The sequence below is a fragment of the Sandaracinomonas limnophila genome (assembly GCF_004005965.1).
Classification (GTDB): Bacteria; Bacteroidota; Bacteroidia; order Cytophagales; family Spirosomataceae; genus Sandaracinomonas; species Sandaracinomonas limnophila.
On the sequence record NZ_SACY01000001.1, the window covers coordinates 634,387 to 749,729 of the forward strand.

Below are 115,343 nucleotides of genomic sequence, written 5' to 3' on the forward strand. Positions count from 1 at the left end.
ATCGCCTTCTTTGACTTCGTTTAATAAACGTTCGTTTTGCTTTCCTTTGAAGTCGAAAGAAAAAGTATCTGTTTCGCAAATATTTCCTACGACACGGTATTCTTCTTGCTTAGCCTCATCGGTATTCGATGCATTGAATATGTAATGATAAGAACCGTACATCATTGGTCGGATTAAATGGTTTAATCCGGAATTGATACCAAGGAATGTCTTTACAGGATCTCTTTTAACAACCGTTGCTTGGGTTAAAAATGTACCTGATTCTGAAACTAAAAACTTGCCTGGCTCCACCCAAAGAGTTAATTTCTTGCCATATTTTTGACAAAATTCTTGAAAGGCGTTCGACATCGCAGCACCCACTTCTTCCATATTTACACCCGGATCATTCGGTGCATAAGGCACTTTAAAGCCACCTCCTAAATCGATTATTTCTAGATCCTTAAAATCCTTTGCAAACTCAAAAACAGCCTCAGCTGCATCAATAAAGGTTTTTCCGTCTTTAATATCAGAACCGGTATGTTGGTGAAGACCAATGATTTTAATCCCGTATTTATTAACCAAATCCAAAATTTCAGCCTTTTGGTGAATAGAAATTCCAAATTTAGATTCTGGATGAGCGGTCATGATCTTCTCATTCCCACCACCAAAAATATGAGGTTTAATACGAATTAAGCAACCTTTGCTCGTACCATACTTTTGTCCAAATTTTTCCAAAACTGACAAATTATCCAAATTCACAATGGCTCCTTTTGAAACGGCAAATTCAATCTCAGAAAAATCTACTCCAGAAGGTGTAAAAGTAACTTGAGAACCATTATAACCAGCCAACAAAGCCAATTCTAATTCCTGAGGAGAAACAACATCAATTTCAACTTCTTCGGCACGCATTAAGCGTAAAATCGACAAATTTGTGTTTGCCTTACATGCATATTTAATTTTCAAATCAATATTCGAAAAACAGCTCTTTAAAACCGAGATTTTTTCCCTAATTTTGTCTGCATTGTACACATATAAAGGGGTACCAAATTGCTTTGCTAAATCTGTTAATTGAATACCTTGAATTGAATAATAAGCCATTACTTTTGAATTAAGCTACAAAGATACACAAATTGAAAAATATGAACCGTAAATTTTACACAAAAAGCACCCTAATCTTACTTTTTGCTTTATTTTTATCCGCTTCAATTTCTGCTCAGATTAAAAGTGGACCCATGTTGGGATACTCTGAAATGAAAGAAGTTTTGGTTTGGGTTCAAACCGAAAAAGCTGCAAAGGTAGAAATCAAATATTGGGATAAAGAGTCTGATGGAAAAACCAAATTCACTTCCGATGCAGTATTAACTGAAAAAAAATCGGGTTTCATTGCCAAAATAATTGCTGATCAAGTTTCTATGAGTAAAAAATACACCTATGAAGTTTGGTTGGATGGCAAAAAAATAAATTTTGATTATCCTTTAGAATTTCAAACCCAAAAACTTTGGCAATTCAGAACCGATCCACCTTCTTTTTCTTTCGTATTTGGTTCTTGTAATTACATCAATGAAGAGGCAACTGATCGTCCGGGAAGACCCTATGGCGGAGCAGATGAAATCTACAAAACGATTTATGATGCCAAACCAGATTTTATGTTGTGGGGTGGTGATAACTTTTATTATCGCGAGGCCGATTGGAACACTAGAACAGGCATGATGCACCGCAATACGCATTCACGCTCTGTAAAATCTATTCAACCATTATTAGCAAATACGCATCATTATGCCATTTGGGATGACCATGATTATGGTCCTAACGACTCTGATCGCTCTTGGGTAAATAAACATACAACCTTGGAAATGTTCAAATTGTTTTGGGGCAATCCAAATTTCACCTTTCCGAATGAAGCAATGACTGGTCAATTCCAATGGGGAGATGTAGAATTTTTCTTAATGGATGACAGGTGGTTTAAGGCTCCAAATGGTTTAGAAGACGCAACTAAAGATTATTGGGGACAAAAGCAAATGAATTGGCTTTTAGATGCTTTAACTACTAGCAAGGCTCCATTCAAAATTGTAGTGAATGGTGGACAAGTATTAAATCCAGCAAAGATTTTTGAAAATATGTCGAACTATGAGGCTGAAAGAAATCAATTATTAGCTGAATTACAAAAAAGAAAAATTGGCGGAGTAATCTTTTTATCAGGCGACAGACATACTTCAAGTTTTTGGAAATTAGACAGACCGGGGACATATCCCCTCTACGATTTAACGGTATCTCCTTTTACAGCCGGTCCAGCAGATGTACATGCTTTGGATAAAAATTCGGTTTTAGTTCCTGGAACTATGACTGCAAAAAGAGCGTTTTCTAAGTTATCTGTTAGTGGAGATGCAAAAAATAGAGAGTTGAAAATTCAATTATTTGATCATACAGGTGTAGAACTTTGGAATCAAATACTTAAAGCAAACGATTTAAAATAATGGAAGTACTATTAAAAAGAGTGGACGATGCCTTCCATTTTGAGGCAGTGGGTGGATCTGGCATTCCTGTTCAATTAGATGCTGCTGAAACGATTGGCGGACACAATGCTGGTGCCAGACCCATGGAATTATTGTTAATGGGATTAGGAGGTTGTACAGCAATTGATGTTATTTTGATATTAAAAAAACAAAGACAAATTGTAGAGGATTTTCAAATAAGATTATCAGGTGATCGGGTAAAAATAGAAGGTACAGAAAAAACTCCCTTTAGAGCCATCAACATTCAATTTGAATTGAAAGGCGAAGTGGATCCTCAAAAAGCCCAAAAGGCTATTACACTTTCCATGGAAAAGTATTGTTCGGCAACAGCACAATTGGAAAGTAGTGCAAACATCACTCACTCTTTAATGATTAACGGAGAAATTATAGCAGCATAAATGAAAGCATATTTAGATTTATTACGTCATATCAAAACCAACGGAACTTTTAAATCCGATCGTACGGGAACAGGAACAACAAGTGTTTTCGGTTACCAAATGCGTTTCAATTTGGAAGAGGGCTTTCCGCTTGTTACCACCAAAAAAACGCATTTAAAATCGATCATTTATGAATTATTATGGTTTTTAAAAGGTGAAACAAATATTGCTTATTTAAAAGAAAATGGAGTAAGTATTTGGGATGAATGGGCTGACGAAAATGGCAACTTAGGACCTGTCTATGGAAAACAGTGGCGTTCCTGGGAAGGTGCTAATGGCGAGGTTATTGACCAAATCAAAGAAGTAATACATACTCTAAAAACCAATCCTGATTCTAGAAGAATTATTGTAAGTGCATGGAATGTAGCCGAGTTACCCAAAATGGCCTTAATGCCTTGTCATTCTTTGTTTCAGTTTTATGTGGCAAATGGGAAACTTTCTTGTCAATTATACCAACGCTCAGCAGATGTATTTTTAGGGGTGCCATTCAACATAGCATCCTATGCTCTTCTAACGATGATGTTGGCCCAGGTTTGCGATTTAGGACTTGGGGATTTTGTTTGGACAGGTGGCGATACTCACTTATATTCCAATCACATGGAGCAAGTGGAGACTCAGTTAAGCAGAGAACCTAGAGCTTTACCTAAAATGAAATTAAATCCAGATGTTAAGGATATATTCGATTTCAAATTCGAAGATTTCACTTTAGAGGGCTATGATCCTTATCCGGGTATTAAAGCACCAGTTGCGGTGTAAGATGTATGAGGTAAGAGGTATGATGTATGAGGTAAAATGAAATTTTAAATTTGATTCCATCCTAAAATCTTAATTTTATAAATTTGTTGTTAGGAAATTCAAATGTTTTTTTGTTGGGGAAAACACTCCCCTTACCCCCTGCAATTTACAAGTTTTAAATAAAAAAAACTGATATTTTTTTTCCCAAGGTCTAAAAAATATAACCTCTTACCTCTTACCTCTGATTGGGTGCTGCTTTCAGAATATCACAATCTTTATACTCCTCATCTACAAAGATAAATACATCTTCTTTGGCCTTTAAGAACCATTCATCGATAGCAGTGTTTCTTTTACGACTTAGGGCAATACTTGAAATTTTCTGGTAATCATCCTTAAGATTTGCAAAGTGAGGTGCATGTTTTGCTTTAAAATAGATAATTCGCATTGCAGAACGGCCATCATCTGTACGGTAAGATTGTGGCACAGAAATTGTTCCTACTTTCATTGAATCAAGCGAGAAATATAAAGCAGGATCCATTGTGCTATCAAAAGCCATTTTTAATCCTCTAGTTTCAGGATCAATCATCATACCACCGGCATCTTGGGTAGCTTTATCCTCGGAAAACTCCTTCGCTGCCTTTTCAAATTTTAGGGTATCTCGTTGAATCAATACACGAATACTATCCAAAAACCTAGTAGGTTCGGTTAGATCTAATTTTTGGTAATCTGGTCGCAATAAAATATGACGAGCATGATACTCTTGACCTCTTTGTTCCAACATTTGAATTAAGTGAAATCCAAACTCAGATTCAACCACATCAGACATTTGATTCGGTTTTAATTTCACGGCAGCAGCCTCAAAAGGTGGAACCATTTGTCCACGTTTAGCAAATCCTAAATCGCCACCACGTTTACCTGAACCTAAATCTTCTGAAAAAACTTTCGCTAATTCTTCAAAGCTTTCGCCTTTTTCTACTCGTTTTTTAATGTCATTTAACTTGGTAACTAATTCCTGCTTTTGCTCTTTATTTGGCTGGGCTAAACGAACAATTTGCCCAACTTCCACTTCTGATGGTAAATATGGCAATGAATCGGTAGGAATTGAATTGAAGAATTGTTTAACTTCTTTGGGAGTTATCTTAATTGCTTCAGTAATCTTATCTTGCATTTTTCTACCAACCAATTGCTCTTTAATCGAACCACGTAAATCGTCCTTTAAAGTTGCAATAGATTTACCAAAAGCTTCAACTATTGCTTTTGAAGAACCATATTGATTTTCCATTTGCTCCATTCTAGAATTCAATTCTTGTTCAATACGCTTATCCTCTACCGTTACTGAATCTATTTCAGATTTAGCTAATAAAAGTTTATTGATAATTAAACCCTCCAATAATTGACAACGAGTTGGTGTATTAACAGGATCCGATGCCAAATAACGCTGGTATTGTAATTCTAAGTCAGATTTAAGGACAAAATAATTATCAACTTTGCCAATTATTTTATCCAACACTTCACCCTGCTTTTCGGCTTGTTTTTCTTCTTGGGCAAAAGCACTAAACAATGAAAAACACAACAAAAACAGGAAAATACTCTTAATTTTATTCATTTTAATATTATTTCATTAATCCATCTAATTCACTGTATTGAATTTGTGCAGGATAGTTAGCTTTAACTTTTGTCATCCAATCTTTTTCCAATTCAATTTGCAAATTCTTAATTATTGAGACTCTTGCCTCATCAAAACTTTTAACTCTTTCTGGTTCTTTTTTAGTTATTTCAATATAGATTTTACGAGTTCCGTCTTCTAAAATTTTACTTCCCAAATCAGGACTGCTATCAATAAATTTATTTTCACCTTCCAAAAAATACCCTTCTTTAACTTCCAATGCATTAGGCTTAACAGCATTGAAACGTTTTACAACATCTTCAAAAGAATAAGACATCAATTTAAAAGTTAATCGAGCATTCTTTGCTTTATCAGATTTTGATAAATTTACTAAAGCTGCTTCATCTTTCTCTATTAAATGAGTTGATAAAATACCTTTCGATTTCAAAGAATGAACCAAATAATTAATTCTCCCTTGGCTTAAAGTATCTTTTTCGGAAGCATCTTGGTGCCCCGATATTTCCAAGATATAGTCCTTATTTTTCGCCATCAAATTGGCTAAATCGCTTACCAACTTAGTTCCATTTGCCGTCATCTCAAGGCTTCCCAATTTGAAATTTATATCTGGATACCTCTTATTCATTGGATACGGAGCCTTTTTCAATAAAGCTAAAGCCTCATCTAATGTTTTTTGAGAATCTGCAGAAATATATTTTCCTAAAGTTCTAGAAGGCAATTTAAAATCTGCCAAATGTGCCTGATAATATTTAATTTGATTTAATGAATCCAAAGAAGGCTCATAAACCTCTTTATCTGTAATTTTAGAAAATAAAGTACCTTCCAGAAATTCCTGCATTTGTTCCTTAAAAGCTGGGTATTTAACCTCAAGATTTTGTTCCTCTGCCGCAAGTGTCAAATTTTCAACAAATTCATTGAAATAAATAGTTTCAGAAACACTTGGCAAATAACCTAAAGATTTCAATTTTCGCTTTTGTTGTGCTTGAATAAATTGATAAAAATCTTGAATTTGGTATTCCTTATTTCCAATAGAAAACAATTTAAATTTCAAATAATCTTCATCTCCAATTCGATCTCTTGAAAAACGTTCAAAAGCTACTTTTTTGTTTACGTCGTCAATTTTTAAATGATTTTCAGCAAATACTTTTTTCATAAAGGATTGGCGAATAATCTCTCCCCTTTCTTCATCACTCATCACCTTTTGTCGTATAAATTCTGCCATTTCTTCATAGGACAACAAAGGTTTTTTATCCAACAACTTAAATACTTGCCAGCCTAAATTGGTACGAATTGGTGCAGAAATATCTCCCAAACGCTGTAAACCGAATAATTTATCCTGCAATTCCTCACTTAAATCGGATGAAAAATACCATCTTCTTAATTCTCCACCTCGCCCTCTCGAATATGGATCATCTGAATAGGTTTTACAAATTTCTTCAAACGAATCTCCCTTTTTTAAATATTCTTCTACTTGTTCAATCTTTTTCTTGGCTTCAACTTGGATATTAGTAGCAGCATCTACTGCTGCTGAAGAAAGAATATGAGCCAAACGTATTTTACCAGAATTGGGTCTACTTTTCAATAATTTAATGATATGATAGCCGGTTTTCGTTCGAAAAGGCTTTGAAAATTCTCCTAAACCTAAAGAATAAACCATTGTCTCGAAAGGATATTGGGTTTGTAAAGCACTTATATAACCCAACATGCCTCCTTTAGGAGCAGTTTGTGAATCTTCCGAATATTTAGCAGCCATTTGAGAAAAATCCTCTCCCATTTTCAACTTTTTGTAAATATTCTCAATTTTTTGAAAAGCGATTAAAGTATCTCCAGGACTAGGATTAATCCCCAATTTCACTAAAATATGTGAAACTTGCTTTTCATCTTTCATGCGTTGGTAAGCTTCACGAACTAAAAACTCAACCTTATCATTATCAATCAAATAAGGACTTGCCAACTCTTTGCGAAAACTTTGATATTCTTCTTGAAAACCAGGAGATTGCATCAAACCAGATTGCTCAGCAGATAATATTTTATATTGATAATCTAGATAATCATTTAAGAATTTTGCCTTATTGTCTGGACGTATTGAATCACTTTCCACTAAACGTTTGTAATCTGAAGAAAAACGCTCCGCTGAAATCTTTTTAGGTCCTAATTGAATGGGATACTGCCCAAAAACTTGTAAGCCACTCAACATTAGTCCTAAAACGAATATCAAATGAACTATTTTATTAATCATATTAAAATCTTTCTCCTGTACCATTATCAAAATCCCTCAAAAATACGAAATTAAACTCACCTAATTACCTCTTTACTGATAATTTGATAATTTAAAACATAGTTAAAATTCGTTAATCCCTTTTTCAAATTGACAAAAATATCCTTTTTACTTCTTGTAAAATTAAATTTGGGCATGTCATTTTCTTTCCATTGAATTTCTGAAACACCAATTAAATCATTTCTATCATTTTTAGACAACCAATTTAACCCAAATCCTCCCACTCGAACACCCCACATAAACCAACCCAATGGATTTGAAACAGAACTCCATTCCATTAAGGTGATTGGTACCTGTACTAAAGTTACCACTTGATTGATTTGAGTTACCTTTTCATTAATCTTGGAATAATCATCCACTTCCCAAACAGAAATTTGTACACCCAAAAGTTGATTTTTCTTCACTTCCACTTCAGGAAATGACAAACTATCCAAATGTATCAAATCTCCTTTTTTTACCTCAATTAAAAATTTAGATTTATTGATTGTCCGAATCAATTTTCCTTTTTCAAAAACAGATATTGATGCATTAATTAACAATTCATCCCGAAAATTCAACTTTTCCTGAATTTCATTCACCTGCAAATCTCCTAATTTCAATTGAACTTTTTTTAAATACTCTGGTTCGCGATATAAACCAACATCCTGATTTTTCTTTAAAAAAACAACTTGGTTCAATTGTTTCTTTTGACAGGAAATGAAAGAAAACATAACTAAAATACTTAAAAAAATATTTTTCATTTTTGATTTAAAAATTGAACATTAGTTCAACAAATAGTACGTACTCAGTAGAGCTGAGCGCAATAATTAACAATTAACAATTAACAATTAACAATTAACAATTAACAATTAAATATCTGGTTCCTGCTGCGTCAAACAATGAAAACTCCCCTGCCCCCAGATAATTTGTTTGGCAGAAAGTCCTACAACAGGCCTATCGGTAAATAAACCCCTTAAAATATTCAGTGCGATTTCATCTTGCGGACAATCAAATATAGGAACCAAAACCCCTGCATTACAGATATAAAAATTGGCATAGGAACCTGGTGCTCTAAAATCGTCAATTACTACTGCATCGGGCATAGGTAATTCAACAATATTTAATGACTTACCGTTCAATAATTTCATTTCCTTTAATTCAGAAAGGTTTTTTTGTAGAACTTTGTAATTGTCATCACTCGGATTATTTTCAACAACTGCCACAACTGTATCTTCATTTACAAAACGAACCGTATCATCAATGTGTCCATCTGTATCATCCCCCACGATTCCATCTGAAACCCATAAAACCTGCTCAACTCCATAAAAATCTTTTAAATATTGCTCAATTTGAGCTTGATTTAAATGTGGATTTCTGTTAGGATTTAATAAACAAGACCTACTAGTTAAAACAGTGCCTTTTCCATTAAACTCAACCGAGCCACCTTCCATGACAATACCAGGACTCACCGAAGGCAATTTCAGAAATTGAGCAATTGCATTGGGTAAATCATTGTCATCATTGTACGGCGGATATTTACCTCCCCAAGCATTGTAACCCCAATCAACAATCAATTTTTCTTTATTCTCTCGGTCAATTAGGAATGCTGGCCCATGGTCTCTACACCAAGCATCGTTCGTTTTATGTCGATGAAATATAATTTGATTAGCATCTATCTCGTATTTGGTCAATTGAGATTGAATAAAAATCTCTAATTCTTCCGAATTAACATTAATGCATACCTTTTCACCTTTCGAAATCTCACGAATCAAAGCAAAATATTCTGGATACATTCCTTGCAATTTATCCCCTTGCCAAGAATGATCATTATGTGGAAAAGTAATCCAAGTGGCTTTATGTGGATGCCATTCTGCTGGAAAATAAAATTTTTTATTCGCTTGATTCATTACTTAGGTGTTCTACAATTAGGCGAAGGCCCTCAATTGTTATGTTCATATTTACTTCGTCAAAATATTCTTGTAAAGGTGTTAGAATGGAGGAAAGTCCACCCGTTGCAATGACCTTTAAATTTTGACCTTTTACTTCTTTCACTCGAAAAATCATTTCCTTGACCATCCCCACATAACCCCATAAAATACCCGATTGAATAGCTGAAACGGTATCTGTACCTAAAACCAATTCAGGCATTTCTAAGGGTACCTCGGGTAATTGTGCAGTTTGAGAAAACAAGGATTTAACAGCTGTTTTTAGTCCTGGTGCAATTGAAACTCCTTCAATTTCACCTTTTTCATTGACTAATGTAAATGTTAAAGCTGTTCCAAAATCTACAACTAAGACATTGGATTTGTACCTTAAATAACCGTAAACAGCATTTGCCACTAAATCGGTTCCTATTTCATCCTGGGCTATTAATTGGATCGGCAATCGCCTAAAATTATCATTACCAAGAATTATAATTTTTGTACCTAACCAATTTTCAATTCCTTTTTGTACTTGGGGTAAAATACCAGGCACCACCGAGGACAAAATCACCTTTTTAGGCATTTCATATCCTCTTTCTGCCCAACCTTTGGCTACCCAATCTTCAACCTTTTTGGCTGACCAAGGCTGATGGGTTCGAGTTCGAAATGTTTCAATCCAATCCGAATTTTTATAGACACCCAAAACAATGTCTGTGTTACCAATATCAATTACTAAGACCATTTTATGGTTTTTGGGGTAAATCTTTTGCTAAACCAGCTGATAAAATTGGAAATCTCAACCACGATTTCGGGTCTAAACTATAATCATCTACATGAAAACCAGGAGCATAACGCTCCCGTTTCCACTGATTTCTTGACCAAAGTTTAAAATATCGATCGGCAAATTCCCACAATTTAGTTACAGAAAATTTATCTGAATAAGCTACTTTCAATTCATCAAATACAATTTCAGGAGAATTTTTGTTCCTAAATGCTGATTTCTCAATGAAATTAAGAATTGGATAAGGCATTAAATCTTCTTCATCTACCTGTTTGGTATCTAATGGTCTCAATTCTGCGCTAGGTTCTAATGCATTTACAAATTTGAGAGAAGGCAACTTTAAATCTAAACCAAGTCCCTCCTTTTCCATCCATTTTAGCCATTCTCTAATAAAACTTTTATCAATTCCAGCTATAGGTGAAATTGAACCAGAGGTATCTCCATCCATCGTCGCATAACCAACACTTGCCTCAGAACGATTAGAAGTTGCCAATAAAAGCCCATTCTGAATATTTGCCAACATCCATGCAGACGGGGCTCGAACGCGCGCCTGAACATTTTGCAAGGTAATATCGTCTTGTTGCCAAGTTAATTCTCTACCAATTGCACTTTCAATTAACATTCTATACTGCGCAACAATTTCATCAATTTCTATCTCAAAATGTGTACTTCCTACATTAGCGGCTAATTGTTTTGCTGAATTCCGCGTATTTGCTGAAGAATTTTTAGTCCCTTGATAAACCGTAGTTAAGGCCTTTTGAAGTACTTCGTTCGTATTTTGACAAGTTTGAATACCCGTAAAATAGCCCAAAGATTTTTTCAAACCGTCTAAACCCAAATCCCTTTCTGCCAGTTTTATAGCCAAATAACATAAAGACGCAATGGCTGAACTATCAGCACCACCCGATAACGACAAAACCCAGCCATTGGAATAGGATTTTCGCATATAATCCCAAAGTCCTAAGGCGATTACTTTGGCAAATTCTTCCTGTTTCTGTAATTCCTCAGTATCCGTATTTGTTTCAACTGGTGAAAATTTGTTTAAGTTAAAATCGATAGAAAGTACACCATCACACTCCAAATTATATGAAGATGATATTTGAAATTGTTGAGAAATAATGGCAAATTCCTGAAACGAAAACCGTCTCATTTCTTTCAAAACCCTCCCATTTTGACACAAATAAGCATCTCCGTCAAAAATAGTTCTTCCAGATTCATTGCCTAAAAGATTGGAGAATACATAAATCCCTTGTACAATTTCTGAACCTTTACGCGAAATTTCCCTTCTAATACTATTTTTTCCAAAACTGAAATGAGAGGCAGACCCATTGCAGACTATTTGTACTCCTCGTTTAGCTAATTGATAAGCCGGACGATTTTCCTCCTCCCATGCATCTTGACAAATTTCAATACCCAGGCGGATCCCAGAAAAATCAACTACATAATCTCCAAAAGGAACCGAAGTCCCACCTAAATCAACAAAATCCCGTATTCCTGAAGGCCATGGTGTAAACCAACGAGCTTCATAATGCACACCATCATTGGCTAAAAATTGTTTGGGTATAAGGGCTAAAATTTCTTTTTGAAATAATATGGCTGTTGCATTGAATAATTTTCCTTTCCACCATATAGGCAAACCCACTAAAACCAATTGATTTTGAACTTGCTCCTTTAACTTTAACAAAGATTCAATGGATTTTTCAGAAACAAAAGTTCCTAAAAACTGATCTTCACAACCATATCCACTTAAACAAAGTTCTGGAAAATTAACAATATCGTGTGATTCTATTTCCTTTAAGGCTTTTTGAATACGCAATAGATTTCCATCCCAATCCAAAGGGATTTGGTTTAAAGTAACAGCAGCAATGGAAACAAAAGACATTTTATCTTGGTTTTGAAGCAGGTTTACTTGGCTTTTTAAATTTATACCAAGGATTTTTCACAGCTGGCTGATTAGGACCAGCAGCAATTGGACTTTTGCGAATGTGTTTGTAACGAGGAGTATACATCCAAGAAAACGCTGCTCTAGGTCTAAAGTACTGCTCACCATGCCGATGCTCTACTTGAACTCGACAAGATTCTCGTGGACAACGAGCTGACCAACAAGATGTGATTCCAAAAAGGAAAACAACCAAAAAACCTAAATTAAAAATTCTGTTTTTCAAAACCTGAAACAAATCAAATTAAATTACAAGAATCTAAACGAATTCTTCCTTTTTATATTTCGTACAAAGGGTTAATTTTGCAAAAAATCAATTTGTGGAAAAAACCTTCAAAGATATAAAAATCCCTTCAGAAACCTTTGCAATTACCTATCCCTTGATGGAATCTTTTTACACAATACAGGGAGAAGGCCAGTTTCAAGGACATGCTGCGTATTTTTTACGTTTAGGAGGTTGTGATGTGGGTTGCCATTGGTGCGACGTTAAAGAAAGTTGGCCCATAGATACCCATCCACAAGTTACCATTCATCAAATGTTGGAGGACATCAAAAACACTCCGACCCAAATTGTTGTGATAACCGGAGGAGAACCTCTTATGCACAATTTAGATCCATTAACTGAAGTTTTACAAGCTGCAGGTTACAGAACACATATTGAAACATCGGGAGTTGGTGAATTTACAGGGTATTGGGATTGGATTTGTTTCTCCCCTAAAAAATTCAAAAAACCAAACTCTGAAATTTTCCCTAAAGTCGATGAATTAAAATTAGTAGTTTTTCATCCTTCTGACATTGAATGGGTACAGCAATTTGTAAGTCAAATGCCAACAAATTGTAAATTATTAGTACAGCCAGAATGGTCAAAAAGAGATGACATAAGTCCAATTCTAGTGGATTTCGTTAAAAATAATCCACAATGGAATATTTCCATTCAAACCCACAAATACTTACAAATTCCGTAAAATGATAAAACTTTTCATTCTTGGAAGTTTTTTTTCATTTAGCGATTCAACAAAAATCGCACAAAAAACAGACATTACATCCTTAAACACATTCCACTCACAATATTTCCCACAATATAATAAAGCAAAAAACGAAATTTACTTTACGCTTCGAAAAAACAAGGGAGATCGCGAAGATTTATTTGTTTCTAAAGTTGTGCAAGGCGTCGCCTTGCAGGCATCTCCAGTCGAACAAATAAATACAAATTTTTTAAACGAAGGCACCTGTTCCTTTAGTGATAATGGAAATACGATGATTTTTTCAGCATGTGATTATCCAAACTCTAAAGGAGGATGTGATTTATATGAAAGTAATTGGGTCAATAATCAATGGACACCTGCCAAAAACCTTGGATTTTTCATTAATTCAAGAGAATGGGATGGGCAACCTCATTTGACCAATCAAGGCAAAACCATTTATTTTTCTTCTGAAAGAGAAGGTGGATTTGGCAATCGAGATCTTTGGGTTAGTGAAAAGGACGCAAATGGAGCTTGGGGTTTACCTAAAAACCTCGGACCCGAAATCAACACCAAATTAAATGAAATAGGCCCCTATTTTTTAGCTTCAAAAAACATTTTACTTTTTTCAAGTGATCGGAAAGAAGGAAAAGGCAAACTCGATTTTTACCAAAGTTTAAGGGAAAATGGAAAATGGTCTAATTCAAAGAATTTAAAATTAATTAATTCCAAAGAAGATAATGCAGGAATTTGTGAAGGAGTTTTACCCAATGAGTTTTTTATAACAGAAAGTAATTCTTTCAATAACCCATCTGAGAGTATTTATTCAATTATTTTACCAGATTCTCTTTGGTTGCAATCCGAACAAAAATCAATTTTAGAATCACCTAAACCTGAAAAAGTTCAATTTAAAGACCTTTCCTTTTCCGATGTATTATTTGCAAATAATAGATGGGAATTACCTCTTCCGATACCTAAAAGTTTAAAACTTTTGTCTCAATTCCTTCATGAAAATCCTGAAATAAAAATAACTATTGAAGGACATTCCGATGAAACAGGAAATGCCAAAAACAATCTAATTCTTTCTCAAAAAAGAGCTGATGAAGTAAAATGGTATTTATTAAAACAAGGTCATTCTACGAATAAAATATCAACCATTGGTTTTGGTAATATGAAACCAAAATCGAAAAACCACAAGGAAAACAGGAGAATTGAGATTAGAATTGAAAATTAAGAATTAAAAATTTATCAGATTACTTTTATATAATTCTAGTAAATTACAGGGGGCCACCCTGGCGGGGTAAGGGGAATGCATTTCCCCAACAAAAAAAATATTAAAATTACTATCAACAAATTGATAAAAACACTTACTAATAACAATTTATAACTTTCCAGTTTTAATTAGATAATTTTTCAATGAATCCGTCATATCCTCTTTATATATCGGACGTATGAGTACCTCAGAAATTCCATGGCGTAAAATACCTAATTCTTTGGCTGCAGCGTAAGATATATCAATCATACGTGAACGTTTATGTGGACCACGATCATTAATACGAACAAAAGTAATACGATCTGTTTTGGTAGATTTTACCTCAACCCATGTTCCCATAGCCAAGGTTCTGTGTGCGGCGGTAAAGGCCCTAGGATTGTGCTTTTCTCCACTAGAGGTTCTCCTTCCCTTTAGTTTTTTACTATAATAAGATGCCTTACCAGAATGCCAATGAAGATCTGATTTTGATTCAAAAACACTTAAAGTAAGTGAAAGAAATACAAGTAGAAACCAGAAAAAATACTTTTTTGTTAAAAACATAAGGGCAAAGGTAGCCCTATTTTTTCAAAAAAAGACAATTTTAGTTGAAAGGTAAAAGGTATGAAGTATAAAAGATTGCTTTAAAAACACACCTTACACCTTACACCTTATACCTTATACCTTATACCTTATACCTATCTATTCGCAATCTCCACAAATGCTCTCTCAGTAGCACCCGTATAGATTTGACGAGGACGTCCGATTGGCTCTTTATTAGCTCTCATTTCCTTCCACTGAGCAATCCAACCTGGTAAACGACCAATGGCAAACATTACAGTAAACATATTGGTTGGGATACCTAAAGCACGATAAATGATTCCTGAATAAAAGTCAACGTTAGGATACAACTTACGAGCAACAAAATACTCATCATTCAAGGCTGCTTGCTCCAAATGAGAAGCAATTCCTAACACTGGATCATTAACGCCTAAAGCAGATAATACATCATCTGCAGCTTTTTTAATGATTTTAGCACGAGGATCAAAGTTTTTGTACACACGGTGTCCAAATCCCATCAAACGGAAGCCAGAGTTTTTATCCTTTGCCATCGCGATGTATTTTTCAGTATCACCACCATCTGCCTTAATCGCCTCTAACATTTCAATAACCTCTTGGTTAGCACCACCATGTAATGGTCCCCAAAGTGCATTGATACCTGCAGAAATAGAAGCATACAAACTAGCATGCGAAGAACCTACCAAACGAACTGTTGAGGTAGAACAGTTTTGCTCGTGGTCGGCATGTAAGATTAATAATTTATTTAAAGCTTTAGAAACGATTGGATCTACTTGATAAGAAGAACCAGGAGTTTTGAACATTAATTGCAAGAAATCAGAACAATAATCTAAAGAAGTATCTGCTTGATTGATACCTTCTCCAATTGATTTTTTATACCACCATGTTGCCATAATAGGCAATTGGGCAATTAAGCGCAGAATGCTTTTCTCAGGATCTTCGTTGCCATCTACATCATAAAATGCCGACATAGAACCCACCAATGCTGCGATTTCGCACATAGGATGACCTTCTTTGGGGAATGCATTGGATACCTTCACAATGGAATCATTTACAACTGCCTCCGCTTTGATAGCATTAGCAAATGAATCTAATTGAATTTGTGTAGGCAATTCACCATTGATTAATAAATAGGCAACTTCTAAAAAGGTAGCTTTGTCTGCTAATTCCTCGATTGAATAACCTCTGTAACGCAAAATACCCTCCTCTCCATCTAGGAAAGTTATGGCACTTTTGGTTGCCCCAGTGTTTTTAAAACCTGGATCATACGTTACATATCCTGATAAGTCACGAAGTTTTGCAATGTCAATTGCTTTTTCGTTTTCAGAACCTGATAATGTAGGAAGTTCAAATGTTTTACCATCTACATTAATAATTGCGTTTTGCGACATAATTGTTTAAATTATACTTAATCGAAACTATGATTTTGTATAAACAGTTTGGCACTGTTTTCAAAATTCAATCTACTAAGATACTACGGAATTTTGAAACCTTGCTTACCTTTATGAATCCAAAATAAAATAATTTAATATTTTCAACTTTTTCTAAAAAAAGTTCAATAAAATTTGGCTAAATGAACAACTTAAAGCAAAAAATTTCTACTTACTCCTATACTTCCAAAGATAGATTTCTACGTTATGTCCAAATTGATACGCAATCGGACCCAAATGCATCTTGTTTTCCGAGTACCGAAAAACAAAAGAATCTAGGTCGAATTTTAGTTGAAGAATTGCAAGCCCTAGGAATTGCAAATGCCCACATGGATGAGTTTGGATATGTTTACGCTTTTTTGCCATCAAATCAATCAAAAAAAATCCCCGGTATCTTTTTTTGTTCTCACATGGACACCTCACCTGATTGCTCTGGGGAAGGAGTAAAACCCATCGTACATCTAAATTACCAGGGTCAAGACCTTGTCTTACCCGATGATCCTACGGTCATTATTAAATTAGCTGAACATTCGGATTTAGCAGAACAGATAGGTAATGACATCATTACAGCATCAGGAAAAACACTTCTAGGAGCAGACAACAAAGCTGGACTTGCGGAAATTATGGATGCCGTGGCTTTTTGGCAGCAACATCCTGAGGTACCACATGGAGACATAACCGTAGTATTTACTCCTGATGAAGAAGTAGGTAGAGGAACAGAGCATATTAATTTATCCAATATCAAAGCTGAATTTGGATATACTTTAGATGGTGAAAAACGTGGCCACTTAGAAAATGAAACATTTTCTGCCGATGGAGCAGTTTTGACAATTCATGGTGTTTCTCAGCATCCTGGATTTGCTAAAAACCGTATGGAATCTGCTATCAAAATTGCAGCAGATATCGTTGCTAATCTTCCAAAGAATTATCTTTCGCCTGAATCAACAGAAGAAATGGAAGGATTTATCCACCCTGTTGAAATTTCCGGTTCCGTGGAAGAAGCCAAAATAGAATTTATCTTACGCGATTTTGATAAAAATCAATTAATTAAACAAGGTGAATTGATTCAAGAAATAACTCAAAAAGTATTGAAAAGCTATCCAAAATCAAGTTTTACCTATGTTCAAACTGAGCAATATCGAAACATGAATGAGGTTTTAAAAGATCGACCAGAAATCACCCAACTGGCTTTAGATGCTATGAAAATAGCTGGATTAAACCCTGAACTAAAAAGCATTCGCGGAGGAACAGACGGCTCTCGATTGACCTTCATGGGACTTCCCTGCCCCAACATCTTCGCCGGAGAACATGCCTTTCATTCCAAACAAGAATGGGTAAGTGTGCAGGATATGGAAAAGGCGGTAGAGGTTATATTGAGAATTGCAATTCAATGTGTTAGTTGAAAATTGAAAGTGGAAAGTTGAAAGTTACATTTATTTATTCACATTTTTCAACTTTCCACTTTCAATTTTCAACTTAAATCTACTCCCACTCTATCGTAGCTGGTGGCTTCGATGAAATATCATACACCACACGGTTCACGCCTTTCACTTTATTAATAATTTCGTTGGAGATTTTACCTAAGAAATCATAAGGTAAATGACACCAGTCGGCTGTCATGCCGTCTAAGGAAGTTACAGCACGCAATGCTACGACTTTTTCGTAGGTACGCTCATCACCCATTACACCAACAGATTGTACTGGTAAAAGAATTGCACCAGCTTGCCAAACTTGGTCATAAAGTCCTTCCGATTTTAAACCATTGATAAAAATAGCATCCACTTTTTGTAAAATATCAACTTTTTCAGCCGTAATATCACCTAAAATACGGATAGCTAATCCTGGTCCTGGAAATGGATGACGACCCAATATCTTTTGATCAATACCTAATGTCTTTCCAACCAAACGAACTTCGTCTTTAAACAAAGTATTTAATGGTTCAACCACTTTCAATTTCATAAAATCTGGCAATCCACCCACGTTGTGGTGCGATTTAATTGTTGCCGAAGGCCCTTTTACAGATACCGATTCAATCACATCCGGATAAATCGTTCCTTGTCCTAACCACTTCACTCCTTCAATCAAATGTGCTTCGTGATCAAACACATCAATAAAGGTTTTTCCAATTGCCTTACGCTTTGATTCTGGATCAGATAAACCAGCCAAGGCATCATAAAAACGTTTTTTAGAATCAACCCCTTTCACATTCAAACCCATACTCTTGTAGGATTCTAAAACCTCCTCAAATTCGCCTTTTCGCAATAAACCATTGTCAACAAAAATACAATAAAGATTTTGACCTATGGCCTTGTGTAATAAAACTGCAGCCACAGAACTATCCACTCCACCGGAAAGTCCCAACACAACTTTATCATTTCCAATTTTCTTTTTCAAATCGGCAACTGTCGTTTCAACAAATGAATCAGAAGTCCAAGAAGCTGAACATCCACACACACCAACCACAAAGTTTTTCAAAATCTGCTTTCCTTCTGTGCTATGCGTTACTTCGGGGTGAAATTGAATACCAAAAACGGGTTTAGAAGGATTGGCAAAAGCCGCCACACGAACTGATTCAGTTGATCCAATTACTTCATATTCAGCAGGCAATTCCATAATGGTATCACCATGCGACATCCAAACCTGAGAATTTGCGGAAACGTCTTGAAATAAAATACTATTTCTGACACTCTTTAAATGGGCGCGACCATATTCCCTATGCTGGGAAGCCTCCACGGATCCACCACCTAAATAGGCCAATAATTGAGCACCGTAACAAATACCTAAAATAGGCAAATCCCCAAAAGCAGCTAAATTAATTCGTGGAGAATCCTCTTCACGAACAGAACAAGGAGAACCCGAAAGGATTATTCCCTTTACCGACTCATCAATTTCTGGAATATGATTGTAAGGATGAATTTCACAATATACTTGCAATTCACGTACGCGACGTGCTATTAATTGAGTTACTTGAGAACCGAAATCGAGAATAATAATTTTTTCTGCCATTGTAGCTTTTGTCAAAAATAAACGGCAAAGGTCGTAAATTTCAGGCAATTTTTATCAAAAAAATCCAAAAAACTATTTGTAAAGTAGGTATTTTTTTCTCAATACCAAATAGGATTTCAAATCTTTCTCCCAAGAGGCTTCAATCTCCTTTTCTGAAATATTTTGTAATAATTGTAAGCGCAATTGATCTGTTCCAGCCAATTTATCAAAAAATGATGGTGAGGTAAAAAACTTGTCGCCTTGATTAATTTTATTAAAAAACTCAATTAAATATTTCAAGGAAAATCCTTCTTGGAGTGCTAAATCATTTCTAAAATCATAGCCATAGCACAATTGGTTCTTCATCACAGGATCCATGGCACCCGGTTTAGGCAGAGGCGTAAATTCATAATTTCCAATTTTAGTAGCTGGAGTTCCTATAACCTGAAAAGGCAATTCGGTTCCCCTGCCAACGCTCACTAAAGTTGGTTCAAACAAACAAATAGAGGGATACAAGGCGATGGAAACATCATTTGGCAAATTTGGTGAAGGAGCAACTTCAAGATGAACCTTACTTTTTCGTTTATAATTTGAGACAGGAATTACCGTCAATTGACATTTCATACCATTATTTAACCAACCTTCCCCATTAATCATTTGAGCTAATTCTCCGGAAGTACATCCATAAATTAAAGGAATAGGATTCATACCCACAAAGGAAGAAAATTTACGATTCAAGACAGGACCTGCTACTTCGTTTGCATGTGGGTTTGCCCGATCCAAAACCAATAATGGGATCTTATTTTCAGCACAGGCCTCCATCACCAAATGTAAAGTTGAGCTATAGGTATAAAATCGAACTCCAATATCTTGTATATCAAAAATTAGGTAATCCAAACCAGCTAAATCCTCTTTACTAGGCTTATTATGTTTTCCGTATAATGAAATGATAGGCAGTTTTGTAGATGCATCTATTTCATTTTCCAAATGACTCCCAGCATCTGCCTTTCCACGAAATCCATGTTCTGGTCCAAATATTTTTGTAACCTGTACACCACGAGAAAGTAGCGTATCTAACAAATGTTTTTTGCCAACCATAGAAGTTTGATTGACCACCAAACCTACTTTTTTATCCTTAATAATAGGCAAATAGCTTTCAAAATGAGCGGCAGCCGGCAAAAAAGTCTTATATTTTTGGGCAAAAATTGCTGTAGATAATCCGAGGAAAATCACAATCATTTGGAGGTATCGAAGCATCCTATTTACTTTGCGGTTTAGAGTAAGATTTCAAATATCGGGTATTTTCAGATTTTCTCCACAGTCTTATGAACTTTTCTTTGTTTGTAGCCAAAAAAATTCGCCATACGGAACAGGCCTCCTTTTCTCGAACGGTGACTTATGTTGGAATAGGAACAATAGGCTTAGGAGTTTCAATTATTTTAATATCATTTGCCATTTTATTTGGTTTCAAACAAGCAATCATTGACAAGATTAGTGGATTTTATGGAGATTATAAAATCTCAAAAGTATCTGAAAATCATAGCCAAAGTGCCTCCTTTATACAAGTTCCCCCAAATTGGGAATCTAGTATTTTACAAAATCAAGAAATTAAATTTCTGCATAAAATTGTCCAAACTCCGGGATTGGTAGTTGGTAAAAAATCGCTTAGTGGTATTATCATCAAAGGAACTCAATCAAAAGAATTTTTGAGCACCATTTTACCACAACATTTGTTAGGTGGAAGGTCCAAATTTTTAACAAAATCTTCTATAATTATATCAAAGACAATTGCAGAAAAATGTCAAGTCAAAGTTGGCGACAAATTGATTTTATATTATTTACAGGCAGCCAATCGACCCCGAAAAGTTACCGTTCAGGCCATTTTTGAAACGGGCTTAGAGGAAATAGACCAATACACTGTCTTTTGTGATATAGGTTGGGTGAAGGAAATGATTCAAGTCCCAGCAAATTTATATACATCTGTTGAAGTGCATACTAAGGAGCACCAAACAGACATTTACCAAAAATTAGAAAAATCATTACCAGAAACCGTCAAAGTTGAAAGCATTCAAGAATTGGACCCTGCCATTTTTGATTGGCTAGGAATGCTCGACAGAAACATTGTAATTTTAATCACATTGCTTTTGGTTGTAGCTGGATTCAACATCATTGCAACCTTATGGGTATTGATTATGGAACGTATTCCGATGATTGGCCTACTCAAGTCCATGGGTGCCAGCAATACACAAATAAGACGAATATTTTGGTGGAATGGCATGTTCATTCTTATCTGGGGACTTATTATTGGTAATTTATTTGCACTCGTATTTTGTTATTTACAAGGCGAATATCATTTGATTCCCTTAGATCCAAGTACTTATTACATGAATTCCGTACCAATTGCTTGGTCCTCCCAATCGTGGCTTCTTACAAACATAGGCACTATCGCCTTAGTGGCTGTATTTTTAAGTATTCCTACGCTTTATATTCAAAAGATTAGTCCGCTGGAGGCGATTAGGTTTAGGGAGTAAATTAGTGAGCAAGTGAGCCTGTGAGCCAGTGAGCAGAGTGACCCAGTGTTCCTATGATTTAATTAGAAAAATTGTCACAAAAAGTTTACAAATCAAAAGCAATAATTTTACATAATTATTATGACAATTTTTACTAAAAAATTTAGTCTCCTTCTTTTTGAAGGGGGGGGAGGTGAAGGTAAAATATCACATCACAAAATCATCTATCATTGGGAAATAATTCGTTGGAACAAACATTATTGTTAGAAAAAGCAACGGAATTTATCAAAGACACTCATAAATCACTGGCTCACTTTGCTCACTGGCTCACTTTGCTCATTGGCTCACTTTGCTCACTCACATACTAGCTAACTGTCTCCCCAGCTTCCACCACAGCAATAGCCACCATATTCACAATTTCTCTTACTGAAGCACCTAATTGCAATACGTGTACTGGTTTTTTGAGTCCGAGTAAAATCGGACCAATGTATTCAATATTGGCAGCTTCTTTCAATAAATTATAGGCAATATTAGCGGCCGATAAATTAGGAAATATCAAAGTATTAGCCGTTTCATTACCTAATTGAGCAAACGGATAATTCTGTTGTCTTAATTCTTTATCAAATGCCAAATGCGCCTGCATCTCTCCTTCTATTAACCAATTAGGAAATTTCTCTTGCAAAATTCGTGTGGCTTCACGCATTTTAACTGAGTCTTCCCCATCGGCAGAGCCAAAATTGGAATAACTTAATAAGGCAATGCGTGGTTTAATGTTAAATTGTTCCACCGACTTCGCCGTCAATTCGGTAATTTCTACAATATCCTCAACACTTGGATCAAAATTGATGGTAGTATCAGAAAAGAACAAGGGACCTTTATCACTTAACAACAAATACATTCCGGCTACTTTTTTGACGCCGGGTTTCTTTCCGATGATTTGCAGTGCAGGACGAATCGCGTCCGGATAATTTTTGGTCAAACCAGAAATAACACCATCCGCCATTTTGGTTTCAAGCATCATCGAGGCAAAATAATTGCTTTTACGCACTTCCTTGTCTGCTTCCCAACGCGTGGTGCCCCTACGCTTCCTTTTCTCGTAATACAATTCACCAAATTTCTTCAATAAGTCAGCGTTTTCAGGGGCACGCAAATCCATAATCTGCGCGCCTGTTAAATCAATATGATGCTCGTCTGCAATAGCTTCAATATTGGCTCTTCTTCCCAATAAAATAGGTTTGGCAATCCCTTCATCCATTACCTCACGTACGGCCTTCAACACTTTCAAATTCTCGGCATCAGCAAACACAATCCGTTTGGGATTACTTTTCGCACGTTTCATGATGAATTTCATCACTTGATTGTCTAATCCCAATCGTTTTGCTAATTGCAATTCATACGCCTCCCAATTTTTAATGGGTGCTGCTGCAACTCCAGAATCCATGGCTGCTTTGGCAACTGCCATCGAAACGGTAGTTATTAATCGCGGATCCATGGGTTTTGGAATGATGTATTCTGGACCAAAACTTAAATTCTTTTCATTATAGGCCAAATTCACAATATCAGGAACTGGCTTTTTTGCCAACTCTGCTAAGGCTTTTGCAGCAGCCAATTTCATAGCTTCGTTAATTTCCCTCGCACGAACATCCAAGGCACCTCTAAAAATAAATGGAAAGCCCAATACATTATTCACTTGGTTCGGGTAATCGGATCTACCCGTGGCCATAATTATATCCTCACGCACTGAAACTGCCACATCATAGGCAATTTCAGGGGTTGGATTAGCCATTGCAAAAACAATTGGATGCGCTGCCATAGAGGCAATCATTTCTTTAGATAATATATTACCAACTGATAAACCCAAAAACACATCGGCTCCAACCATCGCTTCAGCAAGCGTTGATTTTTTAGTTGCCACACAAGCGAGAGGTTTTAGGTATGGATTTAAATCAGTTCGAGCTTCGGAAACCAAACCATCTTTATCAAAAATGGTAAAATTTTCAATCTTTGCACCTAACTGTAGATATAATTTGATACAAGAAATGGCCGCCGCTCCCGCGCCGGATATCACAAATTTGACCTTGGTAATATCCTTTTTGACTAGCTCCAAGGCATTAATCAAAGCAGCAGAGGAAATAATTGCTGTACCATGCTGGTCATCGTGCATGATTGGTATTTTCAATCTTTGCTTCAATTTTTCTTCAATTTCAAAGCATTCGGGTGATTTGATATCTTCCAAATTAATACCGCCAAAAGTAGGCTCTAAACGAACCACCGTTTCTACAAATGAATCTGGGTCGGTACAGTTCAATTCTAAATCAAATACATCAATATCTGCAAAAATCTTAAACAAGACTCCTTTGCCCTCCATCACAGGCTTACTTGCCTCAGCACCAATATTTCCTAATCCTAAAACAGCTGTGCCATTTGAAATAACACCTACTAAATTACCCTTAGCAGTGTAATCATATACCTTCTCTACATTTTCGGCAATTTCAAGACATGGTTCGGCAACTCCTGGAGAATAAGCTAAAGATAAATCTCGTTGTGTAGCAGTAGATTTGGTGGGTTTAACTTCAATTTTACCTGGTTTTCCAGACGAATGATATTCTAATGCATCTTGTTTTAATATGTTAGATACGGACATTTTTTATAATTTGTTGATGTTTATTCTTTCTTAAATTCATTTTCGTGTTTTGCCAACCATACGGTTGCCACTCCATTTCCAATAATATTAGTAATGGCTCTAGCTTCCGACATAAAACGATCTACACCCAAAAGTAAAGCCAATCCTTCCATCGGAATGACCTGTAAGGCTGAAATAGTAGATGCCAAGACCACAAAACCACTTCCTGTAACTCCTGCAGCCCCTTTTGAGGTTATCATTAAAACGCCCAAAATAGTTACCATTTGTCCCATGGTCAAATCAATTCCATACACCTGCGCCAAAAACAAGATGGCCATGGACAAATAAATACTTGTGCCATCTAAGTTAAAAGAATATCCGGCAGGAACCACCAAACCAACAACTGATTTTGAGCATCCCATTTTTTCCAATTTATGCATAAGGGAAGGTAATCCAGCTTCGGAAGAGGAAGTCCCCAATACAATCAATATTTCTGCTTTGATGTAATTCAAAAAACTAGAAATACGTTCTCCACAAGTACGTAAAATAAGTCCCAAGACCACGAAAACAAAAATTCCCATGGTTGCATAAACTGAAATCATCAATTTACCGAGCGGAATCAATGAATGGATGCCAAATTTTCCAATCGTGAATGCCATTCCCCCCAAAGCACCTAGGGGTGCTAAAATCATAACCCCATGCAATCCTTTAAAAATCCATTGTAAGGCCTGATTCATTCCCGCCACCATACGTGCTTTTGCTCTTACCTGATTTAAAAATATGCCAAAAAAGATTGAAAAAAATAAGACTTGAATGGTGAAATTTTCTTTGAAAAATCCTAACCAATTAAAACTTGCAGCTTTTGCTGTGTATTTTGAAATATCTCCACCTGCTACTTCTGAACGGATGACTCCAACTCCAGGTTCTAAGATATGCGAAACTAAAATCCCAATCAATAAAGCAAAAGTGGTCACTATTTCAAAATATAAAACAGCTTTGCCTCCCACTCTTCCAACTTTCTTTAAATTGCCCATGTTAACAATCCCAAGGCTGATCGTCAAGAAAATAATTGGGTTGATAAATAATTTCACTAAACTGATAAAAACACCTGAAAAAACTTCCGAAACGCTTGGTCCAACCGCTAACTCCGCCCCTAAAAATGAATAAGTGAATTTTTCTTCAAACACTTTAAAAAGTGCCCAATCCTTATGAAAATGACCTATAAATACCCCAATAACAACACATAATAGTACATAAAATGTCAGATTGTGTGTAATATTTAGTTTTTTCATACGTTAATGTTAGATTGTTTAAAACAAATGTACAGATTAAATCCTGATTTTAGGTTTGGGAAAGTAGGAAGATTTACCGAATTTTGTAGGCTGTGGAACTGAATACAGTTTGGTTCTGTTAAAGATTAGGAACAAAATTAAAAAATGGCAGAAAAAATAAAATGCTTGATTATCGGCTCTGGTCCTGCGGGATTCACAGCTGCAATTTATGCTTCAAGAGCAGGTTTAGAACCTATTTTATATCAAGGTGCACAACCGGGTGGACAATTAACAACAACTACAGAAGTTGATAATTTCCCTGGCTATCCGCATGGAGTTGATGGTCCAACGATGATGGTTGATTTAGAAAATCAGGCCAAAAGATTTGGAACTGATGTAAGAACAGGAATGGCTACCAAGGTAGATTTTACGAGTTCTCCCAAAAAAGTTTGGATTGACGAATCCTATGAAATAGAAGCCGATGCAGTAATTATTGCTACCGGTGCTTCAGCCAAATGGTTGGGCTTAGAAGGAGAAAAAACTTTTAATGGTTTAGGAGTTTCAGCTTGTGCAGTTTGTGATGGTTTCTTTTATCGCAACCAAACAGTAGCAGTTGTAGGCGCTGGGGATACTGCTGCTGAAGAGGCCTCTTATTTGGCCAATTTATGTGAAAAAGTACATTTAATTGTTCGCAGAGATGAAATGCGTGCCTCATTGATCATGCAGGAGCGTGTAAAAAATAATCCCAAAATTGAAATTCATTGGAACACTGAAACCGAAGAAATTTTGGGTGATGCAAGTGGAGTTACAGGCATTCGAATCAAAAATAATAAATCAGGCGAAACAAGCGAATTAGCCTTAACTGGATTTTTCGTTGCCATTGGTCACCAACCAAACACCGCTATTTTCAGAGGACAATTGGAAATGGATGCTCAAGAGTATTTAATCACTGAAAAAGGTAGTTCAAAAACAAATGTAGAAGGAGTATTCGCTTGTGGGGATGTTCAAGATACAATTTATAGACAAGCAATTACTGCTGCAGGTAGTGGTTGTATGGCAGCTTTAGATGCAGAAAGATGGTTGGCTGCAACAGGATTACATTAAAAATTTATGAAATATATAATTTTATTTTTTAGCATTTTTTCAATCCTATTCGCAAACAATTCCTTTGCGCAGGAGAAAAATTTGTTCAAAAAAAGCACAAAAATTGAAAGCAAACCCAATACCCCCTCTGTAAATAAACGGGAGGAATTAGATGAGCTACCACCTCTACAGTTTAGAAATGAGACAACTGAAACCTCAGGAAAAATTGCTGGATCTGAAATGGAGGAAAGAAAATTTGAACCCATAAAAATTGTCAATAATTCTATCAGTAATTTTGATACAACTTCAATTGATGAAGGCGAGAATTTAGTCGTAGAAATTGAAGAAGAAGCTGCCCCAGAAGGTACTGAAGAATTTGTAACTGTTGCCTCCTATTATTCAATTTGGGATACTAAAAATATTGACCCCTACGATATTGATGCAAAGGATTTTGACGAACCAGTGGATATTGAATTATACAATATTCCTGCTGGCAAAAATTGGGCAAATCCTTTGGCAAACGTAAAATTGACTAGTCCTTTTGGTCCACGTTGGGGCCGTTTACATGCGGGTGTAGACCTGGATTTAGAAACGGGTTATCCTGTTTATTCCACCTTTGATGGAATAGTTCGAGTCAATGGATTTGATTACGGTGGATATGGAAATTACATGGTTGTAAGACATTATAACGGACTAGAAACCCTTTATGGCCATCTATCCAAAAAAAGTTTGGAATCTGGAGCTATAGTAAAAGCTGGAGATGAAATTGGTTTAGGTGGAAATACGGGTAGAAGTACAGGATCTCACTTACATTATGAAACTCGATTTGAAGGAAATCCATTCAATCCAATGTATGTATTTGATTTTGGCAAAGCAGAACCTGTTTCTGATCATATTGTATTAACAGCAAGAACGTTTGATCGCCGTTCTTTGGGACTTCGTAACGAGTTTGGTGCATCTGGTGAAAAAATCAAAAGTCGTAGAAAATATTGGTACAAAGTTCGCTCTGGTGATTCCCTGTACACAATTGCCCAAAAAGCTGGAATTTCTGCAAGTAGATTAGCTAGAATAAATGGATTAAAACTTAGTTCCACCATTCGATCGGGCAGAAGATTAAGATTAAGATAATATGAAACTAGATGTTTTAGTGATGGCCGCCCACCCCGATGATGCTGAATTAGCCTGTTCGGGTACAATTTTAGCTTTGATCGCTCAAGGTAAAAAAGTGGGAATCGTAGATTTCACCAGAGGCGAACTAGGAACAAGGGGTACCCCTGAAATTCGATTAGCTGAATCTGCGGAAGCAACTAAAATATTAGGTATTCATGCAAGAGAAAATCTGGAAATCAGAGATGGCTTTTTTCAAAACGATGAAGCAACACAATTGAAATTGGTACAGGTAATACGTAAATACCAACCAGATGTGGTATTAGCCAATGCCTTGGAAGATCGACATCCTGACCATGGAAAAGGTGCCAAATTAGCTATCGATGCTTGTTTTTTAGCTGGATTGCGACAAATTAAAACCGAAGTAAACGGTGAAGAACAAGTTGCTTGGCGACCAAGAAATGTCTATCACTACATCCAAGATCGTTACCTAGAACCCGATTTTGTTTTCGATATAACTCCTTTTTGGGACACCAAAGAAGCCTCCATTCGTGCCTTTAAAAGTCAATTCTTTGATCCAAATTCCAAAGAACCAGCTTCATACATTTCCTCTCCAGAATTCTTAAACTTTATCAAAGCCCGTGCCATGGAAATGGGACATAAAATAGGAGTTGTTTATGGAGAAGGATTTCAGACGCAAAAAACCTTGCAGGTGTTTGAATTTTAAATTGTTAATGGTAAATGGTTAATGGTTAATTGTTAATGGTTGATTATTGTAATTTTATTTTTCTAATTAACAATTTACAATTAACCATTAACAATTTTTTATGGCGCTAGACGCCCAATCTCCCACTTCCCATCTATTAACTGATAAATTACCCGGTCATGTAAACGAGACGGTCGGCCTTGCCAGAATTCAAAATAAGTCGGAATTAATTCATATCCACCCCAATAATCAGGTTTAGGTACTTCTTTCCCTTCAAATTCTTTTACCAATTGATTAAATCTTTCTTCTAAAAATTCACGTGAATCTATGCGAGAACTTTGTTTGGATACCCAAGCTCCTAATTGGGATTCACGCGGTCGAACTTTAAAATATTCATCTGAATCTTGTTTGGATAATTTTCTCACTTCGCCTTCAATTCGAATTTGTTGTTGTAATTCTACCCAAAAAAAGGTAATGGCTGCATTTGAATAAATGGCTAAATCATCTCCCTTGTGTGATAAATAATTGGTGTAAAATGAAAAGCCCTCTCCTACACTTTTTAATAAGACAATTCTACCTGAAATTCGCCCGGATTTACTTAAAGTACTCAAATGCATTGCATTGGGTTCTGGTACCTGAGCCGATTGGGCTTGTTTGAACCAAATTTTAAACTGCTCCAATGGATTCGGGTCCACCATCGACTCCAACAATTCACCCTTTTGATAATTTTCTCTTAACTCAGCTAAATTCATTTTTACAGCTTTAAATTCTTTATCTTTACATCTTGTTGCTTTGGCAATCAAAATCTAATATAAATTTATGAAAAAATTGTTCCTTTTCGATGCAATGGCATTAATTTATCGTGCACATTTTGCATTCGCTAAAACTCCGAGAATTTCTTCCAAAGGTTTAAATACCAGTGCGGTATTTGGATTTGCCAATACAATTCTCGAAGTCATCCAAAAGGAAAAACCTGATTACTTGGGAGTTGCCTTTGACACACCTGCTCCTACGTTTCGACACGTTGACTTTCCTGCCTACAAAGCACAGCGACAAGAACAACCTGAAGATATAACCGTTGCCATTCCCTATGTAAAGAAATTAGTTGAGGCAATGGATATTCCATTACTTATATTAGATGGTTATGAAGCAGATGATATCATTGGAACGATTGCAAAAAAAGCAGTTCAGGCCAATCCTGAAATTGTGGTTTATATGATGACTCCAGATAAAGATTATGGACAATTAGTAGAAGAACGCATCAAAATGTACAAACCTGCCTTTATGGGTAAAGGAGTTGAAGTTTTAGGACCAAAGGAGGTTTGTGAAAAATGGGACATCCAAAACGTTGACCAAGTAATTGACATGTTGAGTTTGATGGGAGATGCTGTAGATAACATTCCAGGAATTCCAGGAGTTGGGGAAAAAACCGCACAAAAATTAATTGCCGAATACGGTTCTTTAGAAAATTTATTAGCCAATACAGCCGATTTAAAAGGAAAACTCAAAGAAAATCTTGAAAACTATGCTGAACAAGGTCGGATGTCGAAACATTTGGCACGCATTTTATGTGAAGTACCCATTGACTACCAAGAAGAACGCCTACTTGCAACACCGGCAAAAAGGGATTTATTAGAGCCCCTTTTGGAAGAGTTAGAATTTAGAACACTAAAAAAACGAATCCTAGGAGAAGAATCCCCAGTTGTAGTTACTAAATCTAAGGCCCCTAAAGTTGCAAGTAACCAAATTGACTTATTTGCATCTTCAATTGAGGAGGAAACAGGCCCAGAACCTAGTTTCACTAATCACAAAAATCTTCAAAGTACGGCTCACCAATACCATTTGGTTCAAGGACTTGCTGCTGTTAAGCAATTAATTCAATACCTTACCCGACAAACTTCAGTTTGTTTCGACACCGAAACTACAAGTTTATTAGCAGTTGAGGCAGAATTGGTTGGTATATCATTTGCCTATCGCACAGGAGAAGCATTTTACATTCCCTTTCCAGCTGACCAAACGGAAGCAAAAGAACTTCTTGAGCCTTTAAAAGAGGTTTTTGAAAATGAGAAAATTCAAAAAATTGCCCAAAATATCAAATATGATATGAGTGTTTTGGCCAATTACGGAATTGAAATTAAGGGAGAAATTTATGACACCATGTTGGCTCATTATTTGATAGAGCCTGAAAAACGTCATAATATGGATGCATTATCCTTGGCCTATTTAAATTACGAGCCCCTTTCTATTGAAGAGTTAATAGGTAAAAAAGGAGCAAAACAAGGCAATATGAGGGATGTAGAATTAAACCTCATCAAAGAATATGCCGCAGAAGATGCGGATATCACCTTGCAACTGAAACCGCATTTAGATAAGGTTTTGGACAAAAATCCAAAAGGAAAAACACTTCTTCATGAGCTTGAAATGCCCTTAACTAGAGTTTTATCAGCCATTGAACGCGAAGGTGTAAATTTGGACATCCCCTTCTTAAAAGAAATGTCTAACACCTTGGAATCTGATGTCAAGATTGTACAGGAACGAATATATGAACTAGCAGGTAAACAATTCAATATCGCGTCCCCTAAGCAATTGGGTGAAATTTTGTTTGAAAAGTTAAAACTAGACCCAAAGGCTAAAAAGACCAAAACGGGTCAATATATGACTGGGGAGGAAATCCTATCAAAAATGGATGCGGAGCATGAAATTGCTTCCAAAATTTTAGATTTCAGAGAACTACAGAAGCTAAAATCGACTTACGTAGATGCTTTACCTCAATTGATTTGTGCCAAAACGGGAAGGATACATACCTCATTTATGCAAGCAGTAACTGCAACGGGCCGATTATCTTCTAAAGACCCAAATCTTCAAAACATACCTATCCGGACAGCGAGAGGTCGAGAAATTAGAAAAGCATTTATCCCAAGAAATGAAGATTACCAAATTCTTTCTGCAGATTATTCGCAAATTGAACTGCGTATAATGGCTGCTTTTTCTCAAGATGATTCCATGTTAGATGCCTTTAACAAGGGTCAAGATGTACATAAAGCAACTGCCGCTAAAGTTTTTGGAGTTGCCTTAGAAGATGTGGATTCCGACATGAGAAGAAAAGCGAAAACTGTAAATTTTGGTATTATTTACGGAGTTTCAGCTTTTGGATTAGCAGAACAAATTGGTATTTCAAGAACAGAAGCCAAAGAAATTATCGAGCAATACTTTGTACAATTTCCGAAGGTCAAGCAATTTATGGACCAATCTATACATCAAGCTCGAGAAAACGGATATGTGGAAACTGTGATGGGTAGAAGGCGCTATTTACGTGATATATTGTCTGCCAACATGAATGAACGTGGATTTGCTGAGCGAAATGCCATCAATGCCCCTATTCAGGGTTCAGCGGCTGACATGATTAAAGTAGCTATGATTCAAGTTCATGACTTTTTGGTAAAAGAAAAATTAAAAACCAAAATGATTTTAACCGTACATGACGAATTGGTTTTTGATGCACATAAGGATGAAATTTCATTTGTAAAAGACAAAATCGATCACATCATGTGCAATGCCTTAGACCTTGGCATTAAAATTGAAACCGGAATTGGATTAGGGAATAACTGGCTAGAAGCGCATTAGAAGTGGAAAGTGGAAAGTGGAAAGTGGAAAGTGGAAAGTTAAAATTACCAAACAACTTTTAAAAAAATAATTTAAATTGCAGGGGATAAGGGGCGGCATTTCCCCAAACTTAAAATAAATTGAAAATCCTAACTAGAAACTGATAAAGATTTCCACTTTCCACTTTCCACTTTCCACTTTCCACTTTCAACTTTCAACTTTCAATTTTCAACTTTCAATTTTTTAGTCTTCAAAACGCTTAGTAATGGCGCCATACGAATCAATTCGTCTATCTCGAAAAAACGGCCAGGTTCTGCGATAATATTCTGCGGAATCCATATCAACTCCAATTACGGAAATTTCCTCTTTGTGGTGTGAACCTTGGAAAATAACCCGTCCGAATGCGTTGGAAACAAAGCTCCCTCCCCAAAACTGTTGTCCATTTTCTACCCCTACCCGATTCACTGAAACCACTGGAATTCCGTTGGCTACTGCATGTGAGCGTTGAATAGTTTGCCAAGCTTGATATTGCTCACGATTTATTTCTCCATCCTTTTCTTCTAAATCCCAACCTATTGCCGTTGGATAAACTAACACTTCAGCCCCCTTCAAAGCCGTTAATCGAGCCGCTTCCGGGTACCATTGGTCCCAACAGATTAAGACACCAATTTTGGCATATTGTGTTTCAAAAACTTTGTAACCTAAATCTCCAGGTGTAAAATAGTATTTTTCATAGTATCCAGGATCATCTGGGATATGCATTTTACGATATTTCCCCAAATAAGTACCATCTGCGTCAATCACAGCTGTGGTGTTGTGGTACAATCCAGCCGCTCTTTTTTCAAACATTGAAGCTACAATAACCACTTTCAATTCTTTGGCAAGTTCCCCTAAAATGTCAGTATTTTTTCCTGGAATTGGTTCAGCTAATTCAAAGTGGTTTTGACTTTCTTCGAAACAGAAATATACCGATTGAAATAATTCTTGCAAACAAATTACCTGAGCACCTTTGGTAGCAGCTTCACGTATGGAAGTAATAGTTTTATCCCAATTTTCAGTAGGGTTTTCAGAACAAGTTAATTGCAGCAAGGCAAATTGTACATTTCTCATAATTATTCAAAGATAGGGTCTAAATCCAATTTCATCCCACAATCAAAATGAAATAAGGGACAAACGTCTGTTTCAATTTTTTGACAAGGTTTACAGGTTAATCCTAGTAGTTCAATCGGCTTAATTTGTGCCCCTTTCAGTAAAAATCCATCTGTAGGAGCAGTATTTGTATATAAAACTACAGGTTGTTTGCCTAATAATACAGACAAATGCAGCATAGCCGAATTGTGAGTAATTACCTTTTCAGCTTTATTTATAATAGTTGCTGATTGCTCTAAAGTTGTTTTTTTACACAAATTTATCACTTTTTCAGGAAACAAAATCTCTAAGCGGTCTCCAAAATTCTTATCCCATTCATCACCAATTAACACCAAAATTCCTTCCCATCTATCTACTAATTCAATCATTTTAGGATAGGAAATCACGCGAACCACACGCCTTGCCCCTAAAGCAAAAACCGAATATTTGGAAGGAAGTGAAAACTCATTTATTGATTCTTCCTCACATTTTATCAGTTGATCATTTATCTGTATTGGAAAATCAAAAGGATTTATGGCCTTTCGTCTTTGAAATAAACAAAAACAAATAGCTTTTGACTGAAAGGAATTGCTAAAGTCGATAATTTCATCAAATTTTTCTTTCCACAAACTACTTACTGTGGCAAAAAAATTATCCTTAAAATAATGCCATTGATCAACTTGAGAAACAATTGATTCCAATTGCTGATGAGAAGATTTCGTCAAAAAATGAACTTCAAGGTTTGGAATAGAGCTTTTTATAGCAGAAAGAGCCGGCAGGGAGACTAAGACATCGCCCAGATTTTCCAAAGAAATACACAAAATCTTCTTCATTGATTAAAATTTCCTTGCAAAATTAGAAAAAAAGGCAATTTACCCTAAATCTTTCCTATTTTTCGGTAAATTGCACTCTAATACAGTAAAATTACAAATGGAAAACAAAAAGCAAGATACCGCCTCTGCCTTAAAAGATATTATTTCCCACGCTAAAGAATACGGATTTGTATTCCCCTCTTCAGAAATTTATGATGGTTTACAAGCTGTTTACGATTACGGACAAAACGGTGTTGAGCTTAAAAATAATTTAAAAACAGTTTGGTGGAAAGCTATGACCATGTTGAACGACAACGTGGTAGGTATTGATGCAGCCATTTTTATGCATCCATTAACTTGGAAAGCATCTGGTCACGTTGATTCGTTCAACGACCCAATGATCGACAATAAGGATTCTAAAAAAAGATACCGTGCTGATACTTTATTAGAGGATCGAGCTGCACAATATGATGCTGAAGGTAATGAAACTAAGGGAAAAGCTCTTTTACAACAAATGGCAAAATGCTTAGATGCAGGAGATTTGGAAGGAGTTCGTCAGATTATTATTGATGAAAATATTACTTGTCCTGTGTCTGGAACTGCTAATTGGACCGAAGTTCGACAGTTTAATTTGATGTTTTCTACCCAAGTTGGTGCCGTTTCAGAAGATGCAAGTTTGATTTATCTTCGTCCAGAAACTGCACAAGGAATTTTTGTAAACTTTTTAAATGTTCAAAAAACGGGGAGAATGAAAGTTCCATTTGGTATTGCACAAATTGGAAAAGCCTTCCGTAATGAGATTGTCGCAAGAAACTTTATTTTTAGAATGCGTGAATTTGAACAAATGGAAATGCAATTCTTTGTTCGTCCGGGTTCTGAAATGGAATGGTATGCCACATGGAAAAACACACGCATGAAATTTCACCAAGCAATTGGATTACCGGCAGCAAAGTTAAAATTCCATGACCATGAAAAATTAGCCCATTACGCAAATGCGGCTGTTGATATTGAATTTGAATTCCCATTTGGCTTTAAAGAAATTGAAGGAATTCACTCAAGAACGGACTTTGATTTAAAAGCACACCAAGAGTTATCGAAGAAAAAGCAACAATATTTTGATCCTGAAATCAACGAAAGTTACATACCTTATGTAGTTGAAACCTCAGTTGGTGCCGATCGCTTATTTTTGGCAACACTTTGTAATGCCTACACAGAAGAAACAGTTGGCGAAGGAGAAAATCAAAAACAAAGAGTCTTTTTAAATCTACACCCTGCAATTGCACCAGTTAAAGTTGCAGTTTTACCATTGGTTAAAAAAGATGGTTTGGCAGAAAAGGGACAAGAAATCTACAATTCACTTAAACATGCCTTTAACACAACTTACGATGAAAGTGGTGCAATTGGCAAACGATATACTCGACAAGACTTAATAGGTACTCCTTATTGTGTAGTTGTCGATTATCAAACCATGGAAGACCAAACAGTTACTGTCCGCGACAGAAACTCTATGGAACAAGAGCGCATTTCTATAGCTGACCTAAAAGAAAAATTAGGACATGCTGTATCGATGGAGCGTATTTTTGAAAAATTAGTTTAATTTAAAAACGCAAACAACGATGAGTACGATGACCGAAGAATCGACAAGTTTACCAGCAGAAAACCAAGAGCAAACTCAAATTACGGAGAATTTTGCTACGGAAGAAAAAATCGTAGAGATTCCAAGTCTTGACCTTCCTGCCAATAAATCTGACTTGTTAGGATTTTTTGAAAAAATCAAATCCATAGCTTCTGAAAGTAAGACTGCAGCAGATTTCAAGAAAATTGAAGAAGCAATAAAAGATGCAAGACAATTGTTTGTCAATCTTCGTTCAGAGGAAAAAACAGCAGCTTTAGCAAAATTCAAAGAGGAAAATGAAAATGCTGAAGAAGGATTTAATTTTAAAGGAGATGAAATTGATCAAAAAATAGAAAACGTTTTAGGTTCAATTCGTGAGATTCGTCAAAGCTTCTTTCAAACTTTAGAAAAACAAAAAGAAAAAGTTTTAGAAGGTAAAACTCGTTTGTTAGATGAATTAAGGAAATTAGTTGATGCTGATGAAAATTCAGATCCTGCTCATGTAAATGCAAGTTTCAAAGCATTTAAAAAGATTCAGGAAGAATGGAAGTCATTGGGAAATATTTTAGGTCCCCAAAATCAAACCTTTTGGGAAAGTTACCATGCATTGGTGGATCGATTCTTTAGCAATAGAAGTATCTTTTTTGAATTATTGGAGTTGGATCGTAAGAAAAATTTACAAGCTAAAGATATCATTGCAAGTAAATTAGAAGCTTTAGCTAAAAAAGTAAACGAAGGTCCTTTACCTAAATTATTAAAAGAAGCAGAGGAATTATTTGAAGAATATAAGCACATTGGTCCAGCACACAAAGAAATTAATGAAGCACTTTGGCTAAGAGTTAAAAAGGCATTAGACGTACTTTTTGCTGAAAAAAGACAAATACAAGAAGCACAAAAAGCTGTTTTTGAAGAGAACTTAAAAATCAAAAAAGAATTAAACGATTTGATGGCCCACCATGCTAGGTTTGTTTCTAGCAGCATTTCTGAATGGAATCAAGCATCTAAAGCCGTTTTAGCCCTACAAGAACAGTGGGGTAAATTAAAAGGTGGAGTGCCACGTGAGGCCGGAAAAGATGTTAGCCACCAATTCTGGGCTAATTTAAAGACCTTCTTCAAAAACAAAAGTGAATTCTTTAACAAAATAGATGCTGAAAGAAAAGCAAATTTAGCTGCAAAACAAGGTTTAATTGATCAGGTAAAAACTTTAACAGAATCTGAAAATGCAGCTGATAACACACAAGCTGTAATTGAATTGCAGAAAAAGTGGAAAGACATTGGACATGTTCCAGAAAAACAGAAAGATTCAATCTATAAGCAATTTAAAGAAGCTTGTGATGTATTTTTCAATCAAATTCGAGAAAAGAGTAAGGGTGCAAAAGATGCGGAGTTTGAGGGCAATTTAACTGCGAAGAAAGGAATTATTGAAGAATTAAAGTCGATGCTAAGTGACCCGAGTTTATTGGCAAGTTTAAAAGCAAAAAAAGAAGCCTGGGATGCTATTGGTTTTGTACCGAAAAAGAATTTAAAGGAAATTCAAGACGAATTCAGAAATACTTGGAATCAGGTCATTGATTTGGCCAAGACTCAACCTAAAGAACAATTAGCTGCTTGGGGATTTGAGTTAAAAGGTTTACCCTCTGAATCTAAACAGGAAGAAAGAAAACCTGTATCAGGAGATGCTCGTAAAAAAATTCAGACCTTGGAAAATGAAATAGCTACTTTACGTAACAACTTAGAATTCTTCGCAAAATCAAAAAATGCTGATAAGTTAATTGCAGAGGTAGAAAAGAAGATTGCCAGTGCAGAGAAAGAGTTGGGGAAGTTGAGGGGTTAATTGTTAATTGTTAATTGTTAATTGTTAATTGTTAATTGTTAATTGTTAATTATTAATTGTTAATTAAAATTTTCAATCATAAAATATTGAGAATCAAATCATTTACAATTAACAATTAACAATTAATAATTATTTCAAAAATTTATTTGCAAATTCCCCCTAATTTACTAATTTTGCATCACCAAATCGCCTCCTTAGCTCAGCTGGTAGAGCAACTGACTTGTAATCAGTAGGTCATTGGTTCGATCCCGATAGGAGGCTCAGAAAGCTCAACAGTAATGTTGAGCTTTTTTGTTTAAATCTACTCCAATCTAATTTACATAATCTGCATTTAAATGCCCTATTCAGCATTTTTTAAAAAAAATAATAGAGCAATTGATTACAATTAGATCCAATGACACATAATCAATCAACTACAATTTAATAAAAATATTGTCATTAAAATTCACCAATTTTGCTGGTAAATTTATCATTTTTATGTAATTTGACTTTATTAATTAATCACTAATAAAAATTAACCACTTTAAATCAAATTGTTCTTTTCAATAAATATATCGTTTCCTTTACTCCAAAGTAATAATAAATAAACTTTGAAATAATTTCACTATGGAACATCTCTTTCAGAAGGCTATTTTTTTATATATGATCAATTGGATATTATTTAGCTTTATATATCTTGAATACAAGCGAATAAATGCAGGATTTGGCGGTATTTTACTTTCATCTGGATATGGTTTTTTATTAATAAAAACTTATACTAAATTAACTATCCCGATACAACTTTTCGGTTTGTATTTAGTCAATAAAAAAATTGACCTAAATTGGCAGGAGAATATATTAATTTTTCTGACTGGCTGGATAGGTTTTTACTCTATAATTGGACAAATTTTGGCATATAAAATTCTAGGTCCAATTACATTGTTTTTCATTTATTTAGGATTAATTTTAATTCCTATTATATGTTTCTATCTATAATTAACCAACATATTAACCTAATAAGCAAAAATTTAAGTAACAAGAATATTTTAACTTAAAAAATCACTAACATAAAATATGACACACAAAATCCCTTATAAAAAATTCAGTTTTTATAAACCCAATCAATTGGAAAAACATCAATACATGCTAATAAAACAAAACTTAAAATTAAACTCAAAATTCAAAATCAAACCAAGCTTCAATTACAAAGCAACTTTTAAATTTGAATTGTCTATATTAAAGATAGTTGGATGCTGTATTATTGCTTTTTTAATCTTAAATTCAATAAGTTCATTTTTTGAAATTAAAATATTAAATGAAATTTCAATTATTCCATTATTTATAGGATTTATGATATTTCTTCTATTTTCGTTTTTTAGTTTAATTCCAACCCTGATATCGTTATTAGATTATAAATTAGATGAAAATAATTATTATAAGAAACTTAATATTGATATATTAAAATCAATTAATTATTTGGATTTTTTAGAACTTCAAAATAATCTTAAAAAATAAACTGATTAACAAAAACAAAATATAATTTAAAAACAAAAATTCGACATAATTAACTTTAATATTATACCTTATTATTTTCTAAAATTAAAATTCATGATAAAAAAAACAATAATGTTAGTTTTTTTACTAATATCAAGTTCTTTTTACTGTTATTCTCAATCACAAATTATTTCAGAGAAGGAATTAATAAAACAAATTTCTTTTACATTTTCTTACTTGGGAGTTGGTGGTGATGATTTTGATAAACTCACTGAATGTTTGTTAAAAAAAATTAAAAATAAATATCCAAATTTCCCTAAAAGAATAAAAAATTCGCAATTAAAGGAGATAGAATCGCTTTCAAAATTATATTCTAATCAATGTATAAACATTGATGGGTTGAATTTATCTTTCAGGTGGACACCTTTTTTAGAAAATATGTTATTTTCAAAATTATATGATATTGAAGAACTTAAATCAATTGATTCACAAAAAAGAAAAAACTTTAGTGAATGTGTTATTGAAGGATTAAAAAACCAATATCCTCAAGGTATAAAATTGGTTAATGGCCTATTAAACCGAGATCCCAATAATAGTCCAGTATATAAATGTAAAAATATTTTATTAGATTAAACTTAGTATTAATCATAAAAATTAAGCTTTAGTATAAAAAATTAAAGTAAAATCACTTTATTTTTTAACTAGTAATTCAAAAAGAATGACAAAAACTACATTAAAAATTATTTTTATCTTTTCTATCTTTATAATTAGCTGCAAGAAATCAAATGAAGAAATAGCGAAAGAATCAATTCGTAATTATTTGAACGAAAACTTGGATGATATTTCTACTTATGAACCTGTAAAATTTGGAAAATTAGACACTATTTTTTCTTTTCAAGGAAATATAATAAAAATAAAAAATCTAAATGAGCCATTGATATTTGTTTCTAATGAAAGCAATAAAAAATTAGGTTTTTTTAACAAACAAACGTATGATATTTTGCTTTTTGATTTTTCATTTCATAGTTTGTTGTGGTATAAAAATAAAATTATACTATTTGATAATAATTCAAGAAATTTTTATTGGGTAGCCTATGATTCACCTACAAAAAACAGAAAGATTAATTCAAATAATCTGCCAGATATTTCTAGTGAAAACAAAATAATTCAATTTTCTAAATTAGACGCATTAGAATTTGAAATGTTTCATTCTTTTCGGCTAATAAATAATCAAAATAAAAGATTTCTCACAAAAAAATATTTTAAATTAAATAATGATTTAGTTGTGATCTCTTCTTTGGATTATACTTTAATCGGTCAAAATAAAAATATTTATAACAATTCTATTAATGATGCTGATACAGCTGTTGCTGATACAATGGCTGTTATGTCGTACTAATGAAGGACCTAATATAATTTTATAAATCCGTAAAATAATTCTTATATTTTTATAAATTCATCCTTTTGATTTTTACAATAATAAACAGTAATAAATAATTAACACAAAGGTTAAATTCTTAAAAAGAGCAGGAAATTCCTGCTCTTTTTTTATTCAAAAATGGTTCAGTTTATCACCAAAGGTTGGACGGTAAATATTTATACATTTGTAAACAAAAATGTTTATATTTGCTATATGAAATCTTACATTGAAAAATTTAAAGGTATACATCCGGGAATTATCTTAGATAGGGAATTAAAAAAAAGAGCCCTTTCTCAGAGACCCTTTGCTCTTTCTATCGGGGAGCATCCACAAACACTAAATGCCATTACCAAGGGTAAACGTAATTTAAACACATCCATTGCTTTAAAAATTGAAAGAAAATTAGGATTAGATGAAGGCACTTTAGCGATTTTGCAAACTTACTTTGATATCAATGAAGAGAAGAAAAAGCTACCGCAAAACACTCCTAACCTTTCCATTATAAGGAGCTCATTATTTTGGGATACAGACATTAATAAAATAGACTGGATTAAGCAATCTAAAGCGGTAATTCAACGAGTATTTGAAAGAGGAAATGAGCTTGAAATCAATGAAATTAAACATTTCTATGGTACGGCCACCATCAATGAGGCAATGAAAAAGATTGTAGTAGAACCATATACAGTTTATTCAAAAACCGAAAAAAAGAATGCTGTATTATAACACAATTAACGAGCTTTTAAAAAATAGCCTGTACATTTTAATGAATTCTGCTATTTTTAAACCTTTTAGATTAGTAGGTGGTACGGCACTTAGTTTGCAAATAGGCCATAGAGAATCAGTTGATATAGATTTATTTAGCGACCAGGAGTACAAATCCATTAATTTTGAAGAAATTGACAATTTTCTTAAACAAAATTTCAAGTATGTATCAACGAATCAGCTACCACCAGCATTAGGCAAAGCTTACATCATTGGAGCGGATGAAAAAAATACAATCAAATTAGATATTTACTATACAGAACCAATTAGCTATCCATGTGTAGAAATTGAAAATATTAGAATGGCTTCTTGTACCAACCCCTATTTACTACTTACACAGTTTATGGGATAGTGCCATACACAGTACAAACCTAAACCTAGGAAAGCATTTCATTAAGACAACGTATGCTCTAATCTTTCTTTCCATTTTTTCCAGTCGGGAATAATTCTTTCTTGCAGTTCGTAGAATGCTTTATTATGATTATGATGTATTAAATGACATAGTTCGTGAATGACCACATATTCGATACTAGCCTTTGGGGCTTTGACTAATTCAGTATTTAGGATTACTTTTCCCGATTTAGTACAACTACCCCAACGTTTTTCCATTTGGCGAATTTCAATTTCGGGTTTTTCTAGGTTGTATTTTGTGAATTTTTCTAATGCCTTTATTACTAACTCTTCAAATAATATAAAGGCTTTTTCCTTATACCATTCGTTGAGTTTTTTTTCTAAATATTCTGGGTTGATTTTTTTTGTCGTAATTATCATTTTTCCTCTGTATAGCTTAATTTCATTGAAATTATCTTTACAGATTTCCATTTTATACTGTCTTCCTAGATACAAATGTGTTTCTCCGCTAACAAATTGACGTTTTTGCGTTTTTGGCAAGTAACTATAAAAAAATGCTTGTTGCTTTATTATCCAATTGGCTTTGGATTTAACTTTTTTATTGATTTCTGCAATGCTTGCTTCATTTGGAGCCACAACAGTTACCAAGCCATCGGGTAAAACTTTTATTCCTAATGACTTTCTTGCTGCAAAAGACAATTTATACTGAATACTTTTGCTACCGTAGTTTACTTGTTGGATTGAATGTAACATTAAACGTATTTAAGTTTAGCAATCTTGATAACTTCTTCTATCAACTCATCTATCTTATCAAAAGAGAATTGAGTATCGTACTGCTGTTGTTTCTCAAAAAGCAAATCATCTAAATTGTTTTTCAATTCCTTTTCAATTTCTGTATTGGTTTGCCAATCAATTATGAGTGTTTCGTTTTCGTAAATTATACTTTTTATGCACTCCTCAATTTCTATTGCAGTAATGGCTTGTACTTCTTTTGGTTCGGGCGTATTACTAAAACTATTCTCTAAAACCGCATTTATCAAGTTATAAAACGCTACTGCATTCGGCTTTTCCTCGATGGATTTTGGGACATTATTTTGCTTTCCGGTAAGAAATTGGTTTTCGTATTCTTTTGCTCTTTGTAAATACAAAGCCTCATCTATTCGATGCTGATGATAATCGTTAATTGCCTCTTTGATTAAAGTTGATAAATTTTTGTAGAAGATAGGGTCTTCATTCATTTTGACATTAATTGCTTTAATCGTCCTAGTGGCTATATGGTCAGCTTTTGCAGCTTTACTTGTAATCTTTTCTACTTCTGCTTCTCTTTTGTCTTTATCAAAAATATTAACCAGTTCAGTTATTTTTAAAACTTCACCATGCGTAGTAATGTGTTTGTCAATTAGCTTCTGAACTTGAGGCTCGTATGCTGCATAATCTAAATCATCAAAATATCGTCGTTTTACATCTACTCGCAATTGCAAGAAAAACTTACTGTCTTTTTTATACTTGTCAATTACTTTCTCGTTTTTAATATCATTAAACTGTAATGATGCCATTGCCAGTTTAAACAAACGAATAAAAGCAGATAACTTTTCATAAAATGGATGTCTGATACTTACATCATTTAATAATTCGGAATAAGCTTCAGCATCATATTTATTCTTTATGGATTTAAAAATATCCCATAACTCACTATGTGCTTGGGGTAATTTTTCTATTTCAGCATTAATATTGGTTATTGTTCCTGATAGTTCTTCGTTATCAAAATCACTCAATCCACCATAGGTATTAAGTGCATTGTCAAGATTTTCTAAATTACCGTAATAGTCAATAATAAAACCATATTCTTTTCCCGGAGCAACTCTGTTTACCCTTGCTATCGCTTGCAATAAGGTATGTTCTTTTAAACTTCGTGTTATGTAGAGTACTTGATTGTTTGGTGCATCAAAACCAGTTAACAGTTTATCTACTACAATAATGAGTTCGGGTTGTTCTTGTTTTTTGAATGCGCTGATTACTGATTTTTCATAGTTTTCCTGTTTACCATATTTACTCATCATGGCTTTATAGAATTTTAGTACTACATCTTCATTTTCTTCAAAAGCATCATCATAATTTTCTCTTGTATCCGGTGCAGAAATTAAAACTTCACAACTCACTTTTCCTATTTCCTTGATATTCTCTCGGTATTTAATAGCAGTTGTTTTATTTGGAGCTACCAACTGACCTTTGAAACCAGTACCTTGTATGTTAGCTTCAAAATGTTCACTTATATCCCATGCTCTAGCATAAATTACTTGGTCGGCTTTGTTTAGTTGATTGGCAGTACTGTATTTTCTTTTTAATGCAGTTTTACCATAAGGAGTTAACGGTTCAGAAACCTTATCAAAAAAAGTATCTAATGGCTTTTCGTTAACTTCAATTAAATTATGCCGTCCTTCATATAATAATGGCACTACTGCTTTGTCTTCGACTGCATCAGTAATAGAATAAACGTCTATCAAACCACCAAATTTATTGGCTGTGCTTTTTTCTTTTTTCATCAAAGGAGTTCCGGTAAAAGCAACAAAACAAGCATTTGGAAAAACCTTTTGCATTTTTACATTAAATGTTCCGTATTGGCTGCGGTGTCCTTCATCAATTAACACAAAAATATTGGGTGATGTAAATCCTTCTTTAGATTGGTTTATAGCTGCTTCAAACTTGTGAATTAGCGTTGTTATTACCGCATCTTTTGGGCTGTTTATTAACTCTACTAAATGTTTTCCTGTTTGTGCTTCTTCAACATCAACATGGCATTTTTGAAATGTTTCTGTAATTTGAGTGTTTAAATCTATCCTATCTGTAACCAGTATAATTTTTGGGTTTTTAATACTTTTTTCGGTTGCTATAAGCTGTGCCAACATTACCATAGTAAGCGATTTTCCACTTCCTTGTGTATGCCATATTACACCACCTTTGCGTTTTCCATTCACATCGGGAACACTAATTTTTTTAAGTGTTTCTTTTATGGCAAAATACTGTTGGTATCGTGTTATTTTTTTTATTCCATCATCATAGACAATGTAATTGAAAATTAAGTCTAAAAGTCGCTTTTTTTGACATAAACTAAATACTAGTTTGTCTTGTTCGGTAACGATTACCTCTTCTTTTTCAAGTTGGTTGAAATAATGCAATACATTTTTGAAACGTTGATTGAAAATTGCTGTTCGCTCGGTGTTGGGTAATTCACTATTTTTCAGTTGACGGATGGCATCAGCATATTGGATACCCTCTTCTTTAGTTCTGAATACTTCTTTCCAAACGCTCCAAAACTCTTTTTGAGTAGCTGTAGTGGCATATCTTGCTTCATTGACAGCTAATGACATTACCAAATTAGAATATTGATATAAACCTCTTATTCCATCTTCTTGTTGATTACGCAAGTGTTGAGAAATCGCTTCGTTAATTGGGTCTTTTATAACGTTGCTTTTGCATTCAATTACGACCATTGGAATACCATTGATGAACAACACAATATCGGGACGATAAGTATCATTTCTTTCGCTTCGCAATACAGTATATTCTTCTGTAACATGAAAGCTATTGTTTTCTATATTCTCCCAATCAATGTATTGAAAAGAGAAGCTTTTTTTATCGTTTAAAATGTTTTGTTCTAAACTTTTGCCCAAAGTAATTAAATCAAAAAATGCCTGATTTGCTTTGGTAAAACCATCTTGTATTGGAAGCTCCCGTAAAGCAATAACAGCCAAATTGATATTACTTTCTGAAAAAGAAAACTCTTTGCCTTTGTATTGAATACTATTTATTTTTTCGAGTTGCTTTTTTAAAATTGGTTCCAATAACACGTTACTGGTTCTAACGCCTCGTAGTTCCATAGCTTCCTCTGGCGACAAGTATTGGTAGCCCATTTTTATCAATAATTGCAATGCCGGAATTTGACTTATATGGTCTTCTATGTAGGATGGTGTGTTCATTTAGAAAATTGTTATTTACAAAAAAATGTTAATAAGTATGCTAAAAATCAAATATGTTTATATATTTGCAGTGCCTATTTCACATAAAGGTCGGCTCCATGCCGTTGAAGGGTATCCTTCTTAGTGTGAAGATGGGCTTTTTTTATGCCTTTATTTTTTATTTTCTTCATTAGTATAAAGGTTTATTACAGAATTGATTTTCGTATCTAAAAAATCAACATATCTATTTTCGCCTCTCTCTATTTTACGTTGCAATGCCCATAAAAAATAATCGGCAATATTAATGATTGGTTCAGTAGTTGGCTTTTGCACATTAAATACCATTTCACAGCAATTACAGGCTTCCGGATATTTGTGTTTTGCAATGGCAACGGCTTTTTGCAATCCCTTTTCGAGATTGGTGTGGGTTGTACATCGACTGCGATGCGCAATGTTTAGTACCAATTTATCAAATCCATTTATACTCGTGTGTAACAGATGCGAAAGCATATCGGCATAAAATTCTGCCTGATTACCGTTATGTTTCTTTTCATAAACATTATAGTCTTTCCTTCCTACGACTGCATCGAAATGACAATCAATTGATTTAATCAATTCAAATCCTAGCTTTCTAACCTCCGGCACATCGTCTTTGGCATGAAGAAAATATCCCATCTTTGATTTCTTTTTCTGAATACTGGGAACCTCCAATAAATAAGGGTCGTTTGCTATGGTAGTTTGTAACTGAATTATTTTTTCTCTAACCTCATGAATAGGTTCATTGATGGTAAGCATACCTAAAATAAAATAGTTAGAAACGCCATCAGCACCAATTAAAGGGGTTTTACCTTTGCCATAAAAAGTGGTATCACCTGCCTCGTCTAAAAAGCAGTGGTACTGAAACGTTGGCACTTTTATTATTTTTGTATCACTATCCATAAATTATTAAATTTTCACTTTAGTATAAAAAGTGTTGTGATTTTTTTGCATCCGCAATGTCAGAACATCATATTGTTGCGGTCTTTAATATAAACTTGGGTTCATAACTAAATACTTTCATCTTACATTAATAATTTAAATATTGGCAAAGCAAAAACAGAAACCAGAATTCCTATTAGGAATAGAAAAGCTCCGATTTTAAAAAATTTATATTTTAATGAAGTAATTCTTGAATTATAAAGTATTTGAGTAACTAATTCTCTTTCATAAGTAGTAAATTCGTCTTTTGAACCTGTTTTTTTAAGAAACTCTTTTTCAAATTTTTCTTCTTTTAAGTCTTTTAAATATCCATAAAAATGAATATTCTCAAATGATTTATCTTTATCTATTTTATTACTTAGATAATTAATAAACTTCATAGAATTTCTTACTTCTCCCTTTTTATTTTTACTTTCAATTTTCGTTACAATTGGGAAAAGAGAAATTAAGCAAGGAATAAATGATAGAATTGAAAATGGCACAAAAACACAAAACGCAACCATCTTAATAACGCTGTCATTGCTAAACGTAATTTGTGTTAGTCCAAATACTATTGCTGCATTTAAAGTCAATAGACCAAAATTTTTTGCCTCTGCAAATTTCAACCAATCATTCTCATTATTAAAAATTTTGTAAAGCTGTTCTTCGTAATTTAACTTATTCATATTTGTTTTTATTTTAATTTATAGTCCAATGTACATTGCCACCAAATAATTTGCCCTTATAGTTTTTTATTTGATGTGCTTTTTCTTTCCAATAATTTTTTACTATGTCATTTCTAGTTAGATTATTGCTTTTAAAACCATTATAAACAGCTTCTGTCATTAGAATTGGAGGATAATCATATACTCTTTCTTTTTTTGCGAAACTTATAAAGTTACCACCTGACATTCCTAATTCTCCTACTCTATAACTGGTTATGCTATTTGCAAATTCTTCTGCTGACATTTCTACTGTTTCAACTTTATTTGAATATAATGGTTGATTATCCGGAACTGGGTTTGAAAATGGAGTTAAACTCAATCCACCAAAAATTGATAAATAATTTAGTGGGTTTCTTTTTACTTCAAAATAAGTCTCCTTAATCACCTTATTTGCACTGTCAGTAAGACGAGAAGCAATATTTGCCGGATAACCAGCCCAAACAAGACCTTTGTTTTCAGCATTTTCATTACCATTCCTTTGAATACCAACTTTGATTGTTCTTAAATCTCCATAATCAATACCGATACCACATTTGAAATCAACATTTTTGAATTGATTGTTTATAATATATTGAGCAATATGATTTATTGAAATTGCACAATCAACCGCATTTGTAAAACAATCTTTTACAGGAAACACAATCATTACTCTATCTCCGATGATATTACGAACATGCCCATTATGATGTCTTGCAACTTTCAAAACTGCTTTAGTAAAAGCAGAATAAATTTTACCCATAGTGATATTATGATGCTTCTCTGTTAAACCAACAGAGTTTCTAATATCTACATATAAAACACACGTTTTTATAACTTTTCCCTTCTTTTGAATGCCACTTTCAAAAGTTAGTTGGGCATCATTTCTTTGAGGAACTTCTGTAGCTATGTAATAAACAAAATCAGTATTGATGACATCAATTACATCATTCTCAATTTCTTGGAGTTTTGTTTTTATTGGCATATTAATCTATGTAATATTTTTAAACGTCATATACTTAATTTCATTAAAATCAATACCCTGTAAATTATTAGCTTCAAAACCTCTACAAGTAACTATCTTATCATCAAAAATGCTATACAACCAACCTAAACGGTCATAGGTTGAACCAGTATAAAAATTAATTGCATTTGGCTTTGAAACACTTTCTAATCTATATAAATCAGTTATTGGCTGACCAATAATCGTATATTCTCCATAGTGTTCTCCGGGTACCTTATAATAATTAATTAAGCCTTTGTGGATAGCTACTTTTACATGTTTATCCGAACCATAAAACTCTTTAATCACAGCTTCTGCGCATTTTTCTGCTTTGTAAACATAATGTGGGTTTTCTAAATCTAAAAAAGGTCTGCCAAAAACACAGATTATACCGTCTCCCATTAATTTTTCAATTTCTCCCCCATGCTCATAAATAATTGGAATAACTTTTTGATAGTAATCATCCAAATAGGTTTTTATCCTTGCATTAGAATAACCCTGAATAGTTTTAGAAAAGGAATTAATATCAATGAAAAGCAAAGCAACATCTTCTTCTTTACTATTGTCAAAGTATTCTACAATTTCAGGTTTTTGAACGTTTAAACTTTCGGTTAACATTGAAAACATTCGTGATTCACTAGCGCTTTCATTTAGATTACCTGAATTAAATGCTTTTCTAATTACATCTTTAGCTTCGGTATTATCTAAATACTCTTTGACTTTTAAGTCTGCCCTATTAAGACTGAAGTATTGCTTTTTTAATTCATAAATTTGATTAAGGTTTGGCATAGTTTCTCCGTATGTTAAATTCTTACTCTAGTTTTCCCGGTTAATAACTGCTGCATCAATCCTTTTTTTTGCAACTGCAAAGTTTCCAGTTTTTGTTGATATTGGTTGAGTTCTTTGATGGCAGTATCTATTACTTTTACAATTTGCTTTTGCTCTTCTATATCCGGCATTAATAGAGGACATTCTAAGACTTCATCTTTTTTAAGATTGGTTTGACTAACACCATTATTGAAGGCTAAATAATAGCTGTTTCTATTGAGTAAATGAAACAAGAACTTACTCTCAGTCCCTTTTTTTGCTGTTAATGCACAAATTCGTTGATTTAGCGTGTATTTATAATTAGCATCGATGTAAAAACATTTTGCCAATGCTTTACCGTTAGGAATATCACTCATAACCATAACAATTTCGTTCTTGTAAAGCGGACACAAATTTTCGCTTGAAGCTTTAGAAATCTTAGCATCAGTTGAAATGAATTTTGAATTGACTACTATATAATCACCCTCTACATCAATAGAATTCTCATGCGCTTTACCATTTTTAAAAATTGCCACTTCTTCTAGTGATTTTAAATGCCATTGCGATTTTTCATAACCATTTAACCGAGTTTTGCCAGAAAGTAGTTGTTGTACTATCCCAATATTTCTATTTTTCAAACTATCAACAATTTGCTTTGAAATGTTTATGGCTTCGTCAAGACTACCTAGTATTTCTGCTATTTTTTGTTGCTCTTGAATGGGAGGAATCGGAATTAGTATTGAATTAATAATATTTAAATTCAACCCTCCTCTTCCGCCATCACCTGTCGAGAGTTGTCTTAATTCATTATATCTAAAATCTAAATTATAATACAGATATTCTTCATTAAATTCATTCGAGGGCAAAATCGCTGCCACTGATTGATTTGTGCATAGTTCAATTAAATTCATCGCTACTGTCCCTCTTGTTTTACCTTGACCGGCTAACCCGATTAATACACATTTCGCAGGAATTAATTTAGTGCTTGAGTTCTTTAAACCAGATTCTGTTATTCTGCCTTCAACATCAAATATTTTTTTTAAATTTAGGTCACCTGAACTCATCCACTTAATATTTCCTCCCCAGTATTCTTTTTTTTGAGTTGAAGGTGTACCACCTGCTGTAGTTTTTGCAATTTTACCAAGTTTCTTAATTTCCCAATCAATAGGAATTAAACCAATTGCAGTTTGTTTGTATGTAGTAGTGTTACTCATTGTATTTTATTCAGCAGTTAATTGAAACGCTTTTACTAATCGGTTAAAAATGGCTCCCATATCTTGATTTCCAAACCCGTTTGCTGCAAAAATTTCTGGGCTTGGCAATTCGTTTTTGACAGTATCAATAAACTTCTGCATATCCGCTTTTATGGTTTGTGGTAAATCAAACTGACTGTTTTCGGTAAGCATCATTACCATCCTGAATACATCGTATTTATGTTTTTTTATATCCACCGAACGTACATTTTGTCCTGCAGCCTTTCTTTCGGTATTGTTTAAAAAAGCAAATGCCTTTAGACAAATTAAAGTGTGTGGCGCAGCAAAATGTACTCCTTCTTTTATATCGCTATTCTCAATAGTGTATTTGTAATAGGTCTCGTCTAACAAGATTGCTGACAAACTTGACAAGCCCTCTTCTACCGGAATAGGTGTTAGGTGCGCTCCTTCATTGGCATCAATAACATCCGGAACTTTTGAAAATAATTCTAACTGTTTTGGATAATCCGGATTTTCCGGAGCTGCAAAACGATAACAGTTTCTTTCCTCTTGGTTCTTTTGTTGTATGGTATATTTTCCTTGTTTGATAAACTCCCAAAACTTAGCCACAAACTCGGGCGACAAAGCTTCAACAATTAATATCATATCAATATCATCGGTAGCACGAGGCGTAAAACCTGCTTCCTCAATAATAATATCACAAGCTGTACCGCCAATAATTATATAGCTATCTTGAAAATCTTTGAAATGTGCGCTAAAAGTGTCTAATCCTACTACCATATATATTTTTCTATTATTTGTTCTAAGCCCATTTCTATACGTTCATCAAGGCTATCTTTTAGAGATAGATATAATGACAATGGGTCAACTACTGCATTGTCATTTCCCATATCTTCCGCTAAAGCTTCTGGGTTGTATTTCCATACTTCTATGGCATATTGTCCTTCTCGGTCATTTGCATTTACTAAACCGTTATTTTTTTGCAAGAAATAAAATGCGTTTTTTTCAATGGCATAATATTGTTGTTTGCTTGGGTTCAAGCTAGTATATTCGGGCAATGCCGAAGCATTGGCTTTTAGCATAAAAACATTGCTAGGCAACACATCAACATATACCGTTTTTAGTACCGGACTTGACAAGAGTTTTTGTTCTTGAGCCGTGTACCATAATTCGCTTCTTTCTAAATTGAACTTGATGTACTTTTCTTTTTCTCCGTAAACTTCAATTAGCTCTCTCTGTTTTAATTCCTCTACAGCATAAGTAATTGCCATTGGTGTATATTTCAGTTTTTGGGCAATTCCTTTGAATGGATGCTCTTCAAGTTTCCAGTTTTGGTATCTGTGAATGATATGGTATAGTAACAAAAACTGCGCTGACGGCATTAAGACTTCGTTGCGCTGTTTAGGTTTTGGTTGCGTAAAGCTTTCATTTAAATGGATTAAGAGTTCCGGCAAGAAAATTTGTTTGCCCGGCACAATAAAGTTTATTCCTTTTTCTATTAGTCGTTTTCTGTTATACGATTGCAAATTATCCAATACTAATACAACTATTCTATTGAAAGTGTTTCTAAGCAATTGCAAGTGTTTGTCTGCTTGTAAAATACTCAAATCATCTTCATTTTTTAATTCTACCAACACTATGTCTTTGAAAAAAATCCTAGCCTCATATAGTTTATATGCTTGGGAAATATATATAGGTAAATTGCCAAAATCCCTATTGTGAATTGGGATTTCTACAGCATTTGTGCCCAATGTTTCGTTGATGTAATTAATAGCTTTTCTCATAACTTATATCTTAATAAAGTTGAAAATTTTCAATAAAGCGATTAACTTTATTGTGCAAATATAACTTTATTATATTGAAAATCATATATTAAAACACTTTTCTATATTAAACCTCCCATTTTCATTCCGTTGTACATAGCCTAATTGATTTGTTAGCATTTGTGTATTGCCAATTTTAAAATCGGAAGTATTGTGATGGCTATGCCCATAAATCCAATAATCTACATTAGACGCTTCAATTGCATCAAAAAGCTCTACGGCAAAAGCTTCATTTAATGTACTGTTTTTATATATTTTAGGATACTTCTTGAATGTAGGGACATGATGCGTTACCACTACATTTTTAGCCACCTTATCTACTTGTAATTCTTGATTGAGAAAATTGATACAGTCAGTGTGCAACTGATTATAAGCTTCCGCAGTAAATCTATTACCGTTGTATTTGATAACATGAAAATCACTTAGCCCTCGTTCTATATTCCATTGATTAGCAAGGCTAATTTTAGACCATAAAGTAGAAAATATCAACTTGGTATCTTGGTACTGTACGACTGAATTGTTTAACAAAATTACATTGCTTCTGATTTTTTCAAAAAATGTTCCTGTTCTATTAATCGCATCAAAGTAATAATATTCGTGATTACCCGGAATCCAGTAGGTCATTTCAAAATTATCTGCCAAATAATTAAAAATATCTTCGTGTTTATCCATGACAGCAAAAGGCACAATATCACCTGCCAATATCAATATATCCCCATTTGGAATTAAAGGATTGGCTTTAAAGAATTTCTTATTTTCAGGAAATTCTAAATGAAGGTCGGATGCATATTGTATTTTGCTTACGTGCATAGTTTAAATTGTTACCTTTTAACTTCTTGTTTTTAAATTAAATTTAACTCTTTTAAGTAGTTTTCCATTTGGATTTCTACTTCGGAAAGTTGTTTTTTTAGCTCTGTAATATTTTGATGAGTTGCTTTAATATCTACTTCTTCCTCTTCTTCAAAAGTATCTACATAACGAGGAATGTTTAAATTATAGTCGTTTTCAATAATATCAGCAATCGTAGCACGGTAACTGTATTTATCTTCTATAACAGCTCCTTTTTTAGTTGTTAGCGGTGCTGCCTCTTTGAATGCCTTAAACGAACTTACTATATGCTCAATGTCAATATCTCTAAATTTATTTTGGTTTTTACCACTCTCAAATTCTCTACTGGCATCCACAAATAGAATGTCTTTATTTGCACCTTTACCTCTGTTGAAAATTAATATTGCTGCCGGAATTCCTGTGCCAAAAAACAAATTAGCTGGCAAACCAATAACAGCTTCCAATAAGTTTTCATCAATTAATTTTTTACGGATTTGTCCTTCGCTACTACTGCGAAACAATACACCGTGAGGTACAATTACACCAACTTTACCAACGTCTTCATAAGTAGTTTCAATCATGTGGCTGATAAAAGCATAATCCCCTTTACTTTTTGGCGGAATACCTCTATGGAAACGGTTGAATTGGTCTGCTGTAGCTGTATCCGCTCCCCATTTGTCTAAACTAAAAGGAGGATTGGCTACAACAATATGAAACTTCATAAGACTGTCTTTCTCCAATAGTTTTGGATTGTTGATTGTGTCTCCCCATTCAATTGTTGCGCTATCCTGCTCATGCAAAAACATGTTCATTCGGCATAATGCCCAAGTACTTCCATTATTTTCTTGACCATACAAGGAGTAGTTTTTACCTTCAACTTCATTGGCTACTTTTATAAGTAATGAACCTGAACCACAAGTAGGGTCGCATATTCTGTTTCCGGGTTGCGGGTCAACTAATTTTGCTAACAAAGTACTTATTTCACTAGGCGTGTAAAACTCACCAGACTTCTTACCACTTTCCCCAGCAAATTTTGAAATTAGAAACTCGTAACTATCACCTATAATATCATTGCCTTCTAAATGCGATGGTTGTAAATCTAAAGCTGAAAAATCTACCAATAAATTTTTCATAATGGCATTACGCTGCTTTGTTTGACCAAATACTGTTTCGGAATTGAAAGAAATGCTTCGGAATACCATTGCTAATTTTGAGCGATTTGCATCCTCCAAAGCTGTTAAACCAATATCTATAATTTCGCCAATATTGGCTTCATTACGATTTTGAAAGAGGTAATCAAAATTACTTATTCCGGGTAATATGAAACGCTCTCTTTGCAATTGCCGTTTTACCATTTCTTCATTATCCGGGTACTTAATGCGATATTGCTCCACTTTGTCTTTCCAAACATCGGATAGGTATTTTATAAACAACAATGTTAGTATGTAATCTTTATATTGCTCACTTCCCATAACTGGGCGCAACGTATCACAAGCTTTCCAAACAATATTATTAATATCTCTTTGTGTAATTTTATTTTCTACCATAACTTATAATTGTTTTTACTTGTCCGTTTTTTTGTCTTTAATTAAATCATTCAAAGAAGCAATATTATTCTTTTCTAAATAGGTTCCTAAGTGCATATCACTTCTAACCCCTAAATCAATATCATACTTTTTTTCGATGGTTCCGATGTGCGTATCACTTCTCTTTTGTCTTAATTGCCCATCATCGTTTCTACTTCTGTCTCCTCTCATTCCGGGAGCATCATTATTCTTTTTCGCCATGACTGTGTTATTTTATGATTTTTGAAATTGTTGTTTGAAAAAGCTTTTGCTTTTCATTGATTAAGTTCTCTGTTAGTCTCATATCTTTAAGATGTAGTTCTTGCAATTGTACTACATTTTGTTGTTGCTCTAATGACAACAAATTAAATGTAAAGTCTGCTAATTCATTTTTACGAATTGATGGTATTGAACTTCCCGCTCCCGATTGTTGAAAATGTAGTATGTTTTTTGGAAGGTTTAAAACAGAAACTAAATAAGCCGGAATAACTCTTGTTTTGTTAGGTCTCAAAATAAAGAAAATAGAAGAGGCAATTGCCTTTCCAAACTCTTCTTTATATAATGTAGCAAAAAAACGAAACCCTTTTGCAACAAATAAAACATCTCCATCCTGCAAAAGACTTCCAATAGCTTTTGAATCTTCCTTTAAAAAGGTATCATTATCTCCAATAAATTGACCAAATTCATTAAAATGTTTAGCTTGTAAATACGAAATAGTACCGTCTTTACTAGGCTGACCATAGTAGCCAAATTGAATATTTGCAATTTCCTTTACTTTTACTTGCATAATATATTTTTGTAATATTATTCATTATAAATTCAAATATACAAAAAAAATCAAATATTAAAATTTATTTTATTGTACAATTATTCAAAAATAAATAATTGTACAATAAATATCCAATTAAACTATTTTACAAAAACCGTAATTATTCTATATTAAGAAATGGAAAATAAGCCCTCAAAACCCCAAATAAACCTCTTCATCATCTGCCTCACTAAATTCAGCTCTTAGTTCATCGGTATCTTCCAAACCACTGTCTTCTAAATATCGGTCATATTCAAGGTCATTTCGAACAATCTGGTAAGAACTTTGAGACCGTTCATAGCTCCGCAGAATATCCTCTTTCATGTCTTCTAACCACTCAAATAAACTCATTGGCTCTGCTCTTTCAGACTTTTCCTGATTCCCATCTTCATCTTCCTCCTCTTCTTCGTATTCCTCTTCTAGTTCATCTATTTCTTCTTGATAGCTTTCATACTGATCCCAATAACCTGAGATATACTCTGGGGCCCATTGACCTAACCCTTTTTTCTTTCTCCAATCGGGAATATGTGTATCGAAATATTTTGCAATTTTCTCATAGGTACCATCCCCTCCTCTTTCCTTTCATATAATTCAATCAGGTCTTCATTTTCAAAGAAAAAATCACCCATATCTGCAAACATATTATCCATAGTTATCTTAATTTAAATTGTTTTGGTTTTCTAATTTGTTCTTCTTCTGTGATGATGGGGGCTTTGTAGGTTTGTTGAACTTTTGGCTCCACCTTTTTTATTTCTTTCCTTGCTATAATTCTTTGTTCTAAATTCATCAAGGAATAATTTCTGCCTAATTTTGAACCTTTGAAGGTTACCCCCTTTCCCTCTATCATGAAAGATATTCCTCTTCCTAACTGCATCTTAATTTACCGTTTCTTTAATTCGGCCTTCAATTCCATTAAATCATCCGATATCATGAGGGCTTCATCTATCGAGGTTCTTAAATTGTCAGCTAAGTCACTTTCAGAAATGGATGCCACATTTTTGTTCTTTTTTAAAATATGCATCTGTGGTGCAATGGAAAATTCTAAATGAAGTTCTAACTTTCTAGATTATTCTTTGACGTGATAATGGATAAAAAATTAGTGGTGAAATTGAAATGACGGATATTTTTTAAAAAACCATAAAATAAAATTTGAAAAAAATCATACTTCTTTCAGCACCCTCTCCCATACGGGATTTACAGCCCTGAAAAATCTTTGCATTGCATCTATGTACCAATTAAATAAATCACCCCAATATATTTCATCATTAAACTTTCCTTCTAATTTATTTAAAAGTTCATTGGGCATATCAAATCTAACTCTTGAGGCTTTTTTCGTATCTAATCGTTCCCAAGTTATAATTCCATCAAAACTACTCTCAACTTCAGATTTGTGTCGAAATATTGCATCAAAATATATTTTGTTAGTGTCATTAGGTATATATAATTCTACTCTAAAATTCGTTTTACCTAAACAAAATGCGAATTTACTAGGCCCTTTCCAAAACCCTATACTATATTCTGTTTTTGAAGCTACGCGATCTAAGTAATCAATTTTTTGTTCTGTTAATTTACTTTTAAATTGACTCCAAAATTTAACTAAGCGTTGTTCTGACTCTTGGATATTCTTACTTTTATCTTGAACTTCTTTTTCTTTTTCCTGAGCATCAATCATAAACTCTTTGGTTTCTGGCAAAGGAATAATTTGTTCCACTTGCAAAAAAACATCATCTGACATTGAATAAGGAGTTGCTCTGAAACATTGAACTTGAATATTATGTCTGAGTAGCCATAATACAGTTGAAGTAACCTCTTTTCTGTAATTATTAGCAACAAAAATAATTCTTTGATCATTTTTATTTAACAACAATTCATCATCATTCTTTTCTAAAAAATCTAACAAATTTTGTTTGGCATCCTCATTATTTGACCATTTATCTAAATACGATTGAAAAATCTTTATTATTTGAGAAGTTGTTAAAGTGGAACAATAAGAGGCGTATTTTAATGCTTGCCAAACAACATCTCTACCAGTATCGTCCAATTTATTTTCAATGATAACTAAACCACCATTTTTATCAATTGCCAACAAATCCAATCGCTCATTTGTATCGTTAAATCCATCAAATTCCTTTTGAATGATAAGCAAATCTTCACCTAACATCTCTGGATTCTTTGCAATCCACTCTTGTAAATGCTGCCTTTCTCTTATATTTAAATCTCTAAATAGGCGTTGCTCTAATTTTTCAACATTATTTGATAATTTGTTTATTTTGTACATAGTAGGTGAAAATAATAGTAATTAGGACTTTTAGTAAAACAAAACTATTAAATATTGTTTAATAGAATTATTATTAAACATTTTATTGACATTTTATTATGACAAAATTTACTCAATTCAAGATTTTAAAAATTCTAATCTAAACCCAACATTTTATTTCAAATAATTATAAAATTCAACAACTTTTAAGATAACATTTTAACACATACATTATCACTATTTCAATATTCTCAAAGCTGCTAGAATGAATAAAAAACATAAAACGAGTTAAAATTATAAAAATTACTAATTCCTCAAATATTGATAATTTATATTTTAGCACCTTAAAAAGTGCATTTAACTTAATAATTAAGGCTTTTAATTTTTCAAGTCGTTAACAATACAATGAAAAAATTTTCTTTAATTTGCATTACAACTAAAGAACATTTTAAGTAATCCTATTATAAATAGTTATACAGTAAATTGAATTATTTCAATATTTAAAAAACAAGAAAGTGATGTACAAAGTGATGTACAAAGTGATGTGTATAAACCCAAAAACAAGTAAAAATTGAGTAATTTATAAAATATAAACAATTGACTATCAGCAATTTAAATAATATATCATTTTTGAAGCTACTCGCTTGTAATCAGTAGGTCATTGGTTCGATCCCGATAGGAGGCTCAGAAAGCTCAACAGAAATGTTGGGCTTTTTTGTTGATGGCATTAGTATTTTTTTTTGTAAATTAAACTAATTAATATTTGCATTTGATACTCTTTAGCCTAAAATATACACTTTCAAGGAGATTTCTCATTATTGGATTTATGCTGGTTTCAATTGGGACTTGGGCTCAGGAAAGGTATACCTATATGGGGAAAATAATGGATTCAAAAACAAAAGAGGTTATTCCTTTTGCCCATATATTTTTCAACAATACTTCGTATGGAACACAAGCAAATGAATCTGGTGAATTTAGTATTTCAAAAATTTATCCCGGACAATACCAGGTTCATGTTTCAAGTATCGGGTACGAAAACAAAATTTATTCTCTAAAAATTGAAGAAAATCACACGAATCTACTTCTATTTTTAAACGAAAGTTCAAAAGACTTAATTGAAGTTAAGGTTAGTGCTGGAAAAGATGTTAACTGGGAACGGAGTATGAAAATCTTTGAAAGGGAATTGTTGGGTAGAGGGTATTCTAAAAAAGAAATAAATATTCGAAATAGAGAAATTGTTGAATTTGAAAACAATGGAAACCTTAAAAGAAATTTTAAAGCAAAGGCAAAAGATGCTTTATTGATTGAAAACAATGTTTTGGGGTATTTATACAAGGGATTTTTAACGGAATTTGAAATCACCAATAAACAAACGCGCTATACACTTTCTGGTTATTTCGAACCGATGGAGCCAAAAGATTTAAAAGAGTTGGTTCGTTGGATTCGAAAAAGAAGATTTGCCTATGAAGGATCTTTACGACATTTTTTAAAAGCTTTTGTCGCAAATAATTTGGAGGAACAAGGGTTTTATGCAACGATAAACATTAGCGGAAAAAATGTAGGCTTCAACCCTATTCAATTCATTCATTCCACAACAGACACTTCGATAGTAATGCTGGATTTTCCGGGACTCATCAACTGCTATTACAGAAACTCAAAATTAAGTTCTATTTTAAAACCTCAATCAATCATTTATTGTACCCAAAGTGGACTCCTATTAAATCCTCTTTCCATGGAAACTAATGGCAAAATGGCAGATTTCAGAATGGCTGAAGAACTACCCACAGATTATATTTATCAAACTACTTTCCAAAAAGAAAAATCAATTGAGGAAAAGCTTTATTATTTACAAGGAAAAATTCCTTTAATGCGGTAAGTCTAAAAAATAATTAGAGTAACTTATTTTAAAAATAAGAACAAAATTATCCTATTATATCTGTTTTAGGTCAAATTTGACCTTGCTAAGCATTACAATAATTATGAATTTGTGGCATGATTATTGAAAAGGCGGATTTTGCTAAGAAAGTTGGAACTAATATTAGGAATATTAGACAATCTACAGGAAAAAGTATCGAACAATTAGCTCATGAGGCTAACATGGATCCCAAACAATTAAGGAGAATTGAATTAGGACAAATAAATACGAGTATTTATCACATTTACCTGATTGCAAATACATTAAAGATTAATATATCTGAAATATTTACAAATATTTTTTAAGATTACAATTTAGAAAACGGAGTATTGAAAACGCAGAAAGAATCTTACTGCGTTTTTTCATTTAAATAATTTAATTTTTACTAATCGGATTAACTCCTTCATACCAAAATTTTTAACTACAAAAAGAACATCAGAAATCTTGCGCAAAAAGTTTGGATAAAAAATATGATTATTTATTAGATATAATTTTTTATAAGATCGCACTAAATTAGGTTGGATACCGTTATAAGTGGTACTCTCAATATTACCATTTCGCATATTTTTCAGGCTTGTTCTCATTGCCCATTCGCCAGTTAATGTATTGGAATTCATAGGCGTGTAATACAAGCAATCTTTAAAAAAATAATGAGTAACTTGAGAATATCTTGAAGTACCTTCTTTTAAGACAGGCGAACCTCCGTGTATAATATTTGAAGACCAAATAAGTGCATCACCTTTTTTTGCCATGAAAACATTTTTCTTGAAATCAGTAACACTTAAATAATCTTCAATAAAATCTTCATATTGAGTATAATTATCATAGGAACTATCCAACATATCACTACGAAAATCATTAAAATTAAATTCTGGTGTTTTATGAGATCCAGGGTAATAAAATAAAGGTCCATTCTCTTCTGTAATATCCTCTAGGGCCACCCATACACCGCACATAAATCTAGGTGGTAAGCTACTGAAATGAATTGTGTCTGAATGTGCCCTTTGTTGGGAACCAAATTTAAAATTTAAGGTTTGAAAAGGGACTACTTCGCGATCATACAGTTTTTCTAAAACTGATAATATAGAAGGCTTACAAGACATTTGTCGGACTGGTTCTGAATACATCCAAAGGTCTTGACTTCTGCGCTCATCGCGCATATTTTCATAATTAAATTGGGGATTAAATGCCTTTTCATCCATTTCTTTTTTTACGGCATTTATCTCCTCATCAGAATATGCATTTTTTATAACTGCAAAACCATTCTGGTTAAAATCCCTAACAAGTTTTAATTCATCTTCTGAGAAATCTTTTGTCTGTAATATTCTTTCAAAAAATGGGGATTCAACCCAAGGTAAATTCATTTCCATCACTTTCTCAATTTAAACAAAATCAATTTCTAAAGGTAATTTACGCAACCTCTTACCGGTAGCGGCAAAAATTGCATTAGCTAAGGCTGGTGCCAATGGAGGAAGTCCTGGCTCACCTACCCCTTTCATTCTTCCACCTTCTTGTGTTAAAATGTGAATTTCTACTGCTGGCATTTCGTTGATTCGAATAACGGGATTATCATGAAAATTACTTTGCTCAGCTTTACCTCCAGCAAATGTAATCCCATTTTTTATAGCTGCTGTAATTCCCATTGCTACTGCACCTTCCATTTGTGCTTTCACTGTATCTGGATTGACAACTACCCCCAAATCAACTACCACATACACTTTATCTATTTTAATAGCATTGTTTATGCTTGAAACTTCTACCACTTGACCTGCTAATCCAGCAAAAAACTCATATTGCGCAACACCTCGTCCCTTTCCTTTTGGTAAGGGTTTCGACCAATTAGAAACTTCTTTTAATTTTTCCATCACTCGCTTGGTATCTGTTGGTTTGTTCAACATTCCCAAACGAAATTCCATTGGATCTTTACCTGCTTTTGCTGCTAATTCATCGATAAAACACTCATGCGCAAATGCAAGCGTAGATGAAGTAACAGATCGCCAATAACCAAATGGAATATGAACATCCGAATAAACATACATATTCTTCATATTCGGAATTTCATATTTTTGCTCACTGATTCCTTCAACCATTGTGGTATCCACTTTCGATTTGTCTTGCAAAGGCACGATAGTTGGTGAAATAACTTTATGCTGAAAAGTATCAATTTTACCATCCATAACTGTACCTTTCATGGCTGAGAAGGTAGGCGGACGGAAAGGTCCTAATTGGGTATCATCTTCCCTAGTCCAAACTAATTTTACGGGTTTTTTGATTGCTTTAGATAAATTAACGGCTTCCACAATAAAATCAGTTGCTAATCTACGTCCAAATCCACCACCATTGAAGCATACATTCAAATTGATATCGTCTTCCTTTAATCCAAATCGGTTGGTCAAATCACCTATAACCCAGGAAGGAACCTGAGTAGAAGCCCAAATTTCCAAGGTATTATTTTCCTTCCAATGTGCGGTGCAATTCATTGCTTCCATGGGAGAATGAGAAATAATAGGTGTTTCATATAAAGACTCCACTTGATCTTTTGATTCAGCAAATACTTTGTCAAAATCGCCATTGGAATGTTGTACTACACCCTCCGTTTTAGCTAAATCACGCAAGGATTGATTGTAATCTTTAGAATTAAATTTATTATTACCCCTATAATCCCAAGTAACATTTAAAGCTTTTCGCCCTTTCAAAGCCGACCAATAATTGGTTGCGACAACGGCAATTCCCGGATATTTATAAGCTCCTAAATCTCTTTCAATTTCTACAACTTGCAAAACTCCAGTTATTTTTTCCGTGGCAGATTTATCTACTTTTACCAAAGCTGCACCAAAAACAGGTGAACGTTCAACCGATGCATAAACCATATTAGGCAATACAGCATCAATTCCAAAAACTGCTGTTCCGTTCACTTTTGTAGGAATATCTTGGCGCTTAACTTCCTTTCCAATAATTTTAAAATCTTTTGGATTTTTTAGACTTGGACTTTTGGGTACTTCTAATGTAGAAGCAGTTTCTACTAAATCACTATAAGGCAAAGATTTTCCACTTGGACGATGGTAAACTTTTGCACGGTCTGCATAGCAATCTGTTATGGAACAATTCCATGCCTTTGCTGCTGCAGAAAGCAACATTTCCTTGGCTGAGGCACCCACTTTACGCATTTCATCGTAACTATTGCGAACAGAAAAACTACCTCCAGCAAATTGCGCATTGCCGTGTTTTTTTTGTCCACCTGATTGCTTAATCACATACTGATCTGGTCCAAGCTCTAATTCTTCCGCAATTAATGCCGTAATAGATTGCTGCGTCCCTTGACCCATTTCTGGCTTATTATTAATAAGGGTTATTTTTCCCGATTTTTCAATAATAACGTATGGACTCAAATTAAAAGATTGTCCAACTAAAGCACTCAAATTTTCAATTTTGGAAGCTCCATGTGCACTTGAAAAACCCAAAACCAAGGCTACTCCAGAAAGTCCAGAATACCTTATAAAATCACGGCGATTAACAGTTGAATTATTTGACATGACTTTAAGATTTTGAAGTTGATTTAGATGATTTATTTATGCTGGCCGTTTTTGCTGCGCGATGAATCGCCTTTCTAATACGATTATATGTTCCGCAACGACATATATTACCACTCATATATTGCTCAATTTGCTCATCCGTTGGATTCGGATTTTCCTTCAATAAGGCAACTGCCGACATGATTTGTCCTGATTGACAATATCCACATTGAGGAACTTGTTCTTCAATCCATGCCTCTTGAACAACCTTATTTAAACTAGCAACTCCCTCAATTGTTACAATTTTAGAGCTTGCTTTAACTGTACTTATAGGTGTTTGACAAGAACGAATAGCCATTCCATCTAAATGGACGGTACAAGCACCACACAAACCCATTCCACAACCAAATTTCGTCCCTTTTAATCCAACTAAATCACGAATAACCCATAATAAAGGGGTATCTGCCTCTGCTTCAACCTGGGTAATTTTTCCATTAATATTGAGTGAATACTTTGCCATTTAAATAGTTTTTAGGTCATTAAATAAATCATACAAATATAACATCAATTTAAATTATTGAATTAAACAAATAAAACAAATATCAATTAACTTTATAGAAAATATCCAAAATTTAAAACTTATGAAAAATACATTTCTTTTACTTCTGTTTTCTACATCCCTTTGGGCACAAAAAAATGCTATTAAAGTAAATTTAAGCTCTCTTTTACTAAAAAATTATAGTGTGAGTTATGAGCATTATTTATCAAAACATTCCACACTATTGTTAAATGCCCGAATCATGCCCAATGGCCAAATTCCTTTTGCAAGTCAATTACAAAATATGAAAGGTAATAGTACCAATGGCCCCGATTTTAATCAATTTAATCTGGGAAACACCGCCTTTACCGCTGAATTCAGATATTATCTTGGGAAAAAACCTCAAAACGGGTTTTATTTCGCTCCTTATATTAGAAAGGCTCAATATGATTTTTCAGTGCCCCTTAATTTGGATTTAGAAGATCCAAATACAAAAATCACACAAAGTATCAAGGCTAATTTTTCTGGAAATTATGCTGCTATTTCGGGTGGACTTCTATTAGGTGTTCAAAAACATTTATCTAAAACATTTATTTTAGATATATGGATAGTGGGCGGACAAGTTGGGAATGCAACTGCAAATGTATTAGCAACGTTAAATCCATACCTAAATACAATTTACCAAAGAGAATTAAGCAACCAATTGGAACAAGCGAGTAACGACTCTCCTGTCCCATTTACCTATACCGTTTCACAAGACAAGGTAAACATCTCTGCGAACTCCTTGGCACCAGGTTTAAGAGGATTAGGTTTTAACCTAGGATTTCAATTTTAAAAAATGACAAATAGAAGAATATTTTTGAAAAATTCTGGTCTTATTTTGGGCCTTTCTACATTTTCCGTTAAATCTTTATTCAATGAAGATCCACAATTTGAACAGTTCAAATTTTCGCCTATTACATTAGATGAACGTAAAGTTCGTATTCAAAAGGCTCAACAAATAATGCAAAAGGAATTTGTTCAAGCAGTAGTTTTAGATGCGGGAACAAGTATGGAATATTTTACGGGTCTTCGTTGGTACCCGAGTGAACGCTCTTTGCTCGCCATTATTCCTTCAAAAGGTGATATCTTTTACGTTTGTCCGGCTTTTGAAGAAGATAGATTAGTAGAATTAAACAAGGTTGCTGGAGATATTTTTACCTGGGAGGAACACGAAAATCCATTTGAATTAACTTTAAAAAAACTGAAAGAAAAAGGATTCAAAAAGGGTAAAATTGCCATTGAAGATAAAGCTCGATTTTTTATCAGCGAAGGTTTGAAAAAAATAGGCAAAGAATATAATTTTGTTTTAGGTGATGAAATCATTGTTCCTTGTCGCTCGATAAAATCTGCACATGAAATTGAACTGATGAAAATCGCTTCAAATATTACCCTCAATGCAATCGATTATGCAATTACATTTTTGAAAGAAGGTGTTACATCGGCCCAAATTGCAGAAAAAATAGCCTTTGCCCATCAAAAAATGGGAGCGCAACACGATTTTGCAGATGTGAATTTTGGCATTGCAAGCTCCTTCCCTCATGGAAGTTCCAAACGTGCACCCTTGAAAATTGGAGATACCGTAATGGTAGATGTCGGTTGCAGAGTGGGTGGATATTGCTCAGATATTACTAGAACCTTTGTCTTTGGAAAGGCTAGTGATGAACAAAAACATATTTGGAATTTAGAAAAGAAAGCACAGGAGGCAGGATTTGCGGCAGCAAAATTAGGTTCACCTTGCGAAAATGTAGATTTTGCAGCGAGAAAAGTAGTTACAGATGCTGGCTTAGGTCCTGATTATAAATTACCCGGCGTACCCCACCGAACCGGCCATGGAATTGGAATGAATGGGCATGAATGGCCTTACATGGTAAAAAACAACAAAACACTGTTAGAACCTGGCATGTGTTTTAGCATTGAACCCACCATTGCCCTTCCAGGAAAATTCGGAGTACGTTTAGAGGATTGTGTTTACATGACCGAAAATGGTCCTCAATGGTTCTCAAAACCAGCTGAGCAATTAATTGAAATTTAGTATGGATTGAACTAAGTGGGTTAAAAAATCAAAGGTATAATTCTTTCCTTTATGGTTTGAATAATCTGTCAATTTAGGCAAATGATGAGCAAAATACGTTTGATGATGCGCGGTTTCAATCATGGTACTTGCCAATGAATGCGGATATGCATAATTTGGCTTTATTTCCATAATCAATTGCGCAATTGTTGAACACAATTCTTTATAAGGTTTAAAGGCCTCCTCATTATTTATTTCCTTAATATCCTTAACCAAATAGGCTTTACTGCTTTCTTTGATAACTATTTGAACTAATTTTTTCTTTTCAAAATCAACTTCACCATAACCAATTGGCAATGGTTCTGATAAAATTTCCAATACTTTAATTAATCTATCTTTCGGGCTTTTAATTCCTTGTAAATGGACTAAAAATAAATATTCTACATACGACCAATACCAATTTAAAATATACAATAACAATCGATGTTTATTCTCAAAATATCGATACACAGAGGCTTCTGTGGTACCTATTTCTAAAGCCAATTTTTTAAAGGTAAATTGTTCAAATCCTAATTCATCGATTAAATCAATCGAACGACGAACAATCTGTTTCCCAAGAATTGATGATTCGGGATCTCTTAAATAAAGGTTGCTATTGACCTTAAACTGTAATAATAAATCCATGCTAATATAATTCTTTGCAAAATTACTTATATTTTAAACACAAAAGCAATAATATATTAAATAAAATTTTTACATTAATTTATAATAGTATTACTATTATTTAAAAAAGTTTTAATAACTTGCAAAAAAATCAAAAATGAAGATGAAAAATTATTTTGATCCCTTGTCAGAATTTGTTTTAAAATACAAAAAGGAAATCAAGGGTATCTACGTTTTTTCGATATTGAGCGGAATTGTTGAATTGTCCTTACCTCTGGGCGTGCAAACCATCATTGGCTTGGTCATGGGAGCACAAATGATTACTTCTATTTATGTTTTAATAGGTTTAGTAACCTTAGGTGTATTTTTTTCTGGGAAAATTCAGATAAACCAAATGAAATTAATTGAGAAGGTACAGCAAAAAATATTTACCGACATTGCCTTTGAATTTGGAAGTAAAATTCCTCAATTCGATTTAAAGAAAATGGATAAATCGTATTTACCTGAAAAGGTAAATCGATTTTTCGATACCTTAAACATACAAAAGGGAATGTCGAAAATTTTGTTGGATATTCCTATTGCAAGTATTCAAATCATCTTAGGTTTGTTACTATTAGCCTTGTATCATCCAATTTTCATGGCTTTGGGACTTCTATTGCTTATCATTTTATTTTTAATTTTTCGCATAACTTTTCAAAGTGGCATTTCAACCTCTTTAGAGGAAAGTAATTACAAATACCAAGTGGTGGCTTGGTTTGAGGAAGTTGCAAGAACCATAAAATCCTTCAAATTGGGTAAAATCAATGAAATTAGCTTAGCTAAAACGGACCAACAGGTAGAGAAATATTTAGAAGCAAGAACCAAGCATTTTGAGATATTATTAATTCAGTTTAAAAGTTTAATTAGCTCAAAGGTGATCATTACCTTTTCCATGTTAAGCATTGGTTCTTACTTATTATTGAGCCAACAATTAAATATTGGAGAATTTATAGCCTCAGAAATCGTTATTTTAATGGTTATAGGAGCTGTTTCAAAGTTAATAAGCTCATTAGACAGCTTATATGATGTTATCACAGGTATTGAAAAAATTCGATTAATAACTGATTCGCCCTTGGAGCATACCGGTAGTATTCCCTTAGAAAAAAACAACCAAGGACATCAATTGGAGGTTAAAAATTTGGATTTTGGATTTGATGATAACAACCTTATTTTAAATGATCTTTCATTTAAAGTAGAATCTAATCAAAAAATATGCATTTCTGGTGGAGATGGAAGTGGAAAATCGACTTTAATTCGGGTATTAAGTGGAAATTATTCAGATTTTCAGGGAAACATTTTAATCAATAATATTCCCATCCAAAATTACAATATAATGAGTCTACGGGAGCAAATAGGAGTCCTATTGAAACAGCAAGATATCTTCCAAGGTACTTTATGGGAAAATATAGAATTGGGTAGAAAAGGAATTCAACCTAAGGATGTTATTGAATTAGCGCAAAAATTGGGTTTTGAAAATTTCCTTGAACATTTTCCCAATGGCTTTGATACGCAATTGGATCCTACCGGCAAAAAGATACCTTTTACGCATACTAAAAAGATTTTATTGCTTCGTGCATTGATCAATTCACCTAAATTACTGCTAATGGAAGAACCTTGGAATGACCTTGGAAAGGATTTGAAAGAAAAAGTAATGACTTATTTTTTAACATTAAAAAATACGACTTGCATCATCATTTCAAATGACGCTGATTTTGCTTTGAAATGTGACAAGCAATTGAATTTAATCAATGGAAGAATTTAAAAAAAACGATCCAATGGAATTTAAATCGTATCAAAAAATTTACCAAATAGAAAACAACCAAGTCATTAAACCATGGATTTATGGTCTTTTACTTGGTTTGGTAGTTGTATTGTTTCTACCCTGGACACAGAATATTAAATCGAAAGGTATTGTAACGACCATCAAACAAGAAAATCGATCCCAAGAAATAAACTCTCCAATTGCTGGGAAAATCGGCAAATGGTGGGTTAAAGAAGGTGACTTTGTAGAAGCTGGAGATACTATAGCCTTAATTTCTGAGGTTAAAACCGAATATTTAGACCCACAATTGGTGCAACGAACCAAACGACAATTAGATGTAAAACAACAAACCATCGATTTTTATCACCAAAAAGCTGGTGCAAGTCAAAATCAAGTGGATGCAATCAATCGTGCCAAAAACATCAAATTAATTCAAACAAAAAATAAATTACAACAAGCTGAAAATAAATTGGCTGGGGATAAAGCTGAATTAATTGCTATTGACAATGAATTTCAATTGGCAAAGGATCAGTTGGAACGCCAAGAAAAAATGTACCAACAAGGATTAGTTTCACAAACCCAATACCAACAGCGTTTAGCAAGTTTCAGAAATTCACAGGCGAAGAAAACTGTGATTGAAAATAAAATTAAGGTAAGTCTTCAAGAAATTGAAAACGTAAAACTTGACCTGAAGGGCATTGAACAAGAATACCAAGATAAGGTTAATAAGGCGATTGGTGACAAATTAAGTGCCTTGAGTATGGAGTCGTCTGCTGAAGGAGATTTAGCAAAAATTGAAAATCAATTAAGCAATTACAGCATTCGTCAAGGTCTTTACTACATTATTGCTCCTCAACAAGGACAAATTGTGCAAGCGAAAAAATCGGGAATTGGGGAAATCCTAAAAGAAGGCGAATCGATTGCTGAAATTGTACCTAAGCAAAATGATTTAGCAGTTGAAATGTTTGTGAGACCAATGGACCTCCCCTTATTGTCGAAAGGCCAAAAGGTTCGCTTTACTTTTGATGGATTTCCGGCAATTGTTTTCTCGGGTTGGCCACAAACAAGCTATGGAACATTTGGAGGAAAGGTTTTTGCCATCGAATCATCAGTGAGTAACAATGGGATGTACCGAGTTTTAGTGGCACCTGATCCCAAGGATAGACCTTGGCCCAAGGAACTCACATTGGGCATGGGAGCGCAAGGAATTGCTTTGCTAAAAGATGTGATGATAGGTTATGAGCTATGGCGAAATATTAACGGTTTTCCACCTGATTATTACCAAACAGAAGAAACCACATTAAAGAAAAATAAATAAAATGAAAAAATACAGCTTACTTCTTTTCAATTTATTGTTGGCTGCCTTCCTTTATGGTGAAACCAAAAATCTTTCAATTATTCAATACTTGGAAATTGTTAAGAAATACCATCCGATTTACAAGCAAAGCAATTTAACCGTCAGAAGGTCTGAGGAAGAAATTCGGTCCTCTAGGGGTGCTTTCGACCCTATTTTCACCCATTACTATTCAAAGAAATCATTTGATGGAAAAGTTTATTATGCATATAGCTCCCCTGAATTAACTATTCCAACTTGGTTTGGAACTGAGTTTTCTATTGGAACTGAAAATTACGAAGGTTTAAAAGTAGATCCAACAAAGACCTTCGGAGCCAGTAGCTTTATTGGTGTTAGTATACCTCTAGCTAAAGATTTCTTAATTGATAAAAGGAGAGCTGCCCTGAATCAGGCTAAAATGATGAATAAAATGAGTCTTCAGGAGCAAAAAATCGTATTGAACAATTTACTTTTTGAGGCTTCAAATGCTTATTGGGAATGGCTAAAGGCTTTTCAAATAACTGAAACCATTCAACAAACATTACAAATCAGTGAAAATAGATTTCAATTGGTCAAGAAATCTTTTGAGTTGGGCGAACGTCCTGCTATTGATACGTTGGAGGCCTTTACTCAAGTTCAGTTTTACCAAAATTACAAGCAAGGTGCAGTATTAAATTTTCAAAAAAATCAGATTTTATTATCAAGTTTTTTATGGAATGAAAGAGGTGAAAACATTTTATTAGAAGAAAATATTATTCCGGAAACGGATATAAATAATCAAAAAGCCTGGCAAGGCTTTGATATCAATTTACCTTTTTTGATTGAAAAAGCGGAAGAATTGCATCCAGAAATCAGGTCCTATGATTTTAAATTAGGCTCTTTACAAATCGAAAAGCAATTGAAATTTCAGAATTTATTGCCTAAAATAAATTTAGATTATCAACAACTCAATCCTGGCAATCAGTTTACCAATATCTTCAATGAAAACTCCTTAGGAAAAAATTACATAGCGGGATTAAAACTTGAATTACCTATTCCTTTTCGATTTGGAAGAGCTGAATATAGCAAGACAAAACTTAAAATAGAAGAGGAGCAAATAAACCAAACACTGAAGAAAAACAGTATTCAAGTTAAAATCAAGCAATACCATGCCGAATTTGAAAATTTAAAAAGGCAAGTTTCAATTCAACAAAATTTGGTTGAAAATTATAGAAAATTGACCAAATCAGAAGAATTACGTCTAGAAAATGGTGAAGGCTCCTTGTTTATGATCAATTCTCGAGAATTAAAAACCTTGGAAAGTTTAGAAAAAATGATCGATACAAAGGCAAAATTTTTTAAAAGTATTTATGCTACCCAATGGGCTGCAGGTTTGCTGGCGCAAGAGTAAGTTCTTTTGTTTGTTTTACACAAGAAGGAATATCACTAACATAATGGCTTACATAAATTAAGGTTGTATCGGAGTGCTCTACTAGATAGTTGAGCACTTTTTTAATGTGCTCAATTTGTCCAACGTCTAAACCCTGACAAGGTTCATCTAAAATCAATAAAGGTGGATTTTTAACCAATGCTCTGGCTAAAAGTACCATACGTTGCTCTCCTTGGGAAATTTTATAAAACTCTTTATCCGCCAAATGATTAATCCCTAAAACACTCAACCAAAGCATAGAACGATGTTTTTGTTCTTCAGTTAAAGGCTTAAATAATCCCAAAGTATCCAACAAACCAGAACCAACAACAGATAAACATTTTCCAGTATTTTTAAAATACAGATGCAACTCAGGACTCACGAAACCTATTCGTTTTTTGATTTCCCATATACTCTCCCCTGTTCCTCGACGTCGATCAAACAACCATAATTTCTGACTATAGCTTTGCGGATTATCCGCCGTAATCATACTGATCATGGTAGATTTACCCGCGCCATTAGGTCCTTTTAAGGCCCAAGCATCACCATTATTGATTTCCCAATTCTGATGACTCAAAATTGTTTTGTTGCCATATTTGATTTGTACATCTTCCATTTTTACAGCTTGTACAAAATCAGCAAATGCAGAACGCGTTTGAATTAATTCATCCAAATGCTTTTCAAAACCTTCAAAATTATGTTGGGTAAATTGTTCCCCTTTATAATCCTCAGCTGGTCCCGACCAAACCATTTTTCCGCCTTGCAAAACCATCACATGCGTAATAATTGCAGGTAATTCAATGGGGGAATTGATCAATAAAAAAGGGATTCCTTGTTGTTGGATGACCTCCAAGGCTTCATTGAGTAATTTTCTACCATCGGTATCTAATCCTAAAAAGGGATTATCAAATAACAAAAAGTCAGGCTTTTTCAAAAGTGCTTTCACCATTTGCAAGCGCTTATTTTCTCCGTTTGATAATTGCAAAATCGGTTTATCCCAATGAGATTCCATGGAAAATAATTGCATCCAGCGCTGAGCTTCTTGCTGATTTTCATTAGCTAATTCTTCACGAATGGTATAGGAGTCTTCTGAGTCAGATGAATTAAATCGTTGTTGCAAATAAAATTCATTGACATTAGATCGATTTTTAAATTGATGTTGCTGTTCAACTAGATAAACATTGACATGTTTATCTGAACCAAAATAATTGACAGTGCCGGTTCGAAATAATCTACCGCATAATGCCTTTGCTAAGGTACTTTTGCCAGAGCCCATAGCTCCTACCACTGCCCAATTTTCTCCATTTTTTATGGAAAAATTAATGCTCGAAAGAATTTTTTCTGCTCCATAACCTACCCCTAAACCTGATACTTTTAATAACATTAATTGTTAATTGTTAATTGTTAATTGTTAATTGTTAATTAAAAATTCATAATTTCCCGGCGCTTGCGCACCGGGCTATGTAAGTAAAGCCCTTCGGGCTTTGTAATTGCCACGCCTTCGAGTTTCTTCGCTCAGCCTTATACCTCATACCTCATAACTTTTACCTCATCCCTCATCCCTTTTCCCTCATCCCTTTTCCCTCATACCTCATCCCTCATACCTTATCCCTCATCCCTCATACCTCATCCCTCACACCTCCTTATGTGTTCATAACTCTTCAAAATCAATTCCTCTTCTGTGGTATAATTCTTCCTCCAAATACACGCTGCCGGAAGTAATGGGGTAAATGCCTCTACAACCAACCAACCTTGGTAATTCATTTCTTTTAATCCTTCAAATACGTTGTCCCAATGAACTTGTCCTTCGCCTAAGGTTGCTCTTGTGCTTTCAGATAATTGAACATGAACAATTTCATCGGCAATTCGTACCATCGCTTTTCCTGTATTAAATTCTTCAATATGGGCATGAAAGGTATCAAACATAATTTTGACACGGGGGTGATTGATTGCCTTCACCAAACTATATAATTGATCTGCAGAACTTACCACATAGTTTTCGAAGCGATTCAAATATTCCAATCCGAGTGTAACATTCATTTTATCGGCATGATCAGCAACAGCTAACATACTTTCCTTTGACCAATCTAATTCTTGTTGAGTTGGTGCAGCACCTGAAAATACACCAAGCGCTGAATGATAGGGCCCTGACAAAAAACTAGCTCCTAAATAGGCTGTAACATCGACTGCCTTTTTCAAGAAATCAATTCCATTTTGCCTAATTGCCGGATCTGAAGAAATTGTATTTTTATCAGCCCCTAAAAAAGTTACCGTAAACACAGTTAAACCCAAACGGTCTATCTCCTTTTTCCATGGCTCCCAATAGGCCAAATCGGTTTCAAAAATTGGAATTTCTACGCCCTCATACCCAACTTCCTTAATATAAGCCAAATGTTTAATGATTGACTCGTTCATATCTGGTCCGTAAACCAGCGTATTCATTGCTAATTTATATTTCATCGTCTTCTATTTAGAATTTACCATTCCTCTGTAAGGAACATTAATATTTAAATTACCTTTCCATTTTTTAGGTACTTCTTTGCCCAATTCCCAATGGATTGCATTGACAATTAAACGTTGAAAAGGTTCTACGGAGAAATCTTCTGGATGTCCCATTGTGGTAAAAAACACCTTTCCTTTGTATTCATTTTCCCAGGTCCAAGCCACTGGCTGATCTACAGCAACCTTATCTGGATTTACCGCCTTACCCATCAACAGCCATTCTGTACCTTTCTTTGGATAGTCCGGTAATACTCGATACAACCAAGAACGAACATGGAAATCAGGTGATACTCCAGTTAAAATTGGATGTTTAGCTTTTTCAGGAATTATCCGAACATCTGTACTGGCATTATGTCCATAATGGGTATGCTGGGCTATACCACCCCAACCCGGAGGAGCCCCAAAAGCACGCTCTGCAAATCCGTTATAAGATTCTAAGGGGTCCCCTTTCGGATAATTAAACGAATGGGTACTTGTACGAAATCCCATAATAGGCTTTCCAGATGTTAAATAAGCCTCAATGGGAGTTATTTGATCTGCAGGTAACAAACGCCAACGAAGAAAAAATACAGCCAAGTCGGCATCTTTTAAGATTTCCAATCCAGGAATATTTTTTTCTGCATTTTGATCTGGAAAAGATTTTAAAATTTTTGTCTCAAATCCATATTCCTTTTCTAAAAAATTTGCCAGCAAAGGTAATGTCTGCTCACCACTGTATTCATGGTCACCACAGACAAAAACAATTAAAGGCTTTTTCGTTTTTTTTTGTGCATTAGCCAATGGGGCAATACTCAGAAAAAACACACCTAAAAGTACGTAGATAAAATTTCTCATTTAATTTTCAAATGGGTGAAGTTTTAACAATTCTGAAACGTTATAAAAATCTTTCTTTTCTGAAATTGAGGCTCTAACCGCCTTAACTTTTTCAGCTTTAATGGCAGAAGCTTTATTTCCGAAAGAATTACGAACATAAGTCAATACCGAGGCAATTTCTTTATCAGACATTAAACCACCGTATGGAGTCATGGGTACTTGTCCGGGATACTTAACTCCATTTACCTCTATAGGCCCCATTAAACCTTTTAAGACTAATTTAATCAATCGATCTTCATTACCTGTAACCCAATTGGATTTTGCCAAAGGAGGAAAACCTGAATTGGTTAAACCTTTTCCATTGGTTTGGTGACAGGTATTGCAATATCCATCTTTGGCATATAATTTTTGACCTTCTTTAAATTGAATCAAATCAGCCTCCTGCAAATCAGTTTCAACTTTTTCGGTATTTTTTCGAACTACATTAAGTCCCGATGCATGAGCAAGTGCTATTTCATAGGGTTCTTTCATCCAATCATCCATTGGATATTTTTTTGCAATGGCTAAAATAGGTAATGCCTTTTCCTTAGGCAACCAAGAAGCCGCCACAAATGCCTCCATTCGGACACGTCCATGAGGATCTTGTACTGCTTTTGCTAATAATTGTGCTTGATTGACTACTTGATGTCCTGTATATCTTAAAACTCGAACAGCGGCTGCTCTAACGTGATAATCCTTTGCATTTAATAATTCGTTCAACAATTTTTGATCTACTTTATTTAATCCCCAACTTACCCAAAGTGCCTCCAATACATGATGTTCGTAATTAGGGTCCGATTTATTTAAATTGGCAACCCAAGCTGTAATTTTAGGTAAAACATCAGATGCTTTTCTCCCTCTCAATTCTCTTCTCACTCGATATCTTGTTCTGTATTCAGGTAATTTTAAATGATCCAATAATTCATCAATCGAGGCGCCATATACCTTCACAGGTTTAAGTAAGGGTCTAGATGGGTAGGTAACTCGATAAACTCTACCATGCGTATGATCTCTCAAAGGGTCACGTGCATTGTGTTGCATGTGTCCAATTAAGATATTATGCCAATCAATCACATATAAAGAACCATCTGGGGCAAATTCCATATCCACGGGTCTGAAATTTCGATCTTCTCCAACGATTAAATCTTGTCTGTGTTTGGATTTATAACCTGTTCCCTCATCTGTTAAAATATGCTGTTTCATGCCTAAAAAACCGATGGTATTATTGATCAAAAAATCACCCTGAACCTCGTCTGGAAAATGTCTACTATAAACAAATTCCAAACCAGATGTTGGTCTGACCAAATGTTTTTCTTCGATCAAGGTAAATGATTTGTGGCCATATTGTCCATACCTATTTTTAGTGGTTCCGGGCATCATCCAGCGAACATCTGGACCAGAAGTTTCAGCAAAGAAATTTTGTCCCCATTTATCAAATGCAATTCCCCAAGGATTTGGGATGGAAAGTTGAGCTACCCTTTCAAGATGTTTTCTAGCAGGATTGTATCGCATAAAACCTCCATTCGTTGCACGAACGGTACCATAAGGAGTTTCAACGTTTGTATGTAAAAATACACCTTCTCCCATATAAATTGCACCTGATTCATCTGTAACGAAGGCACTAATTTCATGGTGTGTATCATGGTCATCAAAACCGCTTAAAATTATTTCTTTGGTATCCGCATGGTCATCCCCATTGGTATCTCGCAATTTTACAAGATTGGTACCTTGTGATACATAGACTCCATCATGGGCTATTTCCATTCCAACCGGCACGTGTAAACCTTCAGCAAAAATGGTTTCCTTGTCAGCTTTTCCATCATTATTAGTATCTTCTAAAATAATAATTTTATCATTTGGTTTAGGATCACCTGGTTTGTAATGTGGATAAGATGGCATACAAACAACCCAAAGTCGACCCTTATTATCAAAAGTCATTTGAACAGGTTTGGCCAAATTGGGAAACTCTTGTTCAGAGGCAAATAATTCAATTTTATAACCAGGGGCCACTTTTATGGCTTTAAGGGCATCTTGTCCATATAAATAGGTCAAACTTCCATTTTTATCTGGATTAAAATTTGTTTTTACTGGTTCTAGTTTTCTTGTTTTTGCGTCGGCCCCTGCCAAATCAAATATCTTTCCCTGTAACACCGCTTGAATAGCATTCTCCCGATTTTCAGTCATTTGACGAATCTTTTCGATCTCTGCAGGATAATTATCAGGACCAAAGGGATTATACCTTCTACCATACACATGCACTCCATTAGGGATTTTAAAATCGGTATGCCACATCCAATTTTTTTCTGCCACGGCATCAAAAACTTGTTTTCTTTTAGATTCAATTGTAGAACTTTTTTCTCCAAATATTTGATTAATCAACATTTGAGATAATTTCTGATACCCTAAATCATTCAATTGAAATCCGTCGATTGTCAAATTTTCTTTGGTTTCATTAAACCATTTTTTGGAAGGATTAAATGCATCTACGAAATAAACCTTTTGGGCAGCGCACACCTCTTTCATTGCTTCGGTATATAGTTCCAAATTTGTATTTTGAACCTTTCCATTGGGAAGATCAAATTGAGCAGATAAATCTTCAAAGGCAATGGGGGAAACTAAAACTAATTTAGGTGCCGTTGCTCCGTTATATTTTTGAGAAAGGGTATGTTTAATAAATGCAGTTAGCTCTGCCTTAAATTTTGGAACTTTTGCTTTTCCTTCATACGATTCACTGTATCCAAAGAAACCAATCACAATATCAGTTTTTAAACGGGTCAGCCATTGGTCATGCGTTTCCAAATGTCCCTCACTTTCCGAAGGGTTTGCAAATTCATCTTGAAATTTTCCGGCCCCTGGAAAAGCCCAAGGTTGATTCCGAGCAGAATGTGGCCTAAATCCAGGAGTATCACCCCCATCACACAGGTTGCGAACACGTAAATTACTTTCCGGATATCGAAGATGTAGTTCCGTTTCAAAATGATCAAAATTGATCATTCGAGATCCCAAATTTCCGCCAATTAAGGCAATATGTGTATTGGATTCAATGGGTAACAAAAAAGAGGATTTCGGTTGAAAAAATCCTAAAACACAAAGCGATGTAAGGACTATGACAAGTCCAATCTGAATCTTCTTTGACATTCTTTTTTAATTAAATAGGTTTTAACAAACAAATTAAAAATAAAAAACCAATTTATTTAAAAAGGATCTTTAAATTTAAATTCTAAACCTTTAAATATGAAAAAAATCTTTCTCTTATCACTTTTCACTCTTCACTTATCACTTTTCACTTCTTTTGCTCAATCCTTACCTCGTTCTACTCCTGAGGAAGAGGGTGTTTCAAGTAAGGCTATTAGAGATTGGATAAAAAGTTATGATACTCCTAAACATGAATTGCATTCTATCATGGTCTTACGACATGGAAAAGTAATTGCAGAAGGTTGGGCGAAACCTTATGCAGCTAATGAAAAGCATACCATGTACTCGGTCAGTAAAAGCTGGACCTCCACGGCCATTGGATTTTTAGTGGATGAAGGTAAATTAAAAGTAACAGACAAGGTCATTGATATTTTTCCGGAGTATAAGGATATTCAAACAAATAAGTATTTAAATGACATAAGCGTTAAAGATTTATTAACAATGTCGGTTGGTCATAAAATTGAACCCTTAAGAAGTGTTGTAAGTTCTAAAAACGATTGGAAAAGAACTTTTTTAGCAGCACAAATTGATAATCAACCAGGTAGTAAATTTTTATATAACACAGGTGCCACATACATGTTAAGTGCAATCGTACAAAAAATATCTGGTAAAAAAACCTTAGATTATTTAAATGACAAATTGTTAAAACCTCTTGAAATTTCAGAGATTGACTGGGAAACTGATCCTGATGGTATTAATACTGGAGGATGGGGAATTCGAGTTAAAACTGAAGATATGGCTAAATTGGGACAATTGTATTTGCAAAAAGGCAAATGGAAAGGAAAACAGATTTTGTCTACATCCTGGATAAATGAAGCTACCAGTAAGCAAATTGAACAAGATCCATCCGCTACACAAGCACGAAAAGATTCTTCAGATTGGTTACAAGGATATGGATATCAATTTTGGAGATGCAGAAATGGTGCGTTTAGAGCTGATGGAGCTTTTGGACAATACATAGTTGTTTTCCCAGAAAAAGATGCAGTGGTAATTATCACCTCTGAATCAATGGATTTGGCGGAGGATTTAAACAATATTTGGCAACACCTATTACCAGCTTTCTTAGACAATAAATTAGCAAAAAACGAATTAGAATTAGGACTATTGACCAATGATTTAAAAAATTTGAAATTATCCTCTCCTATTTCAACTGGAAATGAAAACAAAGCAAATTTACATTTAGGTAATGAAATCCATTTGAATTCAAATGATTTGCAATTGGAAACATTGAAATTAGAAGAAACTAAAATGGGATACAATCTTATCTTAAAAGACACAAACCAAAATAGTTTCAGCATTCCTCTACAAAATGGAAAATTTGAATATTCTGAAACAAATTTCAAAGGACCCTACCTATTGCGTTCAGCTCAACATGCATTAGAAGGAATAAATCCTTATAAGGTTGGTGGTTCATATTACTGGAATGCAGATGGGACACTTGGAATTACTTTGAGGTACTACCAAAGTCCACACCATTGGGATTGGGTAATTCGACCTTTCGATGCGGGTTTTGAATTAAAAGTCATAAATTCTTTTGATAAAATACATCCAATATTGATTAAAGGAGCCTGATTGTGGACAAGTTTTAGGATTTTGTCGCAAAAGGACAAAAAACTAAAATTTTATCCGTAAACTTAAAGATTGAATCTAAACTATTTATTATATGAAATCAAAAATTCAGGAATCGAGAAGATCCTTTTTACAAAAAAGTTCTTTCGCAACTTTGGGATTATTGACCCTTGGAAAAGACTTTAATTTCTTGGCAGCCAAACCTAATTCAAAATTTGCTGGTGTGCAAATGGGAACTATTACCTATTCATTTAGAAGTTTACCTGGAAGCCTAGAGCAAGTAATTCAATATTGTGTGGATTCAGGAGTTAATGCTATTGAATTAATGGGCGATGCAGTTGAAGAATTTGCAGGTAAGCCTAAAAATCCAGTTCAGTTCAGATTTGTACCCGGACAACGTCCAACATTTACAGACGAACAAAGAGCACAAATGGCACAATACCAAAAAGATTCTGCTGCTTGGAGAGAATCAGTAGGTATGGAGAAATTCCAAGAAGCCCGTAAGATGTTAGACAAAGCTGGCATTTCAGTATATGCTTTCAAACCAAATGCTTTTGGACCAAATAACTCAGATGCTGAAGTTGAATGGGGCTTAAAAGTTGCCAAAATTTTAGGTGCAAATTCGGTAACAGTTGAGTTACCTACTGATCCAAAACAAACTCAGCGTTTGGGTGATTTAGGTGCAAAACATAAGGTATATTTTGGTTATCATGCCCATTTACAGGCAACTGATACGGCTTGGGACACTGCATTGGCACAATCGCCTTATAATTCTTTGAATTTAGATTGCGGTCACTACATTGCTGCAGGTGGTCCGAATACAGTAGATACTTTGTTAAAATTAATCGAAAACAAGCACGATAGAATCACTTCCATGCACATGAAAGACCGTCAAAATAAAGAACATGGCGGAGCTAATTTGGCATGGGGAAAAGGTGATACACCAATTGAAAAAATTTTACATTTGGTGCGTGACAAAAAATACAAATTCCCTGTAACTGTCGAATTGGAATACGATGTACCAAAAGATTCTGATCCAGTGAAAGAAGTTAAGATTTGTATCGATTACGCAAAGAAATTATTACTTTCATAAAATAAAAAAGCTCGGAAAATTTTCCGAGCTTTTTTGCTTCCGCTCAGCTCCGCTGAGTGGAAAATATAAAATTCAGCTCTGCTGAATGATAAGGTAAAATCGGCAGAGCCGAGTATCATTGTCCACACTCAGCAGAGCTGAGCGTGAGTTTAAAGTTCAAATCCTTTTAACTTTTCAATCAAGTCACTCGCAATCACACTAGATTTGGATTGCTCTTCCAAACAAATTTCTGCCAATTTTCCATGTACAAAAACACTTAAACTAGCTGCTTGAATTGGGTCGTATTTTTTACCCAGAAAAGATGTAATAATTCCTGTTAAAACATCCCCACTTCCAGCAGTGGCTAAGGCATCGTTTCCAGAGGTATTTTGATACACAATTCCTTCTGAAGAGATTATTTTTGAATTAGGGCCTTTTAAAATTAAGGTACAAGGGTATTTTTGCACAAATTCTAATCCCAATTGAACAGCATTAGAATCACTTACCTTTTTACCAAACAATCTACTTGCCTCTCCATAATGTGGAGTTAGAACATGTTGAGGTTTTAGGAAGCCTTTTAAGTTTTCAGTTGTTGAAATAATATTCAAAGCGTCGGCATCCAATACCATAGGACCTTCATATTTTCTCATTAATTCCTTCAAATGATGCTTAGTAGCATCATCAAGTCCAATTCCCGGCCCTATCCCAATTGCATCATAGGATAGAATTTTGGATAAATTCCATTCCCTCAAATGCATTACCTCAGGACAAAAAGACAAAAAGGACTCTTCATAATCTTCGGAAACTATTGCGGTAACTAATCCTGAACCTGCTCGAAGTGCCGCTTTAGAGGCAAGCAAAGAGGCTCCCCATTTTCCTGTGGAGCCTGCTATGATAATAATATTTCCGAACGAGTATTTATTTCCTATTTCATTTCTTGGATGAATATGTTGTTGAAAATAAAAATCGTCAATTAAATGAACCATTTAGACCAATCCTAAATTTCTCAAAAAGTCGTTCGTCCACTTATTTGTTGGATCCATTTCTTTTCTTAATTGTTTGAAATCATTCCATTTTGGATAGGTTTTAGCCAAATCTTCTTTCTTGATCGTTGAAATTTTACCCCAATGCGGTTTACCTCCAAATGGTTTTAATTTTGCCTCAATTTTTGGCAAAATCTTCATTACACCATCCTTTATAGGTTTCCAGGTAAAGTGAATGGCAATCATATCCTGTCCGTAAGCCGTACTCATCCAAAATTTATCTGCAGCAATACTGCGCAATTCGGTTACAAACAAGAGTGGATAAATTTCCTTATGCATTGATTCTATTGCCATAATTGCTTGGTATGCATGTTTTCTCGGAACAAAAAATTCCGATTGCAGTTCTGCTCCATTACTAGGCGTAAATTCCATTTTAAAATGAGGCAAACGCTCATACCAAGGTCCAGGCACCCCCATTTGGTCAGTACAGCTAACAGCAGAATTTGCCTTAATCGGATGTAAATTGGTGGTTGCAGGAATTGCACCAAAGAATTTTGCGGGTAAAGCCTCATAGTTTTGATCCGTTCTTCTCTTTATCCAAACTTGATTGATATTTTTATCCAACCAATGCGTAAATAAACTAACCGAATATCCCGCACCAAAAATTTTATCAAAATTATCCTTTAGGGCCGACATCGGTAATCCTTCATACACATGTTGAGTCGCATCAAATCGTTTTTGAATTTTTAGTGCAACTTTGTAAACAACACCTAAGGCTCCTAAACTTACAACAGCTCCATAAAATTTTGGATTACTCTCATCCAATAAAACGGCGGTTCCATCTGCTTTGATTAGCTCAATAGCAGCAACTGCGGTAGATAGGTTTCCATTTTTATCTCCCGAACCATGGGTTGCTGTAGATGAGGCTCCCATTACTGAAATATGAGGCAAAGAAGCTAAATTATGAATAGCATATCCCCTTGCATCCAACCATTTACCTAATGTACCATAACGAATACCTGATTCAACCCACACCAATCCATTCTTCTCATCCAATTCCAAAACCTTATTCAAATAAACTAAAGAAATATGCGATTCCGTAGTGTCGGCAACCGTATTGAAAGAATGTTTAGATCCTAAGGCCTTTCCGTTTTTAATCTTTTTCACCACATCCATTAACTCGGCTCGAGTTTTAGGGGCAAACAATTCTTTGCGATGGTAAGTTAAATTTCCTGCCCAATTGGATTCTAATTCTGCTTGAGCCATGGCAGGCCATTTGAAAACTCCTAGGGCTAATAAACTTAAACCAGTTTTTTTAATAAATTCGTTTCTTTTCATTGTTATTTATAGGCTGTGATGGTTTGAATTGTACCATCTGTATTATACTTTAATTCAGTTACTTTAATATTTCTCAAATGTGTTTTACCCGACATCTGCACATCGTGGTAATACAAATACCATTTTCCATTTTGCTCAATGATTGAATGATGGTTGGTCCACCCTTGTACTGGATTTAAAATTACACCTTGGTAGGTAAATGGACCTTTGGGTGAATCCCCCGTGGCATAGGCAATGAAATGAGTATCTCCTGTTGAATACGAAAAATAATATTTTCCATTGTAAAAATGCACAAATGGAGCCTCAAAAAATCTTCTATTGTGGTCTCCAGAAAGTAATAGTTTGCCTTCCTTGTCCAAAATTTGAACATTCTGTAGAGGTGACTCAATACTTTTCATATCAGCACTTAATTTTGCCATTTTAGGCATTAAGGCAGGTTGGTTATCAGCTGGTTGTTTTTCATCAAATTCATGTTTTCCTGATTTCCAATGTTGTAATTGTCCACCCCAAATACCCCCAATATAGATGTAATAACTTCCATCTTTATCTTTAAAAACAGCCGGATCGATACTGTAAGTACCCTTCATGTAGCTTGGTTCAGCATTAAATGGCCCCTCAGGTTTTATGGCAGAGGCAACTCCAATTCTAAAAATTCCTTCTTTATCTTTTGCAGGAAAATACAAATAATACTTTCCATTTTTTTCTGCTGCATCTGGTGCCCAGAGCATTTTTCCGGCCCAAGGGATATCTTCTAGTTTTAAAGCAACCCCATGATCTGTAATAGCTGCAGAAGGATTTTCTTGCGAAAACACATGATAATCACGCATACCAAAATGACTTCCTAAATCATCTTCTTTAATCCCAGCATCAATATCATGAGAAGGATAAATATAAATTTTTCCTTTAAAAAGATGCGCACTTGGATCCGCCGAATATTGGTCAGTAATTAAAGGTTGTGATATAGGTTCCTTTTTAACTTGAGAAAAAGCTGCAAAAGAAAGCATAGAAAAACAGATAAAAAGTCTTTTCATTCTAAATAGGTTTGTATTAAGCATATTAATTCTCTTAAATTTACCGAAATATCTGAATATGGAAAAAATTAAAGTAGCTCTTTTATCATTTGGCATGTCGGGTCGAGTATTTCATGCCCCATTTTTACACTTACATCCTGGATTCGAATTGATCGGCTCTTGGGAAAGAAGCACAAAAAATATACAAAAAGCTTATCCGGAAACAGAAAGTTTTTCGAGAATGGAATCCATTTTGGAACGAGCAGATATACCATTAGTGGTAGTAAATACCCCTGTTTACACCCATTTTGAATATGCAAAAAAATGTTTAGAGGCAGGTAAACATGTAATCGTTGAAAAGGCATTTACCAACACTTCAGAGGAGGCCAAAATTTTAGAAAAAATAGCTAAAGAAAGAAATTTAAACATTTTTGTATTTCAAAATCGCCGCTGGGATTCTGATTTTTTAACGGTAAAAAAAGTGGTTGAATCTGGTAAATTGGGTGAAATTGTTGAGGCAGAATTTCATTTTGACAGATACAATCCAGTCCTTTCTCCCAAAGTTCATAAGGAAGAAGTCAATGCTGGTTCGGGGATTTTACGAGATTTAGGTCCTCATATTTTGGATCAAGCTTTATCGCTTTTTGGAATGCCCACAAGTATTTTTGCGGATCTAAGATTTATGAGAGAAAATACACTTGTAGAAGATTATTTTGAGCTGATTTTATTTTATAAAAAACTCAGAGTCCGATTAAAGGCTGGGTATTTTTACAAAGAATTGGTTCCCTCCTTTCAAGTTTTTGGAACTGAAGGAAGCTTTTTAAAATCAAGGGCAGATAAACAAGAACCTGAATTAGTGGCTGGACTTATTCCTCAAGGAGAAAATTGGGGAACTGAACCCGAATCTGAATTTGGTTTATTGCATACAAATAATGAAAAAGTAAGAATTCCTTCAGAAAAAGGGAATTACATGCACTTTTTTGAAAACGTTTATCAAACCCTTTGTGGAACTCAAAAGGCTATTGTGGATGTTTATGCTGGAATAAACAGTATGTCTATAATTGACGCGGCATTTGTTAGTCACCAACAAGGTAAAAAAATAGAATTATGAGTCCCAAAGAAGTAGCCAAAGATCTTTTCAAGCAATTTGAACCTGAATTACAGAAGAAATTGCAGCAAGTTGGACAGGTAAGAAAGTTTAAGGAAGATGAGTATTTGATGTACACTGGTCAGCCCATTCGCTCAGCAGTTTTGGTGGTAGATGGCATTATAAAAGTGTTTAGAGAGGATGATGAAGGCAACGAAATCTTTATGTACAATTTACATCCGGGGGAAGCTTGTGCTATTTCCATGACTTGTGCGGCTAAAAATTTAAATAGTCAGGTTATGGCAAAAGCTTTAGTTGATACCACAGTAATTGCAATTCCCATGGAGTTAATGGATGAGTGGGCAAGTAAATACAAATCTTGGTATCAATTTGTATTAGGTACTTACAGAAATCGTTTTGAAGAATTATTGGAAATGTTGGATCAAATTGCGTTCAAAAATTTGGATGAGCGATTACTTTGGTATTTGAGGCAACATCAAAAAAGTTTACATTCCAATGTTTTAAAAATTCCTTTTACTCAAATTGCACTTGAATTAAATTCTTCAAGAGAAGTTATTTCAAGATTAATGAAAAAATTGGCTGATAAAGGACAAGTTAAATTGCATAAGAATCAGATAGAGATTATTCAATTACCTATTTAATTGATAATTGTTAATTGTTAATTGTTAATTGTTAATTAAATGCAACATAATTCATAACTCATAACCCATAACTCATAAATATTTCCCCTTGTGATTTTTATCACGAATTTGCACTAAATCTTTTCAGACCTTTGTAATGAAATTAATGCAAATGATAGAAATAATTGGTTACGTCGCATCCTTATTTATAGGAGTTTCTTTAGGACTAATTGGTGGAGGAGGCTCCATTCTTACTGTTCCCGTTTTAGTGTACTTGTTTGGAGTTGATCCAGTTTTGGCTACGGCCTATTCTCTTTTTGTGGTGGGAACCAGTAGCTTGGTAGGCGCTTGGCCAAAATACAAACAAGGATTGGTGAATGTAAAAACGGGAATCATTTTTGGAATTCCATCGATCATCGCTGTTTATGCGACACGTAAATTTTTAGTACCCATTATTCCCAACGAGATTTTCACCATTGGTAACCTTTTGGTAACTAAAGCAATTTTAATGATGTTGCTTTTCGCCGTTTTAATGGTTGCCGCATCTATTTCAATGATTAGAGGAACCTGCGAAAACTGCGATAAGGACGAAACGGAATTAGCAAAAATCTCCTACAATTATCCAATGATTTTGGTAGAGGGTTTAGTTGTTGGTACCTTAACGGGTTTGGTTGGTGCTGGAGGCGGATTTTTAATCATTCCTGCATTAGTAATGCTGACTAAATTACCCATGAAACAAGCTATAGGTACTTCCCTATTAATCATTGCGGCAAAATCGCTCATCGGATTTACAGGGGATTTAGGACATCAAACAATCGATTGGACCCTATTGTTAACTGTAACTGGATTAGCCATTGTAGGTATTTTCATCGGGGATGTAATTAGTAAAAAAATCAACTCAGCACAATTGAAGGTCGGCTTTGGCTGGTTTGTATTAGTGATGGGTCTTTATATTTTAATTCAACAAATTTTCTTCTAAAATTATTAAATAAAAAAACAATGAAAGTAGAACAAATTTATACCGGTTGTTTAGCTCAAGGAGCCTATTACATAGAGTGTGGAGGGGAAGCTGCCATAATTGACCCACTTCGCGAGGTTGAGCCCTATATCCAAAAGGCAGAAAGAAATGGCGCAAAAATTAAATATGTTTTTGAAACACACTTTCATGCCGATTTCGTTTCGGGACATATCGATTTAGCTCAAAAAACAGGCGCAAAAATTGTGTATGGTCCTATGGCAAACGCAGCAGAATTTGATCATATTACAGCTGAAGATAATCAGGAATTTGTTTTAGGAAATTCGAAAATCAAAGTGATTCACACGCCTGGACATACCATGGAAAGTACTTGCTTTTTGCTAATTGACAAAACAGGTAAAGCAACATCTTTGTTTTCTGGTGATACCCTATTCATTGGAGATGTAGGTCGCCCGGATTTGGCACAAAAGGTTAAAGCTGAATTAACACAAGAAAAATTGGCTGCTCATTTGTACCATTCTTTGCGAGATAAAATCATGCCATTAGCTGATGATATCATCGTATATCCAGCTCATGGAGCAGGTTCTGCTTGTGGTAAAAATATGAGTAAAGAAACTACAGATACACTTGGAAACCAGAAAAAAACAAATTATGCCTTGAATCCGGCTTTGACTGAAGAGGAATTTGTAAAAGAAGTTTTGACGGGTTTAGTTGCACCTCCATCCTATTTTCCTTTAAATGTTTTGATGAATATTAAAGGTTACGATAGCATAGATAAAGTAATGGAAAGAGGTCAACAAGCACTTTCTCCAGAGGCTTTTGAAGCAGCAGCAAATGAGACTGGGGCCATTGTTTTAGATACCAGAAAAGCACAGGATTTTGCCAAAGGATTTATTCCAAATTCAATCAACATTGGCGTAGAAGGCAGTTTTGCTCCTTGGGTTGGTACTTTAATTCCTGACATCAAACAAGAGATTTTATTGGTAACTGATGAAGGAAAAGAGGAAGAGGTCATTACTCGTTTGGCTCGTGTGGGATATGATTTCACCATTGGATATTTAAAAGGAGGAATCGAAGCTTGGAAGTCGGCAGGTAAAGAAATTGATCAAGTAGAATCCATTTCTGCAGCTGAATTATCCAAAAGATTAGCAAAAGGTGAAGGTGAAATTTTAGATGTTCGTAAGAAAAGTGAATACCTTAGTGAGCATGTGGTGGATGTAGAAAATGCACCATTGGATTTCATCAATGATAGTATGTTGAAAGTTGACAAAAACAAAACAACTTACGTACATTGCGCAGGTGGTTATCGCTCCATGATTTTCATATCAATCTTAAAAGCAAGGGGGTTCGAAAACTTAGTAGATATTGATGGAGGATTCAAAGCAATTAAAGAATCTGAATTATTTAAAGTAACAGATTACGTTTGTCCAACAACTTTATTATAATCATGGAAGAAATATTAGACAATCCAAATGTAACAGTCATAGACGTTCGGGAAACATTTGAATTTGAAGACGGGCATTACGAAGGGGCCATTAATATTCCCTTAGGTACAATTCCGAATAATTTAGATAAAATAAAGTCAATGAATCAGCCTATTGTTGTGTATTGCAGAAGTGGAAATCGCTCTGGTATGGCCTTGACCTTATTAAAGCAAGCAGGAATCCAGGAAGTTTATAACGGAGGTGGAATCATGCAAATGTTACAATACGCTTCAAGATAATGGAAACTTTTCTTAAAAATTGGGGCACAATGCGTATAATCCGACTTGCAGTTGGATTATACGCTTTTTATGAAGTCATAAAAACCCCCGACTTCCTATTAGGTTCAATGGCCTTCATTTTAATTGCTATGGCCATTTTTAACGTAGGATGTGGTGCACAAGGATGTGGAATTCCCGCTCCCCGTAAAAATCATACATCAACAGAAGATGATGAGGTAACGTATGAAGAAGTCAAATAAAACCTTGCTAATTTATTCCATTGGAATTATCCTTGGAGGAATAATTGGTTATTTTTATTGGAAAGAAATAGGATGTTCTACTGGAACTTGTCCAATTACCTCCAAACCATTAAATAGTATTATATATTTTGCATTTTTAGGATATTTAGGAACTAATTTTGTAAAAGATAAATTTATCAAATCTTAAATGGAACTTTTAACACACCCTTGGCCATGGTACACGGCCGGACTAATCATTGGTCTAATTGTACCCGCTCTATTAATACTTGGTAATAAGCATTTTGGCATTTCATCTAATTTGCGACACATCTGTGCAGCTTGTTTTCCTGCTGATATTAAATTTTTCAAGTACGATTGGAAAAAAGAAATTTGGAACTTTTACTTTGTAGGCGGAATCATGTTAGGCGGTTTTATTGCTGCTTTTTACCTTAATTCAGGTGATCCTATTCAGGTGAATCCCAAATTAGTGGAAGAATTGGCGACTTATAACATCACTGATTTTTCACAAATTGTTCCTGTTCAATTGTTCAATTTTGAAAGTCTGTTTACCCTGAAAGGATTTATCATGATGGTTGTCGGTGGATTTTTAGTAGGTTTTGGTACTCGTTGGGCAGGTGGTTGCACCTCTGGACATGCCATCATGGGACTTTCCAATCTTCAATGGCCATCTTTAGTGGCAACTATATGCTTTATGATTGGTGGAATAATCATGGCAAATTTCATTTTACCTTACATTTTAAATTTATAATTACATGGCTACTCAACAAGAATTAGACGACTTAAAAGCACGCGAATTAGACGCCATGTGTGTCAATGAATCAGAATTAAAACATCCATGGTATTATAATTTAAAATACGCAGTTGTTGGAGTTGTTTTCGGTATCGTATTTATCAAGGCAGAAATCATTTCTTGGTTCAGAATTCAAGAAATGTTTCGCTTCCAAAGTTTTCACATGTATGGTGTGATTGGTACAGCAGTTATAGTAGGAGCCATTTCTGTATTTTTAATTAAAAAATTGGGTATTAAAACCATTCACGGAGAAAAAATAACTTTTGCTGACAAGGAATTCAACAAAGGAAATATCTACGGTGGCTTGATGTTCGGCTTTGGCTGGGCAATCACTGGAGCATGTCCAGGTCCCCTATTTGCTCAATTAGGCTCAGGCGTTTTATCTATCTCTATCGTTATTTTAAGCGCTATCGCTGGCACTTGGACGTACGGTTGGTTGAGGGATAAATTGCCACATTAAGAATTATAAATTATGAATTATGAGTTATGTAATTATTTTCAAGTTTTTGAAAGCTGATTTTTCCTAAATAAATTTTATCAATTTACTTTTATATTAATTCGGTAAATTGCAGGGGGTAAGGGGAATGCATTTCCCCAACAAAAAAACGATTGAATTCCCTATCAATAAACTGATTAATTTACAATTTAATAACCCATAACCCATAATTCATAACCCATAATTCATAATTCATAATTCATAATTCATAATTCATAATTTTACGCCGCGTTCGCGCCAGACTTCAACTTTTCACTCTCCACCCCTGCTTCTCCATCTCTCTGACCCGTAAACTTCGATGTCCATGCTCTTCCATCACGATACCGCGCATGAAATAGATGCCTGAACCACGAAAACTGTATCGTTGCAAGTCAGCAGGAAAATGAACTGTATCAAAAAACTCCCCATTACTATCTAAAAAATATCCAAAATACATCCGATCTCCTTTCTTGGTGCGGGTAGGTTTGAGCGTCACCAAATATCCTAAAATACTTCCCTGGTTTAGCAACAAATGAGCATCCAAATTGGTTTCCGGCAATTCTGCTAATAAATCAAAAGGGTTACACAAGGGAAATCCCAACAACTCCCACTCATCATAGGCGTCTTCCAAAGGATAAGTAACCAAAGTGGGTAGGGTGCCTATATCCCAAGTCGATTGCTCAAACATTTCCAGTGCCACTGGCTCTGCTTTCTTACCACAAAAACGGGCATGAGCCTCCCAAAGTAAGGTTTTCTTGCAACGATGTAAGGAACGAAAAGCCCCAACACGAATCAATAAAATGGCTTGCTCAAGTCCGATGGGAACTCTTCGAGCAAAATCGTCCCATGAAAGAAATGGACCATCTTGTGTCCTCGATTCAATCAAACACTGCACCACACGTTTCTCCAAACCTTTGATATGTACCCAACCTAAATAAATGGTATGGCCCTGAATGCTGGTTAAATACTGACTTTCATTGATATCGGGTGCTTCAATCTGCGCCCCACCCCTTCGTGCCTCATGCACATAAAACTCAGTTCGATAAAATCCGCCAAAATTGTTAATCACCGCCACCATAAACTCCAAAGGAAAATAGGTCTTCAAATAAAGACTTTGATAACTTTCCACCGCAAAGCTGGCCGAATGGGCTTTACTAAACGAATACCCACTGAAACTTTCCATTTGTCGCCACACTTCTTTCGACACCTCTGGCGCATAACCTCTCTCAGCACAATTCACAAAAAACTGTTCCCGAATCTTTTCAAATTCGGCCCTAGAACGGTATTTGCCCGACATCCCTCTACGCAACACATCAGCCTCAGCCAAGCTCAAACCCGCAAAATAGTGAGCCACCTTAATCACATCTTCTTGATAAACCATCACTCCATAGGTTTCTTGCATCAACTCACCCATCAAGGGATGCGTAGGCTCATAAGAATCCGGATTATGGTGTCGGTCAATATAGGCCTTCATCATACCTGAGCTGGCCACACCCGGACGAATAATGGAACTCGCTGCCACCAAGGTCAAGTAATTATTGCAATTCAATTTCTTAATCAATTGTCGCATTGCTGGCGATTCAATGTAAAAACAGCCCATTGTTTCATGGCTCTCCAACTGCATACGTACCCGCTCATCTTTCATAAAATCCTGCACCCGATGCACATCTACATCAATACCTCTATTTTCCCGAATGATGTCAACCGACTCTTTAATATGCCCCAATCCTCTTTGCGAAAGAATATCAAACTTGGCAAAACCTACTTCCTCGGCCACATACATATCGAACTGACAAATCGGAAATCCCTTGGGCATCGGTTCTAAAGCGGTGTAATTCGACAAGGGCTCTTCCGAAATCAATACTCCGCCCGCATGGATGCTCAAATAATTCGGAAAATCGAGCAATAAATTGCCATATTTGACAATCAAACGATGTAATTCATCCCCACCTTCTTTCCTAATGAGCGAATCTGGCTCCAACCAAGCATCTATTTCAGACTTCGGCAGGCCAAAGACCTTGGCTAATTCTCGGTAAATAGATTTATCACGAAAAGTGACGTAGGTGGCCAACAAACAAACCCGACTCGCCCCATACCGTTTGAAAATATAGTCGATGATTTCGTTGCGCTCATCCCAAGAAAAATCAATATCAAAATCGGGCGGACTTGTCCGATGCGGATTGATGAATCGTTCGAAATACAAATCTAAGGTAATGGGGTCCACATCTGTAATACCCAAACAATAGGCTACAATGGAGTTCGCTCCACTACCCCGACCCACATGAAAATATCCTCGCGATCGAGCATAGCGAATGATGTCCCAAGTAATCAAAAAATAGGCATTAAAATGTAATTCATGAATCACCTTGAGCTCTTTTTTCACACGCTCCATCGCTTGCTTATCTGTTCGCCCGTAGCGATACTTCACCCCTTCAAAAGCTAACTTTTGAAGTAATTCACGATCATCTTCCTCACTTGCACTGAATATTTTTTTATTTTTAGACGTATAAAATTCGAAGGAAAAATGACAATCAGCCAACATCTCTTCGGTGGCTTGGAGTAAAGTTGGATAATCCTGTAAAAAATCTTTTTGTTGCTCGGGACTCCATAAAAACTCATCATGGGAAGCCTGGGATTGACTAGGCAATTTACTGAGCAAAGTATTTTTATCAATGGCACGCAGCAAACGGTGCATCGAAAAACCCTTTTTGTCTAAAAAAGTAACTGGATGTGCCCACACAAATCGACTCAAATCTTTTTCCTGCCAAAGCTGTTTTTTATCCTTTGCTTGTACACCAATTCGCTCATAAGTACCCAAATCTTGGATTTTTTTACGCTGCTCGAAGGAATAAATCACCCACACATCATCTCCCAAATCAGGCCTATCTGGCCAAGGCAAATTTTGCGACAAATACCGAGTGGCAAACGCATTGATTTTCGAAAAACCAGCAGGATTCCGCGCCAAACAATTATACTTCAAGTCATCCCCTGAACGGAATTCCATCCCCACCACCGGTTTCACTCCCCACTTTTCACAAGCTTGGACAAAGTCGTACACCCCCGACACCCGATGGATGTCGGTCAATGCCAATGTCTGGATTCCCAGCACATGGGCTTTCTCCACTAATGTTGAGGGAGAAACAGTGCCGTATCGTAGGCTGTAGTAGGAGTGAGTGAACATAGTTAGGTGGACCGCCCCCGGCGCTTTGCGCCACCCCCTCCTTCAGAAGGAGGGGGAAGGGGGAGGTAAATCATACGGCTCTCCCTAACACATAATCCCCATACCTTTTTCGGATACGGTCAATCGCTTGGTACAAAGGAGCCAATTTAGCGCTATCATCAAATAAATTGAGTTGTTCTTGACCTTGCAAGAGTTTCGAAAAACGAATACCGACGAGGCGAATGAGCAGCCGGCGATCATACAATTTCTCAAACAAATCCAACACCGCCGGCATCAACAGGTGATCGGATGCCGTGGCTGGTAATACTTGCTGTTTCGTATGTGTATCAAAATTTGAATAGCGCAATTTGACCGTTATGCAGGAAGTGCATTGCCCTTTCTGTCGCAAATCGGTGGCCAATTGCTCAGTCATCGAAATCAACAAACGCCTGAGCTTATTCACATCCGTTGTATCCTTATCAAAAGTCATTTCCTTGGAGAGCGACTTTTGTTCGTGATACGGCACCACGGGCGACAAATCAATCCCATTGGCGCGCTCCCAAAGCATCACGCCCGATTTCCCGAAAGTGCGCTCCAGCACCCGCATGGGCATCTGACTTAAGGTACCCACCTGAGAAATTCCCATATTTCGCAAGGTTTGAGCGGTTACCGTGCCAATCATCGGAATCTTACCCACAGGCATCGGGGCCAAAAAAGCCTTTTCTTCGCCGATAGGTACCTGCATTTGTCCAGCAGGCTTGATGTGATTGGTAGCCACCTTAGATACTGTTTTGTTAACAGAAAGACCAAACGAAATCTGCAATCCCGTCTCTTTCTGAATCGTTTCCCGGAGTTCTGAAGCAAATTTATAGGTGCCAAAAAACCGATCCATACCCGTCATATCTAAATAAAATTCATCTATCGAAGCTTTTTCCACCACCGGAGCCCGCTCGGTAATGAGCTTCGTAACACCATCCGAATACTTCGAATACGCCTCAAAATCACCACGTAAAACAATAGCATCCGGACAAAGCTTGCGCGCCATCCGCATCGGCATTGCTGAGTGAACCCCAAACACTCGCGACTCATAACTGCAAGCCGCCACCACTCCCCGGTCCGACATCCCGCCCACAATAACAGGCTTACCCAGCAGCCGATCGTCTCGCAATCGCTCCACCGAGACAAAGAAGCTGTCCAAATCCATGTGCACAATTGATCTATTCTGCATAAAAAAACTAGATTTTTGCTTTATTTGAATACATTTTGTAATTTAGATTCTTAATGAACCACAAATTAGCATACTAATTTTATTCATATTTTCGAATTTTACAACAAAATGAATACATTTTTCAGTCAAAATCTACGATTATTACGCAATCGAATGCCAGAAAAAACTTCGCAAGAAAAATTGGCCGAATTGCTAGAAATCAAAAAACCAACTCTAGGATCTTACGAATCTGGCCGCGCAGAGCCTAAATACGCAGATTTAATCAAAATCGCACAATTCTTCGATGTCGAAATTGACGAATTACTCAAAGAAGATTTATCGAAGCGCCCCGCCGGAATTCGTCGCTCCAACCTACGAATTTTAGCCACCACCGTAGACTCTGAAAATAACGAAAATATTGAATTTGTGCCCATTAAAGCCCTTGCAGGCTATACGGCATCGTACGACGACGTGGATTTCATCCAAGAATTACCCACCTTCCAAGTACCTTTTTTATCCAGTGACAAAAAATATCGAGTTTTCCCTATAAAAGGAGACTCCATGTTGCCACTCCAATCAGGATCTTTAGTCTTTGCCGAATACATTGAAAATTGGCACGACATCAAAGACGGCACCATCTGCATCGTTGTCACTCGCGAAGACGGCGTGGTTCTGAAAAAAATTAACAATCACCTAGCCGAAAAAAACGTATTAATCCTCAACTCCACCAATACCCTATTTGACCCATACCCTATCCTAGGCTCTGAAATCCAAGAAATCTGGAAATTCGCCGGATATTTTCAAGAAGAATTTCCGAATTGAGGTAAGAGGTAATAGGTAATAGGTAATAGGTAAGAGGTAATAGGTAAGAGGTAAAAACCGGTGCCTGAGGCTGAGCGAAGCGAAGAAACTCGAAGGCACAGCAACAACAAAGCCCAAAGGGCTTTACTTCCATAGCCCCGGGTTGCAACCCCGGCAAAACAAAACGATTACAACGAACCCCGCAGGGGTTCAATTTTAAATAGCCCTGGGTTGCAACCCAGGGCAGGGTGACAACCCGGGAACGAATAATAACAATGAGCCAACAAAAAATAGCAAGCCAATTGGGCCTCACCACCCAACAAGTAAAAAAAACCATCGATTTATTAAATGAAGGTGCCACTGTGCCCTTCATCGCAAGATACCGCAAGGAAATAACTGGCTCATTAGACGAAGTTCAAATTGCTGCCATCCGCGACCTCAATCAACAATTAATCGATTTAGAAAAAAGACGTGAGGCAATTTTAAAGTCCATCAAAGAGCAAGAAAAACTTACTCCTGAATTAGAAAAAGCCATTTTAGCTGCAGACAACTTGCAGACTTTAGAGGATCTCTATCTGCCCTACAAACAAAAACGCAAAACAAGAGCAAGCATCGCCCGCGAAAAAGGATTGCAAGAATTAGCAAATTCATTGTTCAAACAAGGACTCCAAAATCCCAATGAATTGGCCAAAACCTTTATAAACACCGAAAAAGGTGTCAAAAACACAGAAGAAGCACTTGCTGGCGCGCGCGATATATTAGCTGAAGAAATCACCGAACATATCAAATCTAGAGAAATTGCCCGAGAGGCCTTTCTGAAAAACACCACAATTCACTCACAAGTATTGAAGGGCAAAAAAGAATCGGGAATCAAATACAAAGATTATTTCGACTGGAACGAGGATCTCAACAAAGCGCCCTCTCACAGAGTTCTGGCACTCATGCGTGGAGAAAATGAAGAAATTCTTTCTCTAAATATTCAAGGACCCGACGAGGACATCATCTATCGATTAGAAAACAAATTTCTATCGGGCAGAAATGCCTGCGCCGAACAAGTTTCTTTAGCCATAAAAGATGGCTATAAACGCTTGTTGCAACCCTCAATGGAAACAGAATTCCGCGGAATTATCAAGAAAAAAGCAGACGAAGAAGCCATTCGAGTTTTCGCAGAAAATGTCCGACAACTATTATTGGCTGCACCCCTTGGACAAAAAAGAACTCTTGCGCTGGACCCAGGATTCAGAACAGGTTGCAAAATGGTATTTCTTAATGAGCAAGGAAATTTAATTGAAAATAACACTATTTACCCACACAATGGTTCAAATGCTGCCATTGAAGCAGGTGAAACCGTAAAAAATTGGGTTAAAAAATACCAGGTTCAAGCAATTGCAATCGGAAATGGAACCGCAGGCAGAGAAACAGAAGCATTTGTGAAAAGCCTGGGACTGAAAGACATTGCCATCATCATGGTCAATGAAAGCGGTGCATCCATTTATTCTGCTTCCGAATTGGCAAGAAAAGAATTTCCAGACAAAGACGTAACCGTCCGCGGTGCCGTTTCCATAGGTCGCCGATTAATGGACCCTTTGGCTGAATTAGTAAAAATTGACCCCAAATCCATCGGTGTTGGACAATACCAACACGATGTGGACCAAAAACTTTTACAAACTTCATTAGACGACACGGTTATTTCTTGCGTAAACTCCGTGGGCGTTGAATTAAATACCGCATCTCAACAAATACTTAGTTATATTTCTGGACTAGGGCCTCAATTAGCTCAAAACATCATTGATTATCGTTCCCAAAATGGGAAATTTACGCAACGAACTGAACTTAAAAAAGTCCCACGTTTAGGAGAAAAAGCATTTGAGCAAGCCGCTGCCTTTTTACGCATCAGAGGAGCTAAAAACCCATTAGATGCATCAGCAGTCCATCCGGAGCGCTATAACCTAGTAGAAAAAATGGCCAAAGATGTAGGTTGCAAGGTTGGCGATTTATTAGAATCAGCCGATTTAAGAGCTAAAATAAATATCCAAAATTATGTAAGTGAAAATGTGGGCTTACCAACCTTAAAAGACATCCTAAACGAATTAGCCAAACCAGGTCGCGACCCTCGTGAACAATTTGAAGCATTCTCATTTACAGATGGCATCAATGAAATAAAAGACCTTCGAATTGGCATGAAATTACCTGGAATTGTTACCAATATCACCAATTTCGGTGCATTTGTAGATATTGGAGTTCATCAAGATGGCTTAGTTCATGTGAGTCAATTAGCCAACAAATTCGTCAAAGACCCCAATGAAGTTGTAAAAGTCCAACAAAAAGTAATGGTAACTGTTACTGAAATTGACGAACCAAGAAAACGAATTGGCTTAAGTATGAAAATGTAATTACTTTTTATAAAAATCCTTAATCGGCTTATATGGCCCATATTTATGCTGCTGCTCCGAATATGGGTCATCATACGGTCCAAAAGGATGATCAAAAGGCTTCCCCCTCCTTCTTGGCCAATCTGCACTTAAATCCTTACTAGGACGAGGCATCGAATTCACAAAGGCCGCAACATCCCATGCCTCTTCATCCGTCAATTGCGGACTATCATACTTGACACCCAAGGGCATATTGTATTTTACAAATCCCGCAAAATTTGAAATTCTGTACAAACCTGCACCTATATTGTAACTATTTGCCCCCCAAAGCGGTGGATAGGTATAAGATTTCTTGTTTTCAGCTAAAACTCCTTGTCCATCAACTTGGTGACAAGATTGACATTTGGCCATATAAACTTCTTTTCCTTTCATTGGATCACATGCCCTTTTCAAGCCCTTCAACTTAAAAATTCCTGAACCTTTAGGCGTTTTTTTCTTCTCAACATCTTGTCCAACCCACTTGATATACGCCAAAATAGCCTTCATTTCTCTACTAGTCGAATCCAATCCTTTACCATTCAAACTTCTTTGAAAACAATCATTCACCCGCTTAATCTGATTTTCTTTAGTGCCAGAACGCTCACGAAATTTTGGATAATTGGCCTGTACGGCAAAATAATTATTCCCCCATGGCTTTGTGCCTGCATCCAAATGACAATTTTGACAATTCATTCCATTTGAAATAGCCTTCACGGACCCTCTAGGACCTAAATAATCTGAAGTATGTGCAATTAATTCTTTACCATATAGTACTAAATCCTTTTCAGTAGAATCTAAATACATCATCCGCCAATCAGATGGAGCAGTCCACAAATGTGTAAAATTAGAATCAATGGCAACGCTATCTCCATTTACTTTAATTTTTTGTTTACTGCTTGGAAGAACATTCCACAGAAAAATAAAAAAAAATAAAAAGCCTAGCAATAGCCCTAAAACACTTATTTTCTTCGATTGATCAAATCCCATACCAAAAATTTTCAAACAAAATTACATTGCAGGTTATTTCTACATGTGACTATTGTCACTTCGCAACCTAAAAAACTTACCTAATATTAAACATCCAATTTAACAAATAATACTATGAAACATCAAATTTTAATCATTGGAGGCGGTAATGCGGGTATTTCTGTGGCTGCTCAATTATTGAGAAAAAATAAATCTTTAGACATTTCAATTGTTGAACCTTCCGCAAAACATTATTATCAGCCAGCTTGGACTTTGGTAGGCGGAGGTGAATTTGATATAAATGATACAGTCAGAGAGGAACAATCTGTAATGCCCAAAGGTGTTCATTGGATCAAAGAATTTTGTGAATCATTTCAACCAGAAGAAAATCAGGTGACTCTTAAAACGGGTGAAAAAGTATATTATGACTATTTAATTGTAGCTCCTGGTATTCAGGTCAATTGGTCAGCTATCAAAGGTTTACAAGAAAATTTGGGTAAAAATGGTGTTTGCAGCAATTACAGTTTTGAATCGGCACCTTATACTTGGGAGTGTCTTCAAAATACAAAAAAAGGAAAAGCTATTTTCACAAATCCGAATACCCCAATAAAATGTGGTGGAGCACCACAAAAAATCATGTATTTGGCAGCAGATTATTTTAAAAAACACCATGCAGCCAATCAAGTAGAATTTTGGTCGGGGGGAACACGTGTTTTTGGAGTAGAAAAATACGAGAATACCTTGAAAAAAGTCATTGCAAATTATGGAATCAAAACCCAATTTTTTGTTCGTTTGGATGAAATTGATGTCCAAAATAAAAAAGCAAAATTCATTGGTATTGGTGAAGCAAATAAAGATCAAGAATATTGGGTTGAGTTTGACATGATTCACGTTACTCCCCCACAATCTGCCCCAGATTTTGTAAAAAATAGTCCTTTAGTAAATGCTGGAGGCTGGGTGGATGTAGATATTCATACACTTCAACACAACAAATTTAAAAATGTATTTTCTTGTGGCGATGTTGCCGGACTACCCGTTTCACGTACAGGCGCAGCCATCCGTAAACAAGCCCCTGTATTGGTTCAAAATTTATTGAAGGTTATGAATGGGAATTCTGCAACAGAATCTTATAATGGCTATTCTTCTTGCCCAATTATCACAGGATATGGCAAATTGGTTTTAGCTGAATTCGACTACGACAACCAACCCACTGAAACCTTCCCTTTTGACCAATCAAAAGAAAGATACAGCATGTATTTCCTCAAAAAATACATTCTACCCTTTTTATATTGGACACAAATACTACCAGGAAAGATGTAAAAGGGGATTTTATCCCCTTTTTTTGTACATTTGAATATTAAAGCCCAACACTTGCATATCCTTATCGTTCACGACCAAAAACTTCCCGTTTTCACCTATGGCGGAACTGAGCGCGTGATCTGGGGATTGGCAAAATCGCTTAAAAAACTAGGTCATCAGGTTAGTTTTTTACTTCCTCAAGGCTCCTCCTGCGACTTTGCAAAGGTTTTAATTTTCAATCCAGAGCTTTCCATAAATAAGCAAATTCCAGAAGATATTGATTTGGTTCATTTACAGAAAGAACCAAAAGAGCCTTTGACAAAACCCTATTTAGTTACCATTCATGGCAATATCAACGAACAGAGGCCTATTGATTCAAATGCCGTTTTTGTTTCAAAAAATCATGCCAATAGATACAATTCCGATTCTTTTGTTCACAATGGATTGGATTGGGAAGATTATCAAAAACCGGATTTAACCATTCCTCGAAAACATTTTCATTTTTTAGGCAATGCTGCCTGGAGAGTAAAAAATGTAAAAGGTGCTATCGCAATCATCAATAAAGTTAAAGGAGAAAAATTAGCCGTTTTAGGAGGTAATAGGTTTAATTTCAAAATGGGTATTCGATTCACTTTTAGCCCGAAAGTTTCCTTTTATGGGATGGTGGGTGGAGCCCAAAAATGTGAATTATTAAATTATTCAAAAGGTTTAATTTTCCCCGTTCGCTGGCACGAACCCTTTGGTTTAGCCATTACCGAAAGCCTTTTTTACGGCTGTCCAATCTTTGCAACCCCCTACGGTGCCATTCCAGAATTAGTTTCAAATGAATTTGGTTATTTATCTAATCAAGAAGATGAATTAGCACAGGCTATTCAAGACGCAGAAAACTATTCTAAAATTAAATGCCATGAGTATGCAGGAGATGTTTTCAATTCGGATGAAATGGCAAAAAACTATATGAAAAAATATGAGATGGTATTAAATCAGCAAAAGCTGAATGAAACACCACCTCAATTAATCAAAATCGAACCAAAATTTTTGGATTGGATCCAATAATCTTGCGACTAAAGTCACGCCAAACCCTTCTTCAACCTACTAATTTTGTATCATTAAGGCTTTAAATAAGACCAGCCTTCTTCTTGTTTCAACACAATTTCAGCTACCCCAGAAGGTACAAAATTGGCAATAGGAAGAATCGTTTTACGGTCAATTTTACGGTCGCGAATTGTATTTTCACATGCCATAAATTTAACACCCGACAATGCTAATTCTTCAATTTTTGCTTTTTGTGTTGTTTTTGAATCAATTAAAAAAGAGATTCCTGCCCCATGAGCCACAACCTCAATTTGTGTATCAACACCCAAAGCAGTTTGCAAATTACCCACATTACGAACAACACCATGCCAAGCTGTAGTATCAGCTGTATTTAAATGTACAACCACACGATGCTTTGGCTTTGAGAAACCAGCAAAAGAAACAAATAAAATTGCAAGAAGAAAATAAGTAAATCGTTTCATAGTATAAAAAATTAAAACCTAAATTAATAAAAATTATATGAAATCCATTTGGAATGAAAGATATCAAAACGAAGATTATCAGTATGGTAAATCTCCCAATGATTTTTTCGAAAAAAATATTAATAATTTAACATTAGGAAGAGTTCTCATTCCAGCAGCTGGAGAAGGAAGGGATGCAATCTTTGCTGCAAAAATGGGTTGGGAAGTCGAAGCCTTTGACTTATCAGAAATGGCAAAAGAAAAAGCGATAATTTTATCAAAAGATAATAAGGTAGAAATTTCCTTTGAAGTGGCAGATGTGCAATCAATTAATTATCCCGAAAATTCCTTTGATGTAATTGCCCCCATTTTCTTTCATTTACCTGAACAATTACGCAAGGATTTTCATTTAAAATGTATAAAATGGCTTAAACCAGGTGGGAAAATTATACTTGAAGCGTTTACAAAAAATCAAATCAAAAACACCTCCGGTGGCCCAAAAGACCTGAATTTGCTTTATTCAAAAGAAGAAATTGCAGAAGATTTCAAAGAATTAAAAATTGAACTTTTGCAAGAAACAAGTCGAAACCTTAACGAAGGCCCCCTTCACCAAGGAAAAGCAGACTTATTACAATTTATTGGAACTAAAATTTAAAAAATATGTTAAACTTACTGAAGAATTTATTAGGAATGGGTCCAAAAGTGGATCTAAAAGAATTAATGAAAAATGGTGCACAAATAATTGATGTTCGTACGCCATCCGAATTTGCTGGTGGACACCTAAAAGGTGCCATTAACCTCCCCTTACAAACCCTTGGAAATAACCTTTCCAAAATTAAAAAAGATAAACCTGTAATCACCTGCTGTGCCTCCGGCATGCGTTCCAGCGCAGCAAAAAGACTATTAAAAAGCAATGGATTTGATGCACACAACGGTGGTGCTTGGTTAAGTTTAAAGTAACCATAACCCATAACCCATAACTCATAACTCATAACATATAAGATGAACTTCAAAGAAATAATATCCTCAGATAAACCCGTTTTAGTAGATTTTTCTGCAGAATGGTGCGGACCTTGCAAGCAATTGGCCCCAATTTTGGAACAAGTGAAATCTAAAGTTGGAGAAACCGCAAAAATTGTCAAAATTGATGTGGATAGAAACAGAAAAGTAGCCGATCAATTCCAAATTCGTTCGGTACCTACTATGATTTTATTCAAAGATGGAAAATCTGTTTGGCGACAATCGGGCGTCCAACCGGCACATGTTTTAGAAAACTTGATTAAACAATATTCAAAATGAAAAAATTATTAGCCATTTTGGCCATTTCAGCAAGTTTAATAGCCTGCAACAAACCTGAAGGCATTCAATCAATTGATGCAGCTACCTTTCAATCGAAAGAAACGAAAGCCCAGCATCAGCAATTGTTGGATGTAAGAACTTCAGATGAATTCGCCAAAGGACATATAGAAGGCGCCATCAATGCAGATATTAATTTGGGAGATTTCCAAACTCAACTAGCTAAATTAGATAAATCAAAGCCTGTTTTTGTTTATTGCCTTTCGGGTGGTCGTTCATCTTCTGCTGCAGAGGTTTTAAAAGAAAATGGATTTAAAGAAATCTATAATTTAGAAGGAGGTATTTTAGCCTGGAATGCAGCTCAATTACCTTTAAGTACAACATCAGGAGCCCAAATGGCAGGAGGAATGAGTCTGTCTGATTACCAAAAACTGGTCGCATCTAAAAAATCAGTAATAGTAGATTTTCATGCAGAATGGTGTGGCCCCTGCAAAAAACTAAGTCCTATTTTAGAGAAATTTGTAGAGGAACAAAAAGGAAAAGTTGAATTAATTAAGATAGACGTCGACCAAAATCCTGCCCTCGCTGAAGCTCTTAAAATTGAAGCTATTCCTTATGTGGAACGCTACGAAAATGGGAATTTGCAATGGAAAAAATTGGGACTTTTCCCCGAAAACGAATTAAAATAATCGCAATTGATCTTGGGCTCGAAATACTTTTCGAGCCTTCATTTTTTCCGACGAATAGGGCTTAAAATACCCTTTCAAATCCTCCAAAGGCATTCCGTGTACCCAATCGGCTTCCTTTTCTAAGGGAATAATCAATGGCATTCTTTTCTTGGTATTGTGAATTTCCTCCATCAACTCATTAGCAGGAGTTGTCAAAATTGAAAAACTTGCTTGCTTCATTTGCGTTTTAGGATTCGTCCAAATAGCATAAATACCACCCAGAGCAAATGGACCTTCACTTACCAAGCTGATCTCCCATTCGGTCTTTTCCTTCCCAAGGTGTTGCCACTCAAAAAAACCGTCCACTAACACCAAACATCTTTGTCGGAGAATGGACGGTTCAAAGGTTGGTTTTTCAAAAACGGTTTCCGTACGAGCATTCAATGTTTTACTCGGAAAATCTTTGGCTTGATCTTCATCCGCCCAAGCTGGAATTAATCCCCATGGAATCAATTGTATCTCTTCAGGTTTTCCTTGCGTAATCAATGGCAAAGCAGCTTGAGTAAATCCAGAAACCTTACCTTTGACCAATTGCTCTTCAGCAAATTTTCCCTTTGCCTTGAATCTACTTTCTAAAGCTTTTTTTGAACTTTGCTGATCAGTATAATAACACATTTTAAAACAATTTGCTTTAATTTACGTTTAAATAGAAAATTATTCACCATGAAAACTTTAAAATCATTTCTAATTTATAGTCTATTTATGGTCATTGGTTTTAGTTCCTGTGGACAAAAAACAAAAAATTCTCAAGCAAGTATGGAAAATTTACCGAAAAACGAAACCGAATGGAAAAAGAAACTCAGTGCTGAGGAGTTTTACATTCTTCGACAAAAAGGCACCGAAAGTCCTTACACAGGTAAATTTTTAATGCACAAAGAAAAAGGAATTTACACCTGCAAAGGCTGTGGAGCCCATTTATTTACATCAGACTCCAAATTCGACTCTCATTGCGGATGGCCAAGTTTTGACAAAGAAATCAAGGCCGGGGTCATCAAAGAAACGCGCGACCTCTCCCATGGCATGGACCGAATTGAAATTACCTGTGCCAAATGTGGTGGCCACCTCGGACATGTGTTCAACGATGGACCTACTGACACAGGTTTACGCTATTGTGTGAATTCTGTTTCATTAGGGTTCGAATCGGGGAAATGAAGAATATAAGAATTGGGGAATATAGGAATTGGAGAATATAGGAATTGGGGAATATAGGAATTGGGGAATATAGGAATTGGAGAATATAGGAATTGGAGAATATAGGAATTGGAGAATATAGGAATTGGAGAATGTAGGAATTGGAGAATAAAAGAATCGGGGAATTTGAGAATCGGGGAATTTGAGAAATTGGGGAATTTGAAAAATATTTCAAAAAACAAACCTAGAGGGATTGCACATCTATAACATTTGAAAATATTTTAATAAACAATCCCAGAGGGATTGCACATCTATAGCATTTGAGAAATATTTTAATAAACAATCCCAGAGGGATTGCACATCTATAGCATTTCGGATTGTGAGAGAGATTGATCGACCCCAGCGGGGTCGAATTAAATAAAAAAATGACCCCGCTGGGGTCAAAAAACATTGGGAAGAATTTTCGGCTATATGTGCAATCCCTCCGGGATTGTTTTTCGAAATATTCCCCAATTCCTAATATTCCCCAATTCCTAATATTCCCCAATTCCTATATTCCCCAATTCCTATATTCCCCAATTCTCAAATTTCACTTCTTCTTACAACAACTCGGCAATTTTTCATACCCCTTGGCATCCGCAACAGCTTCATCTGCATCATACCCAACCTCTGTAATTGCTTTTTTCACTGCCTCAAAAGTGGTTTTAGAAACATCGTAGGTTACCGTCACCACCTTATCATTCAAATCTAATTCCGCCCTTTTTACACCTTTGCTCAGCGTCAAATTCTTTTCAATGCGCTCTTTGCACATTTCACAAATGGCAGAAGTTCTAATTTTGATCTTTACTTTTGGACCTGCCATTAATACAGCAGGTGCCAAAAGAAACAAAAACATTAGTTTTTTCATTTTTTAACAGCTTTTAAATCCATTCCGCATGAAGGACATTTGCCTTTTTTGTCGTAGGTCTTTTTGCCTTCACATTTCATTGGGCACTGATATTCTTCTTTCTTAGTTGCCTCTTCTTTTTTAGCAGTAGCATGTTGCTCGTGCTGTGCAAATGCGCTCATTGTTCCCAACAAAATTGCGCTCATTAAAACGATTTTTTTCATGATTAGTTGATTTTTAAACGTGTACCTAAATAAAACATTGACCCCGTAACCGGCCCCCAAACCATTGTGGCATCAAATCCAGATGAAAAGGGACTATTGGCATACATTACTGGGTTTTCTTGCTTAAAATTAAACATATTTTCGGCTCCTACATACATTTCCCACTTTTTAAATTTTCGACTAACTTGAGCATAAGAAGTGGAAAAGGCAGGCGACTGATTATTCAAAAAGAAATCAGCATTTTGAGATAAATGTAGTGTACTTGGAATTCTCCTCGGACCATTCCATTGGAAGGTGTAATCAAACTTCCATTTTTCGTAAGGAGTATAATAGGAAACATTCACCAAAACCCTTTCTTTGTTGATAAATGGCTTTTGCAATCGGACAATATCCCCATAATCTAACTTATAATCTGCCTGAACATCTTGAATTCGATAAGCGACTTTTACATCCATTCGCTTGATTGGACTATAATTCAACTCCAATTGTAAGGAATTTGCAAAAGATTTACCAGGACTCTTGTAGATATAAATCGCATGGGCCGTTTCCATATCCAATAGCCATTGTTGCTCAAAATTGGTTTGATAGGCATCTAAAACAAGATTTACTTTTCTATTATTCACAAAAAAATCATAACTCAAACTACCTCCTGTATTCCAAGCGATGTCCATGGGTGAACCTGAACTCAAAGCAATGTTTAGACTTCTTTGATTGGCAAAAAATCCAAAATTATCCGCAAAGAAATTCACTCGCCTCCAACCTTTTCCGCTCGAAAAACGGAAAATTAAATTCTCATTGATATCCCATTTCAAGTGCATCCTTGGCACCCATTGTGTCCCTAACTGGTTATGAAAATCAAGTCTATTGCCTAAAATGAAGGTAAACTTTTCGGGATAAGTGTACGTATATTCATAGAAAATACCCGGCACCACTTCTCTCCTGTCCAAAATTTGACCCACATAACTTTCCTTAAAATTATCTAACAAAAAGCTTCCTCCTGCACGCCAGGAGTGATTGGTGTTGCCAATGATAGACTGATAAATCAAATTGGCGTAAAAACTTTGCTCATTTCCAATGTAATTTCGAGTTGCGAAGTAGGACAAATTATCATGATTATACCCATTTAAAATTAATCCAATCCCCTTGTAAGGTTTATCAGGAAATAGACGAGCAATTTTAGCAAAACCCTCTATCCGATTCGTTTTACTTCCAAAACCATAAATTAAATTTCTATCTGAACTATTGGCATAAAAATTCTTTTGTCCAGCCAATCGATCTTCATATAAAACATTTATCCCACCCTGCACCATCCAAAGATCCGATTTATATTTCCAGCGATTCAACAAATTCACTTGTTGGTACAAGGGAACATCTAAAAATCCATCCCCGTTACCATCAAAACGATAGGCCTGAGAGGAATAATGGGCAAACCAACCTGTCGACAAATGATTATCAAATTTCTTTGCCCCTTGCTGATTCACCTCAAAACGGCCTTGGGAGTTCGTGTAAGTATTCAAATAGTACTTATCTGTTGTATCCGGTTTTGCCAATTCAACATTTATGGCCCCGGCAATCGACTCATACCCATTCACCACAGACGATTGTCCCTTCGACAAATCAATCGATTGTATCCAGGTTCCGGGTAAATAATTTAATCCATACGTAGTTTTTAAGCCACGAATAGAAGGCATATTTTCGGTATTGGTTTGCACATAAATGCCCGACAAACCCAACAATTGGATTTGTTTGGAACCCGTTACTGCATCGTTATAATTTACAGAAACAGAGGCATTCGTTTCAAAACTTTCCGACAAATTACAACAGGCTGCCTTTGCCAAAGTTTTTACGGTTAAAACCTCTGTTTGCAAAGGCGATGTTCTGTCGTGAGGAGATGAACCTGCATAAACCACCACTTCTTTCAATTCTTTTTCCAAAGGCATTAAATGCACATGAATAGGTTTATTTGTAGGCACAAAAAGTGAATCTGTTTGAAAACCTGTGTAAGAAAATCGAAGAAATCCCTGAAATCCCTGAAGATCCAAGGTGAACCTTCCTTCCTTATTAGTTACTGTACCCTTTTTTAATTGGGGATGATTAACCACTGCCCCAACTAAATCGGCCATATTTCCTTGGGCATCAAGGCTCATCACTCTGCCAGAAATTACTTGTGCTTTACTATCTAAATTAATTGCTAGGTATAAGAATAACCCAAGCAAAATGCTATAAAATTTCATTTCAATATCGTTTTAAAAATTTAAAAATTAATAAAAAAATATTGGCATCAAATTTGAAAAACTTTTAGAAAAGATAGGTGAATTTTAAGCGATTGTAAGACCTCTAATTTTCTTAAAAAACCTCTAAAATTAGAATTGAATGATTTTTTAGTAAAATAATTTTCAAAAAATTGTATATTTTTTATAAAATTTTGAAATATTTTTTTCTCTTGAAATTTCTTTTCAGCAAAAGAATTTAATTTCAATAAATGTTGGTCAATTTTACAACATGATTGTTTCTCAAAATGCTTCGTAAATCCCTCATTAATAGACTTTTGAGGCATTTTGCAGCATTTCTTCAGATCATTGTATTGTACCTTTTTTGCCCCTGTAATTAAACAAGTAGAAACAGACCATGCAAGCCCTATTTGGCAGGTAAAAAGCCAAAAAGCTAGAAATAAAACAAGAAATCGTTTCAAAGCTTGCATAGAAATTAAACGTAAAATTACTAAATTTAGTTTCAAATTAAACATTTGAAAAACTTACTACTATACGTTTTCTTAATTTTATCAACTTATACTTCCTTTGCGCAGGACAAGTATCGCTACCTCGTCCTCTTTAAAGACAAATCAAATTCGCCCTATTCTTTAAGCCATCCGGAGGAATTTTTAAGTGCCAAATCAATTCAAAGACGACAAAAAAATCAGGTTGCTTATAATGAACAAGATATACCCGTAAACTCTACCTATTTAAAGGAATTAAGTCAATTAGGTGCCAAAATTATCTATCCCTTAAAATGGATTAATGGTGCACTGATTCAAATAACTCCTAGTTCTAAATCAAAAATATTGGCCAACGAACATGTCAAAGGATTTTATTACCCTTTTGCCATCGATTCTTCAGTTGTGACCAACAATAGCCTTCCCGCCACCGGAACTCAAGAAAAAACGGGTTCAGGAACAGAGGTTTACGGCACAGGAACCACCCAAATTGTACATATTGGACTAGACCACATGCACAATGCAGGAATCAAGGGTGATAATGTGTTGGTTACACTTTTAGACGATGGTTTTACGAATGTTCCAAGCCTTTCCGGATTAAAAAAAATCATCGACGAGAAAAAAATCATTGCCACTTTAGCTACCACCCCCGATCGAAAATCGGTATTTGAAAAAGGAAGTCACGGCACCAATGTGTTGAGTGTAATGGCCAATTATTCAGAAAATAACCTAATTGGAGGAGCTTATAATTCCTATTTTGCTCTAGCACAAACAGAAGAAAGTGAATGGGAAAAATTGGTAGAAGAGGTAAATTGGCTACGTGGTGCTGAATGGGCCGATAGTTTGGGGACAGACGTCATTCAATCTTCCTTAGGCTATACAGAGTTTGATTTACCTTTGTACAATCATACCTATGTACAAATGAATGGCAATACGAGTATTGCCACAAAAGCTGCCAATTGGGCAACAGATAAAGGTATTATTTGTGTAATTAGCGCCGGAAATGAAGGAACAAGCACTTGGAAATACATTTCTGCACCGGCAGATGCTGTAGACATTTTAACTGTTGGGGCAGTGAGTTCTAGTTTGTTGAAAATCGGATTTTCAAGTTATGGTCCCTCTTCTGATGGACGAATTAAACCAGATATTTGCGCCTTGGGTACAGGGGTAAAAGCCCTACAAATTGATGGCTCCTATGAATTTTTGAGCGGCACCTCCTTTGCAGCACCTTTGGTAAGCAGTTTAGTTGCCGGACTCGTGGAACAATTTCCCAATGAAACTGCACAAAAAATCAAATTAGCGGTTAAAAAATCGGCAAGTTTATACACTACACCGAATAACAATATGGGGTATGGCGTTCCATCGTATGAAAAAGCAGTTGAAATTTTAACCCCTATTTTGGCGACAAAAAACAATTCCGAATCAGATTTCAAGGCATATCCTAATCCGGTAGAAATAGGAAGTAGCTTTCATTTAAGTAGCTCCATTGCAGGAGAGTATTCAGTTAATATCATCAACACAAACGGTCAAATTCTGCAAAATTTCAATTGGCAGGGAGAAGAAAAAAATATTTCTTTAGGACCAATTGCCCCTGGCAAGCATTTTATTCAAATAAAATCTGCATCTTTGCTTCGAATAATTCCAATTATTGTTTATTAAATCCTATTTTAATGAAAAATAGAATCTTATCCTTGGACATCTTCCGTGGACTTACCATTTTCGGAATGATATTAGTGAATAACAACGGAAATGGAGAATACTCTTATGCTCCGCTTTTACATGCCAAATGGCATGGATTCACACCAACCGATTTAGTTTTCCCAAGTTTTTTATTCATCGTTGGGGTAGCTATTCGACAAGCCTTTAAAAATTTTGATTTTCAATTAACGCCCAGTTTGCGAAATAAAATCATTAAGCGAACTTTGCTTATTTTCTTGGTGAATTACATCATATTTTATTTTCCATTCACCAATTTTGATATCCATAAACTGCGTTATTTAAACGTTTTACCCAGAATTGCGCTCAGTTATTGCTTTGTTTCCTTCTTAATTTTAAAAACCCCAAGCAAGTATTTAACCTATATCAATGTAGGTATTTTGGTCGTTTACTGGTTCATCCTATGGATGTTTGGAGACCCGGGAGTACCCTATGAATTAGCCACCAACGCCATCGGAAAATTAGACATATTCCTTTTTGGTCCCGACCACCTGTACCACGGCAATGGTATTCCATTTGATCCAGAAGGACTTTTGAGCACCTTACCTGCCCTATCTACTTGTTTATTTGGTTACCAAGTGGCCTTATTTTTAGACGAAAAGAAAGACAAAAAAGAAGACGTTTTGTTAAACCTATGGATTTGGGGTATACTTTTAATTATGCTGGCATTAGCCTGGAACAGTGTTTTCCCCATCAATAAAAAAATATGGAGTAGCTCATTTGTGTTATTATGTGCCGGATTAGATATGCTACTTTTAGGGACAATTTATCACCTTGTAGACGTAAAAGGCAAAACACTTTGGAACGAGTTCTTTCTTGTTTTTGGCAAAAATGCCATCTTAGCCTATGCCTTTTCAGAAGTCTTAGCCATTCAAATGGGTCATTTCATGTTACCTTCAGGCGATAGTGAAATCAACTCATCCGACTGGCTCTATTGGCACGTTTTTGAACCCCTTTTCGGCAAATACAACGGCTCCCTGGCCTATGCCATTTCCTTCGTTTTAGTTTGCTGGAGCTTCTGTTGGGTGTTTTATAAGAGAAAGGTGTTTTTGAAATTATAAGTTATGGGTTATGGGTTATGGGTTATAACTCATAACTCATAACCCAAAACCGCTGCCCCAAACACCCCCGCGCTATCTCCCAGTATTGGCTTGACAATCGGTGTGAGCACTTCGCCTGAATTGAAAATATATTTTTTGATGCGGTCGTACCCAATGGTGTATAGCTCGTCTATGTTGCCTACTCCGCCTCCAATGACAATCACGTCGGGATCCATCACGTTAATAAGCGTTGAAATGGCCCTACCAAAATATTCAAACAAACGCTCCATGGTCGCCATGGCAAATTCGTCGGAATTGTTTCTATAAGCCTCCACTATTTCCTTCATGTTCTTCTCTTGCCCCGAAATCTTTTGGTAATAATCTTGCAAGGCCGGACCCGAAATTACTTGCTCCACACAGCCCGACTTCCCGCAGTAACAGTCCACTCCTCCTTCTTCCAAAATATTGTGTCCCCACTCGCCTCCAATGCCATGTAATCCATTGATAATTTTATTGTGCGCTACTAATCCACCGCCCACTCCCGTACCCATAATAATCCCAAATACAATCTCGGCTTTGGGATTCACTTGGGGAGCCGCCCCAAGCAAAGCCTCCGCCAAAGCAAAACAGTTGGCATCATTGGCTAATTTCACAGGACAAGCTAAAATCTCCTCCAAATCTTTTGCCAAGGCCTTTCCATTCAAACATTGCGTATTACTGTTTTTCATGGTTTGAGTGGCCGGATTCAAGACCCCTGGAGTTGCAAATCCAACTCGCTGTGGTTTTTGTTGGAAAAATTCAGTAGCCTGATCTACCAGCTTTTTTATTTGCCCTAAAATATGTTCGTATCCTTTGGCCGATTCAGTGGGCAAACGCTCACGAAATAAGACATTTTTCGGATTTTGTTTGTCCAAAACCGCCAATTCAATCTTGGTACCTCCTAAATCTACTCCCCAAAGTAATTCCATTTTATCTTCTGTTATCATGGTTTTCCATCATACTTAAATAGCTCAAATAACGAGAAACAGCAATTTCTCCTGTTTCCATAGACCGAATAACGGCGCAGCCTGGTTCTTTAATGTGTCGACAATTGTTAAACTTGCATTCCCCCAACAAGTCACGCATTTCAGGGAAATAATGGCTCAATTCTGCCTCTTCAATGTCCAATAAACCCATTTCATTAATGCCGGGACTATCAATTAAAAAAGTTCCTTCTCCTAACTCCCACATCGTTGCATAGGTAGTCGTATGCACTCCTTTTTTAGCAAAATCTGAAATTTCGTTAGTTTTGATGTTCAATCCGGGTGAAACTACGTTCATCAAGCTGGATTTACCTACTCCAGAATGTCCCGCCAAAAGCGTAATTTTACCTTGAAAAAGCTCTTTAAAATCCTCCAATCCCTGATTTTTATCTACGGAAGTCAATAAAATTCCGTACCCTAAACTTTGGTATAATCCTGCTAATTCAAATACTTCTTCCTGCTCATGTTCATTCAATAAATCCATTTTATTGAAAACGATCGTCACAGGAATTCGAAATGCCTCCGCACTTACTAAAAAACGGTCTAAAAATCCCAAAGAGGTTTTCGGCATTTTTAAGGTCATCACAAACAATGCTTGATCAAGGTTGCAGGCCATCAATTGTCCGTGGTGGGCATTATGAACCGATTTGCGAATGATGTAATTTTTGCGGGGTAAAATTTCATCAATGATTACCTTCTGATTTCCCTCGTCCTCCATTTCAAACATCACCCAATCCCCTACGGCAATAGGGTTAGAGGTTTGAAGTCCCTTCATTTTAAATTTACCCTTCAGTCGGCCATCAAAAACCTTCCCAGATTCTGAACGAATCTCGTACCAAGAACCTGTAGAACGCATGATTAAGCCTTTTTCCATCCCTCCAATTGATTAATAAATGTCATAATTTTTTTAGTTGCCCCAACATTTTCCTTTACAAATTGCGTTGAGGCCTTTTCAATTGCTAATCGTTTATCCGCATTTTTTTCAAAATCGCTTACCAAAATTTCCATTTCCTCGGTAGAGGAAATAACAAAAGCAATTCCTTTTTCAATCAAATCCACTGCTTCCTGAAATTTTTGGTAATTTTTATTGCCAAAAAAGATCGGTGGACCAAATACCGCAGCTTCTAAGGTATTGTGTAAACCAGCCCCGAAACTACCGCCAATATAGGCATATTTACAGGATTGATACAAAGAAGCTAAACGGCCAAATTCATTTACAAATAGAACTTTTGCCTTTTCAATTTCCGATTGAGTAGACCCTTTTGAATAGGCAACAGATTGCCCCAATTCATTGGCCCAGCGACTCATTTCCTCTGGGTGCATTTCATGTGGAGCAATAATCCATTTGAAATCATTTTTTTGAATTATCGGTATCAACACCTGCATATCGACATCCCACACAGAGCCTGCAACAGCAAATTCCGACTTCCCAACAAATAACTCCTTGATTTCCCAGTGTTCTATTTGCTGCGATAAATCCAAAACCCTGTCGAAACGAGTATCTCCAACCACCTCAAAATGCGAAATTCCATGAGCTGCCAACAAATCCGCTGATTTCTTGTTTTGCAAATACAAGCGAGTGAAATTGTTTAGAATTTGTCTAAAAAAGGAACCAAAAATGCCAAAAAATACGGAATTTTCTCTAAAAATGGCTGAAACCAACAAAGTAGGAATATTGCGTTTTTTCAATTCAGAAAGATAAAAATACCAATATTCGTATTTCACAAAAATCGCTAAATCGGGCTGAACCCAATCCAAAAAAGCTTTGGCATTTTTCTTGGAATCCAAAGGCAAATAAACCACCTCATCCACCTTATCGTAATTCTTTCGTACCTCATAACCAGAAGGAGAAAAAAAGCTCAAAACAATCCGATGTGTAGGATATTTCGCTCGGTATGCCTCAATTATCGGTCGACCCTGTTCAAATTCACCCAAAGAAGCCACATGAAACCAGACGTTTATTTTTCCCAAAGCTTCAACCCTTGTGGTTGAAGAGTGAGCCAGTGAGCGAGACCACCCTTCAACCATTAATTTTGCTTTCGCATGGAACAATGCTGCAAATTTTATCGTTTGCTTATATAAAAACAATCCAAAAGAATAAAGCCAAACACCCAAAATTTCGTAAATTTGATTTGAATTTTAAAATTACAAAAAATACTTTGCTCAATTACGCAAAATGAATTGGATAAATCTGACAAATAGTTCCCAAATAAATGAAATCATTGAACTTTCGAAACTATCACCTGTTTTGATTTTCAAACATTCAACGCGTTGTTCCATTTCTTCTACAGCCCTAAATCGATTAGAAAGAGCCTGGAATATCGATCACGAAAATATTTATTATTTAGATTTAATCGCCCACCGAGATATTTCAAATGCTTTGGCAGAAACATTTCAAGTGGAGCACCAGTCACCACAGGTGATGATCATTTCCAATGGAAAATCCATTTTTGATGAAAGCCATTGGGAAATTTCATTTGACACTATTGAACCTATTTTGGCACAAACCGCATGAAAAAACTAGTATTCTTTTTGCTTTTTTGCCTAAACTTTGGCGTTTTTGCCCAAAGAAGAGGCACCGCGAATACTAGCAGCACCCTACAACCGCCCAGTTCAACAACTAATAAAACTTCTACAACTCGAGCAATCGATAAAAGAAATTCGACTCCAACAGCATTAGCCAAAAAAGGCAATGGGTATTGGGCCTTTGGATTAACAACACATACCAATGCAGGTATTATTGGTGGATTAAACTTCAAAAAAGCTTGGGGAAAAAATGAAAATAAACTAACTTTTTTTGAGTTAGATTTAGTAAAAACAGAAGATTATAAAGAATATAGTTATTACGACCCCATCAATAATTTTTCCTACCAAGATGGCAAAATCAACCATTTATTTACCATAAGGCCTGAATTGGGAAAAGAGTTTACTTTATTGAAAAAAAGCTCAAATTCTGGACCTCAATTAAAAGCTATTTTAGCTACCGGACCCAGCATTGGTCTTTTAAGTCCCTACTATGTAAATGTTACTTCGAGTGCCTCAGGGTATTCGAAAATTGTAACTGCAAAAATGATTGATATTTTCAATAGTTCCGCACAAACATTAATTCCTGTTGGGGCAGCAAGCATGTTCAAAGGACTTTCAGAAAGTAAAATTCAGCCCGGTTGGCATTTTAAATCGGGATTATTAATCGATTTCAATTCTGTAAAAAACAATTATATATCCTTGGAGTTTGGTGTATTAGCGGATATTTATGCCAAACCCGTGGAATTAATTTATGACAATGCCGGCAGAAATACCTACACCGCCGCATATTTAACATTTTATTTAGGTAAAAAATAGTATTATGATTGAATTACCACAAATTAACCCGGCAAGTTCTCCTCGTAAACCCGATTGGTTGCGCGTTAAATTACCCATTGGAGAAAGCTACACAAAGGTTCGCAAAATTGTGGATGATTATAAATTGCACACCATTTGCCAATCAGGCAATTGTCCAAACATGGGCGAATGCTGGGGAGAAGGTACAGCAACCTTTATGATTTTGGGAAATACCTGCACGCGTTCTTGCACTTTTTGTGCAGTTGCCACAGGTAGACCCAATGAATATGACGAGGATGAACCTAGACGTGTGGCTGAGGCCATTCGATTGATGGGTGTAAAACATGCAGTTATTACTTCAGTTAATAGAGACGAATTGAAAGACAAAGGTGCAGAGATTTGGTACCAGACTGTTCGTGCTGTCAAGGAAGAAAACCTTCAAACTACCATTGAAACGCTTATTCCTGATACAAAAGGAAACTGGGACGCTTTAATACGTATGATAGAAGGCGGACAGGAAGTTGTTTCCCACAACATGGAAACAGTGGAACGACTATACCGTTACGTGCGTCCACAAGCAAAATACGCAAGAAGTTTAGAGCAAATTCAACGTACGAAAGATTTTGGAAAGAGAACCAAAAC

General features: G+C 35.3%; 108 protein-coding genes and 1 tRNA gene (2 of these 109 only partly in view). 52 read left to right on the forward strand and 57 right to left on the reverse strand.

The annotated features are described in order from the left end of the window. Nucleotides 1-1,077, reverse strand: partial view of a diaminopimelate decarboxylase gene (gene lysA, locus EOJ36_RS02775; RefSeq protein WP_127802491.1) — the 5' portion only. It extends 156 nt beyond the left edge of the window; 1,077 of the gene's 1,233 nt are visible here — the first part of the coding sequence; its start codon is at nucleotides 1,075-1,077; its stop codon lies beyond the left edge, outside the window. A 41-nt stretch (nucleotides 1,078-1,118) separates the two neighbouring features. Here lysA and EOJ36_RS02780 point away from each other — a divergent pair, with 41 nt between their 5' ends. Genes EOJ36_RS02780 through EOJ36_RS02790 form a run of 3 tightly spaced genes read left to right on the forward strand, consistent with a single transcriptional unit; the run spans nucleotide 1,119 to nucleotide 3,685 of the window. Beyond that, a complete protein-coding gene (locus tag EOJ36_RS02780; protein WP_127802492.1) occupies nucleotides 1,119-2,453 on the forward strand; it encodes an alkaline phosphatase D family protein in 1,335 nt (444 codons plus the stop codon). Further along, a complete protein-coding gene (locus EOJ36_RS02785) occupies nucleotides 2,453-2,890 on the forward strand; it encodes an OsmC family protein (protein WP_127802493.1) in 438 nt (145 codons plus the stop codon). The genes EOJ36_RS02780 and EOJ36_RS02785 overlap by 1 nt, the downstream gene beginning before the upstream one ends. Continuing rightward, nucleotides 2,891-3,685 (forward strand): thymidylate synthase, encoded by a 795-nt coding sequence (locus EOJ36_RS02790; protein ID WP_127802494.1) that lies wholly within the window; start codon nucleotides 2,891-2,893, stop codon nucleotides 3,683-3,685. 214 nt (nucleotides 3,686-3,899) lie between these two features. On the opposite strand, the gene EOJ36_RS02795 is transcribed toward EOJ36_RS02790, so the two are convergent. The 7 genes from EOJ36_RS02795 to EOJ36_RS02825 all read right to left on the reverse strand — a co-directional run bounded on the left by EOJ36_RS02795 (nucleotide 3,900) and on the right by EOJ36_RS02825 (nucleotide 12,413). After that, a complete protein-coding gene (locus tag EOJ36_RS02795) occupies nucleotides 3,900-5,270 on the reverse strand; it encodes a peptidylprolyl isomerase (protein ID WP_127802495.1) in 1,371 nt (456 codons plus the stop codon). Between the two features lie 7 nt (nucleotides 5,271-5,277). After that, nucleotides 5,278-7,527, reverse strand: a complete 2,250-nt coding sequence (locus tag EOJ36_RS02800) for a peptidylprolyl isomerase (protein WP_164847820.1) — start codon at nucleotides 7,525-7,527, stop codon at nucleotides 5,278-5,280. 56 nt (nucleotides 7,528-7,583) lie between these two features. Continuing rightward, complete coding sequence (locus EOJ36_RS02805) at nucleotides 7,584-8,306, reverse strand: hypothetical protein (protein ID WP_127802497.1); 723 nt, start codon at nucleotides 8,304-8,306, stop codon at nucleotides 7,584-7,586. A 108-nt stretch (nucleotides 8,307-8,414) separates the two neighbouring features. Continuing rightward, nucleotides 8,415-9,452, reverse strand: a complete 1,038-nt coding sequence (locus EOJ36_RS02810; protein WP_127802498.1) for an agmatine deiminase family protein — start codon at nucleotides 9,450-9,452, stop codon at nucleotides 8,415-8,417. Further along, complete coding sequence (locus EOJ36_RS02815) at nucleotides 9,436-10,209, reverse strand: type III pantothenate kinase (RefSeq protein ID WP_127802499.1); 774 nt, start codon at nucleotides 10,207-10,209, stop codon at nucleotides 9,436-9,438. The genes EOJ36_RS02810 and EOJ36_RS02815 overlap by 17 nt, the downstream gene beginning before the upstream one ends. Before the next feature lies 1 nt (nucleotide 10,210). Beyond that, nucleotides 10,211-12,130, reverse strand: a complete 1,920-nt coding sequence (nadE, locus tag EOJ36_RS02820) for an NAD(+) synthase (RefSeq protein ID WP_127802500.1) — start codon at nucleotides 12,128-12,130, stop codon at nucleotides 10,211-10,213. Nucleotide 12,131: 1 nt separating this feature from the next. Beyond that, on the reverse strand, nucleotides 12,132-12,413 hold the full coding sequence (locus tag EOJ36_RS02825) for a hypothetical protein (protein WP_127802501.1): 282 nt from the start codon (nucleotides 12,411-12,413) through the stop codon (nucleotides 12,132-12,134). Nucleotides 12,414-12,507: 94 nt separating this feature from the next. On the opposite strand from EOJ36_RS02825, the gene EOJ36_RS02830 reads away from it, so the two are divergent. Both EOJ36_RS02830 and EOJ36_RS02835 read left to right on the forward strand, forming a co-directional pair. Further along, nucleotides 12,508-13,152 carry a 7-carboxy-7-deazaguanine synthase QueE gene (locus EOJ36_RS02830; RefSeq protein WP_317125891.1) on the forward strand — a complete coding sequence of 215 codons (645 nt, stop codon included), beginning with the start codon at nucleotides 12,508-12,510 and terminating at the stop codon, nucleotides 13,150-13,152. 1 nt (nucleotide 13,153) lies between these two features. Next, nucleotides 13,154-14,383 carry an OmpA family protein gene (locus EOJ36_RS02835; RefSeq protein WP_127802502.1) on the forward strand — a complete coding sequence of 410 codons (1,230 nt, stop codon included), beginning with the start codon at nucleotides 13,154-13,156 and terminating at the stop codon, nucleotides 14,381-14,383. 147 nt (nucleotides 14,384-14,530) lie between these two features. Here EOJ36_RS02835 and EOJ36_RS02840 read toward each other — a convergent pair whose 3' ends face one another. After that, nucleotides 14,531-14,962 (reverse strand): septal ring lytic transglycosylase RlpA family protein, encoded by a 432-nt coding sequence (locus EOJ36_RS02840; RefSeq protein ID WP_127802503.1) that lies wholly within the window; start codon nucleotides 14,960-14,962, stop codon nucleotides 14,531-14,533. A gap of 134 nt (nucleotides 14,963-15,096) precedes the next feature. Further along, the gene (locus EOJ36_RS02845) at nucleotides 15,097-16,368 is read right to left on the reverse strand and encodes a citrate synthase (protein ID WP_127802504.1); all 1,272 of its coding nucleotides are present in this window, start codon (nucleotides 16,366-16,368) and stop codon (nucleotides 15,097-15,099) included. Nucleotides 16,369-16,550: 182 nt separating this feature from the next. Between EOJ36_RS02845 and pepT the strand changes: the two genes are divergently transcribed. After that, a complete protein-coding gene (gene pepT / locus EOJ36_RS02850) occupies nucleotides 16,551-17,810 on the forward strand; it encodes a peptidase T (protein WP_127802505.1) in 1,260 nt (419 codons plus the stop codon). Nucleotides 17,811-17,889: 79 nt separating this feature from the next. On the opposite strand, the gene guaA is transcribed toward pepT, so the two are convergent. Together guaA and EOJ36_RS02860 are read right to left on the reverse strand one after the other, a co-directional pair. Further along, on the reverse strand, nucleotides 17,890-19,413 hold the full coding sequence (guaA, locus tag EOJ36_RS02855) for a glutamine-hydrolyzing GMP synthase (RefSeq protein ID WP_127802506.1): 1,524 nt from the start codon (nucleotides 19,411-19,413) through the stop codon (nucleotides 17,890-17,892). Between the two features lie 72 nt (nucleotides 19,414-19,485). Then, the gene (locus EOJ36_RS02860; RefSeq protein ID WP_127802507.1) at nucleotides 19,486-20,649 is read right to left on the reverse strand and encodes an exo-beta-N-acetylmuramidase NamZ family protein; all 1,164 of its coding nucleotides are present in this window, start codon (nucleotides 20,647-20,649) and stop codon (nucleotides 19,486-19,488) included. A gap of 68 nt (nucleotides 20,650-20,717) precedes the next feature. Here EOJ36_RS02860 and EOJ36_RS02865 point away from each other — a divergent pair, with 68 nt between their 5' ends. Beyond that, nucleotides 20,718-21,923, forward strand: a complete 1,206-nt coding sequence (locus EOJ36_RS02865) for an ABC transporter permease (RefSeq protein WP_127802508.1) — start codon at nucleotides 20,718-20,720, stop codon at nucleotides 21,921-21,923. 343 nt (nucleotides 21,924-22,266) lie between these two features. Here the strand turns inward: EOJ36_RS02865 and EOJ36_RS02870 are convergent, their stop codons facing one another. Both EOJ36_RS02870 and EOJ36_RS02875 read right to left on the reverse strand, forming a co-directional pair. Next, nucleotides 22,267-24,546, reverse strand: coding sequence for an NADP-dependent malic enzyme (locus tag EOJ36_RS02870; RefSeq protein ID WP_127802509.1), 2,280 nt, complete (start codon nucleotides 24,544-24,546; stop codon nucleotides 22,267-22,269). A 20-nt stretch (nucleotides 24,547-24,566) separates the two neighbouring features. Continuing rightward, nucleotides 24,567-25,817 carry a cation:dicarboxylate symporter family transporter gene (locus tag EOJ36_RS02875; protein ID WP_127802510.1) on the reverse strand — a complete coding sequence of 417 codons (1,251 nt, stop codon included), beginning with the start codon at nucleotides 25,815-25,817 and terminating at the stop codon, nucleotides 24,567-24,569. A gap of 144 nt (nucleotides 25,818-25,961) precedes the next feature. Here EOJ36_RS02875 and trxB point away from each other — a divergent pair, with 144 nt between their 5' ends. Genes trxB through bshB1 form a run of 3 tightly spaced genes read left to right on the forward strand, consistent with a single transcriptional unit; the run spans nucleotide 25,962 to nucleotide 28,713 of the window. Beyond that, nucleotides 25,962-26,900: a thioredoxin-disulfide reductase gene (gene trxB, locus EOJ36_RS02880; protein ID WP_127802511.1), complete on the forward strand. Its 939-nt coding sequence runs from the start codon at nucleotides 25,962-25,964 to the stop codon at nucleotides 26,898-26,900. A gap of 6 nt (nucleotides 26,901-26,906) precedes the next feature. Then, a complete protein-coding gene (locus tag EOJ36_RS02885; protein WP_127802512.1) occupies nucleotides 26,907-28,007 on the forward strand; it encodes a peptidoglycan DD-metalloendopeptidase family protein in 1,101 nt (366 codons plus the stop codon). Nucleotide 28,008: 1 nt separating this feature from the next. Beyond that, nucleotides 28,009-28,713: a bacillithiol biosynthesis deacetylase BshB1 gene (gene bshB1 / locus EOJ36_RS02890; RefSeq protein ID WP_127802513.1), complete on the forward strand. Its 705-nt coding sequence runs from the start codon at nucleotides 28,009-28,011 to the stop codon at nucleotides 28,711-28,713. Nucleotides 28,714-28,811: 98 nt separating this feature from the next. On the opposite strand, the gene pdxH is transcribed toward bshB1, so the two are convergent. Further along, nucleotides 28,812-29,495 (reverse strand): pyridoxamine 5'-phosphate oxidase, encoded by a 684-nt coding sequence (gene pdxH / locus EOJ36_RS02895; RefSeq protein WP_317125892.1) that lies wholly within the window; start codon nucleotides 29,493-29,495, stop codon nucleotides 28,812-28,814. A gap of 16 nt (nucleotides 29,496-29,511) precedes the next feature. Here pdxH and polA point away from each other — a divergent pair, with 16 nt between their 5' ends. After that, complete coding sequence (polA, locus tag EOJ36_RS02900) at nucleotides 29,512-32,316, forward strand: DNA polymerase I (protein ID WP_127802515.1); 2,805 nt, start codon at nucleotides 29,512-29,514, stop codon at nucleotides 32,314-32,316. A gap of 222 nt (nucleotides 32,317-32,538) precedes the next feature. Here polA and EOJ36_RS02905 read toward each other — a convergent pair whose 3' ends face one another. Together EOJ36_RS02905 and EOJ36_RS02910 are read right to left on the reverse strand one after the other, a co-directional pair. After that, nucleotides 32,539-33,405, reverse strand: coding sequence for a carbon-nitrogen hydrolase (locus tag EOJ36_RS02905; RefSeq protein WP_127802516.1), 867 nt, complete (start codon nucleotides 33,403-33,405; stop codon nucleotides 32,539-32,541). A 2-nt stretch (nucleotides 33,406-33,407) separates the two neighbouring features. After that, nucleotides 33,408-34,256, reverse strand: coding sequence for a glycosyltransferase family 9 protein (locus tag EOJ36_RS02910; protein WP_127802517.1), 849 nt, complete (start codon nucleotides 34,254-34,256; stop codon nucleotides 33,408-33,410). Nucleotides 34,257-34,353: 97 nt separating this feature from the next. Between EOJ36_RS02910 and EOJ36_RS02915 the strand changes: the two genes are divergently transcribed. From EOJ36_RS02915 to EOJ36_RS02955, 9 genes are all read left to right on the forward strand, one after another. Further along, nucleotides 34,354-35,832: a glycine--tRNA ligase gene (locus EOJ36_RS02915; RefSeq protein ID WP_127802518.1), complete on the forward strand. Its 1,479-nt coding sequence runs from the start codon at nucleotides 34,354-34,356 to the stop codon at nucleotides 35,830-35,832. A gap of 19 nt (nucleotides 35,833-35,851) precedes the next feature. Next, a complete protein-coding gene (locus tag EOJ36_RS02920; RefSeq protein WP_127802519.1) occupies nucleotides 35,852-37,684 on the forward strand; it encodes a DUF349 domain-containing protein in 1,833 nt (610 codons plus the stop codon). A 188-nt stretch (nucleotides 37,685-37,872) separates the two neighbouring features. After that, nucleotides 37,873-37,945: transfer RNA gene (locus tag EOJ36_RS02925), tRNA-Thr, on the forward strand. 345 nt (nucleotides 37,946-38,290) lie between these two features. Then, nucleotides 38,291-38,659: a hypothetical protein gene (locus EOJ36_RS02930; RefSeq protein ID WP_127802520.1), complete on the forward strand. Its 369-nt coding sequence runs from the start codon at nucleotides 38,291-38,293 to the stop codon at nucleotides 38,657-38,659. 78 nt (nucleotides 38,660-38,737) lie between these two features. Beyond that, a complete protein-coding gene (locus EOJ36_RS02935) occupies nucleotides 38,738-39,178 on the forward strand; it encodes a hypothetical protein (RefSeq protein ID WP_127802521.1) in 441 nt (146 codons plus the stop codon). A 93-nt stretch (nucleotides 39,179-39,271) separates the two neighbouring features. Then, nucleotides 39,272-39,790 carry a hypothetical protein gene (locus tag EOJ36_RS02940; protein ID WP_164847821.1) on the forward strand — a complete coding sequence of 173 codons (519 nt, stop codon included), beginning with the start codon at nucleotides 39,272-39,274 and terminating at the stop codon, nucleotides 39,788-39,790. Between the two features lie 85 nt (nucleotides 39,791-39,875). Beyond that, nucleotides 39,876-40,556 carry a hypothetical protein gene (locus EOJ36_RS02945; RefSeq protein ID WP_127802523.1) on the forward strand — a complete coding sequence of 227 codons (681 nt, stop codon included), beginning with the start codon at nucleotides 39,876-39,878 and terminating at the stop codon, nucleotides 40,554-40,556. Nucleotides 40,557-40,715: 159 nt separating this feature from the next. Then, nucleotides 40,716-41,300, forward strand: coding sequence for a helix-turn-helix transcriptional regulator (locus EOJ36_RS02950; protein ID WP_238944379.1), 585 nt, complete (start codon nucleotides 40,716-40,718; stop codon nucleotides 41,298-41,300). Between the two features lie 40 nt (nucleotides 41,301-41,340). After that, the gene (locus EOJ36_RS02955; RefSeq protein ID WP_164847822.1) at nucleotides 41,341-41,691 is read left to right on the forward strand and encodes a nucleotidyl transferase AbiEii/AbiGii toxin family protein; all 351 of its coding nucleotides are present in this window, start codon (nucleotides 41,341-41,343) and stop codon (nucleotides 41,689-41,691) included. Nucleotides 41,692-41,732: 41 nt separating this feature from the next. Here EOJ36_RS02955 and EOJ36_RS02960 read toward each other — a convergent pair whose 3' ends face one another. From EOJ36_RS02960 to EOJ36_RS03035, 17 genes are all read right to left on the reverse strand, one after another. Then, nucleotides 41,733-42,443 (reverse strand): M48 family metallopeptidase, encoded by a 711-nt coding sequence (locus EOJ36_RS02960; RefSeq protein WP_127802525.1) that lies wholly within the window; start codon nucleotides 42,441-42,443, stop codon nucleotides 41,733-41,735. Next, on the reverse strand, nucleotides 42,443-45,667 hold the full coding sequence (locus tag EOJ36_RS02965) for a type I restriction endonuclease subunit R (RefSeq protein WP_127802526.1): 3,225 nt from the start codon (nucleotides 45,665-45,667) through the stop codon (nucleotides 42,443-42,445). The genes EOJ36_RS02960 and EOJ36_RS02965 overlap by 1 nt, the downstream gene beginning before the upstream one ends. Before the next feature lie 150 nt (nucleotides 45,668-45,817). Then, nucleotides 45,818-46,585 (reverse strand): DUF3800 domain-containing protein, encoded by a 768-nt coding sequence (locus EOJ36_RS02970; protein ID WP_127802527.1) that lies wholly within the window; start codon nucleotides 46,583-46,585, stop codon nucleotides 45,818-45,820. A 122-nt stretch (nucleotides 46,586-46,707) separates the two neighbouring features. Next, on the reverse strand, nucleotides 46,708-47,289 hold the full coding sequence (locus tag EOJ36_RS02975) for a Pycsar system effector family protein (RefSeq protein WP_127802528.1): 582 nt from the start codon (nucleotides 47,287-47,289) through the stop codon (nucleotides 46,708-46,710). A gap of 13 nt (nucleotides 47,290-47,302) precedes the next feature. Further along, nucleotides 47,303-48,289: an adenylate/guanylate cyclase domain-containing protein gene (locus tag EOJ36_RS02980; protein WP_127802529.1), complete on the reverse strand. Its 987-nt coding sequence runs from the start codon at nucleotides 48,287-48,289 to the stop codon at nucleotides 47,303-47,305. 6 nt (nucleotides 48,290-48,295) lie between these two features. Then, nucleotides 48,296-49,096, reverse strand: coding sequence for an adenylate/guanylate cyclase domain-containing protein (locus EOJ36_RS02985; protein ID WP_127802530.1), 801 nt, complete (start codon nucleotides 49,094-49,096; stop codon nucleotides 48,296-48,298). 14 nt (nucleotides 49,097-49,110) lie between these two features. Then, on the reverse strand, nucleotides 49,111-50,328 hold the full coding sequence (locus EOJ36_RS02990; RefSeq protein ID WP_127802531.1) for a restriction endonuclease subunit S: 1,218 nt from the start codon (nucleotides 50,326-50,328) through the stop codon (nucleotides 49,111-49,113). A 6-nt stretch (nucleotides 50,329-50,334) separates the two neighbouring features. Beyond that, a complete protein-coding gene (locus tag EOJ36_RS02995; protein WP_127802532.1) occupies nucleotides 50,335-51,108 on the reverse strand; it encodes a hypothetical protein in 774 nt (257 codons plus the stop codon). Further along, entirely contained in the window at nucleotides 51,102-52,112 is a 1,011-nt protein-coding gene (locus EOJ36_RS03000) for a MarR family transcriptional regulator (protein ID WP_127802533.1), read from the reverse strand. The genes EOJ36_RS02995 and EOJ36_RS03000 overlap by 7 nt, the downstream gene beginning before the upstream one ends. Nucleotides 52,113-52,193: 81 nt before the next feature. Then, nucleotides 52,194-52,961 carry a metallophosphoesterase gene (locus tag EOJ36_RS03005; RefSeq protein ID WP_127802534.1) on the reverse strand — a complete coding sequence of 256 codons (768 nt, stop codon included), beginning with the start codon at nucleotides 52,959-52,961 and terminating at the stop codon, nucleotides 52,194-52,196. 32 nt (nucleotides 52,962-52,993) lie between these two features. Further along, on the reverse strand, nucleotides 52,994-54,526 hold the full coding sequence (locus EOJ36_RS03010; protein ID WP_127802535.1) for a type I restriction-modification system subunit M: 1,533 nt from the start codon (nucleotides 54,524-54,526) through the stop codon (nucleotides 52,994-52,996). 15 nt (nucleotides 54,527-54,541) lie between these two features. Continuing rightward, entirely contained in the window at nucleotides 54,542-54,766 is a 225-nt protein-coding gene (locus EOJ36_RS03015; RefSeq protein WP_238944380.1) for a hypothetical protein, read from the reverse strand. A 7-nt stretch (nucleotides 54,767-54,773) separates the two neighbouring features. Then, nucleotides 54,774-55,331: a restriction endonuclease subunit S domain-containing protein gene (locus EOJ36_RS03020; protein WP_127802536.1), complete on the reverse strand. Its 558-nt coding sequence runs from the start codon at nucleotides 55,329-55,331 to the stop codon at nucleotides 54,774-54,776. Nucleotides 55,332-55,505: 174 nt separating this feature from the next. Further along, the gene (locus tag EOJ36_RS03025) at nucleotides 55,506-55,703 is read right to left on the reverse strand and encodes a hypothetical protein (RefSeq protein ID WP_127802537.1); all 198 of its coding nucleotides are present in this window, start codon (nucleotides 55,701-55,703) and stop codon (nucleotides 55,506-55,508) included. A gap of 143 nt (nucleotides 55,704-55,846) precedes the next feature. Further along, on the reverse strand, nucleotides 55,847-56,002 hold the full coding sequence (locus tag EOJ36_RS11920; RefSeq protein ID WP_164847824.1) for a hypothetical protein: 156 nt from the start codon (nucleotides 56,000-56,002) through the stop codon (nucleotides 55,847-55,849). Nucleotides 56,003-56,004: 2 nt separating this feature from the next. Then, nucleotides 56,005-56,226, reverse strand: coding sequence for a hypothetical protein (locus EOJ36_RS03030; protein WP_127802538.1), 222 nt, complete (start codon nucleotides 56,224-56,226; stop codon nucleotides 56,005-56,007). Nucleotides 56,227-56,511: 285 nt separating this feature from the next. Beyond that, nucleotides 56,512-57,630 (reverse strand): DUF4268 domain-containing protein, encoded by a 1,119-nt coding sequence (locus EOJ36_RS03035; protein WP_127802539.1) that lies wholly within the window; start codon nucleotides 57,628-57,630, stop codon nucleotides 56,512-56,514. 862 nt (nucleotides 57,631-58,492) lie between these two features. Between EOJ36_RS03035 and EOJ36_RS03040 the strand changes: the two genes are divergently transcribed. Continuing rightward, on the forward strand, nucleotides 58,493-59,485 hold the full coding sequence (locus EOJ36_RS03040) for a carboxypeptidase-like regulatory domain-containing protein (RefSeq protein WP_238944381.1): 993 nt from the start codon (nucleotides 58,493-58,495) through the stop codon (nucleotides 59,483-59,485). Between the two features lie 116 nt (nucleotides 59,486-59,601). Next, nucleotides 59,602-59,829 carry a helix-turn-helix domain-containing protein gene (locus tag EOJ36_RS12110; RefSeq protein ID WP_127802541.1) on the forward strand — a complete coding sequence of 76 codons (228 nt, stop codon included), beginning with the start codon at nucleotides 59,602-59,604 and terminating at the stop codon, nucleotides 59,827-59,829. Between the two features lie 57 nt (nucleotides 59,830-59,886). Here the strand turns inward: EOJ36_RS12110 and EOJ36_RS03050 are convergent, their stop codons facing one another. Genes EOJ36_RS03050 through EOJ36_RS03060 form a run of 3 tightly spaced genes read right to left on the reverse strand, consistent with a single transcriptional unit; the run spans nucleotide 59,887 to nucleotide 63,556 of the window. After that, on the reverse strand, nucleotides 59,887-60,894 hold the full coding sequence (locus EOJ36_RS03050) for a phytanoyl-CoA dioxygenase family protein (RefSeq protein WP_127802542.1): 1,008 nt from the start codon (nucleotides 60,892-60,894) through the stop codon (nucleotides 59,887-59,889). A 12-nt stretch (nucleotides 60,895-60,906) separates the two neighbouring features. Beyond that, nucleotides 60,907-63,057, reverse strand: a complete 2,151-nt coding sequence (locus EOJ36_RS03055) for a xanthine dehydrogenase family protein molybdopterin-binding subunit (RefSeq protein ID WP_127802543.1) — start codon at nucleotides 63,055-63,057, stop codon at nucleotides 60,907-60,909. 4 nt (nucleotides 63,058-63,061) lie between these two features. Beyond that, nucleotides 63,062-63,556 carry a (2Fe-2S)-binding protein gene (locus tag EOJ36_RS03060; RefSeq protein ID WP_127802544.1) on the reverse strand — a complete coding sequence of 165 codons (495 nt, stop codon included), beginning with the start codon at nucleotides 63,554-63,556 and terminating at the stop codon, nucleotides 63,062-63,064. Nucleotides 63,557-63,677: 121 nt separating this feature from the next. Here EOJ36_RS03060 and EOJ36_RS03065 point away from each other — a divergent pair, with 121 nt between their 5' ends. Together EOJ36_RS03065 and EOJ36_RS03070 are read left to right on the forward strand one after the other, a co-directional pair. Continuing rightward, entirely contained in the window at nucleotides 63,678-64,409 is a 732-nt protein-coding gene (locus EOJ36_RS03065; RefSeq protein ID WP_127802545.1) for a DUF3575 domain-containing protein, read from the forward strand. Nucleotides 64,410-64,412: 3 nt separating this feature from the next. Then, nucleotides 64,413-65,648 carry a M24 family metallopeptidase gene (locus EOJ36_RS03070; protein ID WP_127802546.1) on the forward strand — a complete coding sequence of 412 codons (1,236 nt, stop codon included), beginning with the start codon at nucleotides 64,413-64,415 and terminating at the stop codon, nucleotides 65,646-65,648. On the opposite strand, the gene EOJ36_RS03075 is transcribed toward EOJ36_RS03070, so the two are convergent. Then, nucleotides 65,634-66,311 carry a TetR/AcrR family transcriptional regulator gene (locus EOJ36_RS03075; RefSeq protein ID WP_127802547.1) on the reverse strand — a complete coding sequence of 226 codons (678 nt, stop codon included), beginning with the start codon at nucleotides 66,309-66,311 and terminating at the stop codon, nucleotides 65,634-65,636. The genes EOJ36_RS03070 and EOJ36_RS03075 overlap by 15 nt on opposite strands. 142 nt (nucleotides 66,312-66,453) lie before the next feature. Between EOJ36_RS03075 and EOJ36_RS03080 the strand changes: the two genes are divergently transcribed. Genes EOJ36_RS03080 through EOJ36_RS03090 form a run of 3 tightly spaced genes read left to right on the forward strand, consistent with a single transcriptional unit; the run spans nucleotide 66,454 to nucleotide 70,814 of the window. Continuing rightward, nucleotides 66,454-68,091 carry a peptidase domain-containing ABC transporter gene (locus tag EOJ36_RS03080; protein ID WP_164847825.1) on the forward strand — a complete coding sequence of 546 codons (1,638 nt, stop codon included), beginning with the start codon at nucleotides 66,454-66,456 and terminating at the stop codon, nucleotides 68,089-68,091. After that, nucleotides 68,078-69,409 (forward strand): HlyD family secretion protein, encoded by a 1,332-nt coding sequence (locus tag EOJ36_RS03085; RefSeq protein WP_238944382.1) that lies wholly within the window; start codon nucleotides 68,078-68,080, stop codon nucleotides 69,407-69,409. Before EOJ36_RS03080 ends, EOJ36_RS03085 begins: the two co-directional genes overlap by 14 nt. Before the next feature lies 1 nt (nucleotide 69,410). Then, the gene (locus EOJ36_RS03090) at nucleotides 69,411-70,814 is read left to right on the forward strand and encodes a TolC family protein (RefSeq protein WP_127802549.1); all 1,404 of its coding nucleotides are present in this window, start codon (nucleotides 69,411-69,413) and stop codon (nucleotides 70,812-70,814) included. Here EOJ36_RS03090 and EOJ36_RS03095 read toward each other — a convergent pair. The 4 genes from EOJ36_RS03095 to EOJ36_RS03110 all read right to left on the reverse strand — a co-directional run bounded on the left by EOJ36_RS03095 (nucleotide 70,777) and on the right by EOJ36_RS03110 (nucleotide 77,324). Next, nucleotides 70,777-72,216: an ATP-binding cassette domain-containing protein gene (locus EOJ36_RS03095; protein ID WP_127802550.1), complete on the reverse strand. Its 1,440-nt coding sequence runs from the start codon at nucleotides 72,214-72,216 to the stop codon at nucleotides 70,777-70,779. The two genes, EOJ36_RS03090 and EOJ36_RS03095, sit on opposite strands and share 38 nt — an antisense overlap. A 242-nt stretch (nucleotides 72,217-72,458) precedes the next feature. Next, nucleotides 72,459-73,292 (reverse strand): sugar phosphate isomerase/epimerase family protein, encoded by an 834-nt coding sequence (locus tag EOJ36_RS03100; protein WP_127802551.1) that lies wholly within the window; start codon nucleotides 73,290-73,292, stop codon nucleotides 72,459-72,461. A 6-nt stretch (nucleotides 73,293-73,298) separates the two neighbouring features. Further along, the gene (locus tag EOJ36_RS03105; protein ID WP_127802552.1) at nucleotides 73,299-74,168 is read right to left on the reverse strand and encodes a ThuA domain-containing protein; all 870 of its coding nucleotides are present in this window, start codon (nucleotides 74,166-74,168) and stop codon (nucleotides 73,299-73,301) included. Further along, entirely contained in the window at nucleotides 74,169-77,324 is a 3,156-nt protein-coding gene (locus tag EOJ36_RS03110; RefSeq protein WP_127802553.1) for a PVC-type heme-binding CxxCH protein, read from the reverse strand. A 96-nt stretch (nucleotides 77,325-77,420) separates the two neighbouring features. Between EOJ36_RS03110 and EOJ36_RS03115 the strand changes: the two genes are divergently transcribed. Next, nucleotides 77,421-78,953 carry a serine hydrolase domain-containing protein gene (locus EOJ36_RS03115; protein ID WP_127802554.1) on the forward strand — a complete coding sequence of 511 codons (1,533 nt, stop codon included), beginning with the start codon at nucleotides 77,421-77,423 and terminating at the stop codon, nucleotides 78,951-78,953. A gap of 91 nt (nucleotides 78,954-79,044) precedes the next feature. Continuing rightward, complete coding sequence (locus EOJ36_RS03120; RefSeq protein WP_127802555.1) at nucleotides 79,045-80,043, forward strand: sugar phosphate isomerase/epimerase family protein; 999 nt, start codon at nucleotides 79,045-79,047, stop codon at nucleotides 80,041-80,043. 149 nt (nucleotides 80,044-80,192) lie between these two features. Here the strand turns inward: EOJ36_RS03120 and EOJ36_RS03125 are convergent, their stop codons facing one another. The 3 genes from EOJ36_RS03125 to EOJ36_RS03135 are packed head-to-tail and all read right to left on the reverse strand — an operon-like array spanning nucleotide 80,193 to nucleotide 83,347. Further along, nucleotides 80,193-81,008 (reverse strand): NAD(P)H-hydrate dehydratase, encoded by an 816-nt coding sequence (locus EOJ36_RS03125; RefSeq protein WP_127802556.1) that lies wholly within the window; start codon nucleotides 81,006-81,008, stop codon nucleotides 80,193-80,195. Further along, nucleotides 81,009-82,343, reverse strand: a complete 1,335-nt coding sequence (locus EOJ36_RS03130; protein ID WP_127802557.1) for a D-arabinono-1,4-lactone oxidase — start codon at nucleotides 82,341-82,343, stop codon at nucleotides 81,009-81,011. A gap of 2 nt (nucleotides 82,344-82,345) precedes the next feature. Further along, the gene (locus EOJ36_RS03135; RefSeq protein ID WP_238944389.1) at nucleotides 82,346-83,347 is read right to left on the reverse strand and encodes a glycoside hydrolase family 43 protein; all 1,002 of its coding nucleotides are present in this window, start codon (nucleotides 83,345-83,347) and stop codon (nucleotides 82,346-82,348) included. An 85-nt stretch (nucleotides 83,348-83,432) separates the two neighbouring features. On the opposite strand from EOJ36_RS03135, the gene EOJ36_RS03140 reads away from it, so the two are divergent. The 9 genes from EOJ36_RS03140 (at nucleotide 83,433) to EOJ36_RS03180 (ending at nucleotide 89,269) form a co-directional block, all read left to right on the forward strand. Beyond that, nucleotides 83,433-84,464 carry a Gfo/Idh/MocA family oxidoreductase gene (locus EOJ36_RS03140; protein ID WP_127802559.1) on the forward strand — a complete coding sequence of 344 codons (1,032 nt, stop codon included), beginning with the start codon at nucleotides 83,433-83,435 and terminating at the stop codon, nucleotides 84,462-84,464. Further along, a complete protein-coding gene (locus tag EOJ36_RS03145; RefSeq protein ID WP_127802560.1) occupies nucleotides 84,461-85,102 on the forward strand; it encodes a Crp/Fnr family transcriptional regulator in 642 nt (213 codons plus the stop codon). The genes EOJ36_RS03140 and EOJ36_RS03145 overlap by 4 nt, the downstream gene beginning before the upstream one ends. Before the next feature lie 145 nt (nucleotides 85,103-85,247). Continuing rightward, nucleotides 85,248-86,060: a sulfite exporter TauE/SafE family protein gene (locus EOJ36_RS03150; protein ID WP_238944390.1), complete on the forward strand. Its 813-nt coding sequence runs from the start codon at nucleotides 85,248-85,250 to the stop codon at nucleotides 86,058-86,060. A 20-nt stretch (nucleotides 86,061-86,080) separates the two neighbouring features. Beyond that, nucleotides 86,081-87,502, forward strand: a complete 1,422-nt coding sequence (locus EOJ36_RS03155; protein WP_127802561.1) for an MBL fold metallo-hydrolase — start codon at nucleotides 86,081-86,083, stop codon at nucleotides 87,500-87,502. A 2-nt stretch (nucleotides 87,503-87,504) separates the two neighbouring features. Beyond that, nucleotides 87,505-87,780 carry a rhodanese-like domain-containing protein gene (locus EOJ36_RS03160; RefSeq protein WP_127802562.1) on the forward strand — a complete coding sequence of 92 codons (276 nt, stop codon included), beginning with the start codon at nucleotides 87,505-87,507 and terminating at the stop codon, nucleotides 87,778-87,780. Between the two features lie 29 nt (nucleotides 87,781-87,809). After that, a complete protein-coding gene (locus EOJ36_RS03165) occupies nucleotides 87,810-88,019 on the forward strand; it encodes a hypothetical protein (RefSeq protein WP_164847826.1) in 210 nt (69 codons plus the stop codon). After that, on the forward strand, nucleotides 88,003-88,206 hold the full coding sequence (locus EOJ36_RS03170; protein ID WP_127802564.1) for a DUF6132 family protein: 204 nt from the start codon (nucleotides 88,003-88,005) through the stop codon (nucleotides 88,204-88,206). The genes EOJ36_RS03165 and EOJ36_RS03170 overlap by 17 nt, the downstream gene beginning before the upstream one ends. Beyond that, complete coding sequence (locus tag EOJ36_RS03175; RefSeq protein ID WP_127802565.1) at nucleotides 88,207-88,767, forward strand: YeeE/YedE family protein; 561 nt, start codon at nucleotides 88,207-88,209, stop codon at nucleotides 88,765-88,767. A gap of 4 nt (nucleotides 88,768-88,771) precedes the next feature. Next, on the forward strand, nucleotides 88,772-89,269 hold the full coding sequence (locus EOJ36_RS03180) for a DUF6691 family protein (protein ID WP_127802566.1): 498 nt from the start codon (nucleotides 88,772-88,774) through the stop codon (nucleotides 89,267-89,269). A gap of 280 nt (nucleotides 89,270-89,549) precedes the next feature. On the opposite strand, the gene EOJ36_RS03185 is transcribed toward EOJ36_RS03180, so the two are convergent. Both EOJ36_RS03185 and dinB read right to left on the reverse strand, forming a co-directional pair. Then, nucleotides 89,550-92,465, reverse strand: a complete 2,916-nt coding sequence (locus EOJ36_RS03185) for a DNA polymerase III subunit alpha (protein WP_127802567.1) — start codon at nucleotides 92,463-92,465, stop codon at nucleotides 89,550-89,552. A 70-nt stretch (nucleotides 92,466-92,535) separates the two neighbouring features. Further along, on the reverse strand, nucleotides 92,536-93,672 hold the full coding sequence (gene dinB, locus EOJ36_RS03190) for a DNA polymerase IV (RefSeq protein ID WP_127802568.1): 1,137 nt from the start codon (nucleotides 93,670-93,672) through the stop codon (nucleotides 92,536-92,538). A gap of 108 nt (nucleotides 93,673-93,780) precedes the next feature. Here dinB and EOJ36_RS03195 point away from each other — a divergent pair, with 108 nt between their 5' ends. Both EOJ36_RS03195 and EOJ36_RS03200 read left to right on the forward strand, forming a co-directional pair. After that, on the forward strand, nucleotides 93,781-94,473 hold the full coding sequence (locus EOJ36_RS03195; RefSeq protein ID WP_127802569.1) for an XRE family transcriptional regulator: 693 nt from the start codon (nucleotides 93,781-93,783) through the stop codon (nucleotides 94,471-94,473). Nucleotides 94,474-94,727: 254 nt separating this feature from the next. Then, complete coding sequence (locus tag EOJ36_RS03200; protein ID WP_127802570.1) at nucleotides 94,728-96,845, forward strand: Tex family protein; 2,118 nt, start codon at nucleotides 94,728-94,730, stop codon at nucleotides 96,843-96,845. On the opposite strand, the gene EOJ36_RS03205 is transcribed toward EOJ36_RS03200, so the two are convergent. Further along, on the reverse strand, nucleotides 96,846-97,850 hold the full coding sequence (locus tag EOJ36_RS03205; RefSeq protein WP_127802571.1) for a c-type cytochrome: 1,005 nt from the start codon (nucleotides 97,848-97,850) through the stop codon (nucleotides 96,846-96,848). A 114-nt stretch (nucleotides 97,851-97,964) separates the two neighbouring features. Between EOJ36_RS03205 and EOJ36_RS03210 the strand changes: the two genes are divergently transcribed. Next, nucleotides 97,965-99,149: an NAD(P)/FAD-dependent oxidoreductase gene (locus EOJ36_RS03210; protein WP_127802572.1), complete on the forward strand. Its 1,185-nt coding sequence runs from the start codon at nucleotides 97,965-97,967 to the stop codon at nucleotides 99,147-99,149. A gap of 51 nt (nucleotides 99,150-99,200) precedes the next feature. Continuing rightward, nucleotides 99,201-100,184, forward strand: a complete 984-nt coding sequence (locus EOJ36_RS03215; RefSeq protein WP_127802650.1) for a glycosyltransferase — start codon at nucleotides 99,201-99,203, stop codon at nucleotides 100,182-100,184. Nucleotides 100,185-100,237: 53 nt separating this feature from the next. On the opposite strand, the gene EOJ36_RS03220 is transcribed toward EOJ36_RS03215, so the two are convergent. Continuing rightward, nucleotides 100,238-100,645: a DsrE family protein gene (locus EOJ36_RS03220; RefSeq protein WP_127802573.1), complete on the reverse strand. Its 408-nt coding sequence runs from the start codon at nucleotides 100,643-100,645 to the stop codon at nucleotides 100,238-100,240. Nucleotides 100,646-100,682: 37 nt separating this feature from the next. Between EOJ36_RS03220 and EOJ36_RS03225 the strand changes: the two genes are divergently transcribed. The 4 genes from EOJ36_RS03225 to EOJ36_RS03240 are packed head-to-tail and all read left to right on the forward strand — an operon-like array spanning nucleotide 100,683 to nucleotide 102,609. Beyond that, nucleotides 100,683-101,279, forward strand: a complete 597-nt coding sequence (locus EOJ36_RS03225) for a class I SAM-dependent methyltransferase (RefSeq protein WP_127802574.1) — start codon at nucleotides 100,683-100,685, stop codon at nucleotides 101,277-101,279. A gap of 5 nt (nucleotides 101,280-101,284) precedes the next feature. After that, nucleotides 101,285-101,584 carry a rhodanese-like domain-containing protein gene (locus EOJ36_RS03230; protein WP_127802575.1) on the forward strand — a complete coding sequence of 100 codons (300 nt, stop codon included), beginning with the start codon at nucleotides 101,285-101,287 and terminating at the stop codon, nucleotides 101,582-101,584. 42 nt (nucleotides 101,585-101,626) lie between these two features. Further along, nucleotides 101,627-101,923 carry a thioredoxin gene (gene trxA, locus EOJ36_RS03235; RefSeq protein ID WP_127802576.1) on the forward strand — a complete coding sequence of 99 codons (297 nt, stop codon included), beginning with the start codon at nucleotides 101,627-101,629 and terminating at the stop codon, nucleotides 101,921-101,923. Beyond that, nucleotides 101,920-102,609 carry a rhodanese-like domain-containing protein gene (locus tag EOJ36_RS03240; RefSeq protein ID WP_127802577.1) on the forward strand — a complete coding sequence of 230 codons (690 nt, stop codon included), beginning with the start codon at nucleotides 101,920-101,922 and terminating at the stop codon, nucleotides 102,607-102,609. The genes trxA and EOJ36_RS03240 overlap by 4 nt, the downstream gene beginning before the upstream one ends. Here the strand turns inward: EOJ36_RS03240 and EOJ36_RS03245 are convergent. Beyond that, entirely contained in the window at nucleotides 102,601-103,263 is a 663-nt protein-coding gene (locus tag EOJ36_RS03245) for an SOS response-associated peptidase (protein ID WP_127802578.1), read from the reverse strand. The genes EOJ36_RS03240 and EOJ36_RS03245 overlap by 9 nt on opposite strands. 48 nt (nucleotides 103,264-103,311) lie before the next feature. On the opposite strand from EOJ36_RS03245, the gene msrB reads away from it, so the two are divergent. Then, nucleotides 103,312-103,800 (forward strand): peptide-methionine (R)-S-oxide reductase MsrB, encoded by a 489-nt coding sequence (gene msrB / locus EOJ36_RS03250; protein ID WP_238944383.1) that lies wholly within the window; start codon nucleotides 103,312-103,314, stop codon nucleotides 103,798-103,800. A gap of 568 nt (nucleotides 103,801-104,368) precedes the next feature. Here msrB and EOJ36_RS03255 read toward each other — a convergent pair. The 4 genes from EOJ36_RS03255 to EOJ36_RS03270 are packed head-to-tail and all read right to left on the reverse strand — an operon-like array spanning nucleotide 104,369 to nucleotide 107,635. Then, nucleotides 104,369-104,686, reverse strand: a complete 318-nt coding sequence (locus EOJ36_RS03255) for a heavy-metal-associated domain-containing protein (RefSeq protein ID WP_127802579.1) — start codon at nucleotides 104,684-104,686, stop codon at nucleotides 104,369-104,371. Further along, nucleotides 104,683-104,889, reverse strand: a complete 207-nt coding sequence (locus EOJ36_RS03260) for a heavy metal-binding domain-containing protein (RefSeq protein WP_127802580.1) — start codon at nucleotides 104,887-104,889, stop codon at nucleotides 104,683-104,685. Before EOJ36_RS03260 ends, EOJ36_RS03255 begins: the two co-directional genes overlap by 4 nt. Nucleotides 104,890-104,891: 2 nt before the next feature. Next, on the reverse strand, nucleotides 104,892-107,123 hold the full coding sequence (locus tag EOJ36_RS03265; RefSeq protein ID WP_127802581.1) for a TonB-dependent receptor: 2,232 nt from the start codon (nucleotides 107,121-107,123) through the stop codon (nucleotides 104,892-104,894). A 47-nt stretch (nucleotides 107,124-107,170) separates the two neighbouring features. Next, on the reverse strand, nucleotides 107,171-107,635 hold the full coding sequence (locus EOJ36_RS03270) for a hypothetical protein (RefSeq protein WP_127802582.1): 465 nt from the start codon (nucleotides 107,633-107,635) through the stop codon (nucleotides 107,171-107,173). Between EOJ36_RS03270 and EOJ36_RS03275 the strand changes: the two genes are divergently transcribed. Both EOJ36_RS03275 and EOJ36_RS03280 read left to right on the forward strand, forming a co-directional pair. Next, nucleotides 107,636-109,261, forward strand: a complete 1,626-nt coding sequence (locus EOJ36_RS03275; protein WP_127802583.1) for a S8 family peptidase — start codon at nucleotides 107,636-107,638, stop codon at nucleotides 109,259-109,261. 11 nt (nucleotides 109,262-109,272) lie between these two features. Beyond that, on the forward strand, nucleotides 109,273-110,379 hold the full coding sequence (locus tag EOJ36_RS03280) for an acyltransferase family protein (RefSeq protein ID WP_127802584.1): 1,107 nt from the start codon (nucleotides 109,273-109,275) through the stop codon (nucleotides 110,377-110,379). A 29-nt stretch (nucleotides 110,380-110,408) separates the two neighbouring features. Here EOJ36_RS03280 and EOJ36_RS03285 read toward each other — a convergent pair whose 3' ends face one another. Genes EOJ36_RS03285 through EOJ36_RS03295 form a run of 3 tightly spaced genes read right to left on the reverse strand, consistent with a single transcriptional unit; the run spans nucleotide 110,409 to nucleotide 113,495 of the window. Continuing rightward, nucleotides 110,409-111,326 carry an ROK family protein gene (locus EOJ36_RS03285; protein WP_127802652.1) on the reverse strand — a complete coding sequence of 306 codons (918 nt, stop codon included), beginning with the start codon at nucleotides 111,324-111,326 and terminating at the stop codon, nucleotides 110,409-110,411. A gap of 1 nt (nucleotide 111,327) precedes the next feature. Next, the gene (gene rsgA, locus EOJ36_RS03290; protein ID WP_127802585.1) at nucleotides 111,328-112,254 is read right to left on the reverse strand and encodes a ribosome small subunit-dependent GTPase A; all 927 of its coding nucleotides are present in this window, start codon (nucleotides 112,252-112,254) and stop codon (nucleotides 111,328-111,330) included. Beyond that, entirely contained in the window at nucleotides 112,239-113,495 is a 1,257-nt protein-coding gene (locus EOJ36_RS03295) for a 3-deoxy-D-manno-octulosonic acid transferase (protein WP_127802586.1), read from the reverse strand. The genes rsgA and EOJ36_RS03295 overlap by 16 nt, the downstream gene beginning before the upstream one ends. Nucleotides 113,496-113,556: 61 nt before the next feature. Between EOJ36_RS03295 and ytxJ the strand changes: the two genes are divergently transcribed. The 3 genes in view from ytxJ to lipA are tightly spaced (at most 4 nt apart) and all read left to right on the forward strand, a layout consistent with a single transcriptional unit that may run on beyond the window. After that, nucleotides 113,557-113,895, forward strand: coding sequence for a bacillithiol system redox-active protein YtxJ (gene ytxJ / locus EOJ36_RS03300; protein WP_127802587.1), 339 nt, complete (start codon nucleotides 113,557-113,559; stop codon nucleotides 113,893-113,895). Continuing rightward, nucleotides 113,892-114,722 (forward strand): hypothetical protein, encoded by an 831-nt coding sequence (locus tag EOJ36_RS03305; protein ID WP_127802588.1) that lies wholly within the window; start codon nucleotides 113,892-113,894, stop codon nucleotides 114,720-114,722. The genes ytxJ and EOJ36_RS03305 overlap by 4 nt, the downstream gene beginning before the upstream one ends. A gap of 4 nt (nucleotides 114,723-114,726) precedes the next feature. Further along, nucleotides 114,727-115,343: the 5' portion of a lipoyl synthase gene (gene lipA, locus EOJ36_RS03310; protein ID WP_127802589.1), read on the forward strand. It continues 253 nt past the right edge of the window; only the first 617 of its 870 coding nucleotides appear in the window; its start codon is at nucleotides 114,727-114,729; its stop codon lies beyond the right edge, outside the window.

What these genes read in the sequence shown, in the direction of transcription:
- EOJ36_RS02780 (WP_127802492.1), top strand. Translation starts at nt 1,119, where the DNA reads ATGAACCGTAAATTTTACACAAAAAGCACCCTAATCTTACTTTTTGCT.
- EOJ36_RS03255 (WP_127802579.1), bottom strand. Translation starts at nt 104,686, where the DNA reads ATGAAAAAACTAATGTTTTTGTTTCTTTTGGCACCTGCTGTATTAATG.
- EOJ36_RS03220 (WP_127802573.1), bottom strand. Translation starts at nt 100,645, where the DNA reads ATGAAACGATTTACTTATTTTCTTCTTGCAATTTTATTTGTTTCTTTT.
- EOJ36_RS02835 (WP_127802502.1), top strand. Translation starts at nt 13,154, where the DNA reads ATGATAAAACTTTTCATTCTTGGAAGTTTTTTTTCATTTAGCGATTCA.
- EOJ36_RS02940 (WP_164847821.1), top strand. Translation starts at nt 39,272, where the DNA reads ATGATAAAAAAAACAATAATGTTAGTTTTTTTACTAATATCAAGTTCT.
- EOJ36_RS03260 (WP_127802580.1), bottom strand. Translation starts at nt 104,889, where the DNA reads ATGAAAAAAATCGTTTTAATGAGCGCAATTTTGTTGGGAACAATGAGC.
- EOJ36_RS03225 (WP_127802574.1), top strand. Translation starts at nt 100,683, where the DNA reads ATGAAATCCATTTGGAATGAAAGATATCAAAACGAAGATTATCAGTAT.
- EOJ36_RS02840 (WP_127802503.1), bottom strand. Translation starts at nt 14,962, where the DNA reads ATGTTTTTAACAAAAAAGTATTTTTTCTGGTTTCTACTTGTATTTCTT.
- EOJ36_RS03090 (WP_127802549.1), top strand. Translation starts at nt 69,411, where the DNA reads ATGAAAAAATACAGCTTACTTCTTTTCAATTTATTGTTGGCTGCCTTC.
- EOJ36_RS03115 (WP_127802554.1), top strand. Translation starts at nt 77,421, where the DNA reads ATGAAAAAAATCTTTCTCTTATCACTTTTCACTCTTCACTTATCACTT.
- dinB (WP_127802568.1), bottom strand. Translation starts at nt 93,672, where the DNA reads ATGCAGAATAGATCAATTGTGCACATGGATTTGGACAGCTTCTTTGTC.
- EOJ36_RS02965 (WP_127802526.1), bottom strand. Translation starts at nt 45,667, where the DNA reads ATGAACACACCATCCTACATAGAAGACCATATAAGTCAAATTCCGGCA.
- EOJ36_RS03085 (WP_238944382.1), top strand. Translation starts at nt 68,078, where the DNA reads ATGGAAGAATTTAAAAAAAACGATCCAATGGAATTTAAATCGTATCAA.
- bshB1 (WP_127802513.1), top strand. Translation starts at nt 28,009, where the DNA reads ATGAAACTAGATGTTTTAGTGATGGCCGCCCACCCCGATGATGCTGAA.
- EOJ36_RS02915 (WP_127802518.1), top strand. Translation starts at nt 34,354, where the DNA reads ATGGAAAACAAAAAGCAAGATACCGCCTCTGCCTTAAAAGATATTATT.
- EOJ36_RS03055 (WP_127802543.1), bottom strand. Translation starts at nt 63,057, where the DNA reads ATGTCAAATAATTCAACTGTTAATCGCCGTGATTTTATAAGGTATTCT.
- EOJ36_RS03180 (WP_127802566.1), top strand. Translation starts at nt 88,772, where the DNA reads ATGGCTACTCAACAAGAATTAGACGACTTAAAAGCACGCGAATTAGAC.
- EOJ36_RS02910 (WP_127802517.1), bottom strand. Translation starts at nt 34,256, where the DNA reads ATGAAGAAGATTTTGTGTATTTCTTTGGAAAATCTGGGCGATGTCTTA.
- EOJ36_RS02960 (WP_127802525.1), bottom strand. Translation starts at nt 42,443, where the DNA reads ATGTTACATTCAATCCAACAAGTAAACTACGGTAGCAAAAGTATTCAG.
- EOJ36_RS03150 (WP_238944390.1), top strand. Translation starts at nt 85,248, where the DNA reads ATGCAAATGATAGAAATAATTGGTTACGTCGCATCCTTATTTATAGGA.
- EOJ36_RS02970 (WP_127802527.1), bottom strand. Translation starts at nt 46,585, where the DNA reads ATGGATAGTGATACAAAAATAATAAAAGTGCCAACGTTTCAGTACCAC.
- EOJ36_RS03105 (WP_127802552.1), bottom strand. Translation starts at nt 74,168, where the DNA reads ATGAGAAATTTTATCTACGTACTTTTAGGTGTGTTTTTTCTGAGTATT.
- EOJ36_RS03140 (WP_127802559.1), top strand. Translation starts at nt 83,433, where the DNA reads ATGGAAAAAATTAAAGTAGCTCTTTTATCATTTGGCATGTCGGGTCGA.
- EOJ36_RS03270 (WP_127802582.1), bottom strand. Translation starts at nt 107,635, where the DNA reads ATGTTTAATTTGAAACTAAATTTAGTAATTTTACGTTTAATTTCTATG.
- EOJ36_RS03265 (WP_127802581.1), bottom strand. Translation starts at nt 107,123, where the DNA reads ATGAAATTTTATAGCATTTTGCTTGGGTTATTCTTATACCTAGCAATT.
- EOJ36_RS03030 (WP_127802538.1), bottom strand. Translation starts at nt 56,226, where the DNA reads ATGCAGTTAGGAAGAGGAATATCTTTCATGATAGAGGGAAAGGGGGTA.
- EOJ36_RS02785 (WP_127802493.1), top strand. Translation starts at nt 2,453, where the DNA reads ATGGAAGTACTATTAAAAAGAGTGGACGATGCCTTCCATTTTGAGGCA.
- EOJ36_RS02795 (WP_127802495.1), bottom strand. Translation starts at nt 5,270, where the DNA reads ATGAATAAAATTAAGAGTATTTTCCTGTTTTTGTTGTGTTTTTCATTG.
- EOJ36_RS02930 (WP_127802520.1), top strand. Translation starts at nt 38,291, where the DNA reads ATGGAACATCTCTTTCAGAAGGCTATTTTTTTATATATGATCAATTGG.
- EOJ36_RS03010 (WP_127802535.1), bottom strand. Translation starts at nt 54,526, where the DNA reads ATGGTAGAAAATAAAATTACACAAAGAGATATTAATAATATTGTTTGG.
- EOJ36_RS03130 (WP_127802557.1), bottom strand. Translation starts at nt 82,343, where the DNA reads ATGAAAAGAAACGAATTTATTAAAAAAACTGGTTTAAGTTTATTAGCC.
- EOJ36_RS03145 (WP_127802560.1), top strand. Translation starts at nt 84,461, where the DNA reads ATGAGTCCCAAAGAAGTAGCCAAAGATCTTTTCAAGCAATTTGAACCT.
- EOJ36_RS02905 (WP_127802516.1), bottom strand. Translation starts at nt 33,405, where the DNA reads ATGAGAAATGTACAATTTGCCTTGCTGCAATTAACTTGTTCTGAAAAC.
- EOJ36_RS03110 (WP_127802553.1), bottom strand. Translation starts at nt 77,324, where the DNA reads ATGTCAAAGAAGATTCAGATTGGACTTGTCATAGTCCTTACATCGCTT.
- EOJ36_RS03040 (WP_238944381.1), top strand. Translation starts at nt 58,493, where the DNA reads ATGGATTCAAAAACAAAAGAGGTTATTCCTTTTGCCCATATATTTTTC.
- EOJ36_RS03305 (WP_127802588.1), top strand. Translation starts at nt 113,892, where the DNA reads ATGAAAAAACTAGTATTCTTTTTGCTTTTTTGCCTAAACTTTGGCGTT.
- EOJ36_RS03015 (WP_238944380.1), bottom strand. Translation starts at nt 54,766, where the DNA reads ATGGCGAAAAAGAATAATGATGCTCCCGGAATGAGAGGAGACAGAAGT.
- EOJ36_RS03285 (WP_127802652.1), bottom strand. Translation starts at nt 111,326, where the DNA reads ATGGAATTACTTTGGGGAGTAGATTTAGGAGGTACCAAGATTGAATTG.
- msrB (WP_238944383.1), top strand. Translation starts at nt 103,312, where the DNA reads ATGAAAACTTTAAAATCATTTCTAATTTATAGTCTATTTATGGTCATT.
- EOJ36_RS03185 (WP_127802567.1), bottom strand. Translation starts at nt 92,465, where the DNA reads ATGTTCACTCACTCCTACTACAGCCTACGATACGGCACTGTTTCTCCC.
- EOJ36_RS03195 (WP_127802569.1), top strand. Translation starts at nt 93,781, where the DNA reads ATGAATACATTTTTCAGTCAAAATCTACGATTATTACGCAATCGAATG.
- EOJ36_RS03240 (WP_127802577.1), top strand. Translation starts at nt 101,920, where the DNA reads ATGAAAAAATTATTAGCCATTTTGGCCATTTCAGCAAGTTTAATAGCC.
- EOJ36_RS02805 (WP_127802497.1), bottom strand. Translation starts at nt 8,306, where the DNA reads ATGAAAAATATTTTTTTAAGTATTTTAGTTATGTTTTCTTTCATTTCC.
- pepT (WP_127802505.1), top strand. Translation starts at nt 16,551, where the DNA reads ATGAACAACTTAAAGCAAAAAATTTCTACTTACTCCTATACTTCCAAA.
- EOJ36_RS03070 (WP_127802546.1), top strand. Translation starts at nt 64,413, where the DNA reads ATGACAAATAGAAGAATATTTTTGAAAAATTCTGGTCTTATTTTGGGC.
- EOJ36_RS03095 (WP_127802550.1), bottom strand. Translation starts at nt 72,216, where the DNA reads ATGTTATTAAAAGTATCAGGTTTAGGGGTAGGTTATGGAGCAGAAAAA.
- EOJ36_RS03165 (WP_164847826.1), top strand. Translation starts at nt 87,810, where the DNA reads ATGCGTATAATCCGACTTGCAGTTGGATTATACGCTTTTTATGAAGTC.
- EOJ36_RS02945 (WP_127802523.1), top strand. Translation starts at nt 39,876, where the DNA reads ATGACAAAAACTACATTAAAAATTATTTTTATCTTTTCTATCTTTATA.
- EOJ36_RS03000 (WP_127802533.1), bottom strand. Translation starts at nt 52,112, where the DNA reads ATGAGAAAAGCTATTAATTACATCAACGAAACATTGGGCACAAATGCT.
- EOJ36_RS03075 (WP_127802547.1), bottom strand. Translation starts at nt 66,311, where the DNA reads ATGGATTTATTATTACAGTTTAAGGTCAATAGCAACCTTTATTTAAGA.
- EOJ36_RS02875 (WP_127802510.1), bottom strand. Translation starts at nt 25,817, where the DNA reads ATGAAAAAACTAAATATTACACACAATCTGACATTTTATGTACTATTA.
- ytxJ (WP_127802587.1), top strand. Translation starts at nt 113,557, where the DNA reads ATGAATTGGATAAATCTGACAAATAGTTCCCAAATAAATGAAATCATT.
- EOJ36_RS03230 (WP_127802575.1), top strand. Translation starts at nt 101,285, where the DNA reads ATGTTAAACTTACTGAAGAATTTATTAGGAATGGGTCCAAAAGTGGAT.
- EOJ36_RS03025 (WP_127802537.1), bottom strand. Translation starts at nt 55,703, where the DNA reads ATGAGTTTATTTGAGTGGTTAGAAGACATGAAAGAGGATATTCTGCGG.
- EOJ36_RS02885 (WP_127802512.1), top strand. Translation starts at nt 26,907, where the DNA reads ATGAAATATATAATTTTATTTTTTAGCATTTTTTCAATCCTATTCGCA.
- EOJ36_RS03280 (WP_127802584.1), top strand. Translation starts at nt 109,273, where the DNA reads ATGAAAAATAGAATCTTATCCTTGGACATCTTCCGTGGACTTACCATT.
- EOJ36_RS02920 (WP_127802519.1), top strand. Translation starts at nt 35,852, where the DNA reads ATGAGTACGATGACCGAAGAATCGACAAGTTTACCAGCAGAAAACCAA.
- EOJ36_RS02860 (WP_127802507.1), bottom strand. Translation starts at nt 20,649, where the DNA reads ATGCTTCGATACCTCCAAATGATTGTGATTTTCCTCGGATTATCTACA.
- EOJ36_RS03210 (WP_127802572.1), top strand. Translation starts at nt 97,965, where the DNA reads ATGAAACATCAAATTTTAATCATTGGAGGCGGTAATGCGGGTATTTCT.
- EOJ36_RS02810 (WP_127802498.1), bottom strand. Translation starts at nt 9,452, where the DNA reads ATGAATCAAGCGAATAAAAAATTTTATTTTCCAGCAGAATGGCATCCA.
- EOJ36_RS03135 (WP_238944389.1), bottom strand. Translation starts at nt 83,347, where the DNA reads ATGCTTTCTTTTGCAGCTTTTTCTCAAGTTAAAAAGGAACCTATATCA.
- EOJ36_RS03005 (WP_127802534.1), bottom strand. Translation starts at nt 52,961, where the DNA reads ATGCACGTAAGCAAAATACAATATGCATCCGACCTTCATTTAGAATTT.
- EOJ36_RS03060 (WP_127802544.1), bottom strand. Translation starts at nt 63,556, where the DNA reads ATGGCAAAGTATTCACTCAATATTAATGGAAAAATTACCCAGGTTGAA.
- EOJ36_RS02870 (WP_127802509.1), bottom strand. Translation starts at nt 24,546, where the DNA reads ATGTCCGTATCTAACATATTAAAACAAGATGCATTAGAATATCATTCG.
- EOJ36_RS03205 (WP_127802571.1), bottom strand. Translation starts at nt 97,850, where the DNA reads ATGGGATTTGATCAATCGAAGAAAATAAGTGTTTTAGGGCTATTGCTA.
- EOJ36_RS02990 (WP_127802531.1), bottom strand. Translation starts at nt 50,328, where the DNA reads ATGAGTAACACTACTACATACAAACAAACTGCAATTGGTTTAATTCCT.
- rsgA (WP_127802585.1), bottom strand. Translation starts at nt 112,254, where the DNA reads ATGGAAAAAGGCTTAATCATGCGTTCTACAGGTTCTTGGTACGAGATT.
- EOJ36_RS03155 (WP_127802561.1), top strand. Translation starts at nt 86,081, where the DNA reads ATGAAAGTAGAACAAATTTATACCGGTTGTTTAGCTCAAGGAGCCTAT.
- EOJ36_RS02985 (WP_127802530.1), bottom strand. Translation starts at nt 49,096, where the DNA reads ATGCCAAACCTTAATCAAATTTATGAATTAAAAAAGCAATACTTCAGT.
- EOJ36_RS03080 (WP_164847825.1), top strand. Translation starts at nt 66,454, where the DNA reads ATGAAAAATTATTTTGATCCCTTGTCAGAATTTGTTTTAAAATACAAA.
- EOJ36_RS02935 (WP_127802521.1), top strand. Translation starts at nt 38,738, where the DNA reads ATGACACACAAAATCCCTTATAAAAAATTCAGTTTTTATAAACCCAAT.
- EOJ36_RS03175 (WP_127802565.1), top strand. Translation starts at nt 88,207, where the DNA reads ATGGAACTTTTAACACACCCTTGGCCATGGTACACGGCCGGACTAATC.
- EOJ36_RS03160 (WP_127802562.1), top strand. Translation starts at nt 87,505, where the DNA reads ATGGAAGAAATATTAGACAATCCAAATGTAACAGTCATAGACGTTCGG.
- nadE (WP_127802500.1), bottom strand. Translation starts at nt 12,130, where the DNA reads ATGTCTTTTGTTTCCATTGCTGCTGTTACTTTAAACCAAATCCCTTTG.
- EOJ36_RS02815 (WP_127802499.1), bottom strand. Translation starts at nt 10,209, where the DNA reads ATGGTCTTAGTAATTGATATTGGTAACACAGACATTGTTTTGGGTGTC.
- EOJ36_RS02955 (WP_164847822.1), top strand. Translation starts at nt 41,341, where the DNA reads ATGAATTCTGCTATTTTTAAACCTTTTAGATTAGTAGGTGGTACGGCA.
- trxB (WP_127802511.1), top strand. Translation starts at nt 25,962, where the DNA reads ATGGCAGAAAAAATAAAATGCTTGATTATCGGCTCTGGTCCTGCGGGA.
- EOJ36_RS03125 (WP_127802556.1), bottom strand. Translation starts at nt 81,008, where the DNA reads ATGGTTCATTTAATTGACGATTTTTATTTTCAACAACATATTCATCCA.
- EOJ36_RS03065 (WP_127802545.1), top strand. Translation starts at nt 63,678, where the DNA reads ATGAAAAATACATTTCTTTTACTTCTGTTTTCTACATCCCTTTGGGCA.
- EOJ36_RS02995 (WP_127802532.1), bottom strand. Translation starts at nt 51,108, where the DNA reads ATGGTAGTAGGATTAGACACTTTTAGCGCACATTTCAAAGATTTTCAA.
- EOJ36_RS02790 (WP_127802494.1), top strand. Translation starts at nt 2,891, where the DNA reads ATGAAAGCATATTTAGATTTATTACGTCATATCAAAACCAACGGAACT.
- EOJ36_RS03170 (WP_127802564.1), top strand. Translation starts at nt 88,003, where the DNA reads ATGAAGAAGTCAAATAAAACCTTGCTAATTTATTCCATTGGAATTATC.
- EOJ36_RS02865 (WP_127802508.1), top strand. Translation starts at nt 20,718, where the DNA reads ATGAACTTTTCTTTGTTTGTAGCCAAAAAAATTCGCCATACGGAACAG.
- EOJ36_RS03245 (WP_127802578.1), bottom strand. Translation starts at nt 103,263, where the DNA reads ATGTGTTATTATACTGATCAGCAAAGTTCAAAAAAAGCTTTAGAAAGT.
- EOJ36_RS02980 (WP_127802529.1), bottom strand. Translation starts at nt 48,289, where the DNA reads ATGCCAATAAAAACAAAACTCCAAGAAATTGAGAATGATGTAATTGAT.
- EOJ36_RS02800 (WP_164847820.1), bottom strand. Translation starts at nt 7,527, where the DNA reads ATGATTAATAAAATAGTTCATTTGATATTCGTTTTAGGACTAATGTTG.
- EOJ36_RS03050 (WP_127802542.1), bottom strand. Translation starts at nt 60,894, where the DNA reads ATGGAAATGAATTTACCTTGGGTTGAATCCCCATTTTTTGAAAGAATA.
- EOJ36_RS03200 (WP_127802570.1), top strand. Translation starts at nt 94,728, where the DNA reads ATGAGCCAACAAAAAATAGCAAGCCAATTGGGCCTCACCACCCAACAA.
- EOJ36_RS03100 (WP_127802551.1), bottom strand. Translation starts at nt 73,292, where the DNA reads ATGAAATATAAATTAGCAATGAATACGCTGGTTTACGGACCAGATATG.
- EOJ36_RS03035 (WP_127802539.1), bottom strand. Translation starts at nt 57,630, where the DNA reads ATGTACAAAATAAACAAATTATCAAATAATGTTGAAAAATTAGAGCAA.
- EOJ36_RS02845 (WP_127802504.1), bottom strand. Translation starts at nt 16,368, where the DNA reads ATGTCGCAAAACGCAATTATTAATGTAGATGGTAAAACATTTGAACTT.
- EOJ36_RS11920 (WP_164847824.1), bottom strand. Translation starts at nt 56,002, where the DNA reads ATGGATAATATGTTTGCAGATATGGGTGATTTTTTCTTTGAAAATGAA.
- EOJ36_RS03120 (WP_127802555.1), top strand. Translation starts at nt 79,045, where the DNA reads ATGAAATCAAAAATTCAGGAATCGAGAAGATCCTTTTTACAAAAAAGT.
- EOJ36_RS02975 (WP_127802528.1), bottom strand. Translation starts at nt 47,289, where the DNA reads ATGAATAAGTTAAATTACGAAGAACAGCTTTACAAAATTTTTAATAAT.
- EOJ36_RS12110 (WP_127802541.1), top strand. Translation starts at nt 59,602, where the DNA reads ATGATTATTGAAAAGGCGGATTTTGCTAAGAAAGTTGGAACTAATATT.
- guaA (WP_127802506.1), bottom strand. Translation starts at nt 19,413, where the DNA reads ATGGCAGAAAAAATTATTATTCTCGATTTCGGTTCTCAAGTAACTCAA.
- polA (WP_127802515.1), top strand. Translation starts at nt 29,512, where the DNA reads ATGAAAAAATTGTTCCTTTTCGATGCAATGGCATTAATTTATCGTGCA.
- EOJ36_RS03020 (WP_127802536.1), bottom strand. Translation starts at nt 55,331, where the DNA reads ATGCAAGTAAAAGTAAAGGAAATTGCAAATATTCAATTTGGCTACTAT.
- EOJ36_RS02950 (WP_238944379.1), top strand. Translation starts at nt 40,716, where the DNA reads ATGGTTCAGTTTATCACCAAAGGTTGGACGGTAAATATTTATACATTT.
- trxA (WP_127802576.1), top strand. Translation starts at nt 101,627, where the DNA reads ATGAACTTCAAAGAAATAATATCCTCAGATAAACCCGTTTTAGTAGAT.